Origin of the sequence: Streptomyces sp. NPDC000075 (genome assembly GCF_040301925.1) — a bacterium.
GTDB lineage: Bacteria > Actinomycetota > Actinomycetes > Streptomycetales > Streptomycetaceae > Streptomyces > Streptomyces polychromogenes.
Genome location: NZ_JBEPFL010000010.1, coordinates 55,671 through 171,013, shown reverse-complemented (window position 1 = coordinate 171,013; position 115,343 = coordinate 55,671). Strand labels below are relative to the sequence as shown.

The window sequence follows — 115,343 nt, the reverse complement described above, 5'->3', positions numbered from 1 at the left end:
GAGCCAGGCGCCGTCGCGCAGTGCGAGCTCGCCCTCGCCGAGCCGCAGGGCGGCCGGGAGGACGGCGCCGGCGGTCTCCTCGTCGTCGACGTCGATGAGCCGGAACCTGCCGGGGTGCTCGGTCCCGGCGGAGCGGACCAGACCCCATACGGAGGCCCCGGGGAGGCTTTCGACGTCCTCGGCCGGGCCGGCGGCCTGGGCCCGGCGGGTGAGCACCACCAGGGTGGTTCCGGCGAGCCGTTCGTCGGCGAGGAAGCGCTGCACCAGGTCGAGCACGCGCTCGGCCGCCTCGCCCACGGCGGTGAGGGGGCCGGCGCCGGCCGGGACGAGGTCGTCCACGCGGAGCACGAGGTGGCGGGGGGCGTCCGCGCCGGAGGGGACCTCGGCGAGGGAGGCGTGGAGGGTGGCGCCGCCCGCCGCGGCGAGCCGGGCGGCCGGGCCGTCCCCGGCGCCGAGCACGCCCCAGGGCGCGGGGGCGGCGTCCCGGGGCTCCCGCGGGGCCGCGCTCCAGTCGAGTGCGTACAGGGGCGGCTCGTGGCCGGCGCCCGCCGGGCGCACCTGGTCGGCGGTGGCGGGGCGGAAGGTCAGGGCGTCGACGCGGGCGATCGCGCGGCCGCTCTCGTCGGCGATGTCCAGGGCGACGACGCCTTCGCCGGCGGGGGTGAGCCGGACGCGGACGGTCGGCCCGCAGCTCCCGGTGAGGGTCGCGCCGGACCAGGAGAAGGGCATCCAGCCCTGCTCCTCGGTGACGGTGATGACCCCGCCGACGACCACGGCGTGGAGCACGGTGTCGGTGAGCGCCGGGTGCAGGGCGAACCCGTCGCCGGCCGCCGCGCGGGCGTCCTCCGGGAGGGTGGCGAGGGCGAAGAGCTCCTCGCCGCGCCGCCAGACCTCGCGCAGTCCGCGGAAGGCCGGGCCGTAGTCGAAGCCGCGGTCGGCGAGGGAGTCGTAGAGGCCGTCGAAGGCGAGGCGCTCGGCGCCGGCCGGGGGCCAGGCCGACAGCGGTCCGCCGGGGCCGGCGCCGGCCGGTGCGGGGGCCGGGGCCGGGGCCAGGGTGCCCATGGCGTGCCGGGTCCAGCCGCCGGTGTGCGCGCCGTCCTCGGCGGGGCGCGCGTACACGTCCAGGGAGCGGCGTCCGTCCTCGTCCGCCGCGCCGACGACGGCCCGGACCCGGACCCCGCCCTCGTCGGGCAGGACCAGGGGGACCTCCAGGGAGAGTTCGCCGACGGCCGGGCAGCCGACGCGGTCGCCCACCGTCAGGGCCAGGTCGAGGTAGGCGGTGGCGGGGACGACGACCGAGTCGAACACGGCGTGGTCGGCGAGCCAGCCGTGGGTGCGCAGGGACCACAGGCCGGTGAAGACGGTCTCACCGGTGCCGGGGTGGTCCACCGAGGCGCCGAGCAGCGGGTGGTGCGGGGAGGTCAGTCCGGCGGAGGCCACGTCGGCGGTGGCGGTGCCGGCGAGGAAGTCCAGCCAGTAGCGCCGGCGCTGGAAGGCGTACGTGGGGAGGTCCACCGGCGGCTGCGTGCCGGTCAGGGCGGCCCAGTCCACGCGGGCGCCGCGGACGTGCAGTCCGGCGAGGGCTCCGGCCAGGCCCTCCGCCGGGCCCCGGTCGCGGCGGAAGGAGGCGATGACGTGGGCGTCGGCGCCCTCGGCGGCAAAGGCGTCCTGGCTGAGGCCGGCGAGGGTCGAGCCGGGTCCGACCTCGACGAAGACGCCGGCCCCGGCGGCGCGGGCGTGGGAGAGGGCCTCGTGGAAGCGCACGGGTGCGCGGACGTGCTCCACCCAGTGCGCGGCGGAGGTGAGCTCCCGGAGGGTGGCCTCGCGGCCCAGGAGGGTGGAGACGACGGGGATCCGCGGCCCCTCGCCCTCGGGGAAGGCGGGCAGGGCCGCCGCGAACTCCTCCAGGACCGGGTCCATGAGCGGGGAGTGGAAGGCGTGGTCGAACGGGAGGAGCTTGGCCGAGCGGCCGTCGGCGAGGAGCCGGTCGCGCAGGTCGTGGACCTCCTCGCGCAGGCCGGAGACCACCACCGAGTCGGGGCCGTTGACGGCGGCGACCGCGGTGCGGGCGTAGGGGGCGAGCAGGGCGCTGACTTCGGCCTCGGGGGCCCGGACGGCCAGCATGGCGCCGCGTTCGGTGACGGCCTGCATGGTGCGGCCGCGGGCGGCCACGATCCGGGTGGCGGTGTCCAGGTCGAGGGCCCCGGAGACGTGGGCGGCGGCGATCTCGCCGACGGAGTGGCCGATGAGGCGGTCCGGGAGCGGGCCGAACCGGGTCAGGGTCCGGTAGAGGGCGACCTGGAGGGCGAACAGCGCGGGCTGCATGACGTCCGTGCGGTCGGCGCCCTGCGGGTCGTCGGCCAGGAGCAGGGGCTTGAGGGGGAACGGGAGGTGCGCGTCGAAGCGGGCGCAGACCTCGTCGAGGGCCTCGGCGAAGACGGGGAAGGCCTCGCACAGGTCGCGGGCCACGCCGGTCCACTTGGCGCCCTGGCCGGGGAACATGAAGACGGTGCCGCCCCCTTCGGCGGCCGTACCGCGCACCACGGCGGGGTTCTCCGCGCCCTCGGCGAGGGAGGCGAGGGCGTCCAGCAGGCCCTCGCGGCCGCGGCCCAGGACGACCGCGCGGTGTTCGAAGACCGCCCGGCGGGAGACCAGGGAGGCGGCGACGGCGGCGGGGTCGGCCCCCGGGCCGGCGGCGGCGAAGGCGCGCAGCCGCCCGGCCTGGGCCCGCAGGGCCTGCTCCGAGCGGGCGGACAGCACCCACGGCAGCAGGCCGACGGCCCCGGCCGGGACCTGCTCGGCGGGCTCGGGGGTGTCCTCCTCCTCGGGGGCCTGTTCCAGGATGAGGTGGGCGTTGGTGCCGCTGGCGCCGAAGCTGGAGACGCCGGCCCTGCGGGGGCGGCCGGGCGCGGTGGTCCACTCGCGGGCCCCGGTGAGGAGTTCGACGGCGCCGGCGGACCAGTCCACGTGCGTGGAGGGGCGGTCCACGTGCAGGGTGGCGGGCATGACGCCGTGCCGCATCGCCATGATCGTCTTGATGATGCCGCCGACGCCGGCGGCGGCCTGGGTGTGGCCGATGTTCGACTTCAGCGAGCCCAGCCACAGGGGGTTGCCCGGTTCGCGGTCCTGCCCGTAGGTGGCGAGGAGGGCCTGCGCCTCGATGGGGTCGCCGAGGGTGGTGCCGGTGCCGTGGGCCTCCACGACGTCGACCTCGTCCGGCCGGACGCGGGCGTTGGCCAGGGCGGCCCGGATCACCCGCTGCTGGGCGGGGCCGCTGGGGGCGGTCAGGCCGTTGGAGGCGCCGTCCTGGTTGACGGCGGAGCCCCGGATGACGGCCCAGACGCGGCGGCCGTTGCGGCGTGCGTCGGAGAGCCGTTCGAGGACGAGCATGCCGACGCCCTCGGCGAAGCCGGTGCCGTCCGCCGCGTCGGCGAACGCCTTGCACCGGCCGTCGGCCGACAGGCCGCGCTGGCGCGCGAACTCCCGGAACACCTGCGGCGTCGCCATGACGGTGACCCCGCCGGCCAGCGCGAGGGAGCACTCGCCCTGCCGCAGGGACTGCACGGCCTGGTGCACGGTCACCAGCGAGGAGGAGCAGGCGGTGTCGGTGGAGACGGCCGGGCCCTCCAGGCCCAGCGCGTACGCCACCCGGCCCGAGGCCACGCTCAGCAGGGAGCCGGTCTGCGCGTAGCCCGAGATGGCCTCGGGGGTGTGGTGGTGGTTGCCGTAGCCGAAGTAGGCGAGGCCGGCGAAGACGCCGGTGTCGCTGCCGCGCAGGGTGTGCGGGTCGATGCCGGCCCGCTCCAGCGACTCCCACGAGGTCTCCAGGAGCAGCCGCTGCTGCGGGTCGGCGGCCAGCGCCTCGCGCGGGTTGATCTCGAAGAACTCGGCGTCGAAGTCGCCGGCGCCGTCCAGGAACCCGCCGGAGCGGGTGTAGCAGGTGCCCGGGCGGTCGGGGTCGGGGTCGTAGAGGCCCTCCAGGTCCCAGTGGCGGTCCTGCGGGAAGTCCGAGACCGCGTCGGCGCCGGCCCGCACCAGGTCCCACAGCTCCTCCGGGGAGCCGACGCCGCCCGGGTAGCGGCAGGCGACGCCGACCACCGCGATGGGCTCGGCGGCGGCGTCCGTCAGCTCCTGGAGGCGCTTGCGCGTCTCGATCAGCTCGATCGACGTCCGCCTGAGGTAGTCGAGGACCTCGGCGCTGTTGTCGTTCGTCATCGCTCTCCCCTAGCCGAGCTCTTTGTCCAGCAGCGCGAGGAGCTCTCCCGCTGAGGCCGAAGTGATCTGGTCGACGATGGCGACCGGTGATCCGGCGCCCGCCATCGCGCGGACTCGGCCCTGCAGCTCGCCGAGCAGAGTGGAAATGGTGGTGCGGTCCGCCGCTTCGAGCCGGAGGAAGGCGTCCTCCAGCCGGGCGCCCAGCCGTTCGATCTCCTGCGCCAGGGAGTCGGCCGGGGACGGCGGGGCCGCCGTCTCGAAGGCGAGGCCCTCGAACAGGAACAGGGCGAGGGCGGCCGGGTTCGGGTGGTCGAAGACGATCGTGGCGGACAGCTTCAGACCGGTCGCCGCCGACAGCTTGTTGCGCAGTTCCAGGGCGGTCAGCGAGTCGAGCCCGAGCTGTTTGAACGCCGTGTGCGGGCCGATCCGGGCGGTGTCGCGGTGGCCGAGGACGAGCGCGGTCTGCGTGCGGACCGCGTCGAGGAGCGCCGCCCGCGCCTCCTCGGGCGGCAGGGACGCGAGCCGCCGCGCCGGGTCCGGTTCGCCGTGGCCGCCGTCCCCCGGGCCCCCGGGGGCACCGCCCGGCGCGGCCAGCAGCGGGGAGACCGCGCCGGGGGCGGCGGGGTCCAGCCGGGCCGGGACCAGGACGGGCTCGTCCAGCGAGAGGGCCAGGTCGAAGAGGGCGAGCCCGTCCGACGAGGCCAGCGGCAGGACGCCCTGCCGGCGCAGGCGTACGACGTCGGTGTCGGCGAGGCCGGCGACCATCTCGCTGCGCTCGGCCCAGAAGCCCCAGCACAGGGAGGTGGCGGTCAGTCCGCCGGCCCGGCGGGCCTCCGCGAGGCCGTTGAGGAACCCGTTCGCCGCCGCGTAGCCGGCCTGTCCGGCCGTGCCGAGGACGCTCGCGACCGAGGAGAACAGCACGAACGCGGACAGGTCCAGGTGCCGGGTCAGCTCGTGCAGGTGCCAGGCGCCGCGGACCTTCGGCGCGAGGACCTCCGCCACCCGGTCCTCGGTCAGCGTCTCGACGACCCCGTCGGCCAGCACGCCCGCGCAGTGGACCACCGCGCTCAGCGGGTGCCCGGCCGGTACGGCGGCGAGGAGCGCGGCGACGGAGTCGCGGTCGGCGACGTCGCAGGCGACGACGTCCACGTGCGCTCCCGCGCCGGTGAGCTCGGTGCGCAGCGCGGCCGCCGCCGGGGCCTCGGGGCCCCGCCTGCCGGCCAGCAGCAGCCGGCGTACGCCGTGCCGCTCCACGAGGTGGCGGGCGAGCTTGGCACCCAGGCCGCCGGTGCCCCCCGTGATCAGGACGGTGCCGGAGCCGAGGGCCGGTACGCCGTCCGGGGCGCCCTCGGCGCGGGCCAGGACCGGGGTGGCCGCCGCTCCGGCCCGCAGCCGGATCTGGGGCGCGCCGGAGGCGGCCGCCGCCGGGAGGGCGGCGAGGGAGGCGGGCGTGCCGTCGGTGTCGACGAGCGTGAAGCGGCCCGGGTTCTCGGTCTGCGCGCTGCGGACGAAGCCCCAGACAGCGGCCGCGGCCGGGTCGGCGGGCGCCGCCGGGTCGTCGCCGACCGCGTCACGGGTCACGAAGACCAGGCGGGAGCCGGCGCACCGGTCGTCGGCGAGCCACTCCCGGGTGCGGCGCAGGACGGAGCGCAGGGTCCGCTCGACGCGGTCGGGGGTGCCGGCGCCGTCGGCGCCGGCGTCCGCGAGGTCGACGGGGGCGAGGACGACGGGGGGCACCGGCCCGTCCGGGGCGGCGGGTTCACCCGGGTCGGCGAAGACGCGCGCGTCCTGGTCCGGGGTGGCGGGGAGTCCGCCGGGGGCGGCGGGCAGGGGGAGGGGGGTCCAGTCCACCCGGAACAGGGAGTCGTGGTGGTCGAAGCCCAGGGCGGTCAGCTCCCCGACGTCGGCGGGGTGCAGGGTCAGCGCCTCGATGCCGCCGAGGGGGGTTCCGGCGCCGTCCGCGAGGGTCAGGGACAGGGTGTTCTCCCCGGCGGGCGCGAGGCGGACGCGCAGGACGCCGGGCCCGGCCGGCTCGGCGCGCAGGCCGGTGACGCGCCGGGGCAGCCAGCCTTCGGGCCGGGAGGCGTCGGTGATCCCGCCGAGGCCGGCCGGCAGGAGCGCGGCGTGGAGCAGTGCCGGGTGGAGCCGGTAGCGGCCGCCCGCGCCGTCGGCGGCGGGCAGCTCGGCCTCGGCGAGGAGGGTGTCGCCGTCGCGCCACACCGTGCGCAGGCCGCGGAAGAGGGGCCCGTAGCGGAAGCCGAGGGCGGACAGCCGGTCGTACTCGTCCTCGAACGGGACGGGGACCGCGCCGGCGGGGGGCCAGGCGGCGGGGAGGTCCTCGGGGCGGCCGGGTGCGGGGCCGGTTCCGACGGCGCCGGCGGCGTTGCGGGTCCAGTCCGCCTCGCCCTCGCCCCGGGAGTGGACGCCGATGGTCCCCTCGCCGTCGACGAGGACGCGGATCTCGCGCTCGCCCGTGCGGGGCAGCACCAGCGGGGCTTCCAGGGTGAGTTCGGCGACGGCGTCGCCGCCCGCGCGGTGGGCGGCCCAGAGGGCCAGTTCCAGCAGGACGGGGGCCGGTACCAGGGCGGCGCCGTGGACGGTGTGGCCGGCGAGCCAGGGGTGGCGTTCGAGGGAGAGCCGGCCGCCGGCCGCGACGCCGCCGGTGGCGCCGGAGCCCGCGGGCAGGTCGACGACGGCGTCGAGCAGCGGATGGTCGGACGTGCTCGCGCCGGTGCCCTCGGCGGGGGTGCCCAGCCAGTAGCGCTGGCGCTGGAAGGCGTAGGTGGGCAGTTCGGTGAACGGGCCGCCGTCGTCCGGGAAGGCGCTCTCCCAGGTCACCGCGGCTCCGGCGGTGAAGGCCTCGGCCGCCGAGCGGTGGAAGCGGGCGAGGCCGCCCTCGCCCCGGCGCAGGGTGCCCACGGCGAGGGCGTCCGCGCCCGCGTCGTCGAGGGTCTGTTCGACGCCGAAGGTCAGGACCGGGTGGGCGGAGGCCTCCACGAACCAGCGGAAGCCCTCGGCGGCCAGGGCCCGGGTCGTCTCCTCGAAGCGGACGGTGCGGCGCAGGTTGGTGTACCAGTACTCGGCGTCCAGGGCCGTCGTGTCCAGCCGGCCGGCGGTCACGGTCGAGAAGAACGGGATCCGTGCCGGGCGGGGCTTCAGGTCCGTGAGCAGGCGCCCGAGTTCCTCGCGGATCGCCTCGACGTGCGCGGAGTGGGAGGCGTAGTCGACGGGGATGCGGCGGGCCCGGATCCCGTCCGCCTCGCAGGCGGCCAGCAGCGCTTCCAGCGCGGCCACGTCCCCCGAGACCACGACGGAGGAGGGCCCGTTGACCGCCGCGACGGACAGGCCGTCGGTGAGCCGTGCGCGGACGGCGTCCGCCGGGAGTTCGACGGACACCATCCCGCCGAGCCCGGACAGGGCCAGGATCGCCCTGGACCGCAGCGCCACCACCTTGGCGGCGTCCTCGACCGAGAGGGCGCCCGCGACGCACGCGGCGGCGATCTCCCCCTGCGAGTGGCCCACCACGGCCTCGGGCCGTACCCCGTACGAGCGCCACAGCTCGGCCAGCGAGACCATCACGGCCCACAACGCGGGCTGGACGACGTCCACCCGCTCCAGCGCCCCCTCGTCCCCGAGGACCTCGTGGAGGGACCAGTCGACGTGCGGGGCGAGCGCGTCGGCGCACTCGCGCATCCGGCGCGCGAACACCGGGGACGTCTCCCACAGTTCGCGGCCCATGCCCACCCACTGGGAGCCCTGGCCGGGGAAGACGAACACGGTCTTGCCCCCGGGACGGGCGGGAGCGGCCGCGCCGTCGCCCTCGGCGGCGGCCGTCAGGGCGGCGAGCAGCCCGTCCCGGTCGGCGCCGACGACCACCCGGCGGTGGTCGAAGAGCGAGCGGGTGGTCACCAGGGCCCGGCCCACGCCGGCGAGCGGCAGGTCCGGGTCTGCGGCCACGTGGTCCCGCAGCCGCAGGGCCTGCTCCCGCAGGGCCTCGGGCGAGCGGGCCGACAGGACCCAGGGCACCGACCGGGGGGTGCCGTCGTGCGCCGGGGCGCCGGCCTCCCCGGGGGCCGGCGCGGAGGTCTGTTCGGGGGCCTGTTCGGGGGCCGGTGCGGAGGTCTGTTCGGGGGCCGGTGCAGGGGCCTGTTCGAGGATCAGGTGGGCGTTGGTGCCGCTGATCCCGAACGCGGAGACGCCGGCCCGCCGGGGCCGCCCGGGCGCGCCGGTCCACGGCCTGGCCTCGGTGAGCAGCCGGACCGCGCCGGAGTCCCAGTCCACGTGCCGCGAGGGCCGGTCGACGTGGAGGGTGGCGGGCAGCACCCCGTGGCGCAGCGCCATGATCATCTTGATCATCCCGCCGACGCCGGCGGCGGCCTGGGTGTGGCCGATGTTCGACTTCAGCGAGCCCAGCCACAGCGGGCTGTCCGGGTCCCGGTCCTGCCCGTAGGAGGCCAGCAGCGCCTCCGCCTCCAGGGGGTCGCCCAGGGTCGTACCGGTGCCGTGCGCCTCGACCGCGTCCACGTCCGCGGCGGACAGTCCGGCGTCGGCCAGGGCCGCCCGGACGACCTTCTCCTGGGCCAGGCCGTTCGGCGCGGTCAGCCCGTTGGACGCGCCGTCCTGGTTGACCGCCGAGCCGCGGATCACCGCGAGGACGCGGCGCCCGTGGCGCAGCGCGTCCGAGAGGCGTTCGAGGACGAGGACGCCCGCGCCCTCGGAGAAGCCGGTGCCGTCCGCCGCGTCGGCGAAGGCCTTGCACCGGCCGTCGGCCGACAGGCCGCGCTGGCGCCCGAGTTCCACGAGGACCCCGGGGGTGGGCATCGTCGACACCCCGCCGGCCAGGGCGAGGGAGCACTCCCCGGAACGCAGGGAGCGGACGGCCTGGTGGACGGCGACGAGGGAGGAGGAGCAGGCGGTGTCGGTGGAGACCGCGGGGCCCTCCAGCCCCAGGACGTACGCCACGCGCCCGGAGGCCACGCTGGTGTACGTCCCGGCGAGCGCGTAGCCCTCGACCTCGCCGGCCGCCGCGCCGCCCATGCGGGGGCCGTAGTCGACGGAGTAGAGGCCGGTGAACACCCCGGTCGCCGAACCCCGCAGCCCGGCCGGGTCGATCCCGGCGCGTTCCAGCGCCTCCCAGGAGGTCTCCAGCATCAGCCGCTGCTGCGGGTCCATGGCGAGGGCCTCGCGCGGGCTGATGCCGAAGAACGGCGCGTCGAACTCGGCGAGGCCGGAGAGGAACCCGCCCGCGCGCGCGTACGTCGTCCCGGGCGCCCCGGGGTCCTCGGAGTACAGCGCCTCCAGGTCCCAGCCCCGGTCCTCGGGGAACGGCCCCATGGCGTCCACCCCGTCGGAGACGAGCCGCCACAGTCCTTCGGGGGAGGTCACCCCGCCCGGGAAGCGGCACCCCGCCCCCACGACCGCGATGGGCTCGCGAGCGGCTTCCTCCAGCTCGCGCACCCGCTCGCGCAGCTCCCGCGCGTCGCCGACGGCGCGTCGCAAGTAGGAGCGGAGCTTGTCGACATCCTCCACCAGGGCCTCCCCCAACCGTTGCTCGGCAAGTACAGGTGCGGTTACGGCGGTTACACGTATCCGCGGTCGATCAGCGCGTACAGGTCGTCGTCACCGGCGGGTTCCGGGCCGGTCTCCTCCGCCGTCCCCGGGGCCCGCCGGGCCTCCGGTGCCCCTGCCGCCCCGGGTTCTCCGGGTGCCTGCGGTACCTCGGGTGCCAGGAGGGAGAAGAGGTGGCCGGCGAGCCGCTCGGGCGTGGGGTGGGTGAAGGCCACGGTGGCCGGGAGCCGTACCCCGGCCGCGGCCGTGAGCCGGTTGCGCAGCCCCACCGCCCGGGCGGAGTCGAAGCCCAGGTCCTTGAAGGTCTGCGTCGCCCGCGCCGCGAGGGCGGCGCCCGTCAGGCCCGGGGACTCGGCGCTCAGCAGCGCCGCCGTCTCGGCGCACACCAGGGCGAGGACCGCCTCCCGCGAGCCCAGGTCCGTCGCGGCGCCGCTTGCGCCGGGCCGCGCGGCGGCCGTCTCCTCGGGCGGGGTCAGCCAGTACCGCTGCCGGCGGAACGGGTAGGTCGGCAGCGCGATCCGGCGCGGCCGGGCCCCGGCGAACACCGCGTCCCAGTCGGCGGGCCCACCGCGTACGTGGAGGGCGGCCAGGGACTCCAGGACCTTGCCCGGGCTCCCGTCGTGCTTGCTCAGGGTGGCGACGACCACGGGCGAGGCGCCCAGCGCGTCGGCCGTCTCCTCGATCGCCACCTGGAGGACGGGGTGCGGGCTGATCTCGATGAAGGTGGTGTGGCCCTGCTCGATGAGGTGCCGCGTGGCGGCCTCGAAGCGGACGGTGTGCCGCAGGTTGCGGAACCAGTAGGCGGTGTCCAGGACGGCCGGGTCGACCGGGCCGCCGGTCACCGTCGAGTGGATCGCCGCCGTCGCCCGCCCGGGGGTGATCGGGCCCAGCCCCTCCGTCAGCGGTCCCTCGAACCGGTCCAGCAGCGGCGAGTGCCCGGGGACGGTGGACCGGATCAGCCGGGCGCGCACACCCCGGGCCTCGCAGTCCGCGACCAGTTCCCCGACGGCCGCGCTCTCGCCCGAGACGGTGGTGGAGTGGGGTCCGTTGACGGCGGCGATCCCGATCCGGTCGCCCCACCGCGCCATCAGTTCGCGCACCCGGGCCTCGGGCAGCAGGACGCCGGCCATGGCGCCCTGCCCCGCGACGGTGGCGAGCAGCCGGGAGCGCAGGGCCACGATCCGGGCCGCGTCCTGAAGGGTCAGGGCGCCCGCGACGTGGGCCGCGGCGATCTCGCCCTGGGAGTGGCCGACGACCGCGTCCGGGGTCACGCCCAGCGCGTTCCACATCCGTGCCAGGGACACCAGCATCACGAACAGCGCCGGCTGGACGACCTCGATCCGCTCCAGCGACGCGGACCCCGGCGCACCGGTCAGCACGTCCACCACGTCCCAGTCGACGTGCGGTGCGAGGGCCTTCGCGCACGCGTCGACCGAGCGGGCGAAGACCTCCGACCCGTCGTAGAGCCGCCGGCCCATGCCCGCCCACTGCGAGCCCTGGCCCGGGAAGACGAACACGACCGGGCCGGCCGGCTCGGCGGCCGTGCCGCGCACCACGTTCGCCGGGTCACCGCCCGCCGCGAAGAGGCCGAGGGCCTCCAGGGCCTCGTCGCGGCCGGAGCCCAGGACGACCGCCCGGTGCTCGAAGCGCGAGCGGGTCGCGGCCAGCGAGTGGCCGACGTCGGCGGGGGACAGCGAGGCGTCGGCGGCGACCAGGTCCCGCAGCCGCGCCGCCTGTTCCCGCAGGGCCGGCTCCGAGCGGGCGGAGAGCACCCACGGCAGGACCCCGGAGACCGGGTCACCGCCGGTGGCCGCCGGGGTGGCGGGGGCCGCGCCGGACACCACGGCGGCGTCGGGGGCCTGTTCCAGGATCACGTGCGCGTTGGTGCCGCCCATGCCGAAGGCCGAGACGCCCGCGCGCCGGGGCCGCCCGGGCACGGCCGGCCAGGGGCGGGCGGCCGTCAGGACCTCGAAGTGCTCGTGGAAACCGGCGATGGCGGGGTTCGGGGAGCGGAAGTTCAGGCTGGGGACGAGCTGGGCGCGGTCCAGGCAGAGCGCCGCCTTGACGAAGCCGACGATGCCCGCGGCCGGCTCCAGGTGCCCGACGTTCGTCTTCACCGAGCCGATGACCAGGGGCCGCCGGCGGCCGGTCGCCCGGAACACCTCGCGCAGGCCCGCCGCCTCGGCAGGGTCGCCCATGCGGGTCCCGGTGCCGTGGGCCTCGACGTAGTCGACGGTGTCGAAGGGGACGTCCGCACGGGCGAGGGCGGCCCGGACGGCGGCCGCCTGCCCGGCGGGGCTGGGGTCGGGCATCCGGGTGGTCGCGCCGCCGCTGGCGACGCCCCAGCCGCGCACCACCGCGTAGACGTGGTCGCCGTCGGCGAGGGCGAGGTCGAGCCGCTTCAGCAGGACGAACGCCCCGCCCTCCCCCCGGGCGAAGCCGTTGGCCCGCTCGTCGAAGGTGTGGCAGCGGCCGTCGGGCGACAGGGCGCCCAGGTTGGCCAGGGCCGTTCCCGCGTCCGGATCGGCGATCAGGTGCACGCCGCCCGCCAGGGCCAGGTCGACCGCGCCAGCGCGGATGCGTTCGCAGGCCAGGGCCAGCGACACCAGGGAGGAGGACTGGCCGGAGTCCGCGCAGAAGCTCATGCCGCGGACGTCGAACAGGGCGGAGATCCGGTTGGCGATCATCGCCCCGTTGGAGCCGAGGGCGGCGTAGTGGTCGTCCCGGTCGGTTCCGGAGAGCCTGCGCAGCAGGTCGTACCCGGACGGGGCGGTGCCGACCACGACGTCGACCTCGCGGCCGGCGAGGGTGCCCGCCGGGACGCCCGCGTCCTCGACGGCCTCCCAGGCGAGCTCCAGGCCCAGGCGCTGCACCGGGTCCATGGCGGCGGCCTCCGCCGGTCCCGCGCCGAAGAACGCGGCGTCGAAGCCGTCGATGGAGTCGAGGAAGGAGCCCCGCTCCAGGGTGGCCGCGTCCGGATGGGCCGTGCGGTCCGCTCCGGCCGCCCGGGAGGCGGGGAACGTCCCGACGGTGGACTCCCCGTCGTGCAGGAGGCGCCAGAACGCGCGCGGGTCGTTCACACCGGGGAACCGGCACGACATCCCGATGACGGCGATGTCGGCGGCGGCGCCGTTCATACGCATTCCCTTCCGGTTCTCTCGGCTTGTCGCTCGGGGGCGGGCGGCTGGGGCGTCACCGCCAGGAGGTCAGGGACTCCAGCAGCTCGTCCGGCGCGTCCATGAAGTCGTAGTGGCCGCCCCCGACCACCCGGAACTCGACCGAGTCCGAGTACCGGCGCCACCCTTCGAGGTCCTCCGGGCTCACGTCGGCGTCGTCGCGCCAGTGCAGGACGACGATCGGGCAGTCCAGCCGGACCGGCTCCGTCCGCCGGTAGGCGCCGGCGGCGGCGTGGTCGCGCAGCAGCGTGAACATGCCCAGGTCGATCATGTCCGGCCGGGGTTCGATCCCCCGGCCGCGCACGAACGCCTCCAGTTCGGCGCGCAGTTCGGGTTCGGTCAGGCCGAGCATCCGGTCGCGCGAGGCCTCGTGCGGGGCGGGCTGGGCCGACACGTAGAGGCACTCCGGTCCGGGCAGGCCGCGGGCGGCGAGCCGGAGCACGGTCTCGTACGCGGGCATCGCCCCGGCGCAGTGCGCGAAGACCGCGTACGGCCGGTCCAGGAGCGGTGCCAGCGGCTCGACGAGGCTGTCGGCCAGGTCCTCGTAGGTGCCGTAGTGCGGGTGCGCCAGCCGGTTCTCGCGGCCGGGGAACTGCACCGGGCAGACCTCCGCCCCGCCGATCGCGGCGGGCCAGGCGCTGAAGGCCGAGGCCCCGGAGCCGGAGAAGGGGAAGCACAGGAGCCGGGCGGGGGCGTCGGCGGAGGGCGGGCGGACGAACCACGGCGAGGGGGCGGTGGTGGTGCCGGGGGTCATGGGGTCCGCCGTTTCTCGCCGGTGACGGGCAGGTGGGTCAGGCCGGCGATGAAGTACGACCGCAGGTGCTGCGGTTCGCCGGCGAATTCGAGGGACTCGAAGCGCGCGAGCAGTTCCTCGAAGAAGACGCGCAGCGTCATCCGGGCCAGCGGGGCGCCGATGCAGAAGTGCGGGCCGAACCCGAAGGCGCCGTGGCGCTTGGCCCCGGCCCGGGTGATGTCGAAGGAGTGCGGGTCGGGGAAGACGGACGCGTCCCGGTTGCCCGAGCCGATCCAGGCCACGACCGCGCCGCCGGCCGGGACGGTGCCCCCGGCGATCTCGACGTCGTCCACCGCGTACCGCATGAAGTTGCAGGCGGCCGAGGTCCAGCGCAGGCCCTCCTCGACGAGGTTCGGGACCAGGGCCGGGTCGGCGGCCGCCTTGCGGTACTGCTCGGGGCGCTCGATGAGCGCCTGGACCGTGCCGGAGACGGTGTGCGGGGTCGTGACGTTGGCGCCGAGCAGGATGCTGTAGCCGTCGAGGGCGATCTCCTCGTCGGACAGCGGCTCGCCGCCGGGGCGGACGCTCGTGAGGTGGTGGAGCAGGCTCTCGTCCTCCACGCCGGCGGCCCGGTGGGTGCGGGCCCAGTCGCGGACGTAGGTGAGGAGCTCGTGGTGGGAGATGGCCAGGGTCGCGGCCTCGCTGCCCAGGCGGAAGTGCGGGTCCGAGGGGGCCGTCACCATGGCGGTCAGCCGGACCAGCTCCTCCCAGTCCTTCTCCGGGATGCCGAGCAGCGGTCCGGTGACCAGCGCGGGCAGCAGCAGTGCCTCTTCGGCCAGGTCGAAGACGGCGCCGTCCAGGGCGGGTTCCAGGAAGCGGACGACCGTGGCGCGGATGCGCTCCTCCCAGACCCGGACCGCGCGCGCGGTGAGCTTGGAGCCGAGCGGCCGGCGGACCTCGGTGTGCCGCGGCGGGTCGGTGGAGGTCATCAGCACCCCGGCGGCGGGGTCGTCCGTCCCGAGGTGGGTGGGGACCGTGCCGCGTTCGGAGGTGAACTCGCGGTGGTCGCTCAGGACGCGGCGGACGTCCTCGTAGCGGGTGACCGACCAGAACTCGCGGCCGTCCGGCAGGACCTGTTGGTGCAGGGGCGCCTGCTCCCGCATCAGGTCCCAGACGGGGTGCGGGTCGCCGGAGCCGTAGAGGTCCAGGTCGAACAGGTCGACGCCGGCGAGGCCGGTGTCGCGGGCGGGACCCGGCGTGAGCCTCACGCCCCGGTCCTGCCCTGCTCGATCAGCTCGGCGACCCGGGCCGGGGTCTGCGCCAGGTAGAAGTCACGGACGGACAGCGTGACGCCGTACTGCTCCGTGACCCGTTCGATGATCTTGATGCCGCTGAGGGAGTTGCCGCCGATCGTGAAGAAGTCGTCCTCCACGCCGACCTCGCGGCCGAGGTGTTCTCCCCAGAGCTCCGCGATTTCCTGGCCCAAAGATCCCATTGCCCGTCTGTCCTTCCTCCGCCGGCCGGGGGTTCCCCCGGCCGTGCCGTCCCGCCGGCGGGACACGTCCTCGAGCGGCCGGACCGAGTCTCGCGTGGATGCGCGGCGGCCCGTACCGCTTCGGCGGTGCCCGGCGTCCGCCGGCGAATGGGGTTGAGAGTGCGCCGGCGGTCCTGCTCCCGCCGGCCGTCCCGCCGGCGGGACAAGAGAGGTCCGGCCGTCCCGTCCCGGCGGTGGCGTTCCTTGACCGGCCGATTCGGGTTCAGTGAACGTGAGGGTGATTTAACGGCGTTAGAGGCGCAGTCGAACGAGGGGGAACGACGTGGGGCATACGGGTACGGACGCGGACGTGATCGTCGCGGGTGCCGGGCCGACGGGGCTGATGCTCGCCTGCGAGCTGCGGCTGGCGGGCGCGGACGTGGTGGTGGTCGAGCGGCTCGCGGAGCGGACGGGCGAGTCCCGGGCCGGCGGGATCCACTCGCGCACCCTGGAGGTGCTGGACCAGCGCGGGATCCTCGACCGGTTCCTGGCGGAGGGCGAACCGCAGCCGGTCGGCCATTTCTCCGGTCTTTATCTGGAGTTCGACGAGTCGGAGTCGAGGCACCCCTATCCGCTGATGATCCTCCAGTCGGCCGTCGAGCGGCTCCTGGAGGAGTGGGCGCTCGAACTCGGCGTGCGGATCCGGCGGTCGGCCGCGGTGAGCGGGATCCACCAGGACGCGGAGACGGTGACGGTCGCGCTGGAGACCGGCGGGGAGGGCGGCGCGCGGCTGCGCGCCCGCTATCTGGTGGGCTGTGACGGCGGGCGCAGCACGGTGCGCAAGCTGGCGGGCATCGGCTTCCCCGGCACGGAGGCGACGATGACGGCGCTGATCGGCGACGTCGAACTCCCGGACCTGCCCGAGGACTACGTCTGGGTGCGGCGCACACCGGGCGGCGACTACTCGGCGATCGCCTTCGAGCCGGGCTGGTACCGGGTGATCACCTCCGAGTACGACCGGGTCGCGGACCGCGACGAGCCGGCGACGTTCGAGCAGCTGCGGGAGTCGCTGATCCGGGTCGCGGGGACCGATTTCGGCATGCGCGCCCCCCGCTGGGTCTCCCGGTTCAACGACGCCGCGCGGCAGGCCGCCGAGTACCGCAGGGGCCGGGTGCTGCTGGCGGGCGACGCCGCGCACATCCATTTCCCGGCCGGCGGGCAGGGGCTGAACATGGGCGTGCAGGACGCGGTCAACCTGGGCTGGAAGCTGGCCTCGGTGGTCGCGGGCCGGGCGCCGGAGGAGCTGCTGGACAGCTACCACGCCGAGCGCCACCCCGTCGGGGAGCGGGTGCTGCACAACACCCGGGCGCAGGCGGCCCTGGCCCGGCCGGGCGCGGCGACGGACGCGCTGCGCGAGGTGTTCGGCTCGCTGATGGTCTTCGACGACGTCAACCGGGTGCTGCGGCACATGCTGACCGCCCTGGACGTCCGCTACCCGGTGGGCGGCGACCACCCGATGGAGGGGCGCCGGGTCTTCGACGCCGACCTCAAGACGGACGGCGGCGTCACCGGCGTGTACCCGCTGCTGCACGCGGGCCGCCCGGTCCTGCTCGACCTGCGCGGCGGCGGGGAGGTCGCGGCGGCCGCGGAGGGCTGGACCGACCGGGTGGACCTCGTGGAGGCGCGCAGCGAGGACGCCTCCTGGCCGGTCCCGCCCGTCGGCGAGGTGCCCGCTCCGGCCGCCCTGCTGATCCGCCCCGACGGCCATGTGGCCTGGGCGGCGGACTCGGTGGGCGCGGAGCGGGCGGCGGCGCTGCGGACGGCGCTCACCACCTGGTTCGGTCCGGCCCGGCGGGGGTGAGCGGGGGCGGACGCACGGAGGGCGGCCGCCGGACCCCCTGCCGGGGGTGCGGCGGCCGCCCTTCGCGTCGTCCGCGGCCGGGGCCGGGTCAGGCCCGCTTGTTGAACGTGGAGACCGCCCAGAGGTAGCCGAGGAGGGCGAGCCCGAGGCACCAGGCGACGGCGGCGATGGCGTCGCCGCCCGACGGGTGGCCCTGGAGCAGTCCGCGCAGGGTCTCGATGATCGGGGTGAAGGGCTGGTACTCCGCGAACTGCCGGATGCCCGTGCCCATGGTCTCCGCGGGGACGAAGGCGGTGCTCAGGAACGGCAGCATGATCAGCGGTACGGAGGCCAGGCCGGCCGATTCCACGGTCTTGGCGGCCAGTCCGGTGGCGACGGTGAGCCAGCCGGCCGCGAAGCTCAGCAGCACGATGACGCCGACGACGCCGAGCCAGTCGAGGGCGCTCGCGGCCGGGTCGAAGCCCATGGCGAAGGCCACGCCGACGATGGCCGCGCAGGCCACCAGGCAGCGCACCGAGGTGACGATGACGTGTCCGGTGAGCATGGCGCCGCGGGAGACGTCCATGACCTTAAAGCGGTTGATGATGCCCTTGGTCATGTCGTCGTTGACGGCGGTGGCGGTGGCGCCCAGCCCGTAGCTGATGGCCATGACGAGCAGGCCGGGCGTGGCGTAGTCCACGTAGTCCTCGCCGACGCTGAAGGCGCCGCCGAACACCCCGACGAACATGAGCATGATGATGATGGGGAACAGGACCGCGTTGAAGACCGTGACGGGGTTGCGCACGGTGTGCTTCAGGTTGCGGCGCAGCATGATCGCCGAATCGGCCAGCGGTGTCGAGACCGTGCTCACTGTGCGATCGCCTCCTTGCCGGTGTGCTGGGTGCCCGCCGTCTGCTCGGTCAGGGCGAGGAAGACGTCGTCGAGGTCCGGGCGCTGCACGGAGAACTCCTGGGCGTCGATGCCGTGCGCGTCGAGGCGGTCGAGCAGGGCCCGCACGGAGCGGGTCTCGCCGTCGCCGGGCACCCGCAGGGTGAGCTCCTCCTCGTCCCGGGAGGCCTCGGTCAGGACCCGGGCCGCCGCGTCGAGTTCGACGAGGTCGGCGAAGCGGAACCGGACGTGGGTGCCGGGGATCTGGCGCTTGAGCTCCTCGGGGGTGCCCTGGGCGACCAGGCGGCCCTGGTTGAGGACCGCGATCCGGTCGGCGAGCTGGTCCGCCTCCTCCAGGTACTGGGTGGTGAGGAAGATGGTGGTGCCCTCGGCGACCAGCTCGCGGACGATCCCCCACATGGTGCGCCGGCTGCGCGGGTCGAGACCCGTGGTCGGCTCGTCCAGGAAGATCACCTGCGGGTTGCCGACCAGGGTCATCGCCAGGTCCAGCTTCCGGCGCATACCGCCGGAGTAGGTCGAGGCCTGCTTGTCCGCCGACTCGACGAGGTCGAACCGCTCCAGCAGCCCCGTGACCACGCGGCCGCCGTCGCGCACGCGCTTCAGGTCCGCCATCAGCGTGAGGTTCTCCCGGCCCGACAGCAGCTCGTCGACCGCGGCGAACTGGCCGGTGACGCCGATGGCCCCGCGCACCCGCTTGGTCTCGGTCGCCACGTCGTGCCCGGCGACGTGCACGGTGCCGGCGTCGGCCTTCATCAAGGTCGTCAGGACGTTGACCGTCGTCGTCTTGCCGGCACCGTTGGGGCCGAGCAGGGAGAAGACCGATCCCGCGGCGACGTCGAAGTCGATGCCGTCGAGCACGACCTTGTCACCGTATGCCTTACGCAGCCCTGAAACTGCGATCGCTGAACTTCTCATGCCTCCACTTTCCTCTCGGGGCCTGTCATCCACCTGTCACGCCCCTGACACGGCGCTGGAGTTCGGATCCGCTGTGCGCCGCGACTGCTCGGCGATCACGTCGAGGACCTCGCGGCCCGCGTCGACCAGGTACATGTGGTCGCCGGGGAACTCCGCGTAGGTGAAGCCGGCGGTGGTCGCCGCCTGCCACTGGCGGGCCTCCTCGGCGGTGACCAGGCCGTCGTCGGCGCCGCGCAGCGAGCAGATCGGCACCGCCAGCGGGACGTCGGTGCTCGGTACGTAGCTCTCGTGCATCTCGCAGTCGGCCTGGAGGACCGGCAGGATCAGCTCGCGCATCTCCGGGTGGTCCAGGGCCTCGTGCCGGAAGCCCGCGAACTCCTCGACCCGGGCGAGGAACTCCTCGTCGGGCAGCCCCGCCGCGCGCCGCTCGCGCTGGGTCCAGGGGCCCGGGGAGCCGCTGACGACCAGCCGTTCGACGTGGACCCCGCGCTCGCCCAGCAGGTGGGCCAGCTCGTACGCGAGCACGGCGCCCAGGCTGTGCCCGAACAGGACGGTCCGGGCGCCTTCGCCGAGGTCGGCCATGACGTCGTCGATCGAGCCCTTGGCCGCCTCGTAGACGTTGCGGTACGGCTCCTCCATGATCCGCCGCTCCCGGCCCGGCAGCTCCACCGAGGTCAGGCGCCACCGGCCGGCGGCGAGCTCGCGCCACGGGTGGAAGAAGGAGGGGCCGGCTCCCGCGAAGGGGACGCACAGCAGGGTGGTTTCCGTCGTCATGCCGAGCAGCTCCGATCATCCGTGCGGCGGTTCGTCGGGTCGGTCACGCCAGGTCCGCCAGCTTGCGGTTGAGGACCTCGAAGACCTCGGACACCGGTCCGGGCAGGTTCATCTCGTGGTGGGTGGCGGCCACGTCGTGCTCCTCGATCGCGCCGCGGACGTAGGGGCGCCACAGGTGGGCGTACATCTCGTCCTTGAGGGTGGCGTGGAAGAAGACGACGTCGCCGTCGTAGACCGGGGATTCCCAATCCATCATCAGGTTGGTGTTGTTGGCGAGGACCTTCGACATGTTGTCGAGGAACTCCTGCTGGTTGCCGGTGCCGATGTACTGGCCGAAGAAGTCCTCCAGCTCGTCGCGGTAGTCGTCCACCGTCTTGTTCCGGTGGATCTCCGACCAGCCCTGGCCGCCCGGCTGGGAGTCCAGGATCGCCGTGAGGGCGATCTCGTGGCCGCGCCGGTCCAGGCCCGCCGCGACGGCCTGGACGAGGGTGCCGCCGTAGGACCAGCCGACCAGGTTGAAGGGGCCCTCCGGCTGGATCGCCAGCATCTCCTCGATGAAGTGGTCGACCATCTCGTCGATGGACTCCACCAGCGGTGCCCGGCCGTCGGCGCCGCGCGACTGGAGGGCGTACGCCTGCCGGTCCCGCACGTGCGTGACGAAGCTGAAGTACGCCCAGCCCAGGCCGCCGCCGCCGTGGAAGAACCAGAGGGGCTTCTTGCCGGTGCCGGGGTCGCTGTTGAGCGGAAGGACCACGCCGAAGGGGTCGGCGACCTCGTCGGGGACGGCTCCGGCGAGCAGCAGGGCCGCGAGCTCGGCCACCGTCGGGAACTTGATGATCGTCCGCAGCGGCAGTTCGACGTCGAAGTCCTTGCGGATGCGGACGCTGAGCCGGGTGGCGAGCAGCGAGTGGCCGCCGAGGGCGAAGAAGTCGTCGTCGACGCCGACGTCCTCGCGGTCCAGCAGTTCGCGGAAGACGGCGGCCAGCCTCTCCTGGTGGGAGTTGCGCGGCGCGCCGCCGGCCGGGGCGGCGGTGTGCCCGTCGGGCAGGGCCTGCCGGTCGAGCTTGCCGTTGGGCGTCAGCGGGATCTCGTCGAGGGGGATCAGCGCGGAGGGCACCATGTAGTCGGGGAGGCGTCCGCGCAGGTACTCGGTGAGTTCGGGGAGCAGGACGGCGGGCGCGTCCGCGTCCGCCGCGGGCACCACGTAGCCGACGATGTTCCTGTCGCCCTGCCGGTTCTCGCGGACGACGACCGCCGCCCGCGAGACGGCGGGGTGCCCGGCCAGGACGTGCTCGATCTCGCCGAGTTCGATGCGGAACCCGCGCACCTTGACCTGGTGGTCGGTGCGGGCGAGGTACTCCAGCTGTCCCGCCTTGTTCCACCGGACCAGGTCGCCGGTGCGGTACATCCGGGAGCCGGCGGGGCCGAACGGGGAGGGCACGAACCGTTCGGCGGTCAGCTCAGGGCGGTCCTGGTAGCCGCGGGCGAGCCCGTCGCCGGCGATGTACAGCTCCCCTTGCACCCCGCGCGGGACCGGGCGCAGCCGCGCGTCCAGCACGTACACCTGCGTGTTGCCGATCGGGGTGCCGATGGCCACGCCCGCGCCGGCCTTGAGGGGGGCGGTGGTGGACCAGGTGGTGGTCTCGGAGGGGCCGTACCAGTTGCCGGCCTCGGCGGCCTGTTCGGCCAGGGTCTCGGCGAGGCGGACGGGGACGGCCTCCGCGCCGGTGATGATCCGCAGGCCCCGGGCCGCCTCGGGCTCGTGGGTGAGGAGCATCTGCCAGAAGCCGGGGGTGGCCTGGACCACGGTGACGCCGTGGCGGCGCAGCAGGGCGGTCATGGCCGAGGGGTCGGTGACGGTCTCCTTCTTCGCCAGGACCATGGTGGCGCCGGAGACGAAGGGGAGGTAGAGCTCGGTGTTGGCCATGTCGAAGGACACGGTCGTGCTGAACAGCATCCGGTCGGCGGGGCTGAGCGGGAAGCGGCGGCCTGCGGCGGCGAGGAAGTTGGCCACCGCGCCGCGCGGGATCGTCACGCCCTTGGGGGTGCCGGTCGAGCCTGAGGTGTAGATGACGTACTGGGTGTTGTCCGGGTGGACGGTGACCTCGGGCGGGGTGTCGGGGTAGCCGGAGCAGTCCGCCGCGGCGAGCGTGCCGGCGTCGAGGACCAGCGCCGGCTTGGCCTGTTCGAGGACGAAGTCGATGCGGGAGCGGGGGTGGTCCGGGTCGACCGGTACGTAGGCGCCGCCGGCCTTGAGCACGGCGAGGAGGGCCACCGGCAGGTCGGCGGTCCGGGGCAGGCACACGGCGACCAGCGACTCGGCGCGCACGCCGCGCGCGGCGAGCCAGTGCGCGAGCCGGTTCGAACGGGCCTCCAGCTCGCGGTAGGTGAGCGTCTCCTCGTCGGCGATGAGGGCGAGGGCGTCCGGGGCGGCCTCCGCGTGCCGGCGCACGGCCTCGGCCAGGCCCCCTTCGAGGGTGGGCTCGGCGGTGTCGTTGACCTCGGTGAGGAGCAGCTCCCGCTCGCCGTCGACGAGGACGTCCACGTCGCCGATGCGGGTCAGCGGGTCGGCGGCGAGCTGTTCCAGGACGCGGGCGTAGCGGGCGGCCATGTCCTCGACGGTGTCGCGGTCGAAGAGGTGGGTGGCGTAGGAGATGTCGCCGCGCAGGGCGCCGCTCTCGTCGGTGGTCATGCTGAAGAAGACGTCGACCTGGGTGGTCGCGAGGAGGGCCTGGCGGTACTCGACGTCGAGGCCGTCGAGTTCGAGGGACCACTTCTCGGTGTTCTGCCAGCCGCACATGACCTGGAAGAACGGCCGGTAGGCGGCGGAGCGGTCGGGGTTGAGCTGCTCGACCAGCACCTCGAAGGGGACGTCCTGGTGCTCGTAGGCGGCGAGCGCCTTGTCGCGGACCTGGGCGAGGAGGCCGGCGAAGGTCGGGTCGCCGGAGAGGTCCATGCGGATGACGAGGTTGTTGACGAAGCAGCCGATGAGGTCGTTCAGGGCCTCGTCGGTGCGGCCGGCGATGGGCGTGCCGACGGGGATGTCCTCGCCGCCGCCGAGCTTGCCCAGCAGCACGCCGAGCGCGGCCTGCATGACCATGGACATGGTCAGTCCGCGCCCGTCGGCGAGCTTCCGCAGTCCGGCCATCACCTGCGCCGGCACGGGGATGGGCACCGCGTCGCCGTCGGTGCCGCCCTCCACGGAACGGGGGCGGTCCAGCGGGAGGTTGAGGGGCTGCGGCACCCCGTCCAGTTCCCGCCGCCAGTACGCGACCTGCCGCGCGCCCAGGCTCGCCGGGTCGGCGAGGTCGCCGAGGACCTCGCGCTGCCACATCGTGAAGTCCTTGTACTGGACGGGCAGCGGTTCCCACGCCGGGGCCCGGCCGGCCCGGCGGGCGTTGTAGGCGGCGGCCAGGTCGCGGGCCAGGGGCGCGCCCGAGCTGCCGTCCGAGGCGATGTGGTGGATGACCAGGACCAGGACGTGTTCCTCGGGTCCGGTGCGCAGCAGGCGGGCCCGCAGGGGGATCTCCGACTCCAGGTCGAACCAGTGGGCGACGGTCTCGTCCACGGCGGCGGCCTCGTCCTCGGGTGCCACGTCGGCCACCGGGACCGCCACCTGCTCCAGCGCCCGCTCCAGCGGCAGGATGACCTGGTACGGCTCCCCGTCGTCGTCCGTCTCGTAGACGGTGCGCAGGATCTCGTGCCGGTCGACGAGGTCGCCGAGGGCCGCGAGGAGGGCGCCCCGGTCCAGTGGCCCGGTCAGCCGGAACGCCGAGGAGATGTTCCAGGTCTCCGCACCCTCCAGCTGGTGCAGGAACCATGTGCGACGTTGCACGAAGGACAGCGGGATCATTGCTTCACTCCTCATACGAACATCTGGCGCAGACTCGGGCGGCGCGGAACGGCCGATTCCTCAAGCCACGGTGCGAGCGCGGCCACGGTCGGCAGGTCGAAGATCTTGCGGATGGGGATCTCCACCCCCATCTCGGCCCGGGCCCGGCTGATGAGCCGGGTGGCGAGCAGGGAGTGCCCGCCGAGCTCGAAGAAGCCGTCGTCGATACCGACCCGCTCCAGGCCGAGCACTTCGGCGAACAGGGCGGTCAGCGCCTCCTCGCGGGCGCTGCGGGGCGCCCGGTAGGGGGCGCCGGTGAACTCCGGCTCGGGCAGCGCGGCCCGGTCCAGCTTGCCGTTGGGCATCAGCGGCAGCCGGTCCAGGAGCACGACGGCGGAGGGCACCATGAACTCGGGCAGCCGCTCGGCGGTGAACCGGCGCAGCTCCTCCGCCTCCACGGCGCCGGCCGGCACCGCGTAGGCGACGAGCCGCTTGCCGGAGCCGGGGGCCTCCCGGGCGATGACGGCCGCCTGGTCGACGTCCGGGTGGGCGGTGAGCGCGGCCTCGACCTCGCCGGGCTCGACGCGGAAGCCGCGCACCTTGACCTGGGCGTCGCCGCGGCCGGTGTACTCCAGCTGGTCCTCGGCGTTCCAGCGGGCGAGGTCGCCGGTGCGGTACATGCGCGAGCCGGGCGGGCCGAAGGGGTCGGCCGTGAAGCGGTCGGCGGTGAGGTCGGCGCGGCTCTGGTAGCCGCGGCCCAGGTTGCCGCCGACGTACAGCTCGCCGACCGCGCCCTGGGGCACCGGCGCCAGGTCGGGGCCGAGGACGTAGGCCCGCATGTTGCCGAGGGGGGTGCCGACGGGTGCGCTGCCGGCCCGTACCGGGCCCGCGTCGGGGACGGTGAAGGCGGTGGCGTAGAAGGACTCGCTCTGCCCGTAGGCGTTGACGACCCGGACGCCGGGGAAGGCGCCGCGGACCTTCTCGACGAGCGAGGAGGGCAGGGCCTCGCCGGCGAAGACGACCGTCTCCACCTCGGTACGGCCGGCGATGGCGTCGACGAGTTCGGCGAAGGCGGACGGGACGGTGGAGACGACGGCGCCGCTCCAGCCCTCCTTGCGCTCGCCCAGCACCAGGACGTCCCGGACGAGTTCGGCGGTCCCGCCGCGGGCGAGGGTCGTGAAGATCTCGAAGACGGAGACGTCGAAGTTGACCGAGGTGCCCGCGAGGAGCCGCTTGCCGGGTTCCATCCCCACGCGGGAGGCGAGCCGCAGGACGCCGTTGACGATGTTGGCGTGGGTGATGGCGACGCCCTTGGGCTTGCCGGAGGAGCCGGAGGTGTACATCACGTACGCCAGCTGGTCCGGGTGCGGGGCCGTCGCGGGGGCGGGGGTGGCCCCGGCCGGGCCGAGGGTGTCGAGGAGGAGGTCCGGGGCCTCGTGCCCGGGCAGCGTCCCGGCCGTCGCGGAGTCCGTCAGGACCAGGAGCGGGCGGGCCTCGGCGAGGATGGCCGCCAGGCGGTGGCTCGGGTACCTGGGGTCGACGGGCAGGTAGGCGCCGCCCGCCTTGAGGATGGCGAGCAGGGCGACGACCAGCTCGGCCGACCTGGGCAGGGCGAGGGCGACCAGGGACTCCCGGCCCACCCCGCGCGCGGCCAGTTCGCCCGCCAGGCGGTCGGCCCGGGCGTTCAGTTCGCGGTAGGTGAGGGTCTCGTCCCCGGCGATGAGGGCGGTGGCGTCCGGGGTGCGGGCGGCCTGCGCCTCGACGAGCCCGCCCACGGTGGTGGCGGGGGTGGGCTCGGCCGTGTCGTTGAAGGCCGTGAGCAGCCGGTCGCGTTCGGCCGGCTCCAGGACCTCCAGCCGCGCGGCCGTGAGCTCCGGTGTGGCCGTCAGCTGCCGCAGGACGCGTACGAGGCGCTCCGCGATCACCTCCACGGCCTGCCGGCCGAAGACGCCGGGCGCGTACTGGAAGATGAGCTGGAGGTGCGGGTCGGCCGCGGCCATCAGGGCCAGCGGGTAGTTGGTGGCGGTGGCCGGGCGCAGGCCCGTGAACTCGATCCCGCCGGCGGCGGCGCTCGCGGCGCCGAGGCCCTCCCGGTCGACCGGGTAGGACTCGAAGACGAACAGGGTGTCGAAGAGGGACTGGCGGCCCACGGCCCGCTGGATCTCGGTGAGGCCCCGGTGGTGGTGCTCCAGCAGTCCGGCCTGCCGGTCCTGGAGCCGGGTGAGGATCTCGGCGAGGGTGTCGCCGGGCGCGTACGCGACGCGTACGGGAAGGGTGTTGATGAACATCCCGACCATCTCGCCGACGTCCGCCACCGCCGGGGGGCGGCCGGAGACGGTGGCGCCGAAGACCACGTCCCGGCGGCCGGTGAGCCGGCCGAGGAGCAGCCCCCAGGCGCCCTGGACCAGGGTGTTGACGGTAACGCCCAGCTCGGCGGCGCGCGCCGCGAGGGCGCGGGCCTCGTCGGCGGGCAGCGGCACGTCGAGCTGTTCGACGCCCTCGTCGCCGATGCCCTCGGAGCCGGGGGCGAGCAGGGTCGGGTCCTCGACCCCGTCGAGTTCGGCCGTCCAGGCGCGGGCGGACTCCTCCTCGTCCTGCCGGGCGCGCCAGGTCAGGAAGGCGCCGAAGTCCGGGGCCCCGGGCAGGGCGGCGCCGTCGCCGCGGGAGCCGTAGAGCAGCAGCAGGTCCCGCATGAGCAGGGGGGTGGACCAGCCGTCGAACAGGACGTGGTGGGAGGTCATCACGAGTTCGGCGCGGCCGGGCTCCATGACGACGAGGGAGAGCCGCAGGAGCGGCGGGACGGCCACGTCGAAGTGGGCGGCCCGGTCCTCGGCGAGGAACCGCTCGAAGGCCTCGGTCCGGGCGTCCTGCGCCGTGGCGGTCAGGTCGAGGTGGCGCCAGGGCAGGGTGACGCCTTCGGCCGGGATCACCTGGACGAGGTCCCCGTCGGCCCGGTCGGCGTACGCGGCGCGGAGGTTGGGGTGGCGGTCCAGCAGGGCCTGCCCGGCCCGGCGCATGCGGTCCGGGTCGACCTCGCCGGAGAGGTGGAACACCAGCTGGTTGTGGTACGGGTCGAAGGAGGTTCCGGCGAGCTGCGTGTGGAAGAGCATCCCGGACTGGGTCGGGGTGGCCGGCCAGATCTCGGCGAGCCGGCCGTACCGGGCCTCCCAGGCGTCGATCTCCCGCTGGCCGACGGTGACCAGGGGTGCGTCGGACGGGGTCAGGCCGCCGGCTCCGGGGGCCTGGGCGTGCCGGGCGAGGGCGGTCAGCGCCCGGACCCACAGCCCGGCCAGCTCGGTGACCTCCTCGCCGGAGAGGACCCCGGCGGGGAAGGTGAAGGTGGCGCGGAGTTCCGTTCCGCCGGGGGCGGGGACGGCGGCCGCCTCGATCTCCAGGGCCGACGCCACGGGCAGGTCGGGGTCGGGCGCCGGGTCCGGGTGGACGGGGTCGCCGGGCAGGCCGGTGGCGGGGGTGCGGTCGAGGTAGGTGAACCCGATCGGCGGGGCGGGCCTCCCGGCGGCGGGCCGGTGCCCGACGCCGTGGGCGGCGACCGCCCGCACCTGCTCCTTGACGGCCTTCAGGGCCCGGCCTGCGGCGGGGCCGCCGTCGAAGGCGTCCGCGAGGTCGACGCCGGACAGGTCGAGGCGGGCCGGGTACTCGGCGGTGAACCGGCCGACGGTGCGGGACAGGTCGGCGCCGGGCACCACGTGCTCGGCCCGGTCCCGGCCCTCCAGCCGGACCGACACCGGAGCGCCGGGCAGGCCGCGCGTCGCGCGCAGCCGGGCCAGGGCCAGCGCCAGTGCGGTGACCAGGCCGTCCTCGGTACCGGCGCGGTACGCCGAGGGCAGCGGGCCGAGCAGGTCCGCCGTGACGCCGGCCGGGACCGTGACCCGCACCGTGTCCGTGGTGGAGACGAGGTCGCGGGCCGGGTCGGGCAGGCGGGTGCCGGGGAGGAACTCCTCCTCGTACGGGTCCTCCCGCCGCTCCGGCGCTGCGGCGCCGGCGGTCAGGCCGGCCAGGGCGTGGGCCCAGCGGCGGTAGGAGGTGCCGGTGCGGGGCAGCTCGGGGGTGCGGCCCTCGCCCGCCTGCCCGCAGGCGTCGGCCAGGTCCGCGAGGAGGATCCGCCAGGAGGGGACGTCGGCGACCAGCCGGTGGAGGACGACCAGCAGCCGGTCGCCGCCCGTGGCGGAGGTCAGCCGGACGAACTGGGCCATGACGCCCGCGTCCGGGTCGAGGCGGCCGGCGGCGGCGTCGAGTTCGGCGCGGACGTCGTCGCCGTCGGCCTCCCGCAGCAGGGCTTCGGCGTCCACGGCGCCGGACGCCTCGACGAACAGGCCCGGCTCCGCCCGGTCGAGGCGGGCGCGCAGGACGTCGTGCCGGTCCAGCAGGGCCCTTACGGCCGCGGCCAGTGCGGCGCGGGTGGTGCCCTCGGGCAGGGCGAGCAGCCGGGCGGTGCACAGCCGGCCGATGCGGCCGCCGTGGGCGAGGAGGCGTTCGGCCGACGGGGGCAGCGGGGCCCGGCCGACGGGGCCGCCGGGGAGTTCGGGCAGGGCGGGGGCCTCCGCGTCCCGCCCGTCCACGAGTTCCGCGAGGCGGGCGGCCGTGCGGTGTTCGAAGATCTCCCGCACGGTGATCACCGTGCCGCGCGCCCTGGCGCGGGCGACGACCTGGATGGAGCGGATGCTGTCCCCGCCGAGGGCGAAGTAGTCGTCGTCGATGCCGACCCGCTCCAGGCCGAGCACCTCGGCGAACAGGGCGCACAGGGCCTCCTCGCGCGGGGTGCGCGGGGCCCGGCCGGTGGAGACCTGGGCGTAGTCGGGGACCGGGAGGGCCCGCCGGTTGAGCTTGCCGTTCGGGGTGAGCGGGATCCGCGAGAGCGGCACGATCGCGGTCGGCACCATGTAGTCCGGCAGACGCCCGCGCAGGTACTCGGGGAGCTTGGCCAGCAGCGGCCCGAGGGACTTGGCGAGGGAGGGGTCGTTGGCCCGGATCCGCCCGGCGGCGCCGCCGGGGGCGGCGGTGAAGGCGCCGGTGACGATCCGCGTCCCGGGCTGCGGGGCGGGCAGCAGCACCAGGTCGAAGCGGCGCGCGTCGGCACCGGACCAGGTGACGACCGCGTCCCGGCCGTGCGCGCGGGCCGCGCGGCGCAGTTCCTCCGGGTCGGCGGGCGCGACGGCCGCACCGGGCTCGGGGTCGAGGACCCCCGCCGTGACGGCGGCGGCGGCCTCCCCGGCGAGGCGGGCGTTGGGGATGCCCGTCACCCGCAGCGGGCCCGTCCGGTCCAGTGCGGCGAGGTCCGGCTCCCGGCCCTGCCACGGCACGGCCGGTACGCCGGCCAGGTCGAGGGCGCCGGCGGGCTCCTTGTGCAGGACGACCTCGTAGCGGTGGCGGGTCAGCTCGTTGTGCGCGCCCGCCGCCTTGAGGCGGATGTCGACGCCGACGGGGCAGCCCTGCGCCCAGTCCGTGAACCATTCGGGGGCGACGACCAGTTCCCGTTCGGCGAACCGTGCCTTCTCCACCAGGCCGCGCAGTTCCCCGGGCGCCGCGTACGGGTGGGCGGCGCGCTGGGTCGCGGTGAGCAGCATCGGCAGGGTCGCGGCGTTGCGGACGTCGCCGACGACGATCCGGCCGCCGGGCGCGAGCAGGTCGAGGGCCTGGCTCAGCACCCGGTCGAGGTATCCGGCGTTCGGGAAGTACTGGACGACCGAGTTGAGGACGATCGTGTCGAACGTGCCCCGGGGCAGCCCGGAGACGTCGTCGGCGGCCTGGGCGCTCAGCCGGACCCGGTCGCCGTGGCCGGCCTGCCCGGCCTGGCGGCGGACGCGCTCGACGACGGTGGCGGAGATGTCGGTGCCCCAGTACTCCTCGACCTCGCCGACGATCTTCGCCAGCAGCAGTCCGGAGCCGACGCCTATCTCCAGCACCCGGCGCGGCGCGTACCGCAGGACCTGCTCGACCGCCGCGTCCTGCCACTCCCGCATCTGTTCGCGGGGGATGGGCTCGCCGTCGTAGGTGGAGGTCCACAGTTCGAAGTCCTCGCCGAGGGCCTCGTCGCCGGAGCCGGCGTAGGTCTCGTCGTAGACCTGGCGCCACTCGTCGACCTGGTCGTCGGCGTCGGCGGCCGCGGCCTCCGGGTCGGGGACCACGTAGCCGACGAGGCGCTTGTCGTCCTCGCGGTCCTCGCGGACCACGACCACGGCCTGGGTCACGGCGGGGTGTGCGGCCAGGACGTTTTCGATCTCGCCGAGCTCGATGCGGAAGCCCCGCACCTTGACCTGGAAGTCGGTGCGTCCGACGTATTCCAGGCGGCCGTCGGCGGTCCAGCGCACGAGGTCGCCGGTGCGGTACATGCGGGCGCCGGCGGGGCCGAAGGGGCAGGCCGTGAACCGCTCGGAGGTGAGCTCGGGCCGGCCCTGGTAGCCGCGCGCCAGGCCGTCGCCCGCGATGTACAGCTCGCCCTGGACCCCGCGCGGGACGGGGTTGAGCCGCGCGTCGAGGACGTACACCCGCGTGTTGCCGATCGGGGCGCCGATGGCCACGCCGGCCTGGGCCTCGACGCGGGCCAGGGTGGACCAGATGGTGGTCTCGGTCGGGCCGTACACGTTGAAGACCTCGGCGGCCGCGTCGGCCAGGGTCCGGGCCAGGCGGGCCGGGAGGGCCTCGCCGCCGGTGAGGACCCGCAGGCCCTTCGCGGCGTCCGGCTCGTGCTGGAGGAGCATCTGCCAGAACGCCGGGGTCGCCTGGACCACGGAGACCTCGTGGCGGCGCAGCACGGCCGCGACCTCGGACGGGTCGGAGAGGGTGTCCTTGCCCGCGAGGACGACGGCCGCGCCGTGGACCAGCGGGAGGTACAGCTCCAGTGCCGCGATGTCGAAGGAGACCGTGGTCACGGCGAGCCACCGGTCGGCGGGCGACAGCGGGACGGTGCGGCCCATCGTGGCCAGGAAGTTGTCGAGGGCACCGCGCGGGACGCTGACGCCCTTGGGGTTGCCGGTGGAGCCCGAGGTGTAGATGACGTACGCGGTGTTGTCCGGGGAGACGCGCGGGGCGGGCGCCGTGCCGGGGTCGGAGGCGTCCTTGCGGGCCTCGGCCAGCGTCCCGGCGTCGAGGACGAGGGCCGGGCGGGAGTCGGCGAGGATGTAGTCGATCCGGGAGCGCGGGTGGTCCGGGTCGATGGGGACGTAGGCGGCGCCCGTCTTGAGGACGGCCAGCAGGGCGACGACGAGGTCCGCCGAGCGGGGCAGGCTGACGGCGACGAGGGATTCGGGGCCCACCCCGCGCCCGGTCAGCCAGTGCGCCAGCCGGCCGGCCCGCGCGTCGAGTTCCGCGTAGGTCAGCGACTCGTCCTCGGCGATGACGGCGGGGGCGCCGGGGTTCTCGCGGGCCTGCCGGGCCACGGCCTCCACCAGGCCGGGCTCCAGGGTCGCCTCGGCGGTGTCGTTGGCGGTCTCCAGCAGCCAGGCGCGCTCGCCCTCGTCGAGGACGTCGAGTTCGGCGACGCGCAGGGCGGGGTCGGCGACGGCCTGTTCGAGGATGCGGGTGAACCGGTCGACGACGGCGACGGCCGTGGTGTGGTCGAACAGTTCGGCCGCGTACTCCAGGCGGCCGTGGGCGCGCCCGGTGGCGTCGGGGACGATGTTGAAGAACAGGTCGAACTTGGCGGTGTCGGTGCCCAGGGCGACGGGGGTGACCCGCAGGCCGGGCATCCGGATCTCCGGCCAGACGAACTGCCAGGCGAGCATGACCTGGAACAGCGGCTGGTAGGAGGTGGAGCGGTCCAGGCCGATCAGCTCCACCAGCCGCTCGAAGGGGACGTCCTGGTTGTCGTAGGCGGCCAGGGCCTTGTCCCGGGCCTGGTCGAGCAGGTCGCCGAAGGACGGGTCGCCCGACAGGTCGGCGCGCAGCACCCAGGTGTTGACGAAGAAGCCGATGAGGTCGCCGAGGGCCTCCTCGGTGCGTCCCTCGATGGGGCTGCCGATCGTGACGTCCTCGCCGCCGCCCAGCTTGTGCAGCAGGACGGCGAGCGCGGCCTGGGCGACCATGGGGGCGGTGGCGCCGTGCTCGGCGGCCAGCTTCCCGAGGCGGGCGACGAGTCCGGGTTCCAGCTCGAAGGAGACGTGGCCGCCCCGGTGGCTCGCCACCGCCGGGCGGGGGCGGTCCAGCGGCAGGTTCACCGGCTGCGGCACGTCGGCCAGCTCCCGGCGCCAGTAGTCCAGCTGGCCCGCGGCGATGCTCTGCGGGTCGTCCTCGTCGCCGAGCAGCTGCTGCTGCCACAGCGTGTAGTCCTTGTACTGGACGGGGAGCGGCTCCCAGTCCGGTCCGTGCCCGGCGTGGCGGGCCGCGTAGGCCTCCATGAGGTCGCGCAGGAACGGCCCCATCGAGGCGCCGTCGGCCGCGATGTGGTGGAAGACGAACGCCAGGACGTGCTCCTGTGGGGCGACGCGGAAGACGGTGGCCCGCAGGGGGAGTTCGGTGTCCAGGTCGAACGGCTCGGCGACGGCCTCCCGCAGCGCGGCGTCCACCGCGCCGGCGGCCACGTCGGCCACCCGCAGCCGGGTGTCCGCCTCCTGGGGCGCGAGGATCAGCTGCTCGGGCGTGCCGTCCGCGTCCTCCGTGACGAGGGTGCGCAGGCTCTCGTGCCGGGTGACGACGTCGCGCACGGCCGCGGCCAGGGCGTCGGTGTCCAGGGGCCCGTCCAGGCGCAGCACGAACGGGATGTTGTAGGTCGCCGTCGGGCCCTCCAGGCGGTGGAGGAACCACATCCGGCGTTGCGCGAAGGACAGGGGGATCATCGGGCCTGCTCCGATACGGTCATCTGGCCCAGTCGGGGGCGCAGCTGGGGGCGGTTCGACGTCGACCCGGCCAGTTCCGCGATCTGCTCCGCCAGCTGGGCGACGGTCGGGTTGCGGAACACGGTCGTGACCTTCACGTCGACGTCGAGGGCGTTGCGGATGCGGCCGGTGAGCCGGGTGGCCAGCAGCGAGTGCCCGCCGTGGTCGAAGAAGTCGACGTCGATGCCGATCTCCTCCACGCCGAGCAGGTCGGCGAACAGCCCGCAGAGCGTCTCCTCGGTGGCGTTGCGCGGGCCCCGGCCGGGTTCGGCCGTGGCGGGGAGGTCGGGTGCGGGCAGCGCCTTGCGGTCGAGCTTGCCGCTGGGGGTGGAGGGGAGCCCGGCGAGCGGGACGACCGCCGAGGGGACCATGTACTCGGGCAGGTGCTCGCGGGCCAGCTCGGTCAGGGCCGCCGTGTCCAGCCGCTCGGGGGTCCGGCCGGCCGCCGGGACCACGTACGCGACGAGCCGCTGGTCGCCGGGGCGGTCCTCGCGGACCAGGGCCACGGCGCTCTCGACGTCCGGGTGCGCGGCGATGACCTGCTCGATCTCGCCGAGCTCGATGCGGAAGCCGCGGAGCTTGACCTGGAAGTCGGAGCGGCCGATGTACTCGACCTGGCCGTCGGCGTTCCAGCGGACGACGTCGCCGGTGCGGTACATCCGGCTGCCGGGCGCGCCGAACGGGGAGGCGACGAAGCGTTCCGAGGTGAGCCCGGTCTGGCCGAGGTAGCCGCGGGCGAGGCCGGTGCCGGCCAGGTACAGCTCGCCGGCGACGCCCGGGGCGACCGGGCGCAGCGCGGCGTCGAGCACGTACACCTGTGTGTTCCACACCGGTGCGCCGATGGGCACCCGGTCCGCGCCGGGTACGTGCCGGTACGCGGTGACCTCGACGGAGGCCTCGGTGGGACCGTAGAGGTTGTGGACGCCGAGGTGGGGCAGGAGGGCGGAGACCTTGTTGGCGAGGGCGGGCGGGAAGGCCTCGCCGGCCACCTCGATCCAGCGCAGGCTGTCGCAGTCCCGGGCGGAGGGTTCGCCCGCGAAGGCCTCCAGCAGGGAGGGGACGAAGTCCGCGCCGGTGACGCGCTCGCGCCGGATCAGGTCGGCGAGGTAGGCGGGGTCGCGGCGCCCGTCGGGGCGGGCGATGACCACGGCGGCGCCGGTCTGGAGGGGGGCGAAGATCTCGGGCACCGAGACGTCGAAGCTCGCGGTGGTGCTGAGCAGGACGCGGTCCTCGGGGGTGACGCCGAAGTGGGCGAGGCCCCACTTCAGCCGGTTCATGATGGCCCGGTGGGCGACCTGGACGCCCTTGGGGCGGCCGGTGGAGCCGGAGGTGAAGATGACGTACGCGGCGTGGTCCGGGGCGAGTGCGCGGACGGGGTCGGTGTCCGGGTGGCCGGAGACGTCGGGGAGGTCGGCGTCGAGGACGAGCAGCGGCTTCGCGCCGTCCAGGACGAGCCGCACCCGGTCCTCGGGCAGTTCGGTGTCGACGGGCACGTAGGCGGCGCCCGCCTTCACCACGGCGTAGATCGCGACCATCAGGTCGACGGAGCGGGGCACCTTGACGGCGACGAGCCGCTCGGGTCCCGCGCCCCGCTCGATGAGCCAGTGCGCGAGCCGGTTGGCGCGGCGGTTGAACTCGGCGTAGGTCAGGGTCTCCCCCTCGCCGATGAGCGCCGTCCGGTCGGGCGTGCGCCGCACCTGGGCCTCGAAGGCGCCCGGCAGGGTGTCGTCCGGCACGGGGTGGGCCGTGTCGTTGACCCCCTCGACCAGCAGGTGCCGCTCGTCCTGCGACAGCACGTCGACGGAGCCGACGGGGGTCTTCGGGTCCTCCAGGACCCGGTCCAGGACCCGGACGAGCCGGGCGGCGATCCCCTCGGCCGCCTCCCGGTCGAAGAGGGTGGTCTGGTAGTCGAGGGAGAGCCGCAGGTAGGGGTCGGAGGAGTTGAGGGTGAGCGGGTAGTGGGAGCCGGCGAAGGGGCGGATGGCGTCGATGGTGAAGCCGGCCGACTCGTTGGCCTCGACGATGCCCTCGCGGTCGATGGGGTAGTTCTCGAAGACGACGATGGTGTCGAACAGGGAGGGCAGTGCGACGCCGCGCTGGATGTCGGCCAGGCCGTAGTAGTGGTGGTCGAGCAGGGAGACCTGGCGGTCCTGGAGGCCGGTGACGACCTCGCCCAGGGTGTCGCCCGGCCGGCAGCGGACGCGGGTGGGCAGGGTGTTGATGAACAGGCCGACCATCTCGTCCGAGCCGGCCAGGTCGGCCGGGCGTCCGTTGACGGCGGCGCCGAAGACCACGTCGTCCCGGCCGGTCAGCTTGGACAGCAGGACCGCCCAGGCGCCCTGGAGGAGGGTGTTGAGGGTGACGCCGAGTTCGGCGGCGCGGCGGGCGAGTTCGCGGCCCTTGTCGATGGAGAGCGGGACCTCGACGCGGCCGAGGGCCGTGGCCTCGCCCTCGGCGGTGCGCTCGGCGGCGATGAGGGTGGGCTGCTCGAAGCCGTCGAGCTCCTCCTTCCACCGGGCGGCGGAGGCGTCCCGGTCCTGGCGGGAGAGCCAGGCCAGGTAGTCGCCGTAGCCGCGGACCGGGGCGAGTTCCTCGTCGCCGGCGTAGAGCCGGACCAGGTCCTTGATGACCAGCGGCGAGGACCAGCCGTCGAAGAGGGTGTGGTGCGCCGTGACGATGAGCTTGGACCGGTCGGGCCCGCAGGTGAGCAGGGCCAGCCGGAAGAGCGGCGGGCGGGCGGGGTCGAGCTGGTCGGCCCGGTCGGCGGCGAGGGCCGCGTCGAGCGCCGCGTCCTGCTCGGCGCCGGTGCGGCCGGTCAGGTCGAGGTGGCGCCAGGGCACGTCGACGTGTTCGGCGACGACCTGGACGGGATCGCCTCCGGCGGCGGCGAGGAACGCGGAGCGCAGGTTGGGGTAGCGGTCCAGGAGCGCCTGTCCGGCCGCCCGCATGCGCGCGGGGTCCACGTGTCCGGTCAGGTGCAGCACGAACTGCATGTGGTAGACGTCGAAGGCGCCGTCGGCGAGGGCCGCCTGGAACTGGATGCCGGACTGGCCGGGGGCCTGCGGCCACACCTGGACCAGCCGGCCGTAGCGCTCCTCCCACTCCTCGATCTCGCCCTGTCCGACGGTGACCAGGGGGGCGTCGGAGGGGGTGAGCCCGCCGATCCGGGGGCGGGCGGCGTACGCGGCCATGCCGTGCAGCACCTCGACCCACAGGGCGGCCAGCTCGGCGGCCCGCTCGCGGGACAGGACGCCGGTGGGGAACATGAAGACGGTCTGGAGCCGTGCCCCCTCGGCGGTGTCGGTGACGACCGAGTTGACCTCCAGCGCGGAGAGGGCGGGCAGGTCCGGGTCGGGCATCGGGATCAGCTCGGAGGACCAGCCGGACGGGATCCAGCCGTGGCCGCGCAGGTGCTCGGGCACGTCGGCGCCGGAGATCCGGCCGAGGTAGTTGAAGCCGATCTGCGGGTCGGCGTACTCCTCCAGCTGGACGGCGGTCTCGGGGTTGAGCCAGCGCAGCAGTCCGTAGCCGAGGCCCTTGCCCGGGACGGCGCGCAGCTGCTCCTTGACCAGCTTGACCGCCTGCCCGGCGGCGGGGCCGCCGGCCAGGACCTCGTCCAGGTCCACGCCCCGTACGTCGACCTTGGCCGGGTACATGGCGGTGAACCAGCCGACGGTCCGGGAGAGGTCGGCGCCGGGGACGGCCTCCTCCTCGCGGCCGTGGCCCTCCAGCCGGACCAGGGCCGAGCGGTCCGTCCCGCGCCAGCGGTTCACGGCGAGGGCGAGGGCGGCGAGCAGCACGTCGGTGCCGGTGCCCTTGAAGGCGGCGGGCAGCCCGGTCAGCACCGCCTCGGTGACCTCGGCGGGCAGCTGCACCCGTACGGTGTCGAGGGTGGCCATGGTGTCCACGGCGGGGTCGAACGCCCGCTCCCCGAGGGGGAGGTTGGGCGACTCCAGGACGTCGCGCCAGTGGTCGAGCTCCGCCTCCCGCTCCGGGGAGATCGCCTCGTCCTCCAGGGCGGCCGCCCAGCGGCGGGCGGAGGTGCCGGTCTCCGGGAGTACGGGGGTGCGGCCGGAGCGGACCTCCTGCCAGGCCTCGGCGAGGTCCGACATGAGGATGCGCCAGGAGACCCCGTCCACGACGAGGTGGTGCAGCACCACGAGGAGCCGGCCCTCGCCGGAGTCCGCGGTGAACCAGACGAAGTCCGCCATGGTCCCGGCCTCGGGGTCGAGCCGGCCTGCGGAGTCCTCCAGCGCGGCCCTGGCCGTCGTCAGCGCCTCGGGGTCCTCCCAGCCGCCGGGGACGGGGACGCGGTGGATCAGGCCGGCCGCCCGTACGGCGCCGCGCGGGCGCACGTCGAGGGAGGGCTCGCCGGAGCCGCGCACGAGCCGGGCGCGCAGCAGGTCGTGCCGGTCGAGCACGGAGTCGAGGGTGGCGGCCAGCCCGGCCTCGTCGATGCCCTGGGGCAGGTCCAGCACGATGGACATGGCGAAACGGTTCAGCCCGCCGCCGTGCTCGAACACGTGCCGGGCCACCGGCTGGAGGGGCATCGGGCCGACGCCGCCGCCCTCCAGCTCGGCGAGCACGGGCGCCCGGTCCCCCCGGTCGGCGGCCGCCTCGGCCAGCCGGGCCGCCGTACGGCACTCGAAGATCTCCCGCGTGGTGAGGTCCAGGCCACGGGCCCGGGCCCGGGCCACGACCTGGATGGAGCGCAGGCTGTCGCCGCCGACCGCGAAGAAGTCGTCGTCGACGCCGACCCGGTCGACGCCGAGCACGTCCGCGTAGGCCGCCGTGATGATCTTCTCGGCCTCGGTGCGGGGCTCCCGGTAGGCACCGCCCTGGAACTCCGGTTCGGGCAGCGCCGAGCGGTCCAGCTTGCCGGTCGGGCCCAGCGGCAGCCGTCCGACGGCCACGAAGGCGGAGGGCACCATGTAGTCGGGCAGCCGGGCCGCGGTGAACTTGCGCAGCTCGGCGGCCGAGGCGCCGGCCTGGACGTCCACGTCGCCGATGCCGCCGGCTCCGTCGTCGCCGACGGCCCCGTCACCGGTGTGGACCACGTAGGCGACGAGCCGCTTGCCGCCCGAGGGCGCCTCACGGCCGATGACCACGGCCTCGCTGATGCCGGGGTGGGCGGTGAGCGCCGCCTCGACCTCGGCGGTCTCGATGCGGAAGCCGCGCACCTTCACCTGGCCGTCGCCGCGTCCGACGCACTCCAGGACGCCGTCGGCGTTCCAGCGGGCCAAGTCGCCCGTGCGGTACATCCGCTCGCCCGCGGGGCCGAACGGGTTGGCGACGAACCGCTCGGCGGTCAGGGCCGGGCGGTCGTGGTAGCCGCGGCCCAGGCAGGTGCCGACCACGTACAGCTCGCCGATGACCCCCTGCGGGACCGGGGCGAGGCCCGGTCCCAGCACGTAGGCGCGCATGTTGCCCAGCGGGGTGCCGATGGGCGCGACCTCGCCCCGTCCCCACTCCCCGGACGCCGCGAGGGGGAAGGCGGTGGCGTAGAAGCTCTCGCTCTGCCCGTAGGAGTTGACGATCTGCGCGCCGGGCAGGGCCTCGCGCACCTGGCGCACCAGCCGGGCCGGGAGCACGTCGCCCGCGAAGACGACGGTGCGCACGCCGGGCGCCTTGTCCAGGTGGCCGACGAGTTCCCCGAGCACGGAGGGGACGCCGCTGATGACGTGGCCGTCCCAGGCGTCCCGCTCGGCGAGCGCCAGCACGTTGTCCACCACCTCGGCGGTGCCGCCGGTGGACAGGGTGGTCAGCAGTTCGAAGACGGAGACATCGAAGTTGACGGAGGTGCCGGAGAGCATCTTCCAGCCGGCGGGGGCGTCGAGGACGCGCACGAGCTCCCGTACGCCGTTGACCACGCCGCGGTGGGTGATCGCGGCGCCCTTCGGCTTGCCCGTGGAGCCGGAGGTGTACATCACGTACGCCAGGTTGTCCGGCGCCGGGCGCGCGGGCCGTACGTCCCCGGCGGTGTCCCACGCGGCGCGGTCGTCGACGTTGACGACCGGGACCTCGTGCTCGGGCAGCTCGCGGGCGGTCGCGGTGTCGGTCAGCACGAACCGGGGGCGGGCCTCGGTGAGCACGGTGCGCGCCCGTCCGGCGAGGTACTGCGGGTCCAGCGGCACGTACCCGGCGCCGGACTTGAGGATGCCGAGCAGGCCGGCGACGAGTTCCTCCGTGCGCGGCAGCGCCAGCACCACGAGGTCCTCGGGCCCGGCCCCGCGCCGGTTCAGTTCCCGTGCCACGGCGTCGGCCCGCTCGTCGAGCTCCCGGTAGGACAGCGTCCGGCCCTCGCACACCAGGGCCGGGGCGTCCGGCGTCCGGGCCGCCTGCGCCTCGAACAGCTCGGGGACCGTCAGTCCGGCGGGCACCTCGGCGGCGGTGTCGTTGAACCGGTGGAGCAGCAGGTCGCGCTCGGCGTCGTCGAGCACGTCGACGCCGCCGACGGTGCGTCCCGAGTCGGTGGCGAGGGCGTCCAGGACGCGGACGAACCGGGCCGCGAGGGTCCGGGCGGTGCCGGCGTCGAACAGGTCGGCGGCGTACTCCAGCCGGACCTCCGCGCCGCCCGAGGCGTCCGGGATCATGTTGAAGAACAGGTCGAACTTGGCCGTGCCGGTCTCCAGGGTCTCCGACTCGGCCTCGAGACCGGCGAACTCCAGCTTCCCCAGGGGCTCCTGCCAGGCCAGCATCACCTGGAAGAAGGGGTGGTAGGCGATGGACCGGTCCGGGTTGAGCAGCTCCACCAGCCGCTCGAAGGGGATGTCCTGGTTGTCGTAGGCGGCCAGCGCCCGGTCCCGCACCCGCCGGAGCAGCTCGCGGAAGGTGGGGTTCCCGGAGAGGTCGACGCGCAGCACCCAGGTGTTGACGAAGAAGCCGACGAGGTCGCGCAGTTCCTCGTCGGTGCGGCCCGCGATCGGGGCGCCGATCGGGATGTCGTCGCCGCAGCCGAGGTGGTGCAGGAGCACCGCCAGCGCCGAGTGCATGACCATGGAGACGGTGATGTCCTGCTCGGCGGCCAGCTTCTCCACGGCGGCCAGCAGCCCGGGCTCGACCGGGAAGCGGACCAGGCCGCCTTCGGGGCTCGTGCGCTGGGGGCGCGGGCGGTCGGTCGGCAGGGCCAGCGGCTGCGCCATGCCGGCCAGGGCCTCGCGCCAGTAGGCGAGCTGTCCGGCGGCCAGGCTGTCCGGGTCGGACTCGTCGCCGAGCACGTCCTGCTGCCACAGCGTGTAGTCGGCGTACTGGACGGGGAGCGGCTCCCACGCCGGGGCCGCCCCCTCCTTGCGCGCCGCGTACGCCTCGGCGAGGTCGCGCAGCAGCGGGCCGAGGGACTCTCCGTCCAGGGCGATGTGGTGCACGACGAGCACGAGGGTGTGCTCGGCCGGGCCGGTCCGCAGCAGCGTGGCGCGGAGCGGCACGTCGGCGGCCAGGTCGAAGGTCGCCTTGGCCTCCCGGTCGACCGCCGCCGCCCGCTGCGCCGGGGTGATCTCCCGGACCGGCAGGGCCGGCGGCCGCTCCCCGGACGCCAGCACCCGCTGGTGCGGGACGCCGTCGTCGTCCTCGGCGATCACCGTGCGGAGGACCTCGTGCCGGTCGACGACGTCGCGGAGCGCCGCTTCCAGCGCACCCGCGTCCAGCTCACCGGTCAGCCGCAGGGCGAAAGCGCCGTTGTAGGTCGGCGAAGGACCTTCGAACCGGTCCACGAACCACAGCCGGCGCTGCGCGAACGACAACGGGATCATTGTGTCTCCAAATTCGGCGAACCAGGGAGCGGTCGTCGGCTCAGCTCTGGTCGAGCAAGGTCAAGAGTTCTTCGTTGTAGAAGTCGTCGATGGAGATCGCCCCGGACAGCGTGGAGAAGTACCGGTCGATGTGCTCCTGGTGGCCGACCAGCTTGCGCAGCATGTCGGTGCGGCCCTCGGGCTTGAGTTCGGCGACGTTCAGGGCGCCCTGGTACTGGCTGTGGGCCTCGTTGCCCAGGTTGTTCTCGTAGCGGCGCAGGGCGGACTTCAGGCCGGCCTCGTCGTGCAGCCGCTCCCCGATGAGGTCGGTGAGGGACTGGGCCTGGACGAAGGCCTCGGTGATGCCGCGGGCGGTGATGGAGTCCTTGTGGTTGACCGCGTCGCCGACCAGGACCCAGCCGGGTCCGTAGGCCTTGCGGAAGAAGTTCTCCTGGTGGCCCGTGCCGTACATCTGCTCCTCGCGGCTGCCCGCGCGCATCCGCTCGTACAGGTCGGGGGCGGTGGTGCGGACGGCCTCCAGGTAGGCCGGCTCCACGTTCTTGCGGACCTCGTTGTAGTCGGCCTGCGGGAAGTAGGTCATGATCAGCTTGAGGTCGTCGTTGGTGGGGACGGCGGCGACCCAGCGGCCCGGCCGCTCGTACAGCTCGAAGCTGGAGGGGACCCCGGACCAGTAGCTGTAGTAGACGCAGGTCGCGCGCGGGTGCTCGATGACGTAGGAGGCGCCCGCCTTGCGGGCCACCAGCGAGCGCATGCCGTCGGCGCCGACGACCAGGCGGGCCCGGGCCGTCGCCTCGGCGCCGCCGGGGGTGGTGTAGCGCACCCCGGCGACCCGGTCGTCCTCCCGGAGCAGGTCGCTCACGGCGCAGCCCTCGCGGAACTCCACTCCGGCGGCCACGGCGCCCTCGGCGAGGATCGGGTCGAGCACGTAGCGCCGCGGGGCGTAGGTGGTCGTCAGCCCGTCGATCGGCAGGGAGAACCCGTCGATGCGGACGCCGGGGCCCTCGTAGCGTTCGTGGGTGATCGGCTGGGCGCCCGAGTCGCGGATCCGCTCCAGCAGGCCCCACTTGTTGAGCAGCGCCACGCCCTGCATGTGGATGTAGTGCGAGGACAGGGTGTCCTGCGGGAAGCGGGCCTTCTCCAGGAGCAGGACGCGGTAGCCCCGCCGGGCGAAGAGCATGGCCGTCGGCGATCCCGCGCAGCGGGCACCGATGACGATGACGTCGTAGTCGTCCACGGCGTCCCCCCTCTACCGGTTGGCTTCGATGTAGGCGGAGATCGACGCGACCGTCGGGTTGAGGAACATCTGGTCCATCGGGACCTCGACGCCCAGTTCCTCGATGTAGGCGCCCTGGATCTTGGTCATGATCAGGGACTGGCCGCCCAGGGCGAAGAAGTCGTCGTCGGGGGCTATGTCGTCGCGCTCGAACTCCCGGCACCAGATGGCGCGCACACCGTCGGCAATCATCACTGTCCTCTCGCTTCTGCGTCGACCAGCGCCGCGCGGTCGACCTTTCCGTGCGGGCTCAGCGGGATCCGCGGGACGTTGGTGAACCGGGCCGGCACCATGTTCCGCGGCAGGTTCTCCAGGAGGCGGGCGCGCAGGTCGTCCCCGGCGAGGTCGGCGCCCGCCGGGACGACGAACGCGGCCAGTTCGGCGTCGCCGGAGGCGTCGTAGGTGACCGCGACGGCGGCCTCCCGGACTCCGGCCAGCCGGCCGAGGGCGCGTTCGACGTCGGAGGGGTCGATGCGCATGCCGCGCACCTTCACCTGGGCGTCGATCCGGCCGAGGACGACGAGGTCACCGTCCTCGTTGACGTAGCCGCGGTCGCCCGTGCGGTAGAGCCTGAGCGGTGCCCCGCCGGACTCGACCGTGATGAACTTCTCGTTCTCGGGACCGTCGGCGCCCAGGTAGCCGGCGCCGACGCCGGCACCGGCGATGCAGATCTCGCCCTGCTCCCCCGGGGCGACGCCGCGCAGCCCCTCGTCGAGGAGGTGGATGTCGGTGTTGTGGGCCGGCTTGCCGACCGGCGGGACCTCGTGCTCACCGGGCCGGTGACCGGCGAGGTCGAAGGAGGTCGCGACGTCGGTGCACTCGGCGACGCCGTACTGGTGCAGGAGGGTGCAGGTGTTGCCCTCGCGCCGGGCCCAGTCCGCGAGCCGTTCGGCCTTGAGGGGCTCCCCGCCGAAGAGGACGTAGTCCAGGCGGGTGAGGGCGTCGCCGCCGCGCGCGGTCTCCCAGTCGACCAGCAGGTAGAGGGTGCTGGAGGCGCAGTGCACGGTGCGGACGTCGTTCTCGTTCAGCGTCCGGTAGGCCAGCATGGGGTCGAAGTTCCGGCTGGCCATGAGGTGCTGGGTGGCGCCGCAGAACAGCGGGGTCATCAGGGCGCGCTGGGAGAGGTCGAAGCCGAAGGCGCTGACGACCAGGTTGTGGGAGCCCCGGTCCAGGCCGTACTCGATCCTCAGCCAGTTCATCAGGTTGAACCAGCCCGCGTGCCGGACGGCGGTCAGCTTGGGGGTACCGGTCGAACCGGAGGTGAAGACCGCGTAGCACAGGTCGTCCCCGGTGACCTCGACGTCGGGGGCGGTCGCCGGGAGGGTCTCCAGGTGCCCGGAGAGCTCCTCGAAGCCGACGACGTCCACGGGCGCGGACCCGATCAGCCCGGACGTCGCCGGGGAGGCGACGATCAGGGCGAGGCCGGGGACCCGGTCCAGCAGCAGCCGCAGCCGGGCCGGCGGGTAGGCCGGGTCGAAGGGGACGTAGGCGGCGCCCGCCTTGAGCGTGCCGAGGATCGCGACGAGCAGGTCGGCGGAGTAGTCCAGGCACACGCCGACCTTGGCGCCCCGGCCGGCTCCGCGCGCCGTGAGGTAGTGCGCGAACCGGTTGGCCCGCGCGTCCAGCTCCGCGTAGGTCATCCGCCGGCCGGCACAGGAGACGGCGACGGCGTCGGGGGTGGTCCGCGCGTGCGCCTCGAACTGTCGGTGGACGACGGGCGCCGGGGGCAGGGCGACCCGCTTTCCCTGAAGGATCATCAACTGGCTCCGGTGTGAGAGGTGTCCGGCGGGACGGCCGCCGGGCGCGCCACGGGATCGCCCCGCGCGGCGGTGGTGCGGGACTTTCGCAGCACCCCCTAGGCGGTCTTCCGGTCGGCGGTCTCCAGCAGGCGGGCCACCCACTTGTCCACGGGCAGGCCGTGGGCGGCCGCCGCCCGGGAGAGGTGGTCCAGCTGGTCGGCGGAGAGCTCGATGGTGAGCTTCGTGACCGGGGGGCGCCGCCCGGTGCCGGCCGCACCGGGCAGCCGGGACACCCCGGGCTCCTTCCCGTCCGCGCCCTCGGGGAGGGCGGCCGTGTCGTTCTGCACGGCCAGGCTGGCGCGGACCGCCCTGCGGAGTTCGTTGCGCGACCACTTCTGCTGTTCGGCCTTGCGCAGCCAGTAGTCCTGCTCGGGCGGCGCGAGGCGGGCCACCTCGGCGTGGTGGGCGAAGCTGAGGGCGTCGCGCCTGCGGTGGTGGTCGAACCGGCGGGCCACCCAGGCGTAGTTGCGCAGGGTCTGGTAGTCGAGCCCGGTGCGCTCGATCGCCTCCTTGTAGCGCCGCCACCCGTAGGTGGCCTCGCCGAAGCGGAGCCAGTCGGCGAGCCACCAGGCGGAGGAGTTCCCGAGCTCGCGCAGGTTGGTCCCGATCTGCTCCCAGGACCGCTCCGGCAGGTTCGCCGGGAGGATCATCCCCGACTTGCGCACCTCGGCCTGTGGTCCCACGAAGGACAGGACCACCTCGCTCCGCCCGGCCTCACCGCCGGTGCCGGCCGGCCGGACCCGGTGGCCGCCCGCGGTTCTCGCAGCGCCGCTGACCATCTTCATCCCCCAACTCAGAGTGTCTGCCTGGGCGCCGGCCGGCCACTCGCCCGAGCGAGCGCCGGCGGCACGCGGGTGTGCGGGCCCGCGGCGGCGGGCACCGGCGTCAGTCCGAGGCCATGGCCTCGCGCAGGCTCCGGGGGCGCAGGTCGGTCCAGTTCCGCTCGACGTACTCCAGGCATGCGGCCCGGTCGGCCTCGCCGAAGACGACCCGCCAGCCGGCGGGCACCTCGGCGAACACGGGCCACAGGGAGTGCTGGTCCTCGTCGTTGACCAGGACGTGGAAGCGGCCGTCCCCGTCGTCGAAGGGGTTCGTGCTCACGTGACACTTCCTTAACTGTCATGGGGTGACTCGGGAAGGGGAGGTCGCCGGGGCGTGTGGGGGGAAGCGGAGAGCGCGGGGTCGCCGATCGGCGTCGTGCGACGGGGTGCGGGGCGCTCCGGTTCGAGCGGTGGTGCGGTGCCCCGGCCTTGCGGGCCGGATCGCGGGTGTCGTCGTCTGGGCTGGGCTGCCCGGGTGACCGGCCCGGCTCGGCGCCCACTGTACCCACGGCCCTTTTGAGACACGGTCGAGTCCCGCTCGCGAGGCCGCCGGGGGCCGCCGTCAGGCGCGCGCGCCGCGCCGCCTGAGGATCGTTCGAGGTCCGCCACACCCTCGGCACAGGCCACCTGATGCCCGCGCCCCGCCGGCCGGACGCGGCCCTATGGTGCGAGGGTGCGCGGCCCGATCCGAGGGAGAGAGATGGACAGCACACGTCCTGCCTTGCGCTTGTTCGTCCTGCACCACGCGGGCGGATCGCACCTGCCGTACCGGCACTGGCCGGCCGGGCTGCCGGAGAGCTGGGACGTGCGGCTGCTCGACGCCCCGGGGCACGGCTTCCTCCTCGACCTGCCGCCGTTCACGGACGCGGCCGGGCTCGCCGACTTCCTGCTGAGCTCCATCGAGGCCGAACTCACGTGTCCGTATGCCCTTTTCGGCCACAGTATGGGTGCCCTCGTGGCGTACGAGATCACCCGGCGGGCCGCCGCCCGGGGCCTTCCGCCGCCCGTGTGGATCGGGGTCTCGGCGCGCACCGCGCCGCGGCCCGCGGGGCCGGCGGAGCCGTACCACGAGCTGCCCGGCGCCGAGTTGCGCAGGCGGCTGAACCTGCTGGGCGGCACGCCGGACGGGATCTTCGACGACCCCGAGCTGTGGTCCGTGTTCGAGCCGGTCATCCGGGCCGACCTGCGCCTGGTGGAGGAGTGGCGGCCGGATCCCGGGGCCGGACCGCTGCCGGTGGCGCTGTCCGCGTACGCGGGCGCCGACGACGGGCACGCCTCGCCGGAGCGGATGGCCGGCTGGGCGGCGCACTCGGAGCGCTTCCTGGGCCTGCGGGTCCTCGACGGCGGCCACTTCTACTTCCAGGACGATCCCCGGCCGCTGCTGCGGCGGATCGAACGGGACGCGACCGCGGCGCTCGACGCGGCGGGCGCGGCGCGGCCCTCCTGACCCGTGCGTTGCCGGCCCGTGCGAGGAGAAGACATGCAGTTCCGCATTCTCGGTCTGGTGGAGGTCCGCGACGACGAGGCCGGCCTGCACCTCCTTCCCACGGGTGCCAAGCAGCGCGCGCTGCTGGGGGCCCTGGTGGTGAGGGCCGGGCAGAGCGTCTCCGTGGGCCAGCTCATCGACGAGCTGTGGGGCGAGCGGCCGCCCGCGAACGCGGCGAACGCGCTCCAGGTCCACGTGGGCCGGCTGCGCCGGCTGCTGGCCGGCCCGGACGGCGGCCGCGCCGCCGAGCGGGCGCCGGCGTACCCGCCGTGGATCACGACCACCTCGCGGGGCTACACCCTGCGGCCCTCCCCGGTGGAGACGGACGCCGCCCGCTTCCAGCAGCTCACCGACACGGCCCGGCGGCTCCTGCCGGAGGATCCGGGGCAGGCCGGTGAACTGCTGCGCCGGGCCCTGTCGCTGTGGCGCGGCCCGGCCCTGGAGGGGAGTGTGCTCGGCGGCATCTGCGCGGGCCGGGCCGCCCAGCTGGAGGAGCACCGGCTGACCGCGCTGGAGCTGATGTACGACGCGTACCTGCGCGCCGGGCGGCACGGTGAGATCACCGGCGAGCTGATGGTGCTCACCACGGACCACCCGACGCGGGAGAGGTTCTACGACCTGCTGATGGTCGCCTACTACCGCTGCGGCCGGCAGGCGGAGGCGCTCGGCGTGTACGAACGGGCGCGCAACCGCATGGTGCACGACCTCGGTGTGGAGCCGGGGCCGGTCCTGCGCGGCCTCATGCAGGCGATCCTGCACCACGACCCGGTGCTGGTCACGGCGCCGGGCGCGCTCCCGGGCGCCGCGCCGCGGACCGGGGCGGCGCCCGCGGAGACGGACGGGGCGGTGCTGCCCCTCTTCGAGGAGATCGCCCGGCTCCAGCGCCGCATCGAGGTGCTCCAGCAGGAGCAGAACCAGCTCCTGTGCCGCTTCAACGAGCTGACGGCGGGCACCGCCCGCCCGCTGGCGGCCGGGTCGGCGGCCGTTCCCTAGGGACGCTCAGGGCGTCTGCGGGCAGAACTCGGCGTTGACCAGGGGGAGGATGGTCTCCGCCCCCCAGTTCGCGTTGTAGCTGAACGTGAGCTGGTGGCGGGCGTCCTCGGTGAAGGCGGCCAGGGAGATCCAGCCCACGGCGCCCCCGTCGTGGTACCAGAGGTCGGTGCCGCAGCCCAGGGTGAGCCGTTCGACGCCCAGGCCGTAGGAGGCGCCCGGCCAGTCCGGGTTGTCCACGGTCGTCTTCATCTCCGCCAGCTGCTTCGGCGGCAGCAGGCGGCCGCCCATCAGGGCCGCGTAGAACCGGTTGAGGTCGGCCGTGCTGGAGATGAGGTCGGCGTTGCCCCAGCTCTGCGACGGGTTCGCCTCGGTGACGTCGTCGATCCGGTCGGGCTGGGCGGCGAACAGCCTGGAGTAGCCGCGGCCGCTCGGCTGGGGCAGGCCGACGGCGGTGCCGGGGTGGGAGGTGGCCTTGAGCTCCAGGGGCTCGATGACGCGCTTGCGCACCTCGTACGCGTACGGCGTCCCGGTGACCTTCTCCAGGACCAGGGCGGCCAGCACGTCGTTGGTGTTGGAGTACCAGTGCCGCGCGCCGGGCCGGAAGGGCGGCTCGTGGGCGAGGGCCGTCTTCACGCGCTGCTCGGCCGTCACGGTGTCCAGGCGGTGGGCGAGGTAGCCGTCGCCCGTCAGGTACGTCTGGGCGTACTGCGGGTCGGCGAGGTAGTCGAAGAGCCCGCTGGTGTGGTTGAGGAGCTGGCGCACGGTGATCGCGCGGCCGTCGTTGCCGTTGCCCGTGACCAGGCCGGGCAGGTGGCGGTCCACGGTGTCGTCGAGGCTCAGCCTGCCCTCGGCCTCCAGCTGGAGGAGGACCGTGGCCACGAAGGTGTTGGTCATCCCGCCTATGCGGAACCTGTCGTTCTTGGTGCGCGCGGCCCCCGTCGTCCGGTCGGCCACACCCGCCGCCGTCTTCCACACGCCCGCGTCGTCCCGCGCCTCGGCCGCGACGCCGGGGACACCGGCCGCGACGGCCGCGTCGACCGCGCGCTGGGTCGCCTGGTGGCCGGCCACCGGGCGGGGCTTCTCCCAGGCCGCCCGGGCGGGGCCGGTGAAAGCGGTGGCCATGAGTACGACCGCCGCCGCGGCGATCACTCCGGTTCTCGGTCTTTTCCGCATCCTCATACCCCTCTCCGGAAATTCATCTGGCCAGAAAATACCTGCCCATTGGTTCTTTTCGGGGGCCTGGAGGCCGAATTCCAGACGTATCGGCGGCCGAATCGCGCCCGCAACGGCGGAAGGGGTCGTCCCGTCGACGGGACGACCCCTGTACTCCTCGGCGCGCGGCCGTTCGAACGCTGCTCCGGCAACGCTCCAGCCCGCCCCGCGACAGTTCTCGCCGGTTGTGTACGCCCCTTCTCCTGGAGGCACGATGGCACGTCAGGACGGTCACACCGCGGCGTCGCACGGCGGCACGGCAGCCGGCCCCCCCGGGCCCCCGGCGTGGCAGCCGCAGACCGCGGGGGCCGGGCCGCGCAGGGGCCAGGTGCTGACGACCAAGGTGGGCCTGCAGATGCCGCCCCAGCTGGCCTACGACGAGTGGGAGCGGGCCGGCCACCAGCTCGTCGGCGTCCTCGACTCGTCCTGCTGGTGGCTGGGCGACTGGCTCAAGTACGGCAAGGACCACTACACCGACCGGTACCAGCGCGGGATCCGCGCCGCCGGGCTCTCGTACCAGACCCTGCGCAACTACGCCTGGGTCTCCCGGCGCTTCGAGCTGGCCCGGCGCCGGCCCGCCCTGAGCTTCCAGCACCACGCCGAGCTGGCCTCCATGCCGGCCGGGGAGCAGGAGGTCTGGCTGGACCGCGCCGAGCAGCGGCAGTGGACCACCAAGCAGCTGCGCTCCGCCCTGCGCGCCACGCGCCAGAGCGCGGAGCCGGCCCGGCCGCCCCTGGAGCCGAGCCGCCGCCTGGAGGTGCCGGGCAGCCGCGTGCGGTGGTGGCACAGGGCCGCCGAGCAGGAGGGCGTCGACTTCGAGCAGTGGGTGATGACCACCCTGGACAGCGCGGCCGCGAGCGCGCTGGAGGAGCGCGACGAGCGGGAGCAGCGCAAGGAGGCCGTCAGCGCCTGAGGCCCCGGCGGCAGGTCAGGGCAGTCGGCTCATCAGGCCGGCGGTCTCCCGCTTGTACGTGCACCCGCTGCTCCCGAACGACTCCCGCACCCGTTCGCGCACCTCCTCGGGCTGCTCCTGGCTGAGCTTGAACATGCCCTCGGCCCCGGTCACCGTGAACCGGAAGGCCCCCACGTCGGGGACGATCTTCCTGAAGTAGTCGAGCGACCCCGTCATGTCCCAGCCCTCGCCGAACGCCCCCTCGAAGGCGCGCACGGTGGCCTGCACCACCTCCAGCGTCTCCTCGATCGACTCGATCTTCTCCACGACGCCCCGCACGTGCACCGAGGTGAAGTTCCACGTCGGAGCGGCCGGGCTCTTCCCGTACACCGTGGGTGAGACGTAGGAGTGCGGGCCGGTGAAGGTCAGCAGCAGGAGGCCGCCCGTCCGCAGGGCGTCCCAGTGCGGGTTCGCCCGGTTCATATGGCCGAGCAGCACGGTCCCCGGCAGCTCGCCGGTGGCCTCGCCGGAGGTCCCGGGATCGAGGATGACCGGGAGGTGCGTGGCGAACGGACCGTCCTCGGGGCTGCCGTTGGCCACCGCGAGCGCCATCGGATTACCACGGATCAGGTCCACCATCCACGAACTGTCCGGTTCACGGTAAAAGCTGGGCACGAACACCGGGATTCCCCCTTTCGGCAATTGGATCCTGAAATCTGCGCCGACCATACCGGCGTCCCGCCGACGGGACAACGATTCCCGGTACAGCAGCTCCTGATAAGCCTTCAAACGCTCTTCAGGCAGTTTTCGAGTTGCCTCGGAGCACCCTCCGGGCAACACTTCTGAAAGGTCTCTCGGGCCACCGGCCGAGTTTTTCCAGACGCAAGGGGGAGAAATCCTATGGGCATAACGGGCAGGCGCGACCAAGAGATCTACGACGTGGTCGGCATCGGGTTCGGCCCGTCGAACATGTCGCTCGCGATCGCCTTGAAGGAGCACGGAGCGAGCGCTCCGCAGCATCCGGTCAGGTCCCATTTCTTCGAGCGGCAGCCCACGTTCGGCTGGCACCGGAACATGCTGCTGCCGTCGGCGACCATGCAGATCTCATTCCTCAAGGACCTGGCGACCTTCAGGAACCCGATGTCCCGGTTCAGCTTCATCTCGTACCTGCACGCCTCGAACCGGCTGGTGCAGTTCGTCAACAACCAGAGCTTCATCCCGACCCGGCAGGAATTCCACCAGTACCTGGAGTGGGCGGCCGCCGGCCTGAGCGACCAGGTCACCTACGGGGCCGAGGTCACCTCGATCCGCCCCGTCACCGGACCCGGGGCCCGCACGCCCGACCTGCTGGAGGTGGAGGTCCGCTCCGGCGGCACCGTCAGCACGGTGACCGCCCGCAACGTGGTCGTCTCCACGGGACTGGTGCCGCGCCTGCCGGAGGGCGTGAGCGCCGGCGAGCGGGTGTGGCACAGCTCGGAGTTCCTGAGCCGGTTCAACGCCCAGGACCCGCAGGACCTCAAGCGGGTGGCGGTGGTCGGCGCCGGCCAGAGCGCGGCCGAGGTCACCCGGTTCCTCTACGACTCGCTGCCCCACGCCGAGGTCTCCGCGGTCATCCCCTCGTACGGCTACTCCGTCGCCGACGACACCCCCTTCGCCAACCAGGTGTTCGACCCCGACACGGTCGACGAGTACTACTTCGGCACCGAGGGGGCGCGGGACGCGTTCTGGCGCTACCACCGCAACACCAACTACTCGGTGGTCGACGCCGACGTCATCCGCTCCCTGTACCAGCGCTCGTACGACGAGCAGGTGCGCGGCGTCCAGCGGCTGCACTTCCGCAACCTCACCCGGGTCGACGCGGTCGAGGGCTCCGCCGGCGGGGCGCGGGTGGTCCTGCGCTCGCTGCTCGACGACAGCCGGGAGGAACTGGCCGTGGACGCGCTGGTGTTCGCCAGCGGTTACGACGGTCTGGACCCGGCCCGCCTGCTCGGCGAGGAGTTCGACCGGCACTTCCAGCGCGACGCGGCGGGCCGGCACCGGGTGGAGCGCGACTACCGCCTCGTCGCCACCTCCGGGCTGACCTGCGGGGTCTACCTCCAGGGCGGCACCGAGCACAGCCACGGCCTGACCTCGGCGCTGCTGTCGAACATCGCGATCCGCAGCGGTGAGATCGCCGACTCGATCGTGCTGCGGCGTACCGAGCGGGAGCTGGGGCGCCAGCCGGAGGAGGCGTCCAGGGCCGCCTGAGGGCAACGCCCCGTGGGCGGGTCCGGTGCCGCGGCGGCGGCGCCGGGCCCGCCCGCGGCCGTTTCGGGGCGGCGCCGGGCGGTCAGGCCCTGCCGCCGACGGCGCGCAGCATGCGGTGGTCGGAGACGGCCGGGTCGAGCGGGAGGACCTCGGCCTCGCGCCAGGTGAGGTCGGGGTGGCCGAAGAACACGTAGTCGATCTTCTTCTCGTTGAAGGTGGGCGTGTTCGCGGGGTCGGCCTCGACGAAGCCCGCGTCGTAGAAGGGGGCCGTGGAGTCCGTGTGGGGCGAGTGGTTGAAGTCCCCGGCCAGCAGTACGGGGATCCCCTCGTCGCGCCAGGCCGCGGCCTGCGCGGCGAGCTTGCGGGCCTCGGGGGCGCCGCGGGTGCCGTCGTCCCAGTAGAGGTGCACGGAGCAGGCCCAGCCGGTGAGGCCGTTCACCGCGCCCCGTACGCAGGGCACGCGGATCGGCTCGGACTCGCCGCCGACGGTCAGGTCCAGGTCGGCCGTGGCGTCGACCGGTCCCCGCACCAGGACGGCGTTCCCGTAGGGGTGGCCGCCGCAGACCTTCGGCAGGCCGGAGAGGGTGGGGCCGTAGTGGCCGTGGAAGCCCTGCGGGGCCAGCCGGGCGAGGATCGCGTCGTACTGCGGCTCGCAGACCTCCTGGAGGAAGAGCTGGTCGGCGTTCCAGCCGGCGCCCGACGCCTGGGCCACGACGCTGTCGACGCGTCGGGCGTCGTCGTACGGGGCGGCGGCGCACATGTTGCCGCAGATGTTGTAGGTGACGACGCGCAGGGGCGGCGCCTCGGCGGCGTGGGCGGCCGGGACGGGCAGGGCCGGGGCGAGCAGGAGGAGGAGGGCGGCACGGAGGGGGGCGGCACGGAGGGGGCGCGGAGGGCGGCAGCGCATGGCGGGGCTCCCGGTCGGGCTGACGGCGGGCGGGGCGGGGCAGGGCTGTCACCGTTGAGGTCCCCGGCAGCGGCGCGGCGTACGCGCACCGGCCGGGGCGCGCCCCCCGGCGCGGGGTCAACGGCCGTGCGCCGGGCGGGAGTAGGCGGGGGAGCGCCTGTCGCCCCGGTGGGGGCGTCAGGTAGCTTTCCGGGAACTGATCTCGATCCCATTGGGGCTGACGTGGTGGAGCTGGGCGGGAGCGGGGCCGAGCCGCTGGAGGCGGACGACCCGCGCCGGATCGGGGCGATCGCACTGGCCGGCCGCCTCGGGGCCGGGGGCATGGGCCGGGTGTTCCTGGGGGTCTCGGAGGGCCGGTACGTCGCGGTCAAGCAGCTGCTGGCCTCCGTGGTCGGCGAGGACGAGGACTTCGTACGGCGGTTCGGGCACGAACTGGACAACCTCGCCCGGCTGCCCGCCGAGGCCACCGCGCCGCTGCTCGCGAGCGACCGCACCGCGCGGCCCCCGTGGTTCGCCACCGCCTACGTACCCGGGCTCACCCTCCGCGAGGCCCTGGAGGTGCACGGCGGTCCGCTGCCCGCGCCGTCGCTGTGGCGGCTGCTGCGGGAGACGGCCGCGAGCCTGGCTCCGGTGCACGCCCTGGACATGGTGCACCGGGACCTGAAGCCGTCCAACGTCATGCTGACGCTGGAGGGGCTGACCCTCATCGACTTCGGCGTCGCCCGGGCCGCCGAGCAGAGCCGGCTCACCCGGACCGGGATGGTCGTGGGCACCCCCGCGTACATGGCGCCCGAACAGGCCTCGGGGACACGGGGCCTGAGCGGTGCCACCGACGTGTTCGCGCTGGGGTCCCTCCTCGCGTACGCGGCCTGCGGGCGGCCGCCGTTCGGCGAGGAGTCCGGGCACGGGGTGCTGTACCGGATCGTGCACGAGGAGCCCGGCCTGGAGCCGCTGCGGGAGCTGGACGCGGAGCTCGCCGAGCTGGTCGGGGCCTGCCTCGCCAAGGATCCCGGGGACCGGCCCGGCGCGGCCGAACTCCTGGAACGGGCCTCCCGGCACGTCCCGGACGAGGGCCCCCTGTGGCCGGAGGCCGTCACCGGGCGGCTGGCGGAGCGGGCCGCGTTCGCGGCGCGGGTGCAGGAGATCGACGTACCGACCCTCCCGCTGGGCGGGACGAACGGCGGGACGAACGGCGAGAAGGACGGCGGGAAGGACGGCGGAGACGGCGGGAAGGCGGCCACGGCGCCCGAGCCGGCTCCGCAGGCCTCCGCCGCGCGGACCGAGCCGGCCGGGCGGGCCCGGCGCACCCGCGTGCTGCTCGCCGTCCTCCCCGTGGTCGTGGTCGCCGGCGGTACGACGCTCGCCGTCCAGAACCTGCCGTTCGGCTCCCCCTCGCAGCCGAAGGCGGAGGCGGGGGCCGCGCCCCGGGAGAGCGGTCCGGCCTCCGCCCCGCCGTCCGGCGGCCCCTCGTCCCCGGCCCCGTCCCCGTCACCGTCGGCCCCCTCGCCCTCCGCCTCCGCCCCCTCGGGCGCGCCGTCCCAGCCGGGCGCCCCCTCCCCCGGCGCCCCCGCCGGTACGGGGCAGGGCGCGGCGGGTGCGCCCCAGGGCGGCGGCACCGCCCCCGGCACGGGGACGGGGCCCGGGACGGGCACCGGCCCGGCCCCCGGTACGGGCAACGGCGCGGGCGGGTCCGGCCCCTCGGGCGGGGGCGGGCCCGTGACGGCCGCCCCGCCGCCGCCGCCCGCCTCCGGGGCCGGGCGCTACCGCAACGGGAACAACGGCCAGTGCGTCGTCCAGGTCTTCGGCTCCTCGGCCCCCGGCGACTGCGGGAACTCCTCCGCCCGGTGGACCGTGCGCGCCCGGCCGGACGGCAGTTTCAAGCTGGTCAACGAGGACAGCGGCCAGTGCCTGTACTCCAACGGCCCGAACCAGGCGGTCTTCGTGGGCGACTGCACCCAGGACTTCGGCCGGCTGTGGCGCACGGGGGCGAACGGCACCCTGCGCGACTCCGCCGGGGCCTGCCTCGACCTGGGCTTCGGGGGCGGCCTGGTGACGTCCTCGTGCGACGGCGACGCCTCGCAGCGCTGGACGCGCCAGGCCTGAGGGGCACGCCGGGAGGGGCGGGAAGTGGTTGCGCGGGGCACCGATCGGGTGTTCAAGCGCTTCTGATACCAATTCAAGCCATGAACATGATCACTCGCCGGCAGGCGCTGGGGCTCAGCGCCGGTGTCGCCGCAGCCCTGGGACTGGCCGCCTGCTCGTCCAAGAAGGACCCCGCCGCCGCTCCGGCGGCCGGCCCGTCCGGCGCTGCGGCGGCGTCGGGCGCGCCGATGTCCATACCCACCGGCACCATCGACGAGACGTTCGAGGGCCACCGCATCCAGATCACCGTGGGCCCCGGCGGCCACCACGGCATGCCGATGCCCGTCGTCAAGATCGACGGCAACGACCTGCACATCATGCCCAACGCCGACGGCACCTGGGTCACCGTCGTCAACCACTACGAGACCTTCCCGGACCCCATCTCGGCCGCCCGCGCCGCGGTCCGCGAGCTCCAGGGCGCCGACCTCGTCCCGTTCGTCGCTAAGGAAGCCAAGCTGTGACCGTCCGCAAGAATCAGGCCACCCTCACGCCGGACGAGAAGCGCGCCTTCGTCAACGCGGTGCTCGAACTGAAGCGGACGGGCGTCTACGACCGGTACGTCAACGCCCACAACTGGTACCTGCTGAACGACTCCGACTTCGGCGACCGGATAGGCCACCGCTCCCCGTCCTTCCTGCCCTGGCACCGCCGGTTCCTGCTGGACTTCGAGGCGGCGCTCCAGCGGATCGACCGCAACGTCTCGCTCCCCTACTGGGACTGGACGCAGGACCGTACGGCCAACTCCTCGCTGTGGGCCTCGGACTTCATGGGCGGCACCCGCCGGGGGCGCGACGGCCAGGTGCTCGACGGCCCCTTCGGCGCGCAGGGCGGCAAGTGGGTGCTGTCGGTGGGCGTGGACCGCCGCACCTACCTGCGGCGCGGCCTGGGGTCCGGGACCCCGCAGCTGCCGACGCGGGCGGACGTGGACTCCGTGCTCGCCATACCGGTGTACGACACCGCCCCCTGGAACAGCGCCTCCGGCGGCTTCCGCAACGCCCTGGAGGGCTGGCGGGGCGTCAACCTGCACAACCGCGTGCACATGTGGGTAGGCGGCCAGATGACCTCCGCGGCCTCCCCCAACGACCCCGTGTTCTGGCTGCACCACGCCTTCATCGACAAGCTGTGGGCCGAGTGGCAGGCGAAGAACCCGAAGTCGGGCTACCTGCCGGCCAACCGGACGCCGAACGTGGTCGACCTGCGGTCCGTACTGAGCCCGTGGAACAACGTGACCCCGGCCGACATGCTCGACCACCACAAGTTCTACACGTTCGACACGGAGAACGGCGCGCAGCGGTACTGAGGCGTGTCCGGGCCCGGTCCCGCCCGCCGTGTGGTCCGATCGGCCGGATCTGCCGGTGGGTCGGGCCGGACGTTCCGGGCGCGGGCCCGGTCGAGGCTATGAATGGGTCGTCCGGCCATCCGTGAACCCCGACCCCAGGAGCCGCACGATGCGCCCCTTCACCCCAGCCCGTCTCGGCACGGCCACCGCGCTGGCCGCCCTCCTCGCCTGCGCCCCCGTCGCGTCCGCCGCGTCGGACACCGGTCCTTCCCCCGCCAAGGACAAGGACAAGGTCATCACGCTGACCGGCCGGCTCGCGCAGCAGTCGCGCTTCCCCGTCCACCCCCTCGGGCCCGCCGCCCAGGGCGACCGGACCGTCTTCCGGTCGGTGCTCTTCGACAAGAACGGCAAGGAGGTCGGCGAGACCGGGGGCTCCTGCACCACCACCCGGGTCGAGAACGGCGGTGCGGAGGAGTGCACCGTCACCTACAAGCTCCCGGGCGGCCAGCTGACCACGCAGGGCCTGCTCTTCAACATCCTCGTCCCGGGCCCGCCGCCCTCGTTCGACGTCGCGATCACCGGCGGCACCGGGAAGTACGACCGGGCCCGCGGCCAGGTCCACGCCGACACGATCGGGACGGGCGTGCGGCGCTTCACCATCGACCTCGACTGAGGCGCGGGCAGGCCCGCGGCCTGCCCCTCGCGGCGGTACTCGTCGCGCCGCGGCCCGTCCGCCGGGGGGAGCGGATCCCCCCGGCGTACGGGCGCGGTGGCGGTGCGGGTGGGCGGGTCAGGCGGAGTAGTCGTGCGCGGCCTCGCGCTCGCGGGCGGGCTGCGGGGCCGGTCCGCCCTGGGCGACGGGGACGGAGTGCGACCGGTTCAGCTTCTCGCCCTCCACGTCCATGTTCGGCAGCACCCGGTCGAGCCAGCGCGGCAGCCACCAGGCGGACTTGCCGAGGAGCGTGAACAGGGCCGGGACCAGGGCCATGCGGACCACGAAGGCGTCGAAGAGGACGGCGGTGGCGAGGCTGAAGCCGACCATCTTCACGAAGTCGTTCGTCTCCAGGATGAAGCCGGAGAAGACGCTGGTCATGATGATCGCGGCGGCGCTGACGACCCGTCCGCCGTAGCGGAACCCGGTGACCACGGCCTCGTCGGGCGCGGCGCCGTGGACGTACGCCTCGCGCATCCGGGTCACGAGGAAGACCTCGTAGTCCATCGCGAGGCCGAAGACCACGCCGATCATGAAGATCGGGAGGGTGCTCATGACCGGGCCGGGCTGCTCGATGCCGAGGACGTCGGCGAGCCAGCCCCACTGGAAGACGGCCACGACCGCGCCGAGGGCGGCGGAGACCGACAGGAGGAAGCCGAGGGCCGCCTTGAGCGGGACGAGCAGCGAACGGAAGATCAGGACCAGGAGCAGGAAGGCGAGGCCGACGACCAGGCCCAGGTAGGGCAGCATCGCGTCGTCGAGGGTCCGGGAGAAGTCGATGAACAGCGCGGTCTGGCCGGTGACCAGGATCTCGGCCCCGGTGTCCGCCTCGATGGCGCCGGCCCTGGAGCGGATGGTGGTGACCAGTTCCTCGGTCCGGTGCTCGGTGGGTCCGGAGGAGGGGACGACGCCCAGGACGGCGGTGTCCCCGGCGGCGTTGGGCGTCGCGGGGGTCACCGTGGCGACGCCCTCGACCCCGGCGAGTTCCCTGCCGACGGCGGCGGCCGCGGCGGCCGCGTCCTTGGCCTGGACGGTGACGGTCAGCGGGCCGTTGAAGCCGGGCCCGAAGGACTCGGACAGCATGTCGTAGGCCTTGCGCTGGGTGGTGTCCGGCGCCATGGTGCCCTCTCCCGGCAGGCCGAGCTGGAGGCTGGCGGCGGGCACCGCGAGGGCGCCGAGGCCGAGGACGCCGACGGCGAGGACCAGCAGGGGGCGGCGTACGACGAACCGGGCCCAGCGGGTGCCGAGGTTGGGCTTGGTGCGGGCCGCGAGCTTGTCGGCCCGGCGCTGGAGGCGGGGGGTGAGGGGCTTGCCGTAGATGGCCCTGCGGTCCAGGCGGGGCATGACCTTGACGGGGGCGAAGCCGAGGAGCGCGGGGACGAGGGTGACCGCGATGAGGACGGCGATCGCGACGGTGCCGGCGGCGGTGAGGCCCATCTTGGTGAGCATCGGGACGTTGACGACGGCGAGTCCGGCGAGGGCGATGATGACGGTGAGGCCGGCGAAGACCACGGCCGATCCGGCGGTGCCGACGGCGCGGCCGGCGGCGTCGGCGCGTTCGCGGCCCTCGGACATCTCGGAGCGGTAGCGGGAGATGATGAACAGGGCGTAGTCGATGCCGACCGCGAGGCCGATCATCATGGCCAGGGTCGAGGTGGTGGCGGACAGGCCGAGGGTGCTGCCGAGGGCGGTGACGGCGGCGCTGCCGACGGCCACGCCGATCACGGCGGTGAGCAGCGGCATGCCGGCGGCGACCAGGGAGCCGAAGGTGAGCAGCAGGACCACGGCGGAGACGAGGATGCCGATGCCCTCGGCGCCGCCCATGGGGGCTTCGACCTTGACGGCGTCACCGCCGGCCTCGACGGTCAGGCCGTCGGCCCGGCCCTTCTCCAGTACGGCGTCGAGTCCGTCGTGCGCCGCGTCGGTCAGCTTGAGGGCGGAGACCTTGTACCCGGCCACGGCGTAGGCGGTGGTGCCGTCCTTGCTGACGGTGGCGGTGGTGAAGGGGTCCGAGGCCGAGACCACCTCGGGGGCCTTGGCGAGGGCGGCGACGAGGCCCTCGACCTTGGCCTTCTGGTCCGGGTCGGAGAGCTTGCGCCCGGCGGGCGCGCGGACCACGACGCGGGCGGTGGCGCCGTCCGCGCTCGCGGCGGGGAACTTCTCCTTGAGCACGTCGAAGGCCCGCTGGGATTCCGTGCCCGGCATGGAGAACGTGTCGGCGGGCGGGGGCGGGGCGGTGGAGGCCGCGAGACCGACGGCGACGAGGACGGCCAGCCACAGCAGGGTCACCAGACCCCGCCGCCGGAAGGCGAACCGGCCCGTCTTGTAAAGGAAGGTGGCCATGGCGAACAGACTCCCGTGGGGTGTGGCGACGATGAGGAAGGGGCCGGTCCCGTACGACACGGGGCCCGATGAGTGGCACCACTATGGCACACGTATGGCGCTTCACGGAGCCATCAAGGTGTACTTCCTGATGTCACCCATACACCACATGGCACCAAAGACCCTCGAAGCCTGGCAGATGTTTCCCTCGGTAGCCCCGGAATACGCGAAAAATAAGGGGACTCCGGCCAGGCACCACCGTGGCACCACCGCGACTCCACCGGAGGCGGTGAGCGGACGGTGAGCGTGCGGTGAGCGGCCCGGGCAACCGTGGTTCCCGTCGCCGGACCACCGAGGTCCGGCCCGGTACGAGGAGCAGGTCATGGGCACGCTGAACGGCAAGACGGCACTGGTGACGGGCGGCTCCCGGGGGATCGGCCGGGCGGTGGCCCTGCGACTGGCGGCCGAGGGCGCCCTGGTCGCCGTCCACTACGGCGGCGACGAGGAGGCGGCCCTGAAGACGGTGGCGCGGATCGAGGAGGCGGGCGGCCTCGCCTTCGCGGTGCGGGCCCGGTTCGGGGAGGAGGGCGCGGTGGACGCCCTGTTCGAGGGGCTGGCCGCCGGGCTGGGCGGGTGCGGGCTGGACGTCCTCGTCAACAACGCGGGTATCGGCTCGGGCAGTTCGATCGGCCAGGTCACCGAGGAGGAGTTCGCCCGGCTGCTGACGGTCAACGTCACCACCCCGTTCTTCGTGATCCAGCGCGCGCTGACGCTGCTCAACGACGGCGGCCGGATCATCAACATGGGCTCGGCGGCCAGCCGCTTCGCGGTGACCAGCCAGATCGGCTACACCGTCAGCAAGGCGGCCCTGGAGGCCATGGCCCCCACGCTGGCCAACGAGCTCGGCCGGCGCGGCATCACGGTGAACACGGTCGCGCCGGGCGCCGTCCGCACCGACATGACCGCCGGCTACACGGCCGTCCCGGAGGTGGTGGCCGCGCTGGAGGGGATCACCGCGCTCGGGCGGCTCGGCGAGCCGGAGGACGTCGCCGACGTGGTCGGCTTCCTCGCGGGGCCGCAGGGACGGTGGATGACCGGGCAGACCGTGGACGTCTCCGGGGGCACCTGGCTCGGCCCGCTCGGGTGATCATCGGATGAACCGCCGCCGGGGATAATCGCCGGCATGCGGTTCTCCATCCTCGGCGAGACTCTGGCCCGGCGCGACGACGGCACCGAGGTCCCCGTCGGGGGGCCCGCCCGGCGGGCCCTGCTGACCCTGCTGCTGGTGCGGCCCGGGGAGGTGGTGGCGGCCGAACGGCTCGCGGACGAGATGGCCCCGGACGGCTCGCTGTCGGCGCACGCGCTGCAGTCCCAGGTGTCCCGGCTGCGCGCGGCCCTGGGGGCGGACGTGATCGAGCGGGCGGGGGCGGGCTACCGGGTGGCCGTGGCCCCCGAGGACGTGGACGCGGGCCGGTTCGAGCGGCTGGCCCGCGAGGGACGGGCCGCGCTGGCCGGCGCGGAGCCCGAGCGGGCCCGTGAACTCCTGTGTGAGGCACTGGAGTTGTGGCGCGGCCCGGCACTGGCCGACGTCGCGCACCTGCCCGGCGGCGACACCGCCCGGACGGTCCGGGTACGGCTGGAGGAGCTGCGGCTCGGGGCCCTGGAGGACCGGATCGAGGCCGAGCTGCGGCTCGGCGGCCACCGGGACGCCGTCGCGGAGCTGCGCGAGCTGACCGGCCGCCACCCGCTGCGCGAACGCCTCGCGGCCCTGCTGATCCGGGCCCTGTCCGCCGACGGCGGGCAGGCGCAGGCCCTGGCGGCGTACGAGGAGACCCGCATCCGGCTGGCCGATGAGCTGGGCAGCGACCCGTCGGCCGAACTGGTCGCCCTGCACCGGGAGTTGCTGGAGTTCGACCCCTCCCCCGCGCAGGTCCGCCCGCCCGCCCAGCTGACCTCCTTCGTGGGCCGCGACGGTGAGGTCGCCGAGGTGGCCCGGATGCTGCGGGTGGCCCGGCTGGTGACGCTGGTGGGCCCGGGCGGGGTCGGCAAGACCCGGCTGTCGGTGGAGGCGGCGGGGGCCGCCGCCGATGACGTGTGCTTCGTCGGACTGGCCTCGCTGCGCGAGGGCTCCGGCCTGCCGGGGGCCGTGCTGGCGGCGCTGGGGCTGCGCGAGAGCGGGCTCCAGCCCGGCGGCGGGCAGGGTCCCGTGGACCGGCTGGCGACGGCGCTGGCCGACCGGGTGCTGCTGCTGGTCCTGGACAACTGCGAGCACCTGGCCGGGGAGGCCGCCGCGCTGGCCGGGCGGCTGCTGTCGGTCTGCCCGCAGCTGCGGATCCTGGCCACCAGCCGGGAGCCGCTGGGCGTCATCGGGGAGCACCTGTGGCCGGTGCGGCCCCTGGAGGACGCGGCGGCCCTGCGCCTGTTCACCGAACGGGCCTCGGCGGTGCGGCGCGGGTTCACGGCCGCGCCGGAGCGGGTGGAGCGGATCTGCGCGGCGCTCGACAACCTGCCGCTGGCCATCGAGCTGGCGGCGGCCCGGCTGCGCACGATGGACGTGGACGATCTGGCGGAACGGCTGGACGACCGGCTCGGGATCGCCGCCGCCCGGGCCAACCGCGGCGCCGACGCGCGCCACCGCACCCTGCGCGCGGTGGTCGCCTGGAGCTGGGACCTGCTGTCCGGGGAGGAGCAGCGGGCCGCGCGGAGGTTCACGGTGTTCCCCGGGGGCGCGACGCCACGGGCGGCGCTGACGGTGTGCCGGTCCGGCGGCAGGGCGCCGGGGGCCGGGGAGCTGGAGTCCGGGGGGCTGGAGTCCGGGGCGCTGGAGTCCGGGGGGCTGGATTCCGAGGTGCTGGAGTCCCTGGTCGACAAGTCACTGCTGGAGTTCTCCGGCGGGCGGCTGCGGATGCTGGAGACGGTCCGGGCGTACGGCGCCGAGCGGCTGGAGGAGGCGGGCGAGACCGCGTCCGCCTCAGGGGCCCACACCCGGTACGTGCTGGAACTGGCCCGCACGGCCGAGCCGTTGCTGCGGGGTGCCGGGCAGCGGGAGTGGCTGGAGCGGCTGGCGGCCGGGCACGGCGACCTGCTGTCCGCGCTCGGCCGCGCCGTCGGGCAGGGCCACTGGGAGACGGCCCTGGAACTGCTGGCCTCGGCCTCCGGGTACCTGTGGATCCGCGGGGTCTCCGGGTCGGTCGCGGCGCAGGCCGCGGCCGTGCTGGACGCCGTCGGGGACGCTCCCCCGGCCGGGCTGGGCGAGGAGTACGCGGCGTGCGTGCTGCTGGCGGCCGGCGCGCCCGGCGGACTCGCGCCGTGGCGGCGCCACCGGGCGCGGGCCTGGGAACTGCTGGCCGCCGCCTGGGACGCGGACGGCCCCGGCGGACGGTATCCCGTGGTGCTGCTCCCGTGGATGCTGCGCAACGCGACGGAGGCCGATCCGCTGGACGCGTTCGCCCTGGTGTCGGCGCAGTGCGGGCGCCCCGAGCCGTGGGTACGGGCGGTGGCGGCGTACGTGTCCGGGTTCGGGCCCCTCGGGGCGGGCGACCCGGCCGCCGCCGAACGGGCCTTCGCCGAGGCCGCCGAGGGGTTCCGGGCGGTCGGCGACGGCTGGGGCGGCGCGCTGGTCCTGGACGTGCTGGCCGGTATGGCGGCGGCGCGCGGGGACCGGGCGGGGGCGGTGGCGCTGACCGACGAGGCGCTGGCGCTGACGGAGCGGCTCGGCGCCCTGGAGGACAGCGCCGACCTGCTGGTCAACCGGGCCGACCACCTCGTGGACGCGGACCCGGCCCGGGCCCGCGCCGACTACGCGCGGGCGGAGTCCCTCGCCCGCCGGGCCGGCGGCTCGGCCGCGCTGGCGGCGGCCCTGCGCGGACTCGGCGACCTGGCCCTGCGCGAGGGCGACGGGGCACGGGCCGAACACCTGTACGCGGAGGCACTGGAACGGATCGACCCGCACTGGGTCAAGAGCGCGGGCAGCCGGGTGCGGGCCCTGGCCGGCCTGGGCCGGGTCGCGGAGTCGTACGGGGACCACGCGGCGGCCCGGACCCGCTACGCGCAGGCCGCCGCGTCGGCGGCGGCCGTGGTGGGCGCCGCGGCCCCCGCCGCGCTGCGGCTGCTGGGCCTGCCGCAGGACGTCGTCGACACGGTGTCCGCACACGCGTCCTGACGGGGAGACGGCTGGTCGCCGGACTCCGTGATCGCCGTGGGGCCGCGAGGCGCGGCCCGGCTCGCCACCGCGACGTCGACGTTCCCGGGTCCGCCCGCCGGCCGGGGGTCTTCGGGGGCTGTCCCGCCGGCGGGACAGCGGAAGGCGCGACCCGGGGGCGGGGGCATTGCCCGATCGAGGCCGTGCTTGCCATCCTCGAACGCGGCGACGGCGCCCGCCCCCGGCCGCTTCCGGACCGCCGGCCGGCGGGCGCTCCACTCCACCCGGTCGCGGGAGCCGGGTCCCGGCGGGCACGGCGGCGCACCCGGCCCGGTGCGGCCGTGGAGGCGCCCCCGCGCCGCCCCGCCGCCCCGGGCGCCCGTCCGGGCGCCGGGTGCGCACCACCCGGTGGTCGCCTTCCGTTCCGCTCGGGTCCGCCCGGCTCTGCCACCGTCCGGACCAGCCCCGCCACCCCAGGCCCCCAACCCCGCCCCTGGAGCCCACGGATGAACTCCGAACTGCTGATGTCCGATGCCGCCCACTTCCGCATCGACTACGTCATCAACCCGTACATGGACACGAGCGTCCAGCCGGACACGCGGGCCGCCGTCAGCGAGCACGCCGCGATCGCCGCCGCGCACGTCGCGGCCGGCCGTACGGTCCACCGGATGGCGTCGGCCCCCGAGTGCCCCGACATGGTGTACACGGCCAACGGGGCCTGGGTGTGCGGCGACCGGGCCGTGCTCGGCGACCCGCCGGCCGCGCGCGCCGCGGAGATCCCGTACTTCCGGTCCTGGCTGAAGGAGAACGGGATCGACGTGTTCGACGCCCCGTACTCCTTCAGCGGCCAGGGCGACGCCCTGGCCTGCGGGGACCTGCTGCTGGCGGGCCACGGCCAGCGCACGGACCGCCGGATGCACGACGTCCTGGCGGACCTGACCGGCCACGAGGTGGTGGCGCTGCGCACGGCCGGGGAGGAGTGGTACGACCTGGACCTGGCCGTGGCCGTGATCGACGAGGGCACGCTCGCCTACCACCCGGGCGCGCTGGAGCCGGAGAGCGTGGGCGTGCTGCACTCCCTCGGGCTCGATCTCATCGAGGTGGGCACCGAGGAGGCGCGGGCCTTCGCCCTCAACCTGATCAGCGACGGCCGGACCGTGACGATGACCACCGGCGCGCCCCGGCTGGCCGCGACCCTGCGCGAGCGGGGCTTCACGGTGGTCGAACTCGACACGGCGCAGCTGCGCAAGGGCGGCGGCGGGGTCCGCTGCACCGCCCTCACGCTCGACAACCGCCTCCCGGCCTAGGAGGCCTGGGAGGCCTGGGAGGCCTGGGAGGCCTGGGAGGCCTGGGAGTTCTCGGGGGTGGTGCCGGGGCCGGGGGCCTGGGCGCTGACGGCGGACTGCAGGACGTGGGCCGCCCAGTCGTTCAGGCTCAGCCCGCAGGAGGCCGCCACCGCGAGGAGCCGGTCGAGGTCCGGTTTCGGCAGGGCGATCCGCAGGGTGGCCGGGGCCGCCTCGTCCGCCGGCTCCCGCCGCCCCGGCCCCGCGGCCTCCCGCGCTTCCCCGCCGCGCTGTTCGGCGAGGCCGGCCCGGAGCTGTCTGCGGAGTTCGTTGCGCGACCAGCCCTGTTCCTCGGCGCGGCGCAGCCAGTAGTCCTGCTCGGGCCGGGCCAGGCGGGCCACCTCGGCGTGGTGGGCGAAGCTGAGGGCGTCACGGCGCCGGTCGTGCTCGAACCTGCGGGCCACCCAGGCGTAGTTGCGCAGGGTCTGGTAGTCGAGCCCGGTCCGGCCGACCGCCTCGCGGTAGCGGCCGCTGTAGGCGGTCTCCCCGAACAGGAGCCAGTCGCCCAGCCACCACGCGGAGGAGCTGGCCAGGTCCCGGAGCTGGCTGCCGATCTCCTCCCAGGAGCGTTGCGGCATGGCCGGGGAGAAGGTCATGCCCGACTTGGTCAGCGTCTCCAGACAGGGCAGCCGGCTGAGGGTCACCCTGCGGTGGACGGGGGCGCGCTGTCCCCGGGCGGTGGTCAGCTCTCCCCGTGCGCGGATGCCGGACATCTCGCATCATCCCCCTGCGGCTCGACCGGCCACTCGGCATCTCATGGCCTTCCGGCTGGCCAGACTAGGCAGGCGGGAGCGGGCCGGCGCGGGGGTTGAGACGGAGTTGACGGCGATCTGAGCAACCCTGGCATTCGTGCGGAGCCGGCCGGCGGCGCCCCGTCAGGCGGCGCGGGTGATCACGATGTCGCCCATGGCGGTACGGGCCCGCACCTCGACGACCCCGTCGGAGCCCTCGGGGCCCTCGGAGGGGCCGAGGGAGTTGTGGACCTTGCCCAGGCGGGAGGTGACGTCGAGCCAGGCGGCGACGGAGCCGCGGATGCCGATGTCGATCCGGCCGGCGGCGGTCTGGAGGTCGGCCTTGCCCCGGGCCAGTCCGCCGACCCGGATGGCGCCGCTGGCGGACTTGGCCACGACGGAGCCGTGCGCCCGGTCGACGGTGATGGCGCCGTTGGAGCTGTTCGCCCGTACGTCTCCGGTGACCTCGCCGATCTCGGTGTCGCCGTTGAGGTTCTTGACGGTCGCCGCGCCGTCGACCCGGCCGAGGGCGATCCGGCCCGCGCCGTGCACCTCGGCGTCGCCGGCGCAGCGGTCCAGGAGGACGTCGCCGTGGCCGGTGCGCAGTTCGACCGGGCCGGCCGCGCCGACCCGGAGGTCCCCGGCGCCGGACTTCAGGACGCACGCGCCGAAGGCCCCGTCCAGGACGAGGGCGCCCACTCCGGTGGAGGCGCGGACGCGGGAGCCGGCCGGCAGCTCGATGTGCACCTCGACCGAGCCGATCCGGCCGAACGGGAGGCGCTTCCTGGGGCCGCGTACGGTCAGCGTGCCGTCGGCGTGGTCGACCCTGCTCTCCCGGGCCGCGCGCTCGTCCTCCGGGTCGGCGGGGTCGGCGGGCAGCACCTCGACGACGGTGTCCGGCCGGTCGCCGGCCGTGAGGAGGACGGAGCCCACCTCGATCTCGACGGAGACGGCGATCGGTGCGGGGGTCTCGAAGCTAAGCATGGCGGTCCGATCCTCATGACGTGGTGCGGGCTCCCGCCGGTCGGGCGGGCGGGGGGTGCGGGGGCGGGCGGCCTGAAGAGACCGGTCAGCGCACCCAGCCGGTGTAGCTCTGTCCGGTCCGGGTGCGGCGCAGCCCGGCGGGCTGCTGCTCGGCGGCGGTCCCGGCCAGGGCCGCGGACAGGGTGCGGACCACCCAGGAGTTGACGGAGATCCCCTCGCGGACGGCCGCTTCCTCGGCGCGTGCCTTGAGGTGGGAGGGCAGGCGGAGGTTGATGCGCGCGGTGCCGCCCTCCTCGCCCTCGGGGAGGACGGGGGCCGGCGGCGCGGCGGGGGCGGCCGGACGCTCCTCGTACGGGGGCTCGGCCTCCGGGACGCTGACGACGAACTCGGGGTCCAGGCCGCGCAGCCGGACCGAGACCGATCCCGGCGCCAGGTCCCGCGTGACCTCGTCCATCGCGTCGGACAGCGCGTTCAGGAGAGTCAGCCGGGCGGCCGACTCCAGCGGGGCGGTGAGCCGGCCGGCCAGGGCGCGGGCCTCGTCCCCGCCCGCGTCGGCGGCGACGGCGAGCTCGTGCCGGAGGTTCTCTACGTACGGCCTCAGATCCATGGCGCCACTATGGCACATATGTGGCACCATGACCAGTTTCGACGTGTGCCACGCGTAAACCGGCTGGACAACTCAAACCTAGAGCCCCTAGGTTCACTCCTAGAGCGACTAGCCACAGGGGAGGTGCCGGATGGTGCGCGCAGGACTCAACGCCGCACGGCTCACGGAGGCCGCCGCCGAGATGGCGGACGCGGACGGGATCGAGAAGGTGTCCCTGTCCGCGCTGGCGCGGCGGTTCGGCGTCAAGGACGCGAGCCTCTACTCGCACGTGCGGGGCCTGCGGGACCTGCGGGTACGGGTGGCGCTGCTGGCCGGCGAGGAGGTGACCGCGCGGATCGCGGTCGCCGTCGCCGGGCGGTCCGGCAAGGACGCGCTGGTCGCGTTCGCCGACGCCTACCGGGAGTACGCCCTGGAACACCCGGGCCGCTACGCCGCCTCGCAGATGCGGTTCAACCCGGAGGAGGTGGCCGGTTCGGCCGGGCTCCTGCGCAGCGTGGAACTGACCTACGGGATGCTGCGGGGCTACGGCTTGGAGGATCCGGACCTGACGGACGCGGCGCGGCTGCTGCGCAGCACCTTCCACGGCTACGTCCACCTGGAGCTGAGCGGCGCCTTCGGGCACGCCCGCGAGGTGCGGGCGTCCTGGGCGCGGGGGCTCGACGCACTGCACGTGGCCCTGGAGAACTGGCCGCCGAGGAACGAGGGGGAATCACGATGACCACGCCCACCACCACGCCCACGACGGGGACGCTCGAAGTCCCGGGCGCCACCCTGTACTACGAGCGGCGCGGCAGCGGCCCCGTGCTGCTGCTGATCCCCGGCGGAGGGGCGGACGCCGGCCTGTACGCGGGCATGGCCCCGGCCCTGGCCGCCGCCGGCCGCACGGTGGTCTCGTACGACCCCCGGGGCCAGTCCCGCAGCCCGCTCCACGGTCCGGCCGGCGACCAGCGGGTGGAGGACTGGGCCGACGACGCCCGCCGGGTGCTGGACCTGGTCTCCCCCGGCGCGCCGGCGGACGTCCTGGGGTGCAGCGCGGGCGCCGTCGCCGCTCTCGGCCTGCTGGCCCGCCACCCGGAGCGGGTGCGCCGGCTCGTGGCGCACGAGCCGCCGCTGGTGGAGGTGCTGGAGGACCCGGCACCGTACCGGACGCTCTTCGCCGAGGTCCGCGAGCTGACGCGGACACAGGGGCCGGGCGCGGGGATGGCCCACATGTCCCAGGGCCTGGGCGGCGCCCCGGAGCGTGCGGAACCCGTCGAACTGCCCCCCGAAATCCTGGAGATGGCCCCGCGCATGTACGCGAACCAGCCGTTCTTCCTGGAGCACGTCCTGGTCCCGTTCACGAGCAGCGCCCCGGACCTACGGGCCCTGAAGGCCTCCGCCGACCGCCTCGTCCTGGCGGCGGGCGAGGACTCGCGGGAGATCCCGGCCCTCCACGGCCCGGCGGCCCGCCTGGCGGAGCTGACCACCGCCCCCTTCGCGCGTTTCCCGGGCGGCCACGTCGGCTGCGCGGAACACCCGGCCCCATTCGCCGAGCGCCTCCTGGAAACCCTGAACGCACACTGACCCCCCGGGGCGGGCGCTCGTCCTCACCTGTGCCGCCCGCTCGGAATGCGCCGCTCGTGCCACCACCTCCAGATCACGTGTACGGCGAGCGCGACCGCGACGGCGACCGCGGTGAACCGCACGGAATTCCAGGTGTTGACGACGACCTGACTTTGGCCGCGTGCCTCTTCGGACAAGCGCATGGTGGTCTCATAAAAGGCCACGAGCGGAATCAGCAGCCGGAACCCGAGGCCGCCGACACCCGGCACGCGCGCCACGTTCCCCAGGAACCCCACAGGCGCCCCGAACACGAACGCCAGCGTCCCCCAGACCAGAATCTTGGAGAGCGACCCTCCACCCGAAGCGCCGGCCGCCAGTCCATCCGGAACGGCAGGGCTGAAATCCTTGAACAGGTAGTAAGCAGCCACCCCGAGGGCCAACCCTGAGGACGCAAGAAGGGCCGCCTCGATTTTGGAGCGCCGGAAATAACCCACCAGGAACGCATAGCAGGCCCATGACCAGCCGCCGGAGAAGACGGCGTTCAACGCCACACCGGCAGGATTTCCCCACTTCTCGGAAAACGGCCCGATCAGCCCGAGCACCAGACCCGCCCCGAGTGGCACCACCAGCGACGCGGCACGACCGCGCGCAAAGTTTCCTATTGCCCTCCCCCTCCCTTCCGAACCCGAGCGGAGACACCGGAAATCCGGGCCCCCACACGGACCCGGATTCGCTCACCGTTCCAATATCTCCTGTCGCGGCCGACCCGGGGCGCGTATGGGGAGAGCCGGCCGGGGTCGGTGCGTGGGCGGGGTCAGAGGGGCAGGGGGGTCTCCTGGGCTTCGGCGGCCGTCCGGTAGGTGTGCAGGGCGCGGTCCCAGACGTCGTCCCACTCGGGCAGGCGCAGCAGCTGCGGGGCGAGTTCGGCGGAGAAGGCGGTGCTGGCCTCGACGGGGAGGAGGGAGGGGAGGTTGTCGATGGCGATCAGGTCGAGGGGGCGCTCGCCGTCGCGCAGGGGGCGGACGGGCTCGTCCCAGGTGGTGGTCTCGTCGTAGACCGGCAGGACGTTGCAGTCGGAGGTGACGTCGCAGGTGACGTCGGAGACCAGGGAGAGGCGGCGGGCGGGCTCGTCCAGGTCGGCCTTGGTCAGGAACGGCGGTACGGGGGTGGTGGTCAGGACCGTGTTGACGAGGAGGTCGTGGGCGAGGAGGGCGGGGCGGTCGAGGGCGCGGGTCTCGGGGAGGTCCCAGCGGGTGGGCTCCAGGCCCGCCCGGACGAGGGCGTCGCAGGCGCCCCGGCCACAGCGGCCGAGGGCGCCGATGACGAGGGCGGCGGTGGTGTCGCCCTCCGCCACCGTGGAGGCGAGGAGGGCGTCGAGGGCCGGGCGGTCGGTGGGGACCAGCGGGGCGGTGAGGGCGCGGCGGTGGTGCAGGACGGCGAGGGCGGCGCCGACGTAGCCGGCCCAGTAGCCGAAGGCGGCGACGCGGCGGCCGGCTTCGTCGGTGAGGTATTCCATGTCGAGGAGGGCGCCGCCGCCCGCGGCGAAGCGGGCGAGGAGCTCACGGGCGCCGGCCTGGCCCTTGTAGGCGTGGCCGAAGTAGATGTGCCGGTGGCGCAGGGCGGGGGCGCCGGGTCCGGCGGGGAGTTCCTTGAGGCCGAGGACGTACGCCCCGTCGGGGGCCTGCTCGTGCCAGCTGCCGGTGGGGGCGGTGGCGCAGCCCGCGGCGGTGTAGTCCGCGAGGGGGAAGGCGCGCTGGGCCGACTCCTCGACGGTGATGCGGATCCCGGCCTCGACGAGGCGGGCGGCGTCCTGCGGGGTGAGGGGGGCGCGGCGTTCGGTGCGGCGGTCCTCGTGCCGCATCCAGAGGTGAGTGGTGTCCGGCATCGTGCGTTTCGTCCCGTCTGGAGGCAGTGGGGTGGGTGACTCCCGGGCCTGATCGCGGTGGCGGGGGCTGCGTCCTGGACGTCGGCCCCGCTCGCGGGAGCGGGGTCCGGGCGTTCGCCGGAGGGCGGTGGGCGGGGGTCGCTGTGGTGCTCCAGCCTGCCCTGCGGAGCCCGGTCCCCCCGGCCCGGCCGAGGGCCCCGCCCGGCCCGCCGCCCGGCCGGAGGTGGGCTCCGGCGCCGACGGCGAACACGGCGGATTCACCCGGCCGGGTGAGAGCGCGTGCGGTACGGGGTTGACGGCGCGGGCACGGCCGGCGGTGGAGCGGCGGGCGCTGCGGCCCGGCCAGTCGCACCGCACCGGACGGCGCCCCGGCGCCGGGGCGCCGGGGGCCGCGCGGCCCGGGGCGAGGCCGGCGCGAGCGCGCCCGCGCGAGCACTGCCGGGGGTGGGCGTCGGGCTGGAGGTGGGCACGGCCGGGGTCGGCACGGCCAGCGGTCGGCACGGCCGGCGGCGGGCGTCGGGCTGGAGGTGGGCACGGCCGGGGTGGGCACGGCCAGCAGTCGGCACGGCCGGCGGTGGGCGTCGGGCTGGGAGGGGAACGCCGTGGCGGGAGAGGGCCGCGGCCTACGGGGCCGGATCGGTACCCGGCGCGGTCATGAGGGCGTTGGCCTCGGCGTAGGGGAGGGCGTCCGCGCCGAAGTCGAAGGTGCCCGACTCCGTGATCTCGCGGGCGGCGCGGGTGAGGGCGCCGAGCGCGGCGCGGGACAGCGCGGAGCCGGTGCTGATCCGGCGGACGCCGAGGGTGCCGAGTTCGGCGACGGAGAGCTTCAGGGAGCCGGTCATCAGGACGTTGACGGGCCGCGAGACGGCCGCGCAGACGGCGCGGACCGCCTCGGCGTCGGGCAGGGCCGGGGCGTAGAGCACGTCGGCGCCGGCGGCCTCGTACGCCCGCAGCCGGCGGATGGTGTCGTCGAGGTCGGGCCGGCCCAGGAAGAAGTTCTCGGCGCGGGCGGTGACGGTGAAGGGGAAGCCGAGCCCCTGGGCGGCCTCCACGGCGGCGGCGACCCGTTCGACGGCCTCGTCGAGGGGGCGCAGCGGGTCCTCGGCGCGGCCGGTGGCATCCTCGACGGAGCCGCCGGCCAGGCCGGCCTCCGCGGCGAGGCGGATGGTCTCGGCGACGTCCTCGGGGCGTTCGCCGAAGCCGCTCTCCAGGTCGGCGGTGACGGGCAGTCCGGTGGCGTCCACGATGGCGGCGGCGTTGGCGAGGAGTTCCTCGCGGCTCACCCGGCCGGCGCCGTCGGGCCGGCCGAGGCCGTGGGCGAGGCCCGCCCCGGTGGTGGCGAGGGCGGCGAAGCCGAAGGAGGCCAGGATGCGGGCGGAGCCGGCGTCCCACGGGTTGGGGACGACGAAGGGGCCGGGGCCGGTGTGCAGATCCCGGAAGGCCTCACCGCGGCGGAGGCGGGCGGCGGGGTCGGCGCTGGGGCGGAGCTGGCTCATGGGGTTCCTCGCTGGGTGCCGTCGTGCGTCGGGACGGGGTCGTCGGACCGGCTCAACGTACTGATCGCCGGGTGGCGTTCGGGCCGCCGGGCCCCCGGGCGGCAGCCGTACGCGGCGCCCGCGCGGAGCCGGCCCTCAGGCACGGCGGGGGGCCGACGGCCTGGCCCCGGACGCCGTCCCGGAGCGGCAACGGCGGGACCCGTACAGACGCCATCCCGGAGCAGCAACGGCCAGGCCCGTACAGACGCCACCCCGGAGCAGCAACCGGACCCGTACAAACGCCATCCCGGAGCGGCAGCGGCGGGACCCGTACGGCCTCCTCCCGCCCAGCCCCGGATGCCGTCCCGGGGCGCGGCGGGGCCGCCCCGGAGGTTCCGCCTGTCCTCGGGCAGCACGAGGGCCGGCCTCCTCCGGAGCGGAGGGAGGCCGGTCCGGTACCGCGTCGTGCGTCAGGCCGTACGGCTCACAGCGCCTTGGCCCCCGGGCGAACGGGGCCGGGCGGACCAGGGCCACGGCCACCAGGACGGCCGTCGCCCCCGCCGCGCAGGTCAGGGTGAAGGCCGTCCCGTGACCGAAGTGTTCGGCGAGCTGCCGCCGGGCGGCCCCGGAGTCGCCGAAGTCGGTGAACAGCACGTCCTCGCCGATGAGCTCCTTGAGCGCGGGGGCGTCTGCGGGTTCTCCGAGCTCCAGCGCGAACGCGACCGCGCCCTCCTGACGAACGGCTCCGGCTCCCGGGAAGGTTCCGCCGAGGACGCGCTGCGCGGGATCGACGCCTGGCTCGAACGCCTCCGTGACCGGCACCGCGAGGCCCGCTACGTCGCCTTCCGCGCCGCCGCCCACGACCTGCGCGCCCGCCTGATCGTCGAACGGCCCCGCCAGTACGCGGCCCCCTGCTGGCCCTCGCCGGGCCGGCCTGATCCGGCATCGGCCAGACGGCCTAGCGCTGGTTGAGGTAGGCGAGGACGGCGCGGACGCGGCGGTTGGTGTCGTCGTCGTCGGTGATGCCGAGCTTCCCGAACAAGGAGGTCGTGTACTTGCTGATGGCGCCCTCGCTGAGGAACAGGCGGCGGGCGATCGCCTGGTTGGACAGGCCCTCGGCCATCAGCCCGAGCACGGAGTGCTCGCGCTCGGTGAGCCGGGCCAGCTCCCGGTCGGGGGCGCCGCCGGACAGCAGCTTCGCGATGACGGCCGGGTCCATGGCGGTCCCGCCCGCCGCGACCCGTTCCAGGGAGCCGATGAACTGCTCGGCGTCGAACACGCTCTCCTTCAGCAGGTAGCCGACGCCGCCGGAGCCGTCGGCCAGCAGTTCGCGGGCGTAGAGCTGCTCCACGTGCTGGGAGAGGATCAGGACGGGCAGGCCCGGGATCTCCGCGCGGGCGGTGAGCGCCGCGCGCAGGCCCTCGTCCGACTGGGTCGGGGGCATGCGGACGTCGATGACGGACACGTCCGGGCGGTGCGTCCGCAGGACGTCGAGGGTCTCGGGCCCGGTGGCGGCGGTGGCCACCACCTCGTGCCCGAACGCCTCGATCAGGCGGACCATCCCGTCGCGCAGGAGGTAGAGGTCTTCGGCTACGGCTATGCGCATGGCACGGCCATCCTGACACGGGTCGGGCCGCCGGGGGGACTGGTGACCGTGAGCGTGCCGTCGAAGACGGCGAGGCGGCGGCGCAGGCCGGCGAGCCCGCCGCCGGGCCGGGCGTCGGCCCCGCCCCGTCCGTCGTCCTCGACCTCGACGACGACGCCCGTGTCGTCCCGTACGAGGGAGACGTGCGCCCGGCCCGCGCCGGCGTGCTTGACCGCGTTGGTGAGGAGTTCGGCGACGCCGAAGTAGACGGCGGACTCGATCGGCGGGTCCAGGCGCAGCGGGCCGTCGGCCCGGACGGCCACGTCGAGGGGGACGTCCAGGGCCAGCGCCCGCACGGCGTCGACGAGCCCGCGCTCGCTGAGGACGGGCGGGCTGATGCCCCGGATGAGCTCCCGGAGTTCGGTCAGCGAGGCGGCGGCCCCGGCCCGCGCCTCCCGCATCAGCGCCTTCGCCTGCTCGGGGTCCCGGTCCATCAGCGCCTCGGCGGTGGCCAGGGAGAGGCCGAGCGCGACGAGGCGGGCCTGGGCGCCGTCGTGGAGGTCCCGTTCGATCCGGCGGATCTCGGCGGCCTGCGCGACGGTGGCGTCGGCGCGCTGGGAGGTCAGCTCGTCCACCCGCTCCGCCAGCGCCATCCTGGGCGAGGGGCCCAGGAAGCGGACGGCCACCCGGTGCAGGGAGCGCCAGGCATACGGGCCGCAGCCGATGGCGACGGCCAGGGCGCCCGCCCCGGTCAGGCGGGCGACGGCCCCGGACCCGTCCGGCCCGACGCCGGCCGTCCCGGCCACGGCTGCGGCCAGCGCGGCCGGCGGGACGGCGGCCACCACGCCGGCGGTGAACGGGGCGATGACGGCGAAGCGCAGGTCGCGCCAGGTGGCGGGGTCGCTCCACCACAGCCGCATCCGCTGGTCCATGACGGCGTCCCGGCGGCTGCGTTCGTAGCTGAAGCCGTTCCACCAGTACCCGGTGGACAGCTGCATAACCGGCCCGGCCTCCCGGTACCCGCCGGGGATCCGGGTACCGGTCCAGCGCGCGAGCACGGCCCGCACCGCTCGGCAGACGGGCCGCGCCAGGGCGAGCGTGCCCGCGCAGACGATGACGGCGGGCCCGATCCACGACCACGGGTGCTCCGCCCCGCACCACACCGCCAGCCCCACGGCGGCGGCCCACACGGCCGGAACCGTCCCGCAGACGGCGAGGACCACCCCCGCCCGCCACCACCCCACCCCGGCCCGCACCACCCAGGACCCCGCACGCCCCATGACTCCCCCTCGCTTCCGGCTCACCACCCCACTGTGCCCCGCCCGGAGCCCGCATCACCCCAGCTCGCCGCAGGAGTGGGGCTGGGCCCACCCCCCTGTGGGTCCAGGCCCGTACCGGGCCCGGGACCGGCTCCGTAGCGTCATGTCCATGAAGACGAACGAGAAGAACACGAAGCCGGCCGGCCCGGCCGCGACCGCCGACCCGGCCCTCCTCGACACCCCCGCCGCCCAGGCCGCGTTCGCCACGACGCGGACCGCCGTCACCGTCTACGGCGCCCTCACCACCGCCGCCCTCCTCGCGGTCGCCGTGGTGGCGGCCACGGGCCATCCGGTGAACCCCTTCATGTGGACCCGGGTCGCCCTCCTCCCCCTCATCACCCTCCTCCTGCACCGGCTGGCCACGTCAACCGCCCGGGGCTCCCACCGCGCCTTCGAACGCCTGCGCACCCTCACGGTCGTCTTCCCGGTCGCCATCGTCGGCGTGGACCTGATCCCGGGCGTCTGCCCCTGGTGGTACGCGGCCCTGCAGACCCTCTGCGTCCTCCCGGCCCTCCGCATCGCCGTCACCCTGCGCGGCGCGGCCCTGCGCACCGCCTTCCCCAAGAAGCGCTGAACGGCGCCCCGTTGATACGGGATGCTGCACCCATGGCACCGACGTCCCACCCGGCGGGCCGGCCGGGCGCCGCCGAGTGAACCTCACCGGCCTGCACCGCCGCCTGCTCGCCGACGTCATCGCGATCGGCAGCCCGTACCCCCTGGTCATCACGGGCGGTTACGCCGTCCAGGCCCACGGCCTCGTCGAACGGACCAGCCAGGACCTCGACGTCGCCACCGAGAACCCCGCCCCCATGGCCGACATCTGCGCCGACCTCGCCCGGCGGCTGACCGAGGGCGGCTGGCACATCACCGTCATCGGCGTCGACCCCCTGTCGGCCCGGCTGATGGTCACCGACCGCGCCGACGGCGCACGGTGCGGGCTCGACGTCCTCAAGGAGAACCTCTGGGCCGCCCCCGAGCCCACCCCGTACGGCCCCGTCCTCGCCTTCGACGACGTCATCGGCACGAAGGTCCGCGCCCTCGCCGACCGGGGCGCGGTACGCGACCTGATCGACGTCCACGCCGCCTCCCCGTACCGCACCCTGGCCGAACTCGAACGCCTCGGCCTGCGCCACGGCCGCGACGCCTTCCGCCTCGACGACCTGCGCGACCGCCTGACCGGCGCCGACTGGTACGACGACGAGGAGTTCGCCGCGTACGGCCTCGACGAAGAGGCGACGACAACCCTCCGCACCTGGGCCCACCACTGGGCCACCACACTGGCACCCAGACTCCCGGCCGAACCCTCCTGACGGAGCTGCCCCCACCCCCCACCATGTGACGGAGGTCACATGCAACAGGGTGCGGTCTGCGGACACTACCCGGTGTGGACCACCAACTGTTTGCGGAAATCTATGACGCCCATGCACGAGCCGTGTACGCGCATGCCGTCCGCATGACCGCCGACCATGCCGGGGCCGACGACATCGTCTCCCTCACCTTCCTCGAGGCATGGCGGCTCCGCGACTCATTCGATCGGGTCGCCAGCCCTCGGGCATGGCTCTTCGGGATCGCCACCAACGTCATCCGCAACACCCGGCGGGCGGCACGCCGGCACAGGGACGCCATAGCCCGTCTCCCTCCACCCAGTTCCGTTCCCGATGTGGCGGATGCGGTCGTGTCCCGCATCGCCGACGCGGCTGAAGCCTCAGCCGCCCTGGCCGTTCTGAGCCGGTTACGGCAGGCGGACCGCGAGGTGCTTCTTCTGTACGTGTGGTCCGGCCTCAGCCATGCGGAGGTCGCGCAGGCCTGCGGAACGTCGGTCGGCACCGTGCGGTCCCGGCTCTCTCGCGCCCGCACCCGGCTCCGCGAACTCACCGCCTCTCACCTCGCCGAACCGCCGCCCTCCAGACGCCGCCCCACACCCCGAACCACACGGGAAGGAAGCCTGTGAACGCCTCCGACGACGCACGACTCGACTCGGACGGTCGCGCGGATACCCCCCGGCGTCTGCCCGGCCTTTCCGATGGCGATCTGCCTTTCCACGGACACGACCGGATCAGGGAGTACGTGATGCGCGAAACAACGGACGCCCCCCGGCCCGCGCGAGTCCGGCCACGTCGCCGGATGGCCTTGTTGCTGACGGCAGGGGCTGCCACCTGCGCTGTCGCCGTGGCGGTAACCCTCAGCATCAGCGGCTCCGACGAGCCCCCCGCCGCAGCCCGGCCCGAACCGGCTGCCGTGCAGCTGCTGGACCGCGTCGCTCTCGCGGCTCAGGCGGCACCTGCTCCGAGCGTCCGCGACGGACAGTTCCTGTACACCAGGACGAAGGGACACTCCACCGCCCTGTCGGAGACCAAGGGGGGTGGCATGACCGCCGCCCGCACCGACGAGTCCGCCGAGCACTGGGTCTCCGTCGACGGATCAGCCGGCACGCTCACACGCAACCACGAGGGCGAAAAGACGGACCCGGCCCCGGACAAGGGAGAGGCGACCATCAACGGCCCCACGTACCGCTTCCTGGAATCCCTGCCGACCGACCCCGACCGGATACTGGAGGTGATCTACGCTGACGCACGCCTCAACCACGGCGGCGACTCGGGATCGACGACCGGCCCGGATCAGGAGGCATTCGTGGCCATCGGCGACCTGCTGCGGACCATGGAGGCCCCGCCGGGGGTGAGTGCGGCTCTGTACCGGGCCGCAGCCCGCATCCCCGGCGTCGTCCTGGTACCGGAAGCGACGGATGCCGCCGGCCGATCAGGCATCGCCGTCGCTCGCGTCCACCAGGGCGAGCGCACCGAATGGATCTTCGACAAGAACAGCCTGCGCCTTCTTGGCGAGCGCACCGTGACGCTCAAGGACAGTGCGTGGGGAAAGGCGGGCACCGCGGTGACCTCCGTGGCCATCGTCAGCCGAGGCATCACGGACAAGGCAGGCCAGGCGCCCAAGCAATAGCCGACGGCTTCAAGACAAAGGAGTCGCCATTGAGGTCTACTGACCCGTCGAAGCAACGGTCCAGTGATGCCCCTGCCTCGCAGCACTGTTCCGGCAGGGGCGTCAGTCTGCGCGACCGATGTGCTCTCAGGGGCCTACGTACTCGTAGACGCCGCCGTGGGGGTGGCGGAGGACGGCTCGGTGGCCGTTGGGGGTGGGTTGGGGCGGCATCACCAGCGTGGCGCCGGCCGCGACCGCTTCCTCGACGGCGGAGGGGAGGTCGGCGACGGTCAGGGTGGCGGTGACGGCGGCGATCCGGCTCACCGCCTCGTCCGGGCCGCAGAAGAGGAGGAAGGTGCCCACGCTCGCCAGGTGGACGCCGGCGAACTCGAAGCGTTCGGCCTTGCGGCCGGTCAGCCGCTCGTAGAAGGGGATGGCCCCTTCCAGGTCGTCGACGCTCTGGCGGGCGATCACCGATTCGATCTTCACCGGCGGACCGCCTGCTGGCGCAGCGAGATGCGGTTGCCGTCCGGGTCCAGCGCGTCGATGGCGATGCCGAACGCGTAGTCCACCGGCTCGGGCCGGTCGAAGGTCACACCCCGGTCGCGGAACACCTTGAAGTCGGCCCGCAGGTCCTGCGATTCCAGGATGACCGGGCCGGGCGTGTCCGACGACACCTCGCCCGGCTGCCCGGCGGCGGGGGCGTGCGCCGACAGGATGATCTCGACCGGACTGCCCGGGACACCCACGGTGAGGAAACGGCCCGCGGGGTTCGGGTAGTCGATGCGCTTCTCCAGGCCGAGCTGCTCCGTGTAGAACCGCAGCGCGCGGTCCTGGTCGGTGACGTACAGGGTCACGTACATGATGTTCGTCAGCATGGTGCTGCCCTCCGAGTGTCGATCTGCTTCATCTCACTGACGGATGGCGGCCGGAGGATGTGACAGACGGATGCGGAGATCCGCCGGCGCACGGCCGTCCGTGCCGGAGACGTGCCGGAGACTGCCCCCATGAAGGAATCGCATCCGAAGGCCGAACTCCTCCGCTACCTGCAAGAAGGACGGGACGCCCTGCTGCGGAAGCTGGAGGGGCTCTCGGATTACGACGTCCGCCGCCCCCTGACCCCCACGGGCACGAACCTGCTGGGCCTGGTCAAGCATCTCGCCGGGGTGGAGCTCGGCTACTTCGGCGACACCTTCGGCCGCCCGTTCTTCACCGAGGACCCCCCGGCCTGGTGGTACACGCGGGACGCGGAACCGAACGCGGACATGTGGGCCACGGCGGACGAGTCCCGCGAGGAGATCACCGAGCTGTACCGGCAGGCCTGGGCCCACGCCGACGCCACCATCACCGCACTGGACCTGGACGCGACCGGTCGCGTCCCCTGGTGGCCGGAGGAGCGACGCGAGGCGACACTGCATCACATCCTGGTGCGCGTGATCTCCGACACCCAGCGCCACGCCGGCCACGCCGACATCCTCCGGGAGCTCCTCGACGGCTCCGCCGGCGAGATGAAGGACGGGAACAACCTGCCGGCGGAGGACCGGACGTGGTGGGAGGGCTACCGCAGCCGCCTGGAATCCGTGGCCCGCACCTTCGGCACCGGCTGACCCCCGACGCCCGCCCCGCGAGGGGGAGAGGGCGGGCGGGCCCCTGTCAGGACGCGGTCAGCAGCTGCCGCAGGCGCTCGGCGTAGGCCTTGGGGTGGCTGGTGTTGCCGTTGTGGCCGCCGGGGAAGGTGTGTATCTCCTCGCCCACCAGCTCCGCCAGTGCGGCGGCGCAGGCGAGGTCGAAGACCGTGGCGGGGGTCGTGGCGCCGACTGCCGGGATGATGCGGGTCGGCGTCCCGGTCAGCGTGGCGGGGTCGAGGGTGTCCTCGACGACCGCGGTGATGTCGTGCTCGATGAAGTAGGCGAAGTTGGCGCGGCGCCGCTCGCCCAGCGGCTGCGGCGTGAGGCCCGGTTCGGCGTCCTTGCCGCTGGTGTCTATGCCGAGCACCCGGGCCATCTCCCGCAGCGTCGCGGGGAGTCCGGCTGTGCGGTGGAGGTGCTGGAGTTCGGCCAGTTCCGCCTCGTGCCGCTCGCGCTCGGCGGCGGGCAGCAGGCGCGGTGCGACCGGTTCGTGGGCGACGAGGGTGGAGATCCGGCCGGGGTGGCGGGCCGCCAGATGCAGGCCGATGACGGCGCCGAGGCTGCAGCCCAGCATCAGGGCGGGCTCGTCGGTGACGGCGGCGAGCAACCGGCTGACGTCCTCGGCGTGCTCGGCGAGGGAGGTGGTCCGGGACGGGTCCTCCAGGCGGCTGCGGGACAGGCCCCGGCGGTCGTAGGTCAGGACGGTGAACGTGTCCGTGAGGTGCGGGACCAGGTCGACGGTGCGGTCGGCATCGCCCTCGCCGCTCTGGGAGATGAGCAGCAGGGGCCCGGAGCCCTCGATCCGGTAGTGGAGCGTGGCGCCGGGGACCTGGAGGGTGGAGGTGGTGGGAACGAGGCGGCTGGACATCGCGGGAACACTCCTTCGTACCTTCGGGGCGGCGCCGGCCTTCGTCCCGCGCTCTGATACGAAGGTAACCCATCGAAATCGATGCATCAAGAGTGATGGATATATTTCGATGAATCTCTTCCGATGTAACCTGACCGGGTGGATGGAATCGAACTGTTCCTGCTGGGCCGGGCCCTGATGAAGCTCGGCGAGGAAGCCCTGCCCGAACCTCCCGGCGGTGCCGGGCAGTACGCGGGCGGCACGCGCTCCGTCGTCATCGTCGCCGGGGACATCGCCGCGCATCCCGACACCACCATCGGCGAGACGGCCCAGCGCACGGGCCTGCCGCAGAGCCAGGTCTCGAACGCCGTGGCCCGCCTGCGCGAGGCGGGTTCCGTGGAGACGGCCCCCGACCCCGCCGACCGCCGCCGGACGCTGGTCCGGCAGGCGCCCGGGGTTTCCGCCCGGGTGGCCGCCGTACGGGCCGCGGGCGCCTCCAAGGTCGAGGAGGCGCTCGCCCGGGCCCTGGGCGAGGACGGGTCCGAGCGGCTGCCCGAGGTGACCGAGGCGCTGGAGGTGCTCGCCCGGCACCTGGCGGTGCGGGGCGACCGGCCGGCGGGCTGAGTCCGGGCCCGGGCCCCGGTCCGGGCTCTGGTCCGGGCTCTGGTCCGGGCTCTGGTCCGGGCCCCGGTCCCGGCCCCCGGTCCCGGCCCCCGGGGGGCCGCGCCGTCAGGCCGTCGCGAAGACCGCCAGGTCCTCCGCGATCGCCCGGACCACGGCCTCGTGCCGTTCGGCCAGGTAGAAGTGCCCGCCGGGGAAGCCCCGGAAGGTGAAGGCCGCCCCCGTCAGCTCCCGCCACCCCATGGCCTCGGCCACGCTCGCGCGCGGGTCGGACTCCCCGCACAGCACGCTGACCGGGGTGCGCAGCAGCGGTCCCGGCTCGTGGCGGTACGTGCCGACCGCCCGGTAGTCGCCGCGCAGGGCCGGCAGGATCAGCGCCCGCAGTTCCGGGTCGGCCAGCAGCCCCGCGTCGGTGCCGGACAGCGCCTGGACGTGGGCCAGCAGGGCGTCGTCGTCCAGGGTGTGCAGGTCGTCCCGCCGGGGCACCAGCGGGGAGCGCCGGCCGGAGAGGATCAGGCCGAGCGGGCGGTCGCCGGACGCCTCCAGACGGCGCGTCAGCTCGTACGCGAGGACCGCGCCCATGCTGTGGCCGAACAGCACCAGCCGCCGCCCCCGCCAGGGTTCCAGCGCCCGCTCCACCCCGTCTACGAGCCCGTCGATGGTGTCGGGGCTCGGCTCCCCCAGCCGTTCCTGGCGGCCGGGGTACTGGACGGTGAGCACCTCGGCGTGCGCGGCCAGGTCGCGGGAGAGCGGGAAGTAGTAGGAGGCGTTGCCGCCGGCGTGCGGGAGGACGACGAGGACCGGGTCCGTGCCGGGGCGGGCCGGCGGGTGGAAGCGGCGCAGCCAGGCGTCGCGGGCGGGGACACGGTCCACGACGCTCACGGCCGGGCCCCCCGGGCATCGTCGGTCAGCAGGAGCTTCTTCTGCGGCTTGCCCATCGCGTTGCGCGGGATGGCGGCGACGAAGCGCACCTCGCGCGGACGCTTGTGCACCGACAGGTGCGAGGCCACGAAGTCGGTCAGTTCGGCGCCGGTGACCCCCTGGGCGACGACGAAGGCCACGATCCGCTGCCCGAGGTCCGCGTCCGGGACGCCGACGACGGCCGCCTCGCTCACCTTGGGGTGGTCGAGCAGGGCGTTCTCGATCTCGCCCGCGCCGATCCGGTAGCCACCGGACTTGATCATGTCGATGGAGGCCCGGCCCACGATGCGGTGGACCCCGTCGTCCGGGTCCACGGCCGCGATGTCGCCCGTACGGAACCATCCGTCCTCGGTGTACGCGGCCGCCGTGGCCTCCGGGCGGCCCAGGTACCCGGCGAACAGGGTCGGCCCGGTCAGCTGGAGTTCGCCGATGTCGGCGCCCGGTTCGGCGGCGATGCGCGTACGGATGCCGGGCAGGGGGGTGCCGACGGTGCCGGGCCGGACCTCGCCGCCGGCGCGGCCGCTGACCGTGATCAGGGTCTCCGTCATCCCGTACCGCTCGACGGGGCGGTGGCCGGTGAGGCGCTCCAGGTCCCGGAAGACGGGGGCGGGGAGGGCGGCGCTGCCGGAGACGAGGAGGCGGGCCCCGGACAGGGCGGCGGCGGCCGCCGGTTCGGCGGCGATACGGGACCACACGGTCGGCACCCCGAAGTACAGGCTGCCGCCCGCCCCGGCGTACGCCTCCGGGGTGGGGCGGCCGGTGTGCACGAGGCGGCTTCCGGTGCGCAGGGCCCCGAGGACGCCGAGGACGAGGCCGTGGACGTGGAACAGCGGGAGCCCGTGCACGAGGGTGTCCTCGGCGGTCCACCGCCAGGCGGCGGCGAGGGCGTCCAGGTCGGCGGCGAGGGCGTCGGCGGTGAGGACGACGCCCTTCGGGGGGCCGGTGGTGCCGGAGGTGTAGAGGATGAGGGCGGGGTCCCTGGGGCCGGCCGCGTCCCGGGGGACGGTGGCGTCGGACCGGCGGGCGAAGTCGACGGTGGTCAGGGCGGCGCCGGAGTCCCGGAGGATGTGCTTGCGTTCGGCGGGGCCGGCGTCGGGGGGCAGGGGTACGAAGGGCACCCCGGCGAGGAGCCCGCCGACGGCGGCGGCGACGGTCTCCAGGGAGGCGGTCGCGGTGACGGCGAAGGCGGGGGCGCCGGCGACGTCGGCGGCCACGGCACGGGCGGCGCCGAGCAGTTCCTCGTACGAGGCGGTACGGCCGGCTACGGCGACGGCGTCGGCGCGGTCGCCGTACGTGCCGTCTAGGGCGGTCAGCACGCGGTAACTCCCCGGGGTCGGTGGGAGGCCAGGGTACGCCGCCACCCCAGACTCCGGCCCGAGCGGCCCTGGTCCCGCCCGGGCCTGGGCCCGGACGCCACCCGCACCGGACGACGCCCGCGCCAGACGGGCCCCGCACCGGGCGGCGTCAGTCCTGATCGGGGGTGGTTCCCCGCCGCTTGGCCGCCTCCCGGCGGGCGCGGCGGAGTTCGAGGGCGAGGGAGACGGCGGCGCCGACCAGCGTGAGGGCGTCGGCGGCGATGGAGAGCAGGTCGGTCATGGCGCAGGTCCTTCTCGGAGGTCCGGGTCCGCGGTGTGCGGCTGACGGGCAGACCGTGCGGGGGAGTTGGCCCGTCCGGGACCTCTGGGCGGAACATCGCAGGCAGGTTGCGGACGAAAGGGCACTTGTCCCGGACGGACCGGACAAGGACCGGCCGGGCGCACCGAACGCAGCGGCGGGGGGCACGCCGGTGGCGGGGACGAACACGCGCAGGGGCCGCCCGTGGGAACCGGTCCGGCCGGTGAACGGGGCCGCGGGCAGACTCGCCGGGTTCCCGCGCGCGGGCCGACGCTTCCGGGAGGACCCCGGCCGTCCTGGGGAAGGAGATCGGCTACGCGTCGACGCAGACCGGCCCGCTGCTCGCCGGGCGGATCCCGGCCCAGCGGTCCGTGTCCTCGGTCACCGACGCGACGGTGCCCGCGCCGTCACACGAACGCCCGCGCGGCGAGGCGGCGCCACTCCCGTTCGAGGCCGTGCACCCGCCGCGCGTGCCCGCTCCGGCGAGGGCGGTCGTACCGCCCGCCGCCGTCCTGGACCCGGCCGCCGTGCAGGCCCGGCGGGTCGAGACGTAAAACAACAGGCAGAGCTGCGGCGGACGGAGGAACTCGACCGCGCGCGGCACGGACCCGGTACGGCGGAGGGCCCCGGCGCCGCACCCCCCGCAGACCTCCGAGGACCCGGAGGGCGATGACGTCGAGGCGGCCCTCACCCAGGCGACGGCGATCGACGGCACCGACGGCCACACGGCCGACCGCACCACGCCGGAACTCGGCGAACCGGCTCCGGCCCTCGTCCCGGACAACCCCGCCACCAGGGCGGACCCACCGGACAGGACGGCGCGCAGGCCGGTGACTTCGTCGCCGTACGCGGCTTGCCGGCCGAGCTCATCCCCGACGGGATCCGCCTTCTGGGTCCGGACCACCCCGGCACCCCCGTCAGCCGCGAGCGGCCGGCGCCCGACCCCGGTACGGCGAGGCCCGCGCCCACTGCGGGGAGCGCGGGCCCGGAAGGGGCGGGGTGGGAGGGTCAGATGACGCCCTGGGCCAGCATCGCGTCCGCCACCCGCTCGAAGCCCGCGATGTTCGCGCCCGTCACGTAGTCGCCCGGGGCGTCGTAGCGGGCGGCCGTTTCGTGGGCGACGTGGTGGATCTCGCGCATGATGGCCGCCAGTTCGTCCTCCACGCGGTCGCGGGACCAGGCCACGCGGCCGGCGTTCTGGGACATCTCCAGGGCGCTGACGGCCACACCGCCCGCGTTGGCGGCCTTGCCCGGGCCGAAGGCGACGCCCGCCCCCTGGAAGAGGTGGACCGCCTCCGGGGTGGTGGGCATGTTGGCGCCCTCGGAGACCGCCTTGACGCCGTTCGCGATGAGCGTGCGGGCGTCGTCGGCCCCCAGCTCGTTCTGGGTCGCCGACGGGAAGGCCACGTCCGCCGGGACCTCCCAGACCCGGCCGCCGGGCACGAAGCGGGCGGAGGGACCGCGGCGGGCGGCGTACTCGCTGACGCGGCCGCGTTCGACCTCCTTGATCTGGCGCAGGAGGGCGAGGTCGATGCCCTTGTCGTCGACCACGTAGCCCTGGGAGTCCGAGCAGGTCAGCGGGTTGGCGCCGAGCTGCTGGAGCTTCTCGATCGTGTACAGGGCGACGTTGCCGGAGCCGGAGACCACGGCGGTGAGGCCGTCGAGGGAGACGCCCTTGACCGCCAGCATCTCGCTCGCGAACAGAACGCTGCCGTAGCCGGTGGCCTCCGGGCGGATCTGGGAGCCGCCCCAGCCCCGGCCCTTGCCGGTCAGGACGCCGGCCTCCCAGCGGTTGGTGATGCGCCGGTACTGGCCGAAGAGGTAGCCGATCTCGCGGCCGCCGACGCCGATGTCACCGGCCGGGACGTCGGTGTGCTCGCCGATGTGGCGGTACAGCTCGGTCATGAAGGACTGGCAGAAGCGCATGACCTCGGCGTCCGACCTGCCGTGCGGGTCGAAGTCGCTGCCGCCCTTGCCGCCGCCGATGCCGAGGCCGGTCAGCGCGTTCTTGAAGATCTGCTCGAAGCCGAGGAACTTGACCACGCCGATGTCCACCGACGGATGGAAGCGCAGGCCGCCCTTGTACGGGCCGAGCGCGCTGTTGAACTCCACCCGGTAGCCGCGGTTGACGTGCACGCGGCCTCGGTCGTCGGTCCACGGCACCCGGAAGATGATCTGCCGCTCCGGCTCCACGAGCCGCTCGACGAGACCGGCCTCGGCGTACTCGGGACGCGCCGCGAACACGGGGGCCAGGGTGTCGAGAACCTCGCGGACCGCCTGGTGGAACTCGGGCTGGGCGGGGTTCCGCCGCTCGATGTCGGCCCTCAGTACGTCCAGCCTCTGCTTCGGGTCGGTCACGTCGGATTCCTCTCCAGCGTCAGGGGCGGGCGTGCGGGCCCACGCGGAGGGTACCCGGCCGCCCGGTGGCTGAGGAGAGGCCGTCTCGCCTGCTGGGCCGAAGTCGGCGTTCATCACGGCGCGTGGCGCGTTCCCGACCGTAGGATCGGTCCGGCGCGCGGCAGCGGGACACGAGGGGGCACCTGCATGGAAACGGCACGGTTCGCGGCGCTGGTCGCGGCGACGATCACGATGGGCCTGGTCAGTGGCCTCTTCTACGGTTTCTCGGTGGCGGTCATGCCGGGTCTGCGGGCTTCGGCGGACCGGACGGTCGTCGAGACGATGCAGCGGATCAACGTCGCGATCCTCAACGGCTGGTTCCTGTTGGGCTATGTGGGTGCGCTGGTGTTCACCGCGCTGGCCCTGGTCCTGCACCTGGCGGGAGGCGGGGGCGGTGCGGTGTGGCCGCTGGCGGGGGCGCTCGTCGCGTACGTCCTGGCGATGGCCGTCACCGGCCGGGTGAACATCCCGCTGAACAACGCCCTGGCGCAGGCCGGCCCGGTCGAGCGGATCGCCGACCCGTCGGCCGTGCGCCACGCGTTCGAGGGCCCCTGGGTACGGGCGAACACGTGGCGCACGCTGCTGTGCGCGGTGTCGTTCGGGCTCCTGGTGTGGGCCCTGGCGCTGAACGGCTAGCCGCCGTCCGGAGGGTCAGCGCGGGGTGGAGCGGCCGTGGAGGAGGAGGGCCCGGGTGAGGGCGGTGAGGGCGGCGGTGCACAGGAGGGTGCGCAGGATGTTCGTGGTGACCCAGGTGCCCTTGAACTTGTCGACCACCGCGAAGCCGGTCATTCTGGCGGCGTCGCCGGCGTCGGCGAGCTCGTTGTTCAGCGGGATGTTCACCGCGAAGGTGATCACGAGGACGGCGAGGTAGGCGACGGCGGCCGCACCCGCCCACACGGCGGGGCCCCGTCTGCCCTTGCGGTACTCGACGACGGCCGCCGCGGCGGTGGCGAGCAGTGCGAGGACGAAGACCCCGCCGAAGAGGCCGTTCCCGTCGATGACGGCGTTGATGTGCTGCATGGCGGTGACGTAGGTGCGGTCGTCGCCGGCGGCCAGGCCGGGCATGACCGAGACGTCGAAGGCGAAGAACAGCCCCGCCATGAGGCCGATGAGGACGGTGGAGAGGGCGAGCAGGGGGCCGGCCGCGCGGTCGGCGGCGGACCTTTCCGTGGTACGGGGGGCAAAGGGGGCGCCGTTGCTACCGGGGGTGCCGTTCCTACCGGGGGTTCCGTCTGCCGGGTTCGCGCCGTGTTCCGGGGTCATGGGTCCGTCCTCACCTGTGGCTGGTGGCTGGATACCGGCGGGCCCGTGCCCGCGCGCGCTGTGATCCTGGCATCCGTACGGCCCCGCGTACCAGCGGTTCGCGCCGAAAACGCGGTACGGGCCGGGGAGTTGTCCCCGGCCCGTCTCCTGGCGGATATCAGCCGCCGCGGCGCGGCACGGCGTCAGGCGTGGACGTGCAGCGGCTTGCCCGCGAGGGCCAGGTGGGCCTCGCCCAGGGCCTCGGTCTGGGTCGGGTGGGCGTGGATGAGGCTCGCCACCTCCGACGGCAGGGCCTGCCAGTTGAAGATGAGCTGGGCCTCGCCGATCTGCTCGCTCACGCGCGCGCCGATCATGTGCAGGCCGACGACGGGGCCGTCGAGGACCTGGACGAGCTTGACGTCGCCGGCCGTCTTGAGGATCTTGCTCTTGCCGGTGCTGCCGGCGTTGAACTTGCTGACGACGACCTTGTCCTCGCCGTAGAGCTCCTTGGCCTTCGCCTCGGTGAGGCCGACGGAGGCGATCTCCGGCTCGCAGTACGTGACGCGCGCGACGCCGTCGTAGTCGACCGGGGTGACCGGCAGGCCGGCGACGCGCTCGGCGACCAGGATGCCCTCGGCGAAGCCGACGTGGGCCAGCTGGAGGGTCGGGATCAGATCGCCGACGGCGGAGACGGTCGGCAGGCTGGTGCGCAGCAGCTCGTCCACGACGACGTGGCCGCGCTCGACGGTGACGCCGGTCTCCTCGTAGCCGAGGCCGGCGGAGACCGGGCCGCGGCCGACGGCGACGAGCAGCAGCTCGGCCTCGATCTGCTTGCCGTTCTCCAGGGAGACGCGGACGCCCGACTCGGTGTACTCGACGCCGGAGAACCGCGAACCCAGCTCGAACTTGATCTTCCGCTTGCGGAAGGCGCGCTCCAGGGACTTGGAGATGTCGACGTCCTCGGCGGGCACCAGGTGGGGCAGGCCCTCGACGACGGTGACGTCCACGCCGAAGGACTTCCAGGCGGAGGCGAACTCGACGCCGATGACGCCGCCGCCGAGGATGATCGCCGACTCGGGGATCCGGTCGAGGAACAGGGCGTGGTCGGAGGAGATGACCCGGTCGCCGTCGATGGTGAGGCCCGGCAGCGAGCGCGGCTGGGAGCCGGTGGCGAGCACGATGTGGCGGCCCTTGTAGCGGACGCCGCCGGCCTCGACCTCGGTCGGGGAGACGAGGCGGCCCTCGGCCTCCACCAGGGTGAGGGTCTTGCGCGCCTTCAGCATGCCCTGGAGGCCCTTGTAGAGGCCGGCGATGACGCCGTCCTTGTACGCGTGGACCCCGGCTATGTCGACTCCGCCGAAGGTGGCCCGCACACCGTAGGACTCGGCGCGGCGCAGCTCGTCGGCGACCTCGCCGGCGTGCAGCAGGGCCTTGGTCGGGATGCAGCCGTTGTGCAGGCAGGTGCCGCCCAGCTTGCCCTTCTCGATGAGGACGACGTTCAGGCCGAGCTGGGTCGCGCGCAGAGCGCAGGAGTAGCCCCCGCTACCGCCACCGAGGATGACCACGTCGTACACGCCGTCGGCGGAATTCTCCATTGCTGATGACACCTTTCGTCTCCATAGCACATGACCAGCGCATGACCAGCCTTCCCGGCATGCTCTCATCTCCCGTTCTCCGTGCCCGTTTTGGGGGTGCGGCGGGAGGTGCGGTGTCCAGCGCCTCTCCAGGCCGTGTCGAGGGCACGTCCGGGGGGTGCCGCAGGCGGGTCCCGGTGCGCTCCCGAACGGCTCCGCACATCCTCCGGGACGCCCGGAGAACCCCCCTGACCTGGACCGTTCCTTGTCACCGCCCCCGGCGGACGCATCGGTTCCACGGTAGGGGGCGGGGCGGACGGCGGCCGGTCCGTTCTCCCGGGCGCGGTCGGACCGTCGACGGGGCGCCGGGTTCCCGTACCGGCGGCGGGGGTTGCCCGAAGAGGTGTTTTCGGCCGTTGTCCTCCGCTCGCGGCCGGACGGCGGCGGCCGGTCCGGGGCTCTGCGGCCCGGCGGTCCGGGGGCGGTGACCGGAACGACCCGATCCAGGGGGAACGGCCTGATTCAGCCGCTCTTGAGTCCGGCTCCACCGGCACTGCGCACCATCTCCCCCGCACCACCTCGTGGCACTACGGATGGGTGAGAAGACGACGATGGCTGAGACGGCTGAGAACACGTCCGGTTCCCTCCCGAGCGCGCACCCCCTCCCCTACACCCTCTCCGGCGCCACCGAGCAGGCCCTGCGCGCGCAGGCGCTGCGGCTGCGCACCCGGCTGGACGGGGACGCGGCGCACGCCGCCGGTCCGGCCGGGCCGGGCCGGGCCCTCGCCGGGACCCGTAGGGCCTTCGAGCACCGGGCGGTGGTCGTCGCCGCCGACCGCGATGAGCTGGCCCGGGGGCTGGACGCCCTCGCCCGGGGCCGGCGGGCGGCGGAGCTGGTGCGCGGCCGCGCGGCCCGGGAGGGGGGTCTGGCCGTCCTCTTCAGCGGGCAGGGCAGCCAGCGGCCGGGGATGGGCCGGGGGCTGTACGAGGCGTTCCCGGTGTTCGCGGCGGCGTTCGACGAGGTGTGCGCGGAGCTGGGCGAGGGCCTCAAGGAGGTCGTGTTCGGGGACGACGCCGGGACCCTGAACCGGACCGGGACCGCGCAGCGCGCCCTGTTCGCGGTCGAGGTGGCCCTGTACCGGCTCGTCGAGTCCTGGGGCGTCACCCCGAGGTTCGTCGGCGGTCACTCGGTGGGTGAGGTCGCCGCCGCACACGTCTGCGGTGTGCTGTCCCTGCGCGACGCCGCCGTCCTGGTCACCGCGCGGGGAAGGCTCATGGAGGCGCTGCCCGGGGACGGGGTCATGGTCTCCGTCCAGGCGAGTGCGGAGCAGGTCGCTCCGCTCCTCGTGCCGGGTACGGCGATCGCGGCCGTCAACGGACCGGAGGCCGTCGTCGTCTCGGGGGCCCGCGAGGCCGTCTGCGGGGTGATCGCGGAGCTGGCCGCGCGGGACGTCAAGTCCAAGGCCCTGCGGGTGAGTCACGCCTTCCACTCCCCCCTCATGGACCCCATGCTGGAGGAGTTCCGCGCCGCCGTGCGCGGCCTGGACTTCCGGCGGCCGGCCATCCCCTTCGTCTCCACCCTCACCGGCGGCCTGGTCACGGACGAAGTCGCCCGCCCCGGCTACTGGGTCCGCCACGTCCGCGAGGCCGTCCGCCTCCAGGACGCCGTCCGCACCCTGGAGGCCGAAGGCGCCACCACCTACCTGGAGTTGGGGCCGGACGGCCTGCTCACCGCCATGGTCCGCGCCTGCCTCGCCGACGCCGACGCCGCCGTGCTGGTGCCCGCCCTGCGGCGCCAGGGGGACGAGGTCCGGGCGCTGCTGACCGCCACCGCGGGCCTGTACGTCCACGGCGCCCTCGCCGAGCTCCCGCTCGGGCTCCCCGCCGGGCCGGCCACGCCCGGCCTGCCCGCGTACGCAGTCCGGCGCGAACGCCACCGGCCGGACCGGGCCGGGGTGCAGCGCCCGCCGGCCCCGGCGGAGCCGGCGCCGCACCGGGAGGGCGCGGCCCGCCTGTTCGCGTTCCCCTCGCTGGACGCGGCCTCCGGTCCGCACGAGTACCCGGCGCTGGCCCGGGCGCTGGCCGGCCGCCGGGGCCTGACGGTGCTGGCGCATCCCGGGTTCCCGGGGGAGGCGGCGGCTCCGCGTGCCCGGCAGGCGCTGGTACGGGCCCGGGCCGAGGACGTCGTCGAGGCGGCCGACGCGGCGGGTCAGCGGCGTCCCGTACTGTTGGGGCACTCCTCGGGCGGCTGGATCGCCCACGCCGTGGCCCGGGAGCTGATCGAGATCGGCCGGGAGGCGGCGGCGGTGGTCCTGCTCGACACGTATGCGCGTACCGGGGGCCGGCACGCGCCGGCGGTGCTGACGGAGCGTCCGCTCGCACCCGACGCCCCGCCGGGGACGGCGGACTATGCGCGGTCGCCCGGGGTGGGCGGCCACCTCCGGCTGTTCGCCGACTGGACGCCGGAGCCCGCGGTCGCGCCGACGCTGCTGGTGCGCGCGTCCGCGTCGGCGGCCTCGGCGGCGGCCGGCTGGGAGCACGCCGACCACGTGGTGGAGGTGCCGGGCGACCACTTCTCGCTGCTGGGCGCCGACGCGGGCGCGGTCGCGGCCGCTGTGGACGGCTGGCTGCGCGCGGTGGCCCGCTGATGGCGGCGCCCGGGCGGCTGCTCGCCGTGTCCGACCTGCACGTGGTGCACGCGGAGAACCGGCGGCTGGTCGAGGAGCAGCTCATACCCCGTTCCCCGCACGACTGGCTGCTGGTGGCCGGGGACGTCAGCGAGACCGTGTCCGAGATCGAATGGGCGCTGGGGCTGCTGCGGGACCGTTTCGCGAAGGTGGTGTGGACGCCCGGCAACCACGACCTGTGGACGCCGAAGGACGACGAGGTGTCCCTGCGCGGGGAGGCCCGTTACCGGCATCTGGTGGAGCTGTGCCGGGGTCTGGGCGTACTGACCCCGGAGGACCCGTACGCGGTGTGGGAGGGCGAGGGCGGCCCGGTGGCCGTCGTCCCGCTGTTCCTCCACTACGACTACTCGTTCCGGGCGCCGGGGCTGACGAAGGAGCAGTCCCTGGCCGCCGCCCACGAGTCGGGGGTGGTGTGCACGGACGAGTTCCTGCTCCACACCGACCCGTACCCGGACGCGGACAGCTGGTGCCGGGCGCGGGTGGCGCAGACGGCCGCCCGCCTGGACGCGCTGGACCCGGCGCTGCCGACCGTCCTCGTCAACCACTACCCGCTGGTCCGGGAGCCCACCGACGTCCTGCGCTACCCGCAGTTCGCGCAGTGGTGCGGGACCACCCTCACCGCGGACTGGCACCTGCGCTACCGGGCCGCGGCCGTGGTGTACGGGCACCTGCACATCCCCCGGACGACCTACCACGACGGGGTCCGCTTCGACGAGGTGTCCATCGGCTACCCCCGCGAACGCCGCGTGCACGGCCTGCCGCGCGGGGTGCTGCGGGACGTGTTGCGGCCGCACGAGGACGGACGCTGAGGGTTTCCCCAGCGGCTTTCGAGCGGGGGGCGAGCGGGAGCTGGTGCCGTGGGAGCCGACGGGGGCGGTGCGTGCCGCCCCCGGCCGGACGAGAGAACGGACCCTCCCCCATGGCGGACCCGCGGGAGCTGCGCGACCTGTGGCTCAGGCAGTACCACCCGGCCCCCGGCGACGGGCCCGCCCTGGTCTGCTTCCCCTACGCGGGCGGGGCCGCCGGCTACTACCGCCCCCTCTCCGAGGCCCTGTCGCCCGGTGTGCGGGTGCTGTCGCTCCAGTACCCGGGCCGCCAGGACCGCCGCAGCGAACCGGTCCGCACGGACCTGCACGCCCTCGCGGACGAGATCGCCGGGGTCCTGTCCTCCTGCGTCGAGGGCCCGTTGGTCTTCTTCGGCCACAGCATGGGCTCCACGCTCGCCTACGAGACCGCCCGGCGGCTGGAGGCCGGACCGGACGGGGAACGGGTCCTCGGTCTGGTCGTCTCGGGCCGCCGGGGCCCGGCCACGGTCCGCCACGAGACGGTCCACCTGCGGGACGACGCCGGGCTGATCGAGGAGGTCGTCCGTCTGGACAGCTCCAGCGCCGCCCTCCTCGCCGACCCGGACATCGCCGAGATGGTGCTGCCGGTCCTGCGCGGCGACTACACGGCCGTGGAGACGTACGCGTACCGGCCCGGGGCGCGGCTGCGCTGCCCGGTCAGCGTGCTCACCGCCGACGCCGACCCGCAGGTGACGGCCGCCGAAGCGGAGGCCTGGGCCGACGCCACGGACGGCGCCTTCCGCCTGCGCACCTTCACGGGCGGCCACTTCTACCTCAACGCGCGGCGCGACGCGGTGACCGCGGCCCTGGCCGAAGACCTGGCCGCGTTCACCCCGTCGGCCCGCGTATGACCGGCGGGTGACCGGCCACCCCGTTCCCCGTGCCACCGGATTGCGGAAATCCGGTGGCACGGCCCATGTCAGCCGGACTTGCGGCGGAAGGTGCGGCTCTGGCCGTTGGGGCCGCTGGAGCCCTTGATCTTCAGGCGGCCCTCGTGATGGGCCTGCTGGGAGCGGGCGTTGCGGGCCTTGCGTTCCAGGGCCTCGCGGAACTTCTCCTTGCCGTCGGGCTCCGCCTCGGCGGCCTGGTCTTCCGGGGTATCGGTCATGGTTGCCTCCTGGGCCCGGACGTGCGGATGTACTGCCGGAGCCCGTCAGTGTCGCAGCCGGGCCGGTACACGGCGACCCTTTTTTGGATCAAGGGCGCAATTCAGGAAACGGGCCCGAGGCCACCGGCTGGGACGCGGGGGCCCGCAGGACGGGCGAGCGCAGCCGGGTCACCGGGTCCCCGTCGGCCCGCAGCCCCGGGAGGTTCTCGGCGAGGGTGCGCAGCGCGCCGCGGGCGAGGGGTTCGACCAGGTGCGCGGAGAGACCGAAGTGCAGGTCGGCGCAGAGGCCGAGGGGCGGGGCGTCCGGCGCGGCCAGCGGATCGCGGTTGACGGCGGCGACGAGGAGCGTGACGCGGGCGCCCGGGGGGAGTTCGGTGCCGGCGAGGGTGAGGGCGGAGCGCGCGGCGCGGGTCTCCAGCCGGACGGGGGGCGCCGTGCGCAGGGCGTGTGCGACGGCCTCGCCGGCCCGTTCGGGGTCGGCGGCCAGGCGCCGCCAGCCGCCGGGTTCGTCGAGCAGCAGGCGGACGGCGTTGGCGATGAGGACGGCGGTGGGCTCGGCCGCGCTGAGCGCCATGACCGTCGCGGCGCGCACGCTGTCGGCGGTGGGGTCGTGGAGGGCCTCGCCCAGGAGTGCGGCCATGGCGGTCTCCGCGGCCTCGGCGGCCCGCGCCGTGGCGTGGGTCTGCGGGCACAGCGGGGCGTCGAGGATGTGGCGGCAGTCGGGCAGCAGCCGGGAGAACCGCTCGTGGGCGGCCTCGGGAAGGCCGAGCTGCTCGGCGAGGACGGGGCCGGTCAGCCGCCGGGCGAAGTCCTCGGCGAGGTCGAAGCGGTCGCCGAGCGCGGCCAGGAGCGTACGGGACCAGGTGCCGGCCCGCTTCTCCAGGCACGCGGCGTCCCGCGCCCACAGCAGGGGTCCGCCGAAGGCGGTGAGCGGGGCGAGCCGTGCGGCGGCGGCCCGGTCGAGGGTGAGGACGGCGCTGCGGAAGGGGGGCGGGTCCCCGCCGTGGGCCTCGAAGGCGGGGCCGGGGGCGTCGAAGGCGGGGTGGCCGGTCACTTCCCGGGCCACGGCCCGGTCGGCGGTGACCCAGGTGCCGGTCAGGGTGCTGCGGTGGAGCGGGCCGCGGGCGCGGACGGCCTCCTCGGCGGCGGTCGGCTCGCCGGTGCCGGCGCGCAGGACCAGGCCGTACGGGTCGGCTTCGAGCCCGGCGAACCACTGGGCGGCCCGGGTGAGCCGGTTCCTGCGGGCCCGGCGGGCGATGTCCCGGCCGGGGCCGTCGGCCAGCAGCTCGGAGCGCATGTCTCTCCTCGTCGTCGGTTGCGGATCACCGGTCCTCGCGGGTTCGGTCCACGCGGCCACGGGGTTCTCCGGCGCGGGCGCGGGACCGGGGCGGGGTGGGCTCCGGTGTCCGGTCGAGGAGGAGTCGGGGAGACGCCCGGGCCGGTGGGCCGGGGGTCGTCGGGGGGTGCGGGTGAACGGTCCGTCGCCCCTCGCAGCATGACATCCCGTCACGCGCCGGGGCACCGGGCGCGCGGGAGGCAGTGGTGTCGTACGTCGGCGCGCGAGGGCGCGGCCGTCCTCCCGCTCCGGGCACGAGCCCCGCGACGCGCGGCGCGCGCCGCCCCCGGCGCCGGCGGGCGGGCCGGGGCGGCGGCGGGCCGGGGCGGCGGGGCGTCCGTGCGGCGGCGAGGGCGGGGGCGTCCCGGTCAGGCGGCGGCGGGGGACGGCTCGGGGAGGGACTCGTACAGGCCCTGCTCGCGGGTGGCGAGGACGGCGAGTTCCCGGGCCAGTTCACGGAAGCCCTCGCTGGTGACGGCGGCGCGGTGCGCGGCGGTGTCCTCCCAGACGGAGAGCTCCACGAAGAAGTTGGCGGTGCCGACCAGCCGCAGGGTCTGGTGGCTGACGCAGCCGGGCTGGGCGCTGACGAAGCGGGTGAGGCGGTCCTTGGCGTCGAGGAAGCGTCCGAGGTCGCCGTGGACGTTCAGCTTGTTGACGAAGGTCACCATGACGGGCGCTCCTTTGACGGGGGTCGGTGGCAGGGCGGGAGAAGGGCGGGCGGCCGGCGCCGTCAGACGGTCGCCTCGGCGGCCGCGCGGGTGCGGACGCCGGTGCGCAGCACACCCCGTACGGGTTTGCCGACGGGGGTGCGCGGGACGGCGTCGATGGCCTCGACCCGCCGGATGCGCTCGTAGGGCGCGAGGCGTTCGTTGGCGCGTGCGGCGATCTCCTCCAGCACGGCCCCGGGGTCGGCCCCCGGGTCGCGCAGGACGACGCCGGCCCAGGTGACGGCCCCGTGCACGGGGTCGGGCCAGCCGACGACCGCGCATTCGGCGACCCGCGGGTCGGAGCAGACGACCCGCTCGACGGCGCTGGGCGAGACGAGTTCCCCGTCGTGGAGGAAGACGTCCCCGAGCCGGTCGACGAGGAACAGCTCCCCGTCCGGGCCGATCCGGCCGACGTCGCCGGTGGAGAACCAGCCGTCCGGGCCGGCGGGCGGCTCCTCGCGGCCGAGGTAGCCGGCCATCAGCTGCGGGCCGCGCACCTGCACCTCGCCGCTCTCGCCGGGGGCCAGCGGGACGCCGGTGTCGGGGTGGACGACACGGCATTCGGTGCCGGGCACGGGGGCGCCGACGGAGCCGCTGCTCATCGCGCCGTCGGGGCACTGGCAGTGGGTGAGCGGGGACAGCTCGGTCATGCCGTAGCCCTGGACGACGGGGACGCCGAGCCGCTCGGCGAGGGTGCGGGCGGCGGCCGGGTTGAGGGCGCTGCCGCCCGACAGGACGGCGGTCAGCCGGGGTCCGGCGGGCCGGGCGGGGGCGGCGCGCAGCCGCTCGTCGGCGGCCAGCAGGTGCAGGCGGGCGGGCAGCCCGTAGTAGTGGGTGGCGCCCGCCTCCGCCGCGAGGGCGAGGGAGACGAACGGGTCGGGGCCGGGGCACAGGACCTGGCAGGCGCCCGCGTAGACGGCCGAGTTGAGGTGCATCGGCTGGTACAGCGGCAGGTGGTTGAGGGTGACGGAGTCCTCACCGAGGCGGTGGGCGAGGGCCGTCTGGACGGCGTTGGCGACGAGGGCGCGGTGGGTCAGCCGGACGCCCTTGGGGCTGGCGGTGGTGCCCGTCGTGAACTGCACGCAGGCCTCCGCGTCGAGGTCCACGGCGACGGCCGCGCGGGGGGCGGCGGACCCGGCGGCGGCCGGGGCGACGGCGTCGAGTACGAGGTCCAGCGGGACGGCCGCGCCGGGGAGCGGGCCGGCCTCCTCGGCGCCGGTGACCAGCACCAGGGACAGGCTGTCCGGCTTGTCGGGCAGCGCGCACAGGGCCTCGGCGGCCGCCCGGGGCGCGAAGGCCAGCTCGGCGCCGGCGGCGGCGAGCACCTTGGCCGTGCGGGCCGGCGAGAGCAGCGGGTTGAGGACGACGACGGTGTTCCCGCTGCGCACGGTGGCGTAGTAGGCGGCGGCGAACTCGGCGTCGAGGGTGTTCACGACGGCCACGCGGGCCCCGCGCCGGCCCACCGAGCATTCCAGGTAGGCGGCGATCCGGTCGGCGCGGGCGTCGAGCTCGCCGAAGGTGAGCGTCTGCCCGCCCACGCGCAGCGCCGGGGCCCCGGGGGCCCGCAGCGCCGCGCGGCGCAGCAGCCCGTCCAGCGGCAGGTGCGGCAGTTCCGGAAGGTCGGGTGTCGGCACGGCTCTGCTCCCCTCTGCGCTGCGTCCCGGCGGGCGGCAGGGCCCTCCCACCGTCCGCCCCGGCGCTCGGAACCCGTCGGAAGACCGCTTGAGAGGCCCTAGACCCGTTTGCGGCCGGCGGCCGTGAGGGCCGCGGCGAGGTCGCGGTCGGTGGCGGCGACCGCGACCGGCGGACGGCCCCAGCCGTAGGCGGCGACCCGGCCCGCGACCTCGTGCGCGAGGTCCTCCGTGCCCGGGTAGCCGCCGATCACGACGGGCTCCCCGGCGGCCAGCGCGGGGGCCAGGGCGGTCAGGGCGGCCGTGGCCGCCGGGGCCACGGACAGCAGGGCCCGCCGTCCGCGCCGGCCGCGCGCGAGGCCGTCGTAGCAGTCCTCGGGCGCGCCGGGCGGCCGCAGCAGGCAGACCAGCCCCGCCCCGGGGGCGGCGGCCGCGCGCAGGGTGCGCGGGGCCGGGTCGGGGCGTGGTGCCGCCAGGGGCACGGGGGCCCCGTCGAGCAGCCGCAGCGCCTCGGAGACGGTGGCGTCGGGGCCGGCGGTGACCGGGAGGCCGCGCAGCAGGCAGGCGGTCTGCCAGAGGATCTCGGCGGCGTCGCCGTCGGCGATCCGGGTCCGGTCGTGGACGAGCGTCAGCCGCAGCCCGCCGTCCGCGTCGTGCCGGGCGGTGAGCGCCAGCGGCGTCCCGGTGTAGGCGTCGCAGGTCTCGGCCGCCCCGAAGCCGGTACCGGCGCCGGGGCCGGAGCCGAAGCCGGAGCCGGAGCCGAAGCCGGAGCCGCCATGCGCGGCGGAGGGCCCCGGGGACGGTTCCGGCGCCCCCGGTTCCGGCGCCCCCGGGGCGGGGGACGCCGGGGGCCGGCCGCCGGCCCCCGCCCACGCCGCCGCGGGTTCCCGGGGATCCGGCGACGGGAGGAACGTCAGCACCGACTCGGTGAGCGGCTCGTACGGGTCGCGGCCCGACCAGCGGTGGACCTGCCCGGCCGAGACCCACTCGTACGCGGTGAGGTCGACGGCCCGCCCGGTGAGGGTGCCGAGCAGCGCGGACAGGGCGGCGCCCGGGCGGACCTCCACGGCCACGGGCAGGGCGCCCAGCAGGGGCCCGGGCAGCCGGTCGGCCCCCTCCAGCGGGATGCCCCGGCCGGAGACGGCGGCGGCGAAGGCCACCGGGACCGGCCCGGCGGGCTCCTGCGGCCCGCCGTGCGCCCGGTACAGCAACAGCGCCCACACGGCCTGGAGGGCGGTGCTCTCGGCGGCGCCCCGGGCGGCGGCCCAGGAGCGCAGCCGGACCGCTTCGGCCGGGGTGAGGCGCTGGTGGGTGCGGCCGTACCCGCGCTGGTGGGTGGGGCGGCCCCGGTCGCCGGCCGGGAGGGTGGCGGAGCCGGCGGGCGGGGCGGCGTCGGCCCAGTACGCGCGGGCGGGGCCCTGGTCCCGGGCGCCGATCCACTGGAGGTGGTCGCGCAGGTCGGGCCGGCGCTCGCCGCCCCGGCGGCGGCCGTCGGCGGCGTGGGCCCGGTGGAAGGCGTCCACGAGCCGGCCGGCGCTGACGGGGTCGAGGAAGGCGCGGTGGTAGGTGAGCAGGACCCGGGCGGAGCCGCCGGGCTCCTCCAGGAGGGCGATCCGCAGCGGGTCGGGCCGGGTCAGGTCGAACTCGCGCATCCGCTCGGCGGCGAGCAGGGCCTCCCAGTCGGCGCCGCCGGGGTGGTGGCGGACGATCAGCGGTCCGGCGGCCGGGTGGACGGCGAAGCCGGGCGGGCCGGCACCGGCACCGGCCGGGGCGAGCGCGGTGCGCAGGACCGTCTCCTGGTCGGTGACGGCCTGCCAGGCCCGGGTGAACCGCTCGGTGTCGAGCGGTCCGGGCAGCCGCCAGTGCAGCTGCCCGGTGTGCAGGCCCCGGCCCGGGTGGGTGAGGCCGTCGAGGAGGACGTCGACCTGGAGGGGGGTGGCGGGGTGGCTGCGCGGCCGGGGTGCGGCGAGGGCCCGGTGCGCCGGGGCCGGGCGGGGGCCGTCGCCGGGGCGGCCGGTCACCGCCTCGCGCTCAGCGTCGGGACGGCGGTCTCCGCGTGCCGCCGCGCGAGGTGCAGGACGCGGGTACAGACGCCGCCCAGGCTGCGGCGCACGTGGTCGCGGGCCTGGGCGAGGTCGGCGCCCGGGCCGAGGACCGGTTCGATGTCCTCGGCGCTCAGCAGGACGCGGTGGCTGGCGACGGCGGTGACGCCGGTCTCGTCCGGGTCCACCGACCATTCGCCGGTGTGCGCGGCGAGCAGCCGGGGGGTGCGGGTCCGCTTGTAGACGATCCGGCCGGCGTGCGGGAGGCAGACGCGTACGGACTCGGCGCTCTCGGCGGTGCCGTCGGCGGCGAGGGTGTCCAGGGTCAGCCGCTGGACACCCGTGCGGTCCTCGGCCACGTGTGCCCGGGTGATCTCGGGCAGGTGCACGGGCCAGTCGGCGGCCCGGTACAGGAAGTCGTAGACCAGCTCGGGGGGTCCCTGGACGCGTACGGAGTCCTCGAAGGACAGCAGGAGGCCGTCCAGGTCGGACCACTGCTCGGCGGTCCGCTTCAGCTGCTCCAGTTCGGCGTGGCTGTTGTGGTCGGTGGCCTCGGCCAGCCACCGGGCGCCGGCCCGGTCCCGCTGCGCCACCGCGAACCGGTGGTGCAGGGTCAGGCGGGAGCGTCCGCCGGCCAGTTCGGCGGCCTCCCAGCGGCCGCTGAGGGCGGTGGCCGGGGGCGCCGGGACCTCCTGGTGGAAGTCGATGGTCCGCCGCGCGGGGTCCAGGGAGCGGCGGGACACCCAGGACGTGACGGTCCCGCCGGCGGTCGCCCACATCCCGAACCGGTCGTTGGTCCCGTCGAAGTCCAGCCGTTCCACGTGGATGCTGGGCGGGACGAACAGCGGCCACTGGGTCGTGTCCGCGATCAGCGCGTAGACCACGCCCGCGGGGGCGGCCACGTCCACCGAGTACGACGTGTGCTGCACACGCTCACCTGACATCGGCTCACACCTCTCTGCCTCGGCTCACCAACTTCGCGCGGGCCGGCGGAGGTGCGCTCGAAGGGCCCTGGATCCCGGCTGCACCGGTCGTCCACGGCCTCTCGGGAGGTCTTGCGCGGGCGTGCGGGGGCCGCGTAGGGGCCGCGTGCGCCCGCGCGGGGGACCGCGTACGGACCCCGCGAAAACGCGTCAGAGGGAGGCTTCGGCCGCCGCCCGCAGGCGCAGTTCCCGGCGCAGGCCGCGCCGCTCGGGCTTGCCGGCGGGGGTGCGGGGCACGGCGCCGAGGACCTCGACCCGGCGGATCTGCTCGTGCGGGCCGAGCTGTTCGTTGGCCGTCTCGGCGATCGAGTCGAGGACGTCGAGCAGCCCCGGCGCGGTCGGGTCGTTCAGGACGAGCCCGAGCCAGACGACGGCTCCGTGGATCGGGTGGGGCCAGCCGACGACGACGCAGTCGGCGACCCGGGGGTCGGCGGCGAGGACGGATTCGACGGCGGTGGGTGAGACGAGTTCGCCGTCGTGGGTGAAGACGTCGTCGAGGCGGTCGACGAGGTACAGCTCCCCGTCCGGGCCGATGCGGCCGACGTCGCGGGTGGAGAACCAGCCGTCCTCCCCGGTGGGCGGCCCGCTCTCGCCGAGGTAGCCGGCCATCAGCTGGGGCCCGCTCAGCTGCACCTCCCCGGTCTCGCCGGGCGCGAGCGGGACGCCGGTGCCGGGGCGGACGACGCGGCAGGAGGTGCCGGGGACGGGGGTGCCCACGGAGCCGGTGCCGGAGGTGTCCTCGCCGGGGCGCTGGGAGTGGGTGAGCGGGGCGAGTTCGACCAGGCCGTAGCCCTGGAGGACGGGGACGCCGAGCCGCTGCGAGAGCAGCCGGGCGTCGGCGGGGGCGAGGGCGCTGCCGCCGGAGAGGACGGCGGTGAGCCGGTCGAGGGCGGACCGGGCGGGGAGCGGGAAGCCGGGCAGCTCCCCGGCGCCGGGCAGCTCGCCGTGGCGCAGGTCGGAGGCGAGCTGGTGGAGCCGGGCGGGCAGCGAGTAGAGGTGGGTGGCGCCGGTCCGGGCGGCCAGGGCGAGGGCGGCGGCCGGGCGCGGGGCGGGGCACAGCACCTGGCAGGCGCCCGCGAGGACGGCCGAGTTGAGGTGCATCGGCTGGTAGAGCGGCAGGTGGTTGAGGGTGACGGAGGCGGAGTCGAGGCGGTGGGCGGCGGCCGTCTGCGCGGCGTTGGCGAGCAGGTTGCGGTGGGTCAGCCGGACGCCCTTGGGCCGGCCGGTCGTGCCGGTGGTGAACTGCACGCACACCACGGCGTCCGGGTCGAGGGGGGACTCCGGGCGCGGGCCGTCCTGCGGGGCGCGGTCCAGGACGACGGAGAGCGGCAGGGCGTCGGCGGGCACGATCCCGTCGGGCGCGTCGGTGACGACGACCTCGCGCAGCAGGGGCAGCCGGTCGGCGGTCTTGACGAGCTGCTCGGCGGCGGCGGTGGGAAGGAAGGCGATCTCGACGTCGGCCAGTTCGCACACCCGGCGCAGTCCGGCCGCCCGGATCAGGGGGTTGAGGAGGACGACGGTGTTGCCGCTGCGGATGGTGCCGTAGTAGGCGGCGGCGAACTCGGCGTCGAGGGTGTTGGCGACGCCGACGCGGGCCCCGCGCCGGCCGAGGGCGTCCTCGAGGTAGGCGGCGAACCGGTCGGCCCGCGCGTCGAGTTCGGCGTAGCTCCACATACCGTGGGGGGTGCGGATCGCGCAGGCGGCGGGGTCGCGTTCGGCGGCCCGGCGCAGCAGTCCGTCGAGCGGCAGTTCCCTGCGGCGGGTCCGTTGCGGGCGGCTGAGGCGGTAGATCGGCACGGCGCGTCCTCCTGATCGGGCTGACCCGTGGATCGCGGATCCTGTTCGCTGGTCCTGTTCCCTGATCCCGACGCATCACGGTCCGCACCTCCGGTTGAGGGCGCTTCGAAGGGGACTCGACCCGGTCTCCTTCGAGCGTTCCTCCGGCCGGTCTCGAACCCGGGGGCCCAGCCTTCCTGCACGCGCGTCGTCAGACCCGCACGTCCGGCGCCGCCCAAGCCCTCCGTCGCAAGGGAAGTCACGTGGACGAGATCGTCGAGGCACTGCTCTCCGAGGACACCCGGCCGGAGGACTTCGGGGCGCTCGCGCTGCCGGAGGCGTACCGGGGAAACGTGGTGCGCCGGGACGAGACGGACATGTTCGCGGGCATGGCGTCGGCGGAGAAGGACCCGCGCAAGTCCCTGCACCTCCAGGAGGTGCCGACGCCCGAGCCGGGTCCGGGCGAGGCGCTGGTCGCGGTGATGGCGAGCGCGATCAACTACAACACCGTGTGGAGTTCGATCTTCGAGCCGCTGCCGACGTTCGGGTTCCTGGAGCGCTACGGCCGCCTCTCGGAGCTCACCCGCCGCCACGACCTGCCGTACCACGTGCTGGGTTCGGACCTGGCCGGGGTGGTGCTGCGCACGGGCCCGGGCGTCAACCGCTGGAAGGCGGGCGACCGGGTCGTGGCGCACTGCCTGTCGGTGGAGCTGGAGTCAGCGGAGGGGCACGGGGACACGATGCTCGACCCGGAGCAGCGGATCTGGGGCTTCGAGACCAACTTCGGCGGCCTGGCGGAGCTGGCTCTCGTCAAGTCCAACCAGCTGATGCCCAAGCCGGAGCACCTGACGTGGGAGGAGGCCGCCTCGCCGGGCCTGGTGAACTCCACGGCCTACCGCCAGCTGGTCTCGCGCAACGGCGCCGGCATGAAACAGGGCGACAACGTCCTGATCTGGGGGGCCAGCGGCGGCCTGGGCTCGTACGCGACGCAGCTGGCGCTGGCCGGCGGCGCCAACCCGGTCTGCGTGGTGTCCTCCCCGGAGAAGGCGGAGATCTGCCGGGCCATGGGCGCGGAGGCGGTGATCGACCGCAGCGCGGAGGGCTACCGGTTCTGGAAGGACGAGGACACCCAGGACCCGCGCGAGTGGAAGCGCTTCGGTTCGAGGATCCGGGAGCTGACCGGCGGGGAGGACGTGGACATCGTCTTCGAGCACCCGGGCCGGGAGACCTTCGGCGCGAGCGTGTACGTCGCGCGCAAGGGCGGCACGGTCGTCACCTGCGCCTCCACCTCGGGGTTCCGGCACGAGTACGACAACCGCTACCTGTGGATGTCGCTGAAGCGGATCATCGGCTCGCACTTTGCGAACTACCGGGAGGCCTGGGAGGCGAACCGCCTGGTGGCCAAGGGGCGGATCCACCCCACCCTCTCGAAGGTCTACCCGCTGGAGCAGACCGGGCAGGCCGCGTACGACGTCCACCGCAACCTGCACCACGGCAAGGTCGGCGTCCTCGCGCTGGCCCCGCGGGAGGGCCTGGGCGTCCGGGACCACGAACTGCGCGCCCGGCACCTGGGGGCGATCGACCGGTTCCGGCGGTGACGGGGGCGCCGGGCGTTAACGCCGTTAAGGCCATTGACGCCATTAACGCCGTTAACCGTTAACGCCGTTAACGCCCGGGGAAGGCCTGGGGATGACCCCGCAGGCGCGGCGCGCGGCCGGAAACGGAACCCGGGTTTGCATGATCATGCATAAGCCTGCATACTCATCCCATGTCTAAGGTCCTCACCTCCCTTCCCGTCGGCGAGCGCGTCGGCATCGCCTTCTCCGGCGGACTCGACACCTCCGTCGCGGTCGCGTGGATGCGCGACAAGGGCGCCGTCCCGTGCACCTACACCGCCGACATCGGCCAGTACGACGAGCCCGACATCGCCTCGGTGCCCGGGCGCGCCCAGGCCTACGGCGCCGAGGTCGCGCGCCTGGTCGACTGCCGCGCGGCGCTGGTCGAAGAGGGCCTGGCCGCACTGACCTGCGGCGCGTTCCACATCCGCTCCGGCGGGCGCGCCTACTTCAACACCACCCCGCTCGGCCGCGCGGTCACCGGCACCCTGCTGGTCCGCGCGATGCTCGAGGACGACGTCCAGATCTGGGGCGACGGCTCGACCTTCAAGGGCAACGACATCGAGCGGTTCTACCGCTACGGCCTGCTCGCCAACCCGCACCTGCGGATCTACAAGCCCTGGCTGGACGCGGCCTTCGTCACCGAGCTCGGCGGCCGCAAGGAGATGTCGGAGTGGCTGCTCGCCCACGGCCTCCCCTACCGGGACAGCACGGAGAAGGCGTACTCCACCGACGCCAACATCTGGGGCGCCACGCACGAGGCCAAGACCCTGGAGCACCTGGACACGGGTCTGGAGACCGTCGAGCCGATCATGGGCGTCCGGTTCTGGGACCCCTCGGTCGACATCGACACCGAGGACGTGACCATCGGCTTCGAGCAGGGCCGGCCCGTCACGATCAACGGCAAGCAGTTCGCCTCCGCGGTCGACCTGGTCATGGAGGCCAACGCCATCGGCGGCCGGCACGGCATGGGCATGTCGGACCAGATCGAGAACCGGATCATCGAGGCGAAGAGCCGCGGCATCTACGAGGCGCCCGGCATGGCCCTGCTGCACGCCGCCTACGAGCGCCTGGTCAACGCCATCCACAACGAGGACACCCTCGCCCAGTACCACAACGAGGGCCGCCGCCTCGGCCGGCTCATGTACGAGGGCCGCTGGCTGGACCCGCAGGCCCTCATGGTCCGCGAGTCCCTCCAGCGCTGGGTCGGCGCGGCCGTCACCGGCGAGGTGACCCTGCGGCTGCGGCGCGGCGAGGACTACTCGATCCTCGACACCCAGGGCCCGGCGTTCAGCTACCACCCGGACAAGCTGTCCATGGAGCGCACCGAGGACTCGGCCTTCGGCCCGGTGGACCGCATCGGCCAGCTGACCATGCGCAACCTCGACATCGCCGACTCCCGCGCCAAGCTGGAGCAGTACGCGGTGCTCGGCCTCATCGGCAGCGGCAGCCCCGCCGTCGGCGCCGCCCAGGCGGCCGCGACCGGGCTGATCGGCACCATGCCGGAGATGCCCGGGGGCGGCGCCGAGGCCATCGCCTCGCGCGGCGAGGTCTCCGCGGACGAGGAGCTGCTGGACCGCGCCGCGATGGAGTCCGGCACCGACTAGTCCGGGACCGGCCCGGTCCGGGGTCCGCGACCGGCTCGGTCCGGAACCGGCTCGGTCCGGAACCACCCGGCGGGTACCCCGCCGACTGCCCGTCCGCACCGCCGTCAGGCGGCGCAGGCGGGCAGTCCGCCGTGGTACTCGACCATCTCGCGGAACAGGGTCTCCACGTCGAGCCGGTGCCCCGGCGGGGCGCCCGCCGCCTCGGCGTAGGCCCGGTGCAGGTTGGGCACGAGCCGCTCGGCGTCCAGCAGCCCGGCGTACGGGCCGAGGTCCGCCTCCCGGGCGGCCTCCAGCGGGGTCAGCCCCGCCGCTGCGCCCTCCCCGGCCAGCCGCTGCACCCGGCGCAGGTAGCCGGCGGTGGCGTCGAGCAGCTCGGGCCCGCCGACCGGCCCGTGGCCGGTGACGACGGTCTGGGGGCCGAGGGCCCGCAGCCGCTCGACGACGGCGAGCGAGCCCGAGACCGAGCCGGTCAGGCAGAACGGCGTGACCCCGGACATCACGATGTCCCCGGTGAACAGCACCCGCTGCTCCGGCAGCCACACCACCGTGTCCCCGGCCGTGTGGGCGATGCCCGGGTGGATCAGCTCCACCGGGAACTCCCCCGGCCACAGGGTGATCCGGTCGCGGTAGGTCAGCCCGGGCAGCTCCACGCGGACCTCGCCCCAGGCGACGTCCGGCCACAGCCCGGTCAGGTGCAGTCCGGCGAGGGCCATCTCGGCCCGCGCCTCCTCGTGGGCGACGACCAGCGCCCGGTCCGCGAAGAACCGGTTGCCGAACGTGTGGTCTCCGTGCGCGTGGGTGTTCACCACGAAGCGCGGGGCGTACGGGGTGACCCGCGCGACCGCCTCCTTCAGGGCCCGCGTACGGGCCTCGGTGGCGGCCGTGTCGATCAGCACGGGCCGGCCACCGCCCGGGGCGATCAGCCCCGCGTTGTTGAGGCACCAGCCGCCGTCGGGCTGGAGGTGGGCCCAGACGTGCTCGGCCACCTCCAGCATGCGGGGCCCACCGCCGCCGGCGCTCACCGGCCCCTGACCACCATGGCCGCGTTGAAGCCGCCCCGGCCCCGCGCCAGGACCAGCGCCGTGCGCAGCCGGCCGGGCCGGCGTACCTCGGTCACCAGGTCGACGGGACAGTCGGCGGCGGCCGGCCCGGTGTGCACGGTCGGGGGGATCACCCCGTCGCGCAGCGAGAGCAGGGCCGCGGCCAGGTCGAGGGAGGCGCCGCCCGCGGCGAGCCGGCCCGTCATCGTCTTGGGCGCGGTGACCGGGACCCCGTACGCCCCGAAGAGCTCGGTGAGGGCCTCGGCCTCGGCGCGGTCGGCCTCGCGCCGGCCGGCCGCGTCGGCGAAGACCACGTCCACGTCGGCGGGGGCCAGCCCGGCCTCGCGCAGCGCCAGCGCGGCGGCGTCGCGCAGCCGGGGGGCACCGCCGGAGCCGGGCGGGGGGTCGAAGGTGGCCGCGTACCCGGCGACCTCGCCGTAGGGCCGGGCGCCGCGCTCGCGGGCGGCGGCCGCGTCCTCCAGGACGAGCAGGGCCCCGCCCTCGCCGACGACGTGCCCGCCGGCCTCCTCGGAGAAGGGCAGGTAGGCGCGCTCGGGGTCCTCGGAGGTGCTGAGCTCGCCGGAGGCCAGGTGGGCGGCCCAGCCCCAGGGGCACAGGGAGGAGTCCATGCCGCCGGTGACGACCAGCCGGATGCCCTTGCGGAGCTGGCGGCGGGCCTGGGCGACGGCGTCGAGCCCGCCGGCCTGCTCGCTGACGAGGACGCTGTTGGGGCCGCGCATGCCGTTCTTGATGGAGATCTGGCCGCTGTTGACGGCGTAGAACCAGGCGAAGGACTGGTACGCGCTGACGTACTGGCCGCCCTTGCTCCACAGGGCCTGGAGCTCGCGCTGGCCGAACTCGTAGCCGCCCGCCGAGCTGGCGGTGATCACTCCGGCGGCGTAGTCGGGCAGCTCGGCCGGGTCCACGCCGGCGTCGGCGAGGGCCTCGTCGGCGGCGGTGAGGGCGAGCCGGGTGACCTGGTCGGTCTGCGGCAGCAGCCGGCCGGGCAGGTGCCGGGCGGGGTCGAAGCCGGGGACCTCGCCGGCCAGCTTCGCCGGGTACTGGGCGACGTCGAACCGGGTGAGCGGGCGGATGCCGCTCTCGCCGCGCAGGACCGCGCCCCACCACGCCTCGGTACCCAGGCCGTTCGGGGCGGCGACGCCGATCCCCGTGATCACGGGGGCGGCGGAGGCCGCCGCCGAGACCGTGTCCATGGGGGCGGGGACGGGGGCGACTGCGGTCTGCGTGCTCATGCTGCGGCTCCCAGGCGCGGGCGGGTGAGGATCATGGCGCTCTGGAAGCCGCCGAAGCCGCTGCCGACGCTGAGGACGGTGTCCGTGCGGTGCTCGCGGGCGGTCAGCGGGATGTAGTCCAGGTCGCAGCCGGGGTCGGGGTGGTGCAGGTTCGCGGTCGGCGGGACCGTGTTGTGCTCGATGGCCAGGGCGCTGGCGGCCACCTCCAGGGAGCCGATGGCGCCCAGCGAGTGCCCGATCATCGACTTGATGGAGCTGACGGGGACCTCGTAGGCGTGCTGTCCGAGGCTGCGCTTGAAGGCGGCGGTCTCGTGCCGGTCGTTCTGCTTGGTGCCGGAGCCGTGCGCGTTGACGTAGTCGACGGCGGTGGCGGGCAGGCGGGCCTCGTCGAGGGCGACGGTGATGGCCTCGGCCATCTCGCGGCCCTCGGCCTTCAGGCCGGTCATGTGGTAGGCGTTGCCCCGGCTGGCGAACCCGGCGATCTCGGCGTAGACGTGGGCGCCGCGCCGGCGGGCGCTCTCCAGCTCCTCCAGGACGAGGATCGCCGAGCCCTCCCCGAGGACGAACCCGTTGCGGGTGGCGTCGAAGGGGCGGGAGGCGGTCTCCGGGTGGTCGTTGCTGGGCGAGGTGGCCTTGATGGCGTCGAAGCAGGCCACGGTGATCGGCGAGATCGGGGCCTCGGTGGCGCCGGTGACCATCACGTCGGCGCTGCCCTCGCGGATCAGCTCCACGGCGTGCCCGATGGAGTCCAGGCCCGAGGTGCAGCCGGTGGAGACCATGGAGACGGGGCCCTGGGCGCCGACCCGCCAGGCCACCTCGGCCGCCATCGAACTGGGCACGAAGTAGTCGAACAGGTGCGGTACGGCGAGGGTGTGGTCCACCTGCCAGGTGGAGCCGCCGCCGCTGACCGCGTTGTACTCGGTGTCCAGGCCGGTGGTGCAGCCGACGGCGCTGCCCAGGGTGACGCCGGTGCGCGTGGGGTCCAGGGCGGCGGTGTCGAGACCGCTGTCGCGGACCGCCTCGGCGGCGCTGACCAGCGCGAACTGGGCGGCCCGGTCGAGGCGGGCGGCCTCCTCGGGGGTGAAGCCGTGGGCGAGCGGGTCGAAGTCGGCCTCGGCGGCGATCCGCGAGCGGAAGCCGGAGGCGTCGAAGAGGCTGATGGCCCGGGTCGCGGTCCGCCCGGAGGTGAGCCTGGCCCAGTACGCCTTGGTGCCCACTCCCCCGGGTGCGACCACGCCGATCCCGGTGATGACGACGCGTCGGTTCATGGGGTGTCCTTCACGGTGAGTCCTTCGTCGGTACGGTCGGCGAGGCGGGACCGCACGGACCTGCGCAGCGCGTCGATGACGGTGGCCACGTCCCCGTCGCTGAGGCCGGGGTGCAGGGGCAGCCGCACGGTGCGGTCCACCGCCCAGTCGCAGGAGGGCAGCGGGGGCGCCGGGGGCTCCCCCTCGGCGCGGAACCGGTGCAGGGGGGCGTGGTGGGAGGTCGTGTAGATCTCCTCGGCCAGCAGGTCGGCGACGACCCCGTCCTTGATCGCGGGGTCGAGCTGCACCCAGTACAGGCAGTCCGTGGACTCGTGGCCCCCGGGCAGCGGCGGGGGCGTCAGCAGCCCCTCGGTGCCGGCCAGCTCGCGGTCGTAGCGGGCGGCGATCTCGCGGCGCCGCGCGACCATCTCGGGGAGCCGGCGCAGCTGTACGGAGCCGATGGCGGCGGTGAGGTCGTTCCCGGCGATCCCGCGCCCGTACTCGGGCAGGTCCGGCTCGCCGGGCAGGGTGGCGTGGCCGAAGCCGCTGGCGCGGACCAGGCCGCGCCGGGCGAGGAGGCGGGTGCGGGCGGCCCGTTCGGGGTCCTTCGCGTAGACCATGCCGCCGTCGCCGGTGACCAGCACCCGGCCCGGGTCGAAGCTCCACACGGCGAGGTCGCCGAAGGTGCCGGCGGGCGAGCCGTCGACGCGGGAGGCCACGGCGCAGGCGCCGTCCTCGATCAGGGTGAGGCCCAGCTCCCGGCAGCGCGCAGCGATGCGGACGACGTCGCCGGTGCGGCCGCCGTAGTGGAGGAAGAGGACCGCGCGGGTGCGGTCGCCGAGGGCCGCCTCGACGTCCTCCAGGGACGGGTTGAGGGTGCGGCGGTCGACGTCGCAGAAGACGGGACGGCCGCCGCGTCCGGCCACGGCCTCGGCGGTGGCGGGCAGGCCCAGGGAGGGCAGGACCACCTCGTCGCCCGGCTGGAGGTCGAGGGTCTCGACGGCCAGGTGCAGGGCGGTCGTGCCGGAGCTGGTGAACACGACGTGGTCGGGCTCGATGCCCAGGTGCTCGGCGAAGGCCGTCTCGAAGGCCCGGGTGCGCCGTCCGCTGCCCAGCCTGCGGTCGTGGAACACCCCGGCGACCGCGTCGAGTTCCTCCGCCCCGACCTGGGGCTGAAACAAGTTGATCATGGTCGCCTCTCGCGTGCGGGTGTCTCCCCGATCTTGTCGACCACCGCTAGACACCCGATGGAGGGCCGGTGGTCCCCCCCGGTCGCGGGAGCCGGTCCGAGCGGCTTCGAGTACCCCTCCATCGCGGTGACGGATCCTCCGCGTGCGCCACCCGTCGATTCACCGAGGAGTTCTCATGCCCGACCAGGCCCAGGTTCAGGACCAGACCAAGCGCGTCGCCGTCGTCACCGGAGCGACCAGCGGTATCGGCCTGGAAGCGGCCCGCACCCTGGCCGCGCAGGGGCACCGCGTGTTCATCGGCGCCCGGGACGCCGACAACGTGGCCCGCACCGTCAAGGAGCTCACCGCCGAGGGCCTGGAGGTCGACGGCGCGAGCGTGGACGTGCGCAGCGGCGAGGGCGTCAAGGCCTGGGTCGAGGCCGCCGTGGAGCGGTTCGGGACCATCGACGTGGTGGTCAACAACGCCGGCCGCTCGGGCGGCGGCGTCACCGCCGACATCGCCGACGAGCTCTGGTACGACGTCATCGAGACCAACCTCAACAGCGTCTTCCGCGTCACCCGCGAGGTCCTGAACACCGGCGGCATGCGCGCCAAGAACCGCGGCCGCATCATCAACATCGCCTCCACCGCCGGCAAGCAGGGCGTGGTCCTGGGCGCCCCCTACTCGGCGTCCAAGCACGGCGTGGTGGGCTTCACCAAGGCGCTGGGCAACGAGCTGGCCCCGACGGGCATCACCGTCAACGCCGTCTGCCCCGGCTACGTCGAGACGCCGATGGCCGAGCGGGTCCGCCAGGGCTACGCGGCCGCGTACGAGACCACCGAGGAGGCCGTGCTGGAGAAGTTCCAGGCCAAGATCCCCCTCGGCCGCTACTCCACCCCGCAGGAGGTCGCCGGGCTGGTGGGCTACCTGGCCTCCGACACCGCCGCCTCCATCACCTCGCAGGCCCTCAACGTCTGCGGCGGCCTCGGCAACTTCTGAGCCGCCCGCCCGCCCGACCACGTATGCCCGCACGCCCCCGTACGCCCCCGTACGCCCGCACGACCCCGAATCCGAGGAGCAAGACCATGCCGCAGCCCGGCCTGCGTGAAGTGGAGCACGAGATCACGGTCTCGGCCCCGGCCGACGCCGTGTACCGGTTGATCGCCGAGGTCCGCAACTGGCCGCGGATCTTCCCCCCGACCATCTACGTGGACCACGTCCCGCAGGGCGGGAACGAGGAGCGCATCCGGATCTGGGCCACCGCCAACGGCGAGCCCAAGAACTGGACCTCCCGCCGCACCCTGGACCCGGAGAAGCTGACGATCACCTTCCGCCAGGAGGTCCCGGCTCCCCCGGTCGCCGCGATGGGCGGCACGTGGATCATCGAGCCGCTCTCCGAGGGCGAGTCCCGGGTGCGCCTGCTGCACGACTACCGGGCCGAGGACGACGACCCGGCGAAGCTGGAGTGGATCGACCGGGCCGTGGACCGCAACTCGCGCTCGGAACTGGCCGCCCTCAAGACCAACGTCGAGCACGCCCACGCCACCGAGGACCTGACGTTCTCCTTCGAGGACACGGTCCGCGTCGAGGGCTCCGCCAAGGACGTCTACGACTTCGTCAACGAGGCGGACCTGTGGCCCGAGCGGCTGCCGCACGTGGCGGTCGTCCGGCTCACCGAGGACACGCCGGGCCTCCAGGAACTGGAGATGGACACCCGGGCCAAGGACGGCTCCGTCCACACCACCAAGTCCTACCGGGTGACGTTCCCGGACGAGCGGATCGCCTACAAGCAGACGACGCTGCCGGCGCTGATGAGCCTGCACACCGGCTACTGGACCTTCGCCGAGGACGGCGAGGGCGGCGTGTCCGCCTCCTCCCAGCACACGGTGACGATCAACACCGCCAACATCGCCCGGATCCTGGGCCCCGAGGCCACGGTCGAGGACGCCAAGGCGTACGTGCGCACGGCACTCAGCACCAACAGCACCGCCACCCTCAACCACGCCAAGGCCTTCGCCGAGCAGCGGGCCCGTCGATGACGCGGGGGACGCCTCGGGTCTGGTTCGTCACCGGTGCCTCCCGGGGCCTGGGACGGGCGGTCGCCGAGGTCGTCCTGGAGGCCGGGGACACCGTGGTCGCCACGGCCCGCCGCGTCGAGGCGCTCGGCGGGCTCGTCGAGCGCTTCGGCGCGCGGGTCCTGCCCATGACCCTGGACGTCACCGACCGCGCGGCGGTCTTCGCCACCGTGGCCGAGGCCGGGGAGCGGGCCGGGCGGATCGACGTCCTGCTGAACAACGCGGGGTACGGGCTGGCCGGAGCGGTGGAGGAGGTCACCGAACGGCAGGTCCGCGACCAGTTCGACGTGAACTTCCTCGGCGCCCTGTGGACCACCCAGGCCGTACTCCCGCTGATGCGCCGCCAGGGCTCGGGCCACCTCCTCCAGATGTCCAGCATCGCGGGCGTGACCACGTACCCGAACCTGGGCATGTACTGCGCCAGCAAATGGGCCCTGGAGGCGATGGGCGAGACCCTGGCCCAGGAGGTGGCCGGCTTCGGGATCAAGGTCACCCTGATCGAGGCGGGCGAGTTCCGCACCGACTGGAGCGCGAGCTCCCTGGTCCGGGCCACGCCCAAGACCGCCTACGACGCCGTACTGGCCAAGCGCCGGCACGGCCTCTCGGGCGCCTTCGCCCACCTCCAGCCCGGCGACCCCCGCCGGGCCGGGGTGGCCCTCCTGAAACTCCTGGAGGCCGAGAACCCCCCGCTCCGCGTCCTCCTGGGCACCACGGCGGCCGACCGCGCCCCGGCAGCCCTCCACGAACGCCTGACCACCTGGGCCCAATGGGCCCCCCTGGCCCCAACGACGGACTTCCCGCCGGCGTAGACCGTTTCCTTCACAGCGATCGGTTACGGCCTTGGGCCTCCTTCGTCCATGGCACGGGCCGGGCGGCGTCTGCCAGGGGTGCAACAGGGCGGGCCCCTGCAAGGTCCCGCATCCGCTGCCGGATTCCGGCCTCCTGCTCCCGCCGGGCGGGAGGCAGTTCCCCCTGGCTCGCTTCCCGCAGCCGCAGCTGGGTGGCAGCGAAGGCCTCGCTCTCGGCCGCCGTCCAGGGCCGAGTCCGCTCCGCTTCGAGGGCTTGCGCCAGGCGGGGAGGGCCGGACCATGCGCCGGAGCCGTCGACCGTGTTGCTGTATCGCGGCTTTCCTTCGCCCCGTCGGTGGACACCGGCTACGTGGGCCAGGACGCCGCCGTCGACACGGTCGGCCAGCTCGAGAATGCCGCGGTAGGACTCGTCGGCGTTGGACTGCACCGTGAGCCGTCCCTGACCCCGGTCGGCGAGTTGCTCGAAGTACCGGTTGACGATCCCCTGGTCACTCATCGCTTTGGGAACGCCCATGAAAAGCGCTTCGACACGGGCACCGGCGCCGCGGTAGGCAAGCATCTTGTCCTCCACGGCCTGTGCGTTCTGGGAGGTCTCCTGGATGATCGCATGCAGCTTGTGGGAGCGGACGTACTCCTCCGCCTGCGCCATCCACGCACGGCCGTCCGCCCGGGTGTAGGCGGCCATGAGGGTGTCGTCCTGCGCCATGAGGGCTTCGTAGGACGGGTGGTAGGGCTTGTAGAGGTCGCTGTCGACGTCCACGAACCCACCACGCCGGTCAAGGATTCGAGCCACCTCTTCCGTCAGGCGGCTCTTTCCGGCGCCGGGCTGGCCGATGAGGAACACCACGGTGGGCGTCCCCTGCGGCACGCGTCCCTCCAGGAGTTCGGGAACGATCCCCTCCAGGAAGATCCTCCGGTTCTCGGCCTCTGATAACCGGTAGCGCCCGACTTCGTTTGGGTCGGTCACGCGATGCCGTCCCTGATGTCGCGGGCAAGCTGCGCATAGTGCCGACGCGCGGCGGCGATCTGCTCACGATCGCCGGAGCGCAGCGCCTCACGCTCGCGGGCGAGCCGGAACTGGGCCGCGTGCGCCTGCTCGATGACGGCTTGGTCCGGCTCGGCCTTGGCCTCTTGCGCGGCGATCAGCGCGCTGTAGGCGCCGACGGCCCCGTTCACCGCTTCGATCGCCGCCTCGTAGGCGGCCGTCTCCTCATTCGACCATGCGTAGGACTCCAGCTGGTGCGTGATGGGAATGCCGTCGTCGGGTCCGGCCATGGTCGTTCCTCTTTCCTCGCTGGGGGTCTACTCCTCCCAGCAGTGTGCCCAACGTGCCAGTGCACGTGCGAGGTTCGTCCTGGCCTTCAGGACGGGCTCCATGGTCCCGTTCTCCGGGGTCTCCACGGCGAGCACGACCCGCACGCGGTAGCGCCCTGCAGACCCCGGAGCCACTCAGAGCCCTCAGAGCCCGGCCGCGGTGCGGAGGGCTTCGGTGCGGTCGGTGCGTTCCCAGGTGAAGTCGGGGAGTTCGCGGCCGAAGTGGCCGTACGCGGCGGTCTGCGCGTAGATGGGCCGCAGCAGGTCCAGGTCGCGGATGATGGCCGCCGGGCGGAGGTCGAAGACCTCGGTGATGGCCTCCTCGATCCTGCGGGCGTCGACCGTGGCGGTGCCGAAGGTCTCCACGAACAGGCCGACGGGCTCGGCCTTGCCGATCGCGTACGCGACCTGCACCTCGCAGCGCGAGGCCAGACCGGCGGCGACCACGTTCTTGGCCACCCACCGCATCGCGTACGCCGCGCTGCGGTCCACCTTCGACGGGTCCTTGCCCGAGAACGCGCCGCCACCGTGGCGGGCCATGCCGCCGTACGTGTCGATGATGATCTTGCGGCCGGTCAGGCCGGCGTCGCCCATCGGGCCGCCGATCTCGAAACGGCCGGTCGGGTTGACCAGCAGGCGGTAGCCCTCGGTGTCCAGCTTGATCCCGTCCTCGGCGAGCCGCGCGAGCACGTGCTCCACCACGTGCTCGCGGATGTCCGGGGTGAGCTGGTTCTCGAGGTCGATCTCCGAGGCGTGCTGGGTGGAGACCACGACCGTGTCGAGGCGGACCGGCTTGTCCCCGTCGTACTCGATGGTGACCTGGGTCTTGCCGTCGGGGCGCAGGTAGCGCAGGGTCGCGTTGCGGCGGACCTCGGACAGGCGGCGCGAGAGCCGGTGCGCGAGGTGGACCGGGAGCGGCATCAGCTCGGGGGTCTCGTCGCAGGCGTAGCCGAACATCAGGCCCTGGTCACCCGCGCCCTGCTTGTCGAGCTCGTCCTCGTCGCCCTCGACCCGGGACTCGTAGGCCGTGTCCACACCCTGGGCGATGTCCGGGGACTGGGCCCCGATGGACACCGACACGCCGCAGGAGGCGCCGTCGAAGCCCTTCTCGGACGAGTCGTAGCCGATCTCCAGGATCCGCTCGCGGACGAGCTGGGCGATCGGGGCGTACGCCTTCGTCGTCACCTCGCCGGCGACGTGCACCAGACCCGTGGTGATCAGGGTCTCCACGGCCACCCGCGAGGTCGGGTCCTGGCGCAGCAGCGCGTCCAGGATCGTGTCGCTGATCTGGTCGGCGATCTTGTCGGGATGGCCCTCGGTCACGGACTCCGAGGTGAACAGACGACGGGACATGCGGTCTCCTCCTTGTGCGGCCCCGTGCACGACCCGTGCACGGCCGGAAGGGTGACCGTCTCCGACCTCCCTGGAGCCCTGCTCGAATGCGTGGCGCGGCCCCGGCCCCGGCGGCGGGCGCCCCGCCCGGCGGAGGGCGGCGTCAGGCCACAACGACCGGCGGTGGGTGGCCAAGCGGGCCCGCGCGGCCGGGCTGAAGGTGTTCCTCGTCGACCGGAGGGGTTCCCCCGTCCGGACGGATCCTGGTTCCCCTACCCGCTGGAGACGCCGCAGACCGGTGACGTGGTCGTGCGGCAGACGGCGGCCCATGCGATCGGCGAGCTGGAGCGGCTGCTGGACCTCGGAACCGACCAGGCCTGACAAGTGGGTCCGGGGAACGGCGCTAGCCTCTGGGAGCTGTTCCCCGGCCCGCACACGGGCCCCTCCTGAAGTGAGAGTCAAGGAATGCGCGTTTCAGTGATCGGCTGCGGACACCTCGGCATCCCGCACGCGGCCGCGATGGCCGAACTCGGCCACGAAGTCATCGGCGTCGACGAGGTCGACCGCCTCAACGCCGGTGACTGCCCCATCTACGAGACCGGCCTGCCCGAGCTGCTCGCCCGCCACACCGGCAGCGGACGCCTGCGGTTCACCACCGACGTCCGCGAGGCCGCCGCCTTCGCCGAGCTGCACTTCATCGGCGTCGGCACCCCCATCGACGCCGACGGCCGCTCCTACGACACCGGCCAGGTCTACGGCGCCATCCGCCAGCTCGCCCCCCACCTCGACCGGCCGTGCACGATCGTCGGCAAGTCCACCGTCACCGTCGGCACCACCGCTCAGGTCACCGCCCTCGCCCAGCGTCTGGCACCGGCCGGAGAAGCCGTCGACGTCGTCTGGAACCCGGAGTTCCTGCGGGAGGGCCACGCCGTGGAGGACACCCTGCGCCCGGACCGCCTCATCGCGGGCGTGACCACCACCGAGGGCGAGAAGGCCATCCGCGCCGTCTACGCCCCCATCCTCGACACCGGCGTCCCCCTGTTCGTCACCGACCCCGCCACCGCCGAACTCGCCAAGGGCGCCGCCAACACCTTCCTCGGCCTGAAGATCAGCTACATCAACGCCGTCGCCGACATGTGCGAGGCCGCCGGCGGCGACGTCTCCCAGATCGTCGACATCCTCGGCGTCGACCCCCGCATCGGCAGCGGCGGCATGCGCCCCGGCATCGGCTACGGCGGCGGCTGCCTCCCCAAGGACGTCCGCGCCTTCACCGCC

The 115,343-nt window shown here is 74.6% G+C and carries 84 protein-coding genes and 1 pseudogene (2 of these 85 cut by a window edge); 33 read left to right on the top strand and 52 right to left on the bottom strand.

Going from position 1 to position 115,343, the window contains the following annotated elements; genetic code table 11:
• From ABT403_RS14920 to ABT403_RS14895, 6 genes and pseudogenes are all read right to left on the bottom strand, one after another.
• A protein-coding gene (locus tag ABT403_RS14920; protein WP_344161173.1) for a type I polyketide synthase crosses the window boundary here: on the bottom strand, nt 1–4,215 show its 5' portion. Its footprint begins 2,373 nt before the window's first position; only the first 4,215 of its 6,588 coding nucleotides appear in the window; it begins with the start codon at nt 4,213–4,215; the stop codon falls past the left edge of the window.
• Nucleotides 4,216–4,224: 9 nt separating this feature from the next.
• Nucleotides 4,225–9,699: pseudogene (locus ABT403_RS14915) on the bottom strand (type I polyketide synthase); the annotation flags it as partial.
• Nucleotides 9,700–9,794: 95 nt separating this feature from the next.
• A complete protein-coding gene (locus ABT403_RS14910; RefSeq protein ID WP_344161179.1) occupies nt 9,795–12,920 on the bottom strand; it encodes a type I polyketide synthase in 3,126 nt (1,041 codons plus the stop codon).
• A 55-nt stretch (nt 12,921–12,975) separates the two neighbouring features.
• Complete coding sequence (locus ABT403_RS14905) at nt 12,976–13,713, bottom strand: thioesterase II family protein (RefSeq protein ID WP_344161182.1); 738 nt, start codon at nt 13,711–13,713, stop codon at nt 12,976–12,978.
• On the bottom strand, nt 13,710–14,960 hold the full coding sequence (locus ABT403_RS14900) for a cytochrome P450 (RefSeq protein ID WP_344161185.1): 1,251 nt from the start codon (nt 14,958–14,960) through the stop codon (nt 13,710–13,712). Before ABT403_RS14900 ends, ABT403_RS14905 begins: the two co-directional genes overlap by 4 nt.
• On the bottom strand, nt 14,957–15,187 hold the full coding sequence (locus tag ABT403_RS14895; RefSeq protein WP_344161188.1) for a phosphopantetheine-binding protein: 231 nt from the start codon (nt 15,185–15,187) through the stop codon (nt 14,957–14,959). The genes ABT403_RS14900 and ABT403_RS14895 overlap by 4 nt, the downstream gene beginning before the upstream one ends.
• A 322-nt stretch (nt 15,188–15,509) precedes the next feature.
• Between ABT403_RS14895 and ABT403_RS14890 the strand changes: the two genes are divergently transcribed.
• The gene (locus tag ABT403_RS14890) at nt 15,510–17,027 is read left to right on the top strand and encodes an FAD-dependent monooxygenase (protein WP_344161191.1); all 1,518 of its coding nucleotides are present in this window, start codon (nt 15,510–15,512) and stop codon (nt 17,025–17,027) included.
• Nucleotides 17,028–17,115: 88 nt separating this feature from the next.
• Here the strand turns inward: ABT403_RS14890 and ABT403_RS14885 are convergent, their stop codons facing one another.
• From ABT403_RS14885 to ABT403_RS14835, 11 genes are all read right to left on the bottom strand, one after another.
• On the bottom strand, nt 17,116–17,877 hold the full coding sequence (locus tag ABT403_RS14885; protein WP_344161194.1) for an ABC transporter permease: 762 nt from the start codon (nt 17,875–17,877) through the stop codon (nt 17,116–17,118).
• Nucleotides 17,874–18,830, bottom strand: coding sequence for an ATP-binding cassette domain-containing protein (locus ABT403_RS14880; protein WP_344161197.1), 957 nt, complete (start codon nt 18,828–18,830; stop codon nt 17,874–17,876). The genes ABT403_RS14885 and ABT403_RS14880 overlap by 4 nt, the downstream gene beginning before the upstream one ends.
• Nucleotides 18,831–18,866: 36 nt before the next feature.
• Complete coding sequence (locus ABT403_RS14875; protein ID WP_344161200.1) at nt 18,867–19,604, bottom strand: thioesterase II family protein; 738 nt, start codon at nt 19,602–19,604, stop codon at nt 18,867–18,869.
• 43 nt (nt 19,605–19,647) lie between these two features.
• Nucleotides 19,648–23,457, bottom strand: a complete 3,810-nt coding sequence (locus tag ABT403_RS14870) for a non-ribosomal peptide synthetase (protein ID WP_344161203.1) — start codon at nt 23,455–23,457, stop codon at nt 19,648–19,650.
• An 11-nt stretch (nt 23,458–23,468) separates the two neighbouring features.
• Nucleotides 23,469–32,228: a non-ribosomal peptide synthetase gene (locus ABT403_RS14865; RefSeq protein WP_344161206.1), complete on the bottom strand. Its 8,760-nt coding sequence runs from the start codon at nt 32,226–32,228 to the stop codon at nt 23,469–23,471.
• Nucleotides 32,225–40,006: an amino acid adenylation domain-containing protein gene (locus ABT403_RS14860; protein WP_502966009.1), complete on the bottom strand. Its 7,782-nt coding sequence runs from the start codon at nt 40,004–40,006 to the stop codon at nt 32,225–32,227. The genes ABT403_RS14865 and ABT403_RS14860 overlap by 4 nt, the downstream gene beginning before the upstream one ends.
• A 49-nt stretch (nt 40,007–40,055) precedes the next feature.
• Nucleotides 40,056–41,249 carry an NAD(P)/FAD-dependent oxidoreductase gene (locus tag ABT403_RS14855; protein WP_344161212.1) on the bottom strand — a complete coding sequence of 398 codons (1,194 nt, stop codon included), beginning with the start codon at nt 41,247–41,249 and terminating at the stop codon, nt 40,056–40,058.
• Nucleotides 41,250–41,261: 12 nt separating this feature from the next.
• The gene (locus ABT403_RS14850) at nt 41,262–41,480 is read right to left on the bottom strand and encodes a phosphopantetheine-binding protein (RefSeq protein WP_344161215.1); all 219 of its coding nucleotides are present in this window, start codon (nt 41,478–41,480) and stop codon (nt 41,262–41,264) included.
• Nucleotides 41,480–43,045, bottom strand: coding sequence for an amino acid adenylation domain-containing protein (locus tag ABT403_RS14845; RefSeq protein WP_344161218.1), 1,566 nt, complete (start codon nt 43,043–43,045; stop codon nt 41,480–41,482). The genes ABT403_RS14850 and ABT403_RS14845 overlap by 1 nt, the downstream gene beginning before the upstream one ends.
• Before the next feature lie 98 nt (nt 43,046–43,143).
• Nucleotides 43,144–43,872 (bottom strand): LmbU family transcriptional regulator, encoded by a 729-nt coding sequence (locus ABT403_RS14840; protein WP_344161221.1) that lies wholly within the window; start codon nt 43,870–43,872, stop codon nt 43,144–43,146.
• Between the two features lie 100 nt (nt 43,873–43,972).
• Nucleotides 43,973–44,188 carry an MbtH family protein gene (locus ABT403_RS14835; RefSeq protein ID WP_344161224.1) on the bottom strand — a complete coding sequence of 72 codons (216 nt, stop codon included), beginning with the start codon at nt 44,186–44,188 and terminating at the stop codon, nt 43,973–43,975.
• A 420-nt stretch (nt 44,189–44,608) separates the two neighbouring features.
• On the opposite strand from ABT403_RS14835, the gene ABT403_RS14830 reads away from it, so the two are divergent.
• Both ABT403_RS14830 and ABT403_RS14825 read left to right on the top strand, forming a co-directional pair.
• Nucleotides 44,609–45,355, top strand: coding sequence for a thioesterase II family protein (locus ABT403_RS14830; RefSeq protein ID WP_344161227.1), 747 nt, complete (start codon nt 44,609–44,611; stop codon nt 45,353–45,355).
• A gap of 33 nt (nt 45,356–45,388) precedes the next feature.
• Nucleotides 45,389–46,387: an AfsR/SARP family transcriptional regulator gene (locus ABT403_RS14825; RefSeq protein WP_344161230.1), complete on the top strand. Its 999-nt coding sequence runs from the start codon at nt 45,389–45,391 to the stop codon at nt 46,385–46,387.
• A gap of 6 nt (nt 46,388–46,393) precedes the next feature.
• Here ABT403_RS14825 and ABT403_RS14820 read toward each other — a convergent pair whose 3' ends face one another.
• Nucleotides 46,394–47,509, bottom strand: coding sequence for a serine hydrolase domain-containing protein (locus ABT403_RS14820; protein WP_344161233.1), 1,116 nt, complete (start codon nt 47,507–47,509; stop codon nt 46,394–46,396).
• Between the two features lie 418 nt (nt 47,510–47,927).
• Between ABT403_RS14820 and ABT403_RS14815 the strand changes: the two genes are divergently transcribed.
• Nucleotides 47,928–48,512, top strand: coding sequence for an LmbU family transcriptional regulator (locus ABT403_RS14815; RefSeq protein ID WP_351649009.1), 585 nt, complete (start codon nt 47,928–47,930; stop codon nt 48,510–48,512).
• Nucleotides 48,513–48,527: 15 nt separating this feature from the next.
• Here ABT403_RS14815 and ABT403_RS14810 read toward each other — a convergent pair whose 3' ends face one another.
• Nucleotides 48,528–49,220: an FMN-binding negative transcriptional regulator gene (locus ABT403_RS14810; RefSeq protein WP_344161239.1), complete on the bottom strand. Its 693-nt coding sequence runs from the start codon at nt 49,218–49,220 to the stop codon at nt 48,528–48,530.
• 171 nt (nt 49,221–49,391) lie between these two features.
• Here ABT403_RS14810 and ABT403_RS14805 point away from each other — a divergent pair, with 171 nt between their 5' ends.
• Nucleotides 49,392–50,738: a lysine N(6)-hydroxylase/L-ornithine N(5)-oxygenase family protein gene (locus ABT403_RS14805; protein ID WP_344161242.1), complete on the top strand. Its 1,347-nt coding sequence runs from the start codon at nt 49,392–49,394 to the stop codon at nt 50,736–50,738.
• A gap of 82 nt (nt 50,739–50,820) precedes the next feature.
• Here ABT403_RS14805 and ABT403_RS14800 read toward each other — a convergent pair whose 3' ends face one another.
• Nucleotides 50,821–51,645: an endonuclease/exonuclease/phosphatase family protein gene (locus ABT403_RS14800; RefSeq protein WP_344161244.1), complete on the bottom strand. Its 825-nt coding sequence runs from the start codon at nt 51,643–51,645 to the stop codon at nt 50,821–50,823.
• 222 nt (nt 51,646–51,867) lie between these two features.
• Here ABT403_RS14800 and ABT403_RS14795 point away from each other — a divergent pair, with 222 nt between their 5' ends.
• From ABT403_RS14795 to ABT403_RS14780, 4 genes are all read left to right on the top strand, one after another.
• Complete coding sequence (locus ABT403_RS14795) at nt 51,868–53,748, top strand: serine/threonine-protein kinase (protein ID WP_344161248.1); 1,881 nt, start codon at nt 51,868–51,870, stop codon at nt 53,746–53,748.
• 80 nt (nt 53,749–53,828) lie between these two features.
• Entirely contained in the window at nt 53,829–54,248 is a 420-nt protein-coding gene (gene melC1 / locus ABT403_RS14790) for an apotyrosinase chaperone MelC1 (protein WP_344161251.1), read from the top strand.
• Complete coding sequence (gene melC2, locus ABT403_RS14785; protein WP_344161254.1) at nt 54,245–55,087, top strand: tyrosinase MelC2; 843 nt, start codon at nt 54,245–54,247, stop codon at nt 55,085–55,087. Before melC1 ends, melC2 begins: the two co-directional genes overlap by 4 nt.
• 148 nt (nt 55,088–55,235) lie before the next feature.
• Nucleotides 55,236–55,739: an allene oxide cyclase barrel-like domain-containing protein gene (locus tag ABT403_RS14780; protein WP_344161258.1), complete on the top strand. Its 504-nt coding sequence runs from the start codon at nt 55,236–55,238 to the stop codon at nt 55,737–55,739.
• Between the two features lie 117 nt (nt 55,740–55,856).
• On the opposite strand, the gene ABT403_RS14775 is transcribed toward ABT403_RS14780, so the two are convergent.
• Nucleotides 55,857–58,121, bottom strand: coding sequence for an MMPL family transporter (locus tag ABT403_RS14775; protein ID WP_344161262.1), 2,265 nt, complete (start codon nt 58,119–58,121; stop codon nt 55,857–55,859).
• 361 nt (nt 58,122–58,482) lie between these two features.
• Between ABT403_RS14775 and ABT403_RS14770 the strand changes: the two genes are divergently transcribed.
• The 3 genes from ABT403_RS14770 (at nt 58,483) to ABT403_RS14760 (ending at nt 63,548) form a co-directional block, all read left to right on the top strand.
• Nucleotides 58,483–59,247: an SDR family NAD(P)-dependent oxidoreductase gene (locus tag ABT403_RS14770; protein ID WP_344161269.1), complete on the top strand. Its 765-nt coding sequence runs from the start codon at nt 58,483–58,485 to the stop codon at nt 59,245–59,247.
• A 36-nt stretch (nt 59,248–59,283) separates the two neighbouring features.
• Nucleotides 59,284–62,262 (top strand): ATP-binding protein, encoded by a 2,979-nt coding sequence (locus ABT403_RS14765; RefSeq protein WP_344161272.1) that lies wholly within the window; start codon nt 59,284–59,286, stop codon nt 62,260–62,262.
• Nucleotides 62,263–62,747: 485 nt separating this feature from the next.
• The gene (locus ABT403_RS14760) at nt 62,748–63,548 is read left to right on the top strand and encodes a dimethylarginine dimethylaminohydrolase family protein (RefSeq protein WP_344161275.1); all 801 of its coding nucleotides are present in this window, start codon (nt 62,748–62,750) and stop codon (nt 63,546–63,548) included.
• Here the strand turns inward: ABT403_RS14760 and ABT403_RS14755 are convergent.
• The 3 genes from ABT403_RS14755 to ABT403_RS14745 form a co-directional block, all read right to left on the bottom strand.
• The gene (locus tag ABT403_RS14755) at nt 63,545–64,297 is read right to left on the bottom strand and encodes an LmbU family transcriptional regulator (RefSeq protein ID WP_344161278.1); all 753 of its coding nucleotides are present in this window, start codon (nt 64,295–64,297) and stop codon (nt 63,545–63,547) included. The two genes, ABT403_RS14760 and ABT403_RS14755, sit on opposite strands and share 4 nt — an antisense overlap.
• A 162-nt stretch (nt 64,298–64,459) precedes the next feature.
• Entirely contained in the window at nt 64,460–65,299 is an 840-nt protein-coding gene (locus tag ABT403_RS14750; RefSeq protein ID WP_344161281.1) for a DUF4097 family beta strand repeat-containing protein, read from the bottom strand.
• A gap of 85 nt (nt 65,300–65,384) precedes the next feature.
• The gene (locus ABT403_RS14745; RefSeq protein ID WP_344161284.1) at nt 65,385–65,906 is read right to left on the bottom strand and encodes a toxin-antitoxin system HicB family antitoxin; all 522 of its coding nucleotides are present in this window, start codon (nt 65,904–65,906) and stop codon (nt 65,385–65,387) included.
• Between the two features lie 130 nt (nt 65,907–66,036).
• Between ABT403_RS14745 and ABT403_RS14740 the strand changes: the two genes are divergently transcribed.
• Nucleotides 66,037–66,624: a TetR-like C-terminal domain-containing protein gene (locus tag ABT403_RS14740; RefSeq protein ID WP_344161287.1), complete on the top strand. Its 588-nt coding sequence runs from the start codon at nt 66,037–66,039 to the stop codon at nt 66,622–66,624.
• Nucleotides 66,621–67,469, top strand: a complete 849-nt coding sequence (locus ABT403_RS14735; protein ID WP_344161290.1) for an alpha/beta fold hydrolase — start codon at nt 66,621–66,623, stop codon at nt 67,467–67,469. Before ABT403_RS14740 ends, ABT403_RS14735 begins: the two co-directional genes overlap by 4 nt.
• Before the next feature lie 23 nt (nt 67,470–67,492).
• On the opposite strand, the gene ABT403_RS14730 is transcribed toward ABT403_RS14735, so the two are convergent.
• The 3 genes from ABT403_RS14730 to ABT403_RS14720 form a co-directional block, all read right to left on the bottom strand.
• Nucleotides 67,493–68,050 (bottom strand): hypothetical protein, encoded by a 558-nt coding sequence (locus ABT403_RS14730; RefSeq protein WP_344161293.1) that lies wholly within the window; start codon nt 68,048–68,050, stop codon nt 67,493–67,495.
• 212 nt (nt 68,051–68,262) lie between these two features.
• The gene (locus ABT403_RS14725) at nt 68,263–69,333 is read right to left on the bottom strand and encodes a saccharopine dehydrogenase (RefSeq protein ID WP_344161296.1); all 1,071 of its coding nucleotides are present in this window, start codon (nt 69,331–69,333) and stop codon (nt 68,263–68,265) included.
• A gap of 623 nt (nt 69,334–69,956) precedes the next feature.
• On the bottom strand, nt 69,957–70,829 hold the full coding sequence (locus tag ABT403_RS14720) for an isocitrate lyase/PEP mutase family protein (RefSeq protein WP_344161299.1): 873 nt from the start codon (nt 70,827–70,829) through the stop codon (nt 69,957–69,959).
• Between the two features lie 567 nt (nt 70,830–71,396).
• On the opposite strand from ABT403_RS14720, the gene ABT403_RS14715 reads away from it, so the two are divergent.
• Complete coding sequence (locus tag ABT403_RS14715) at nt 71,397–71,780, top strand: hypothetical protein (RefSeq protein ID WP_344161302.1); 384 nt, start codon at nt 71,397–71,399, stop codon at nt 71,778–71,780.
• Here the strand turns inward: ABT403_RS14715 and ABT403_RS14710 are convergent.
• The gene (locus ABT403_RS14710) at nt 71,767–72,414 is read right to left on the bottom strand and encodes a response regulator transcription factor (RefSeq protein ID WP_344161305.1); all 648 of its coding nucleotides are present in this window, start codon (nt 72,412–72,414) and stop codon (nt 71,767–71,769) included. The genes ABT403_RS14715 and ABT403_RS14710 overlap by 14 nt on opposite strands.
• Nucleotides 72,405–73,673 (bottom strand): sensor histidine kinase, encoded by a 1,269-nt coding sequence (locus tag ABT403_RS14705; RefSeq protein WP_344161308.1) that lies wholly within the window; start codon nt 73,671–73,673, stop codon nt 72,405–72,407. The genes ABT403_RS14710 and ABT403_RS14705 overlap by 10 nt, the downstream gene beginning before the upstream one ends.
• A 148-nt stretch (nt 73,674–73,821) precedes the next feature.
• On the opposite strand from ABT403_RS14705, the gene ABT403_RS14700 reads away from it, so the two are divergent.
• From ABT403_RS14700 to ABT403_RS14685, 4 genes are all read left to right on the top strand, one after another.
• Nucleotides 73,822–74,286 carry a hypothetical protein gene (locus ABT403_RS14700; protein ID WP_344161311.1) on the top strand — a complete coding sequence of 155 codons (465 nt, stop codon included), beginning with the start codon at nt 73,822–73,824 and terminating at the stop codon, nt 74,284–74,286.
• A 76-nt stretch (nt 74,287–74,362) separates the two neighbouring features.
• Nucleotides 74,363–75,022: a nucleotidyl transferase AbiEii/AbiGii toxin family protein gene (locus tag ABT403_RS14695; RefSeq protein ID WP_344161314.1), complete on the top strand. Its 660-nt coding sequence runs from the start codon at nt 74,363–74,365 to the stop codon at nt 75,020–75,022.
• Nucleotides 75,023–75,096: 74 nt separating this feature from the next.
• Nucleotides 75,097–75,663, top strand: coding sequence for an RNA polymerase sigma factor (locus ABT403_RS14690; RefSeq protein WP_344161317.1), 567 nt, complete (start codon nt 75,097–75,099; stop codon nt 75,661–75,663).
• Nucleotides 75,660–76,667, top strand: coding sequence for a CU044_5270 family protein (locus ABT403_RS14685; RefSeq protein ID WP_344161320.1), 1,008 nt, complete (start codon nt 75,660–75,662; stop codon nt 76,665–76,667). Before ABT403_RS14690 ends, ABT403_RS14685 begins: the two co-directional genes overlap by 4 nt.
• Nucleotides 76,668–76,793: 126 nt before the next feature.
• Here the strand turns inward: ABT403_RS14685 and ABT403_RS14680 are convergent, their stop codons facing one another.
• Nucleotides 76,794–77,135 carry a VOC family protein gene (locus ABT403_RS14680; RefSeq protein WP_344161322.1) on the bottom strand — a complete coding sequence of 114 codons (342 nt, stop codon included), beginning with the start codon at nt 77,133–77,135 and terminating at the stop codon, nt 76,794–76,796.
• Nucleotides 77,132–77,524, bottom strand: a complete 393-nt coding sequence (locus ABT403_RS14675) for a VOC family protein (protein ID WP_344161325.1) — start codon at nt 77,522–77,524, stop codon at nt 77,132–77,134. Before ABT403_RS14675 ends, ABT403_RS14680 begins: the two co-directional genes overlap by 4 nt.
• A 129-nt stretch (nt 77,525–77,653) precedes the next feature.
• On the opposite strand from ABT403_RS14675, the gene ABT403_RS14670 reads away from it, so the two are divergent.
• Entirely contained in the window at nt 77,654–78,253 is a 600-nt protein-coding gene (locus ABT403_RS14670) for a DinB family protein (protein WP_344161328.1), read from the top strand.
• A 46-nt stretch (nt 78,254–78,299) separates the two neighbouring features.
• On the opposite strand, the gene ABT403_RS14665 is transcribed toward ABT403_RS14670, so the two are convergent.
• The gene (locus ABT403_RS14665) at nt 78,300–79,142 is read right to left on the bottom strand and encodes an alpha/beta fold hydrolase (RefSeq protein WP_344161331.1); all 843 of its coding nucleotides are present in this window, start codon (nt 79,140–79,142) and stop codon (nt 78,300–78,302) included.
• A gap of 138 nt (nt 79,143–79,280) precedes the next feature.
• On the opposite strand from ABT403_RS14665, the gene ABT403_RS14660 reads away from it, so the two are divergent.
• Complete coding sequence (locus ABT403_RS14660; RefSeq protein WP_344161334.1) at nt 79,281–79,745, top strand: MarR family transcriptional regulator; 465 nt, start codon at nt 79,281–79,283, stop codon at nt 79,743–79,745.
• 105 nt (nt 79,746–79,850) lie between these two features.
• Here the strand turns inward: ABT403_RS14660 and ABT403_RS14655 are convergent, their stop codons facing one another.
• From ABT403_RS14655 to ABT403_RS14645, 3 genes are all read right to left on the bottom strand, one after another.
• Nucleotides 79,851–80,624, bottom strand: a complete 774-nt coding sequence (locus ABT403_RS14655) for a thioesterase II family protein (protein ID WP_344161337.1) — start codon at nt 80,622–80,624, stop codon at nt 79,851–79,853.
• A complete protein-coding gene (locus tag ABT403_RS14650; RefSeq protein ID WP_344161340.1) occupies nt 80,621–81,979 on the bottom strand; it encodes an AMP-binding protein in 1,359 nt (452 codons plus the stop codon). Before ABT403_RS14650 ends, ABT403_RS14655 begins: the two co-directional genes overlap by 4 nt.
• Before the next feature lie 148 nt (nt 81,980–82,127).
• Nucleotides 82,128–82,259, bottom strand: coding sequence for a hypothetical protein (locus ABT403_RS14645; protein WP_344161342.1), 132 nt, complete (start codon nt 82,257–82,259; stop codon nt 82,128–82,130).
• Between the two features lie 413 nt (nt 82,260–82,672).
• On the opposite strand from ABT403_RS14645, the gene ABT403_RS14640 reads away from it, so the two are divergent.
• Nucleotides 82,673–82,831 (top strand): hypothetical protein, encoded by a 159-nt coding sequence (locus ABT403_RS14640; RefSeq protein WP_344161345.1) that lies wholly within the window; start codon nt 82,673–82,675, stop codon nt 82,829–82,831.
• 454 nt (nt 82,832–83,285) lie between these two features.
• Here ABT403_RS14640 and gdhA read toward each other — a convergent pair whose 3' ends face one another.
• Nucleotides 83,286–84,635 carry an NADP-specific glutamate dehydrogenase gene (gene gdhA / locus ABT403_RS14635; RefSeq protein WP_344161348.1) on the bottom strand — a complete coding sequence of 450 codons (1,350 nt, stop codon included), beginning with the start codon at nt 84,633–84,635 and terminating at the stop codon, nt 83,286–83,288.
• Between the two features lie 186 nt (nt 84,636–84,821).
• Between gdhA and ABT403_RS14630 the strand changes: the two genes are divergently transcribed.
• A complete protein-coding gene (locus ABT403_RS14630) occupies nt 84,822–85,310 on the top strand; it encodes an anthrone oxygenase family protein (RefSeq protein WP_344161351.1) in 489 nt (162 codons plus the stop codon).
• Nucleotides 85,311–85,325: 15 nt separating this feature from the next.
• Here the strand turns inward: ABT403_RS14630 and ABT403_RS14625 are convergent, their stop codons facing one another.
• Both ABT403_RS14625 and lpdA read right to left on the bottom strand, forming a co-directional pair.
• The gene (locus tag ABT403_RS14625) at nt 85,326–85,937 is read right to left on the bottom strand and encodes an anthrone oxygenase family protein (RefSeq protein WP_344161354.1); all 612 of its coding nucleotides are present in this window, start codon (nt 85,935–85,937) and stop codon (nt 85,326–85,328) included.
• Nucleotides 85,938–86,119: 182 nt separating this feature from the next.
• On the bottom strand, nt 86,120–87,511 hold the full coding sequence (gene lpdA / locus ABT403_RS14620; RefSeq protein WP_344161357.1) for a dihydrolipoyl dehydrogenase: 1,392 nt from the start codon (nt 87,509–87,511) through the stop codon (nt 86,120–86,122).
• Nucleotides 87,512–88,101: 590 nt separating this feature from the next.
• Here lpdA and ABT403_RS14615 point away from each other — a divergent pair.
• The 3 genes from ABT403_RS14615 to ABT403_RS14605 all read left to right on the top strand — a co-directional run bounded on the left by ABT403_RS14615 (nt 88,102) and on the right by ABT403_RS14605 (nt 91,873).
• Nucleotides 88,102–90,138 (top strand): acyltransferase domain-containing protein, encoded by a 2,037-nt coding sequence (locus tag ABT403_RS14615; protein WP_344161360.1) that lies wholly within the window; start codon nt 88,102–88,104, stop codon nt 90,136–90,138.
• Nucleotides 90,138–90,986 carry a metallophosphoesterase family protein gene (locus tag ABT403_RS14610; protein ID WP_344161363.1) on the top strand — a complete coding sequence of 283 codons (849 nt, stop codon included), beginning with the start codon at nt 90,138–90,140 and terminating at the stop codon, nt 90,984–90,986. Before ABT403_RS14615 ends, ABT403_RS14610 begins: the two co-directional genes overlap by 1 nt.
• A gap of 110 nt (nt 90,987–91,096) precedes the next feature.
• Nucleotides 91,097–91,873: a thioesterase II family protein gene (locus ABT403_RS14605; protein WP_344161366.1), complete on the top strand. Its 777-nt coding sequence runs from the start codon at nt 91,097–91,099 to the stop codon at nt 91,871–91,873.
• Nucleotides 91,874–91,941: 68 nt separating this feature from the next.
• Here ABT403_RS14605 and ABT403_RS14600 read toward each other — a convergent pair whose 3' ends face one another.
• The 7 genes from ABT403_RS14600 to ABT403_RS14570 form a co-directional block, all read right to left on the bottom strand.
• Nucleotides 91,942–92,130 (bottom strand): DUF5302 domain-containing protein, encoded by a 189-nt coding sequence (locus ABT403_RS14600; protein ID WP_344161369.1) that lies wholly within the window; start codon nt 92,128–92,130, stop codon nt 91,942–91,944.
• A gap of 88 nt (nt 92,131–92,218) precedes the next feature.
• Nucleotides 92,219–93,427 carry a cytochrome P450 family protein gene (locus ABT403_RS14595; RefSeq protein ID WP_344161372.1) on the bottom strand — a complete coding sequence of 403 codons (1,209 nt, stop codon included), beginning with the start codon at nt 93,425–93,427 and terminating at the stop codon, nt 92,219–92,221.
• A gap of 407 nt (nt 93,428–93,834) precedes the next feature.
• Complete coding sequence (locus ABT403_RS14590) at nt 93,835–94,134, bottom strand: antibiotic biosynthesis monooxygenase family protein (protein ID WP_344161375.1); 300 nt, start codon at nt 94,132–94,134, stop codon at nt 93,835–93,837.
• Between the two features lie 62 nt (nt 94,135–94,196).
• Nucleotides 94,197–95,807: a class I adenylate-forming enzyme family protein gene (locus ABT403_RS14585; RefSeq protein ID WP_344161378.1), complete on the bottom strand. Its 1,611-nt coding sequence runs from the start codon at nt 95,805–95,807 to the stop codon at nt 94,197–94,199.
• Nucleotides 95,808–95,905: 98 nt separating this feature from the next.
• Nucleotides 95,906–97,825, bottom strand: coding sequence for a condensation domain-containing protein (locus ABT403_RS14580; protein WP_344161381.1), 1,920 nt, complete (start codon nt 97,823–97,825; stop codon nt 95,906–95,908).
• Complete coding sequence (locus ABT403_RS14575) at nt 97,822–98,790, bottom strand: aromatase/cyclase (RefSeq protein ID WP_344161384.1); 969 nt, start codon at nt 98,788–98,790, stop codon at nt 97,822–97,824. The genes ABT403_RS14580 and ABT403_RS14575 overlap by 4 nt, the downstream gene beginning before the upstream one ends.
• 189 nt (nt 98,791–98,979) lie before the next feature.
• Nucleotides 98,980–100,626: a class I adenylate-forming enzyme family protein gene (locus tag ABT403_RS14570; protein ID WP_344161387.1), complete on the bottom strand. Its 1,647-nt coding sequence runs from the start codon at nt 100,624–100,626 to the stop codon at nt 98,980–98,982.
• Between the two features lie 242 nt (nt 100,627–100,868).
• On the opposite strand from ABT403_RS14570, the gene ccrA reads away from it, so the two are divergent.
• The gene (gene ccrA, locus ABT403_RS14565; protein ID WP_344161390.1) at nt 100,869–102,203 is read left to right on the top strand and encodes a crotonyl-CoA carboxylase/reductase; all 1,335 of its coding nucleotides are present in this window, start codon (nt 100,869–100,871) and stop codon (nt 102,201–102,203) included.
• Between the two features lie 170 nt (nt 102,204–102,373).
• Complete coding sequence (gene argG, locus ABT403_RS14560) at nt 102,374–103,828, top strand: argininosuccinate synthase (RefSeq protein WP_344161393.1); 1,455 nt, start codon at nt 102,374–102,376, stop codon at nt 103,826–103,828.
• A gap of 104 nt (nt 103,829–103,932) precedes the next feature.
• Here argG and ABT403_RS14555 read toward each other — a convergent pair whose 3' ends face one another.
• From ABT403_RS14555 to ABT403_RS14540, 4 genes are read right to left on the bottom strand one after another with little or no spacing between them, the layout of a single operon-like run.
• Complete coding sequence (locus ABT403_RS14555; RefSeq protein WP_344161396.1) at nt 103,933–104,823, bottom strand: MBL fold metallo-hydrolase; 891 nt, start codon at nt 104,821–104,823, stop codon at nt 103,933–103,935.
• Between the two features lie 23 nt (nt 104,824–104,846).
• Nucleotides 104,847–106,082: a ketosynthase chain-length factor gene (locus ABT403_RS14550; RefSeq protein ID WP_344161593.1), complete on the bottom strand. Its 1,236-nt coding sequence runs from the start codon at nt 106,080–106,082 to the stop codon at nt 104,847–104,849.
• 35 nt (nt 106,083–106,117) lie between these two features.
• Nucleotides 106,118–107,389 (bottom strand): beta-ketoacyl-[acyl-carrier-protein] synthase family protein, encoded by a 1,272-nt coding sequence (locus ABT403_RS14545; RefSeq protein WP_344161399.1) that lies wholly within the window; start codon nt 107,387–107,389, stop codon nt 106,118–106,120.
• Nucleotides 107,386–108,558 carry a DegT/DnrJ/EryC1/StrS family aminotransferase gene (locus tag ABT403_RS14540; protein ID WP_344161402.1) on the bottom strand — a complete coding sequence of 391 codons (1,173 nt, stop codon included), beginning with the start codon at nt 108,556–108,558 and terminating at the stop codon, nt 107,386–107,388. The genes ABT403_RS14545 and ABT403_RS14540 overlap by 4 nt, the downstream gene beginning before the upstream one ends.
• 175 nt (nt 108,559–108,733) lie before the next feature.
• On the opposite strand from ABT403_RS14540, the gene ABT403_RS14535 reads away from it, so the two are divergent.
• From ABT403_RS14535 to ABT403_RS14525, 3 genes are all read left to right on the top strand, one after another.
• Nucleotides 108,734–109,537: an SDR family NAD(P)-dependent oxidoreductase gene (locus ABT403_RS14535; RefSeq protein WP_344161405.1), complete on the top strand. Its 804-nt coding sequence runs from the start codon at nt 108,734–108,736 to the stop codon at nt 109,535–109,537.
• A gap of 86 nt (nt 109,538–109,623) precedes the next feature.
• Nucleotides 109,624–110,577 (top strand): aromatase/cyclase, encoded by a 954-nt coding sequence (locus ABT403_RS14530; protein WP_344161408.1) that lies wholly within the window; start codon nt 109,624–109,626, stop codon nt 110,575–110,577.
• Nucleotides 110,574–111,422, top strand: a complete 849-nt coding sequence (locus ABT403_RS14525; RefSeq protein WP_344161411.1) for an oxidoreductase — start codon at nt 110,574–110,576, stop codon at nt 111,420–111,422. Before ABT403_RS14530 ends, ABT403_RS14525 begins: the two co-directional genes overlap by 4 nt.
• 10 nt (nt 111,423–111,432) lie before the next feature.
• Here the strand turns inward: ABT403_RS14525 and ABT403_RS14520 are convergent, their stop codons facing one another.
• The 3 genes from ABT403_RS14520 to metK form a co-directional block, all read right to left on the bottom strand.
• Nucleotides 111,433–112,389, bottom strand: a complete 957-nt coding sequence (locus tag ABT403_RS14520; protein WP_344161414.1) for a zeta toxin family protein — start codon at nt 112,387–112,389, stop codon at nt 111,433–111,435.
• Nucleotides 112,386–112,697 (bottom strand): hypothetical protein, encoded by a 312-nt coding sequence (locus ABT403_RS14515; protein ID WP_344161416.1) that lies wholly within the window; start codon nt 112,695–112,697, stop codon nt 112,386–112,388. The genes ABT403_RS14520 and ABT403_RS14515 overlap by 4 nt, the downstream gene beginning before the upstream one ends.
• 183 nt (nt 112,698–112,880) lie before the next feature.
• Nucleotides 112,881–114,089, bottom strand: a complete 1,209-nt coding sequence (gene metK, locus ABT403_RS14510; protein ID WP_344161419.1) for a methionine adenosyltransferase — start codon at nt 114,087–114,089, stop codon at nt 112,881–112,883.
• A gap of 162 nt (nt 114,090–114,251) precedes the next feature.
• Between metK and ABT403_RS14505 the strand changes: the two genes are divergently transcribed.
• Entirely contained in the window at nt 114,252–114,449 is a 198-nt protein-coding gene (locus tag ABT403_RS14505; RefSeq protein WP_344161422.1) for a hypothetical protein, read from the top strand.
• 84 nt (nt 114,450–114,533) lie between these two features.
• On the top strand, nt 114,534–115,343 hold the 5' portion of the coding sequence (locus ABT403_RS14500; RefSeq protein ID WP_344161425.1) for a UDP-glucose dehydrogenase family protein. The gene runs 528 nt beyond the window's last position; 810 of the gene's 1,338 nt are visible here — the first part of the coding sequence; the start codon lies at nt 114,534–114,536; its stop codon lies beyond the right edge, outside the window.

Bases quoted from the DNA above. Each gene is read 5' to 3' on its own strand.
- ABT403_RS14910 (WP_344161179.1), bottom strand. From the start codon at position 12,920: ATGAACGGCGCCGCCGCCGACATCGCCGTCATCGGGATGTCGTGCCGG.
- ABT403_RS14905 (WP_344161182.1), bottom strand. From the start codon at position 13,713: ATGACCCCCGGCACCACCACCGCCCCCTCGCCGTGGTTCGTCCGCCCG.
- ABT403_RS14895 (WP_344161188.1), bottom strand. From the start codon at position 15,187: ATGGGATCTTTGGGCCAGGAAATCGCGGAGCTCTGGGGAGAACACCTC.
- ABT403_RS14880 (WP_344161197.1), bottom strand. From the start codon at position 18,830: ATGAGAAGTTCAGCGATCGCAGTTTCAGGGCTGCGTAAGGCATACGGT.
- ABT403_RS14875 (WP_344161200.1), bottom strand. From the start codon at position 19,604: ATGACGACGGAAACCACCCTGCTGTGCGTCCCCTTCGCGGGAGCCGGC.
- ABT403_RS14870 (WP_344161203.1), bottom strand. From the start codon at position 23,457: ATGATCCCGCTGTCCTTCGTGCAACGTCGCACATGGTTCCTGCACCAG.
- ABT403_RS14865 (WP_344161206.1), bottom strand. From the start codon at position 32,228: ATGATCCCCCTGTCCTTCGCGCAACGCCGGATGTGGTTCCTCCACCGC.
- ABT403_RS14850 (WP_344161215.1), bottom strand. From the start codon at position 41,480: ATGATTGCCGACGGTGTGCGCGCCATCTGGTGCCGGGAGTTCGAGCGC.
- ABT403_RS14845 (WP_344161218.1), bottom strand. From the start codon at position 43,045: ATGATCCTTCAGGGAAAGCGGGTCGCCCTGCCCCCGGCGCCCGTCGTC.
- ABT403_RS14840 (WP_344161221.1), bottom strand. From the start codon at position 43,872: ATGAAGATGGTCAGCGGCGCTGCGAGAACCGCGGGCGGCCACCGGGTC.
- ABT403_RS14830 (WP_344161227.1), top strand. From the start codon at position 44,609: ATGGACAGCACACGTCCTGCCTTGCGCTTGTTCGTCCTGCACCACGCG.
- ABT403_RS14825 (WP_344161230.1), top strand. From the start codon at position 45,389: ATGCAGTTCCGCATTCTCGGTCTGGTGGAGGTCCGCGACGACGAGGCC.
- ABT403_RS14820 (WP_344161233.1), bottom strand. From the start codon at position 47,509: ATGGCCACCGCTTTCACCGGCCCCGCCCGGGCGGCCTGGGAGAAGCCC.
- ABT403_RS14810 (WP_344161239.1), bottom strand. From the start codon at position 49,220: ATGGTCGGCGCAGATTTCAGGATCCAATTGCCGAAAGGGGGAATCCCG.
- ABT403_RS14805 (WP_344161242.1), top strand. From the start codon at position 49,392: ATGGGCATAACGGGCAGGCGCGACCAAGAGATCTACGACGTGGTCGGC.
- ABT403_RS14800 (WP_344161244.1), bottom strand. From the start codon at position 51,645: ATGCGCTGCCGCCCTCCGCGCCCCCTCCGTGCCGCCCCCCTCCGTGCC.
- melC1 (WP_344161251.1), top strand. From the start codon at position 53,829: ATGAACATGATCACTCGCCGGCAGGCGCTGGGGCTCAGCGCCGGTGTC.
- ABT403_RS14780 (WP_344161258.1), top strand. From the start codon at position 55,236: ATGCGCCCCTTCACCCCAGCCCGTCTCGGCACGGCCACCGCGCTGGCC.
- ABT403_RS14775 (WP_344161262.1), bottom strand. From the start codon at position 58,121: ATGGCCACCTTCCTTTACAAGACGGGCCGGTTCGCCTTCCGGCGGCGG.
- ABT403_RS14770 (WP_344161269.1), top strand. From the start codon at position 58,483: ATGGGCACGCTGAACGGCAAGACGGCACTGGTGACGGGCGGCTCCCGG.
- ABT403_RS14765 (WP_344161272.1), top strand. From the start codon at position 59,284: ATGCGGTTCTCCATCCTCGGCGAGACTCTGGCCCGGCGCGACGACGGC.
- ABT403_RS14760 (WP_344161275.1), top strand. From the start codon at position 62,748: ATGAACTCCGAACTGCTGATGTCCGATGCCGCCCACTTCCGCATCGAC.
- ABT403_RS14755 (WP_344161278.1), bottom strand. From the start codon at position 64,297: ATGTCCGGCATCCGCGCACGGGGAGAGCTGACCACCGCCCGGGGACAG.
- ABT403_RS14750 (WP_344161281.1), bottom strand. From the start codon at position 65,299: ATGCTTAGCTTCGAGACCCCCGCACCGATCGCCGTCTCCGTCGAGATC.
- ABT403_RS14745 (WP_344161284.1), bottom strand. From the start codon at position 65,906: ATGGATCTGAGGCCGTACGTAGAGAACCTCCGGCACGAGCTCGCCGTC.
- ABT403_RS14740 (WP_344161287.1), top strand. From the start codon at position 66,037: ATGGTGCGCGCAGGACTCAACGCCGCACGGCTCACGGAGGCCGCCGCC.
- ABT403_RS14735 (WP_344161290.1), top strand. From the start codon at position 66,621: ATGACCACGCCCACCACCACGCCCACGACGGGGACGCTCGAAGTCCCG.
- ABT403_RS14725 (WP_344161296.1), bottom strand. From the start codon at position 69,333: ATGCCGGACACCACTCACCTCTGGATGCGGCACGAGGACCGCCGCACC.
- ABT403_RS14720 (WP_344161299.1), bottom strand. From the start codon at position 70,829: ATGAGCCAGCTCCGCCCCAGCGCCGACCCCGCCGCCCGCCTCCGCCGC.
- ABT403_RS14710 (WP_344161305.1), bottom strand. From the start codon at position 72,414: ATGCGCATAGCCGTAGCCGAAGACCTCTACCTCCTGCGCGACGGGATG.
- ABT403_RS14705 (WP_344161308.1), bottom strand. From the start codon at position 73,673: ATGGGGCGTGCGGGGTCCTGGGTGGTGCGGGCCGGGGTGGGGTGGTGG.
- ABT403_RS14700 (WP_344161311.1), top strand. From the start codon at position 73,822: ATGAAGACGAACGAGAAGAACACGAAGCCGGCCGGCCCGGCCGCGACC.
- ABT403_RS14675 (WP_344161325.1), bottom strand. From the start codon at position 77,524: ATGCTGACGAACATCATGTACGTGACCCTGTACGTCACCGACCAGGAC.
- ABT403_RS14670 (WP_344161328.1), top strand. From the start codon at position 77,654: ATGAAGGAATCGCATCCGAAGGCCGAACTCCTCCGCTACCTGCAAGAA.
- ABT403_RS14665 (WP_344161331.1), bottom strand. From the start codon at position 79,142: ATGTCCAGCCGCCTCGTTCCCACCACCTCCACCCTCCAGGTCCCCGGC.
- ABT403_RS14645 (WP_344161342.1), bottom strand. From the start codon at position 82,259: ATGACCGACCTGCTCTCCATCGCCGCCGACGCCCTCACGCTGGTCGGC.
- ABT403_RS14630 (WP_344161351.1), top strand. From the start codon at position 84,822: ATGGAAACGGCACGGTTCGCGGCGCTGGTCGCGGCGACGATCACGATG.
- ABT403_RS14625 (WP_344161354.1), bottom strand. From the start codon at position 85,937: ATGACCCCGGAACACGGCGCGAACCCGGCAGACGGAACCCCCGGTAGG.
- lpdA (WP_344161357.1), bottom strand. From the start codon at position 87,511: ATGGAGAATTCCGCCGACGGCGTGTACGACGTGGTCATCCTCGGTGGC.
- ABT403_RS14615 (WP_344161360.1), top strand. From the start codon at position 88,102: ATGGCTGAGACGGCTGAGAACACGTCCGGTTCCCTCCCGAGCGCGCAC.
- ABT403_RS14610 (WP_344161363.1), top strand. From the start codon at position 90,138: ATGGCGGCGCCCGGGCGGCTGCTCGCCGTGTCCGACCTGCACGTGGTG.
- ABT403_RS14605 (WP_344161366.1), top strand. From the start codon at position 91,097: ATGGCGGACCCGCGGGAGCTGCGCGACCTGTGGCTCAGGCAGTACCAC.
- ABT403_RS14600 (WP_344161369.1), bottom strand. From the start codon at position 92,130: ATGACCGATACCCCGGAAGACCAGGCCGCCGAGGCGGAGCCCGACGGC.
- ABT403_RS14595 (WP_344161372.1), bottom strand. From the start codon at position 93,427: ATGCGCTCCGAGCTGCTGGCCGACGGCCCCGGCCGGGACATCGCCCGC.
- ABT403_RS14590 (WP_344161375.1), bottom strand. From the start codon at position 94,134: ATGGTGACCTTCGTCAACAAGCTGAACGTCCACGGCGACCTCGGACGC.
- ABT403_RS14575 (WP_344161384.1), bottom strand. From the start codon at position 98,790: ATGTCAGGTGAGCGTGTGCAGCACACGTCGTACTCGGTGGACGTGGCC.
- argG (WP_344161393.1), top strand. From the start codon at position 102,374: ATGTCTAAGGTCCTCACCTCCCTTCCCGTCGGCGAGCGCGTCGGCATC.
- ABT403_RS14555 (WP_344161396.1), bottom strand. From the start codon at position 104,823: ATGCTGGAGGTGGCCGAGCACGTCTGGGCCCACCTCCAGCCCGACGGC.
- ABT403_RS14550 (WP_344161593.1), bottom strand. From the start codon at position 106,082: ATGGACACGGTCTCGGCGGCGGCCTCCGCCGCCCCCGTGATCACGGGG.
- ABT403_RS14545 (WP_344161399.1), bottom strand. From the start codon at position 107,389: ATGAACCGACGCGTCGTCATCACCGGGATCGGCGTGGTCGCACCCGGG.
- ABT403_RS14540 (WP_344161402.1), bottom strand. From the start codon at position 108,558: ATGATCAACTTGTTTCAGCCCCAGGTCGGGGCGGAGGAACTCGACGCG.
- ABT403_RS14535 (WP_344161405.1), top strand. From the start codon at position 108,734: ATGCCCGACCAGGCCCAGGTTCAGGACCAGACCAAGCGCGTCGCCGTC.
- ABT403_RS14530 (WP_344161408.1), top strand. From the start codon at position 109,624: ATGCCGCAGCCCGGCCTGCGTGAAGTGGAGCACGAGATCACGGTCTCG.
- ABT403_RS14525 (WP_344161411.1), top strand. From the start codon at position 110,574: ATGACGCGGGGGACGCCTCGGGTCTGGTTCGTCACCGGTGCCTCCCGG.
- ABT403_RS14515 (WP_344161416.1), bottom strand. From the start codon at position 112,697: ATGGCCGGACCCGACGACGGCATTCCCATCACGCACCAGCTGGAGTCC.
- metK (WP_344161419.1), bottom strand. From the start codon at position 114,089: ATGTCCCGTCGTCTGTTCACCTCGGAGTCCGTGACCGAGGGCCATCCC.